Below are 111,443 nucleotides of genomic sequence, written 5' to 3' on the forward strand. Positions count from 1 at the left end.
CCAGCGAGTTCAACGAGGTCTTCTTCGACGACGCCGTGACCGACGCCGGCCTGATCGTCGGCGCTCCCGGTGACGGCTGGAAGGTCGCGATGGGCCTCCTGCAGTTCGAGCGCGGGGTCTCCACACTCGGCCAGCAGGTCGGTTTCGCCCGCGAACTCGACGACCTGGTGGCCCTGGCGAAAAGTACTGGCGCGGTGGAGGACCCGGAGATCGCGAGCAGACTCCGCCGGGCTCGGATCGGGCTGATGGTGATGGAGGCCAATGCCCGGCGCACCCTGGCCGGCGACATCGTCTCGGCGAGCGGCGCGGCCTCGGTGGCCAAGCTGCTGTGGGCCAACTGGCATCGGGACCTCGGCCAGCTGGCCGCAGACGTCCTGGGCGCCCCGGTGCTGCTGGGGCCCGACCAGACCTCCGAGGGCCGCGCCAACGACATCTACGACCCCGAGCACGTGGAACTGGACGACTGGCAGCGCCTGCTGCTGTTCACCCGCGCCGACACCATCTACGGCGGTTCCAACGAAGTGCAGCGCAACATCATCGCCGAGCGCGTGCTCGGCCTTCCCCGAGAGGCTCGTGCATGAGTTCCGACCGTCCCGTTTCGCCGCTCGCCGCCGTCCCCGAGGAGATCGGCGGCCACGACCTGCTCGCCGGACGGAAGGCCGTCGTCACCGCGGCCGCCGGCACCGGCATCGGTTTCGCGACCGCGCGCCGTCTGCTGCTCGAAGGCGCCGACGTGCTGATCTCGGACTTCCACGAGCGGCGCCTGGGCGAGACCGCCGCGGCGCTGGCCGAGGAGTTCCCCGAGCGGCAGGTGGAGTCCTTCGTCTGCGACGTCTCCGACACCGAGCAGGTGAACGCGCTGATCGAGGCCGGGGCTGCGCGGCTGGGCCGGATCGACCTGCTGGTCAACAACGCCGGACTGGGCGGGGAGACGCCCGTCGCCGATATGACCGACGAGCAGTGGGACCGCGTCCTCGACATCACGCTCAACAGCACCTTCCGCGCCACCCGCGCCGCGCTGCGGTACTTCCGCGATGCCCCGCACGGTGGAGTGATCGTCAACAACGCCTCGGTCCTGGGCTGGCGCGCTCAGCGCGGCCAGGCCCACTACGCCGCCGCGAAGGCCGGGGTGATGGCGCTGACCCGCTGTTCGGCGGTGGAGGCCGCCGACTACGGCGTGCGCATCAACGCCGTCTCCCCGTCGATCGCCCGCCACCCGTTCCTGGCGAAGGTCACCAGCGACGAGCTGCTCGACGAGCTGGCCTCCCGCGAGGCCTACGGCCGCGCCGCCGAGGTGTGGGAGATCGCCGCCACCATCGCCATGCTCGCCTCGGACTACACCACGTACCTGACCGGCGAAGTGGTCTCCGTCTCCAGCCAGCGCGCCTGACTCGCGCCCGATTCCTCACCTCCCCGAAGGAGCTCTTCATGTCCAGTCCGCAGGCCTACATCGTCGACGCGATCCGCACCCCGGTCGGTAAGCGCGGCGGTTCGCTGTCCACGGTGCACCCGGCCGACCTGGGGGCGCACGTCATCTCCGCGATCGTCGAGCGCACCGGAATCGACCCCGAGGTGGTCGACGACGTGGTCTTCGGCTGCGTCGACACCATCGGCCCCCAGGCGGGCAACATCGCCCGCACCGCGTGGCTGGCCGCCGGCATGCCGATGGGCGTTCCGGGCACCACCGTCGACCGCCAGTGCGGGTCCAGCCAGCAGGCCATCCACTTCGCGGCGCAGGGCGTGATGAGCGGCACCCAGGACGTGGTGCTCGCCGGTGGCGTGCAGAACATGAGCGCGATCCCGATCAGCCAGGCCATGATCGCCGGCCGGGAGTTCGGATTCACCACGCCCACCGCCGAGTCGAAGGGCTGGACACAGCGTTTCGGCGACGCCGAGATCAGCCAGTTCGTCGGCGCCGACATGATGGCCAAGCGCTGGGGCATCGGCCGAGCCGAGATGGAGCAGTGGGCGCTGGGCAGCCACGAGCGCGCCCGTGCCGCGATCGCCGCCGGGCGGTTCGACGCCGAGACGGTGCCGCTGGGGGAGGCCGTGGTGGACGAATGCCCGCGGGAGACGAGCCTGGAGAAGATGGCCTCCCTCGACGTGCTGCTGGAAGGGTCGGAACTGACCGCGGCGATGGCCTCGCAGATCTGCGACGGCGCCTCGGCGACCCTGGTGGTCTCCGAGCGGGCGCTCGCCGAGTACGGACTGACGCCGCGCGCGCGGATCCACCACATGACCGTCCGCGGCGACGACCCGGTGATGATGCTGTCGGCCCCGATTCCGGCCACCAAGCACGCACTGGCCAAGACCGGCATGGCCATCGACGACATCGACGTGATCGAGATCAACGAGGCCTTCGCGCCGGTGGTGCTGGCCTGGCTCAAGGAGACCGGCGCCGACCCGGCGCGGGTGAATCCGAACGGCGGCGGCATCGCCCTCGGCCATCCGCTCGGCGCGACCGGCGCCAAACTCTTCGCCACGCTGCTGAACGAGCTCGAGCGCACCGGAGGCCGCTACGGTCTGCAGACCATGTGCGAGGGCGGCGGCACCGCGAACGTCACCATCATCGAGCGCCTGGGCTGAAAAGGTGCGCACCGGGGCCCTGAACCCCGAGTTGCGGCGCGCGTACCGGTTCATGCCGGCTCCGCCGATCGCCCGCCGATGGCAGCGTGGGCTGCTGCGGCGGGCCACCGGCCTGCTGCCCGGTCCCCGCACTCCCGCGGCGATGACCTATCGGCGGGTGGACCTGCGCCCCGGAGTCGCCGCGCACGTGTACGCGCCGGCCGGCGCGGAGGCGAAACGCGGTGCCCTGCTGTGGATCCACGGCGGCGGCATGGTGATCGGCACTGCCGCCCAGGACCACCGGCGCTGTTTCGGTGTGGCCCGGGCGCTGGGCATCGTCGTGGTCTCCGCCGACTACCGGCTGGCCCCCGAGCACCCCTATCCGGCGCCGCTGGACGACTGCCACGCGGTGTGGTCGTGGATGCTGGCGGCGGCCGACGAGTGCGGCATCGACCCGGCGCGGACGGCCGTCGGCGGGCAGAGCGCCGGCGGCGGCCTGGCCGCCGGGCTGGTGCAGCGGCTGCACGACGAGGGCGGGCTCCAGCCGGTGGCGCAGTGGCTGTTCTGCCCGATGCTCGACGACCGCACCGCTGCCGACCGGACGCTGGACCGGGCCCGGCACGCGGTGTGGAACAACCGTGCCAACCGGGTGGGATGGACCGGATACCTCGGTGCCGAGCCCGGCGGCGAGGCGCCCGAGTATGCCGCACCGGCCCGGCGCACCGACCTCGCCGGGCTGCCGCCCGCCTGGATCGGCGCCGGGGACGCCGAACTGTTCTTCGACGAGGATCGCCGTTACGCGCGGGCGCTGGCGGCGGCCGGCGTGCCCACCGAGTTCGACGTGGTGCCGGGCGGCCCGCACGCCTTCGAATCGTTCGCCGCCGGTGCCCCGGTGAGTCGCGAGTACCGCGCCCGCGCGCAGCGGTGGCTGGGCGACCGGCTCACCGCAGCGGGTCCGGACGCGTCCCCGCGCTGACCGTCAGCGCGGCCACCACGATGCCCACCACCACCCCGATCAGGGTGTCGACGACCCGGTCGACGGCCGCTGCGGGACCCAGACCGGCGCCGAGTGCGGTCAGCAGCAGCGCCATCGGGGTGACGGCGGTGGAGCAGATCGCGTAGTTGATCGGCGCGGTGATCTCGGCGGCGACTTGGAAGACGATGATCGCCGCCACGGCGCCCCAGTAGCCCAGCGGCACCGCCAGCAGGGCCGCGGCGATCGCCGCCCCGGTGATGTTCCCGAGCAGCCGGGCGATGCCGCGCGAGACGGTGAGGTGGAAGTCGACGCCCTGCAGGGCGGCGACCGCGCCCATCGCCGCCCACATCGGGTGGCTGAAGCCGGCGGCCGCGGCGATCACGGCGCTGACGGCGGCGGCGATCATCGTCCGTCCGGCGGTGGCCAGCAGATGGCGCTGCATGGCACCGGCGAGCAGCTGCCGCACGGGTGCGTGCGCCACCGGGGCCGCGTCGTCGAGAGCCGGCCCGCCGGTCAGCCGCCGCCGTACGTGCGCGAGGAGCCACGGGGCGAGGGAGGCTGCCATGCCCAGGGCCGCGCCGACCGCGGCTGCGGCCACCGAGCGCCAGAGGTCGGTCAGGTCGTGGACGAAGCCGGCGGCCGCGGTGGCGGCGAAGACGAAGACCACCGCGCCCGGACCCGCGGCACGTAGCGCGCCGATGAAGACGGCGGCCGCGCCGGAGAGCAGGGAGATCGCCACGATCTCCGTGGTCAGGGCGCCGCCGGACAATCCCACCAGACCGCCGACGCCGATGGAGACCACCACTGCCGTCCCCAGTGCCGCCAGCCGGCTCACCCGGACCGGATACGGCTCTGCCCGGCAGAACGCCGAGATCAGCGTGCCCAGCGCCGCGAAGCCGGCGATGTCGTGCAGGCCGGTGAGGCCGCCGCAGATCAGGACCAGCCCCACCGCCATGCCGACGCGCAGCGGCACGGCATAGGAGGCCTTGCTCAGGTCCACCGCCAGCGCGCTGCGCCAGGTGTGCGCCCGCAGCGGATGAGCGAGCGCCGCGCCGCGTGTGAGCGGTGCGGGCCCGGCGGGCTCGACGGTGGTGGAGGCCATGCAAACAACTTTACATCTATTTTACTAGTAAAGTAAATATGCCAAGACGGTGCCGGGGACCGCCCGACTAGGCTCGGCGTCGTGTCCACCGAAGCCGCGTCACCGGGCGAGCGTCCCGACGTCGTCGACCGCATCCAGGCCGAATGGGCGCAGGCCTATCCCGAGCTGGATGTGGCGCCCATCGGCGTGATCGGCCGGATCCAGCACGTCGCCGCGGTCGCCGGACAGCGGCTGGAGCGCAACCTGGAGCGGCACGACGTCAGCCGCTCGGAGTTCGACGTGCTCGGCGCCCTGGCCCGAGCCGGGCACCCCCTGCGCGCCAGCGAAGTGGTGTCGACCACCATGCTCAGCGGCGCATCGATCACCAAGTTGTCCGACAGTCTGGTGCGCCGGGGTCTGGTGCGTCGCGGCAAGTCGCCGCGGGATGGGCGGGTGGTACTGCTCGAGCTGACCGCGGCCGGCCGGGGCGTCGTCGACGCCGAACTGCCGCAGCGGCTGGCCGACGACGAGAGCTCGCTGGCCGGGCTCTCGCCGGGCGAGCGGGAACAGCTGGTCGTCCTGCTGCGCAAGGTCGCCCGCGCATTGGGTGACTAGGGGTGTGACATGCGGCACTGACCTGCGTAGGATTGGGACACTCCCGAGGTTTTGTCTCTCGGGTGAATGATGCGAGGAAGCGGAGAATTGGCATGACCAAGCCGGCAGATGTGACCGTGCGCGCGGGGGACAAGGTCTCCTCCGAAGCGCACACCATGAGCGAACTACTCGAGATCCAGAAGGCGGCGTTCCTGCGCGACGGCATCCCCGATGCGCGCACCCGAATCGACCGCATCAACCGCCTCGGCCAGCTCCTGCTGGACAACGAAGTGGCCATCACCGACGCGCTCAACGAGGACTTCGGCACCCGCCCGCGCGAACTGTCGGTCGCGACCGACGTCGCCGGCTGCATGATCGACCTGACCCATCAGCGCCGGCACGCCGCCAAGTGGATGGCCGAGACCAACGTCTCCAAGGTGCAGGGCATGCTCGGCTTCAAGCAGCGCCTGCGGCACGATCCGCTGGGTGTCGTGGGCATCATGGGGCCGTGGAACTTCCCACTCCAGCTCACCTTCGTCCCCGCCGGCTCGGCCTTCGCCGCCGGTAACCGGGTCCTGATGCGCCCGTCTTCGGTCACCGCGAACACCACCGACGTGATCGCCCGGGTGGCCCCCGACTACTTCTCCATCGACGAGCTCGCGGTGATCACCAGCAAGCACGGCGGCGGCGCGGACTTCGCCAAGCTGCCGGTGGATCACATGTTCTTCACCGGCTCGCCCGAGGTCGGCGCCTCGGTGGCGCAGGAGGCCGCCAAGAACCTGGTGCCGGTCACCCTGGAACTGGGCGGCAAGAATCCGGCCGTCGTCGACGTCGACACCGACATCACCGACGCCGCGAACTTCCTCGCCGATGCCCGCATGATCAACGGCGGACAGGTCTGCCTGTGCCCCGACTACGTCTTCGTTCCCGAGGCCAAGGTCGGCGAGTTCACCGAGAAGGTGATCGCGCGGTGGACCGAGAACTACCCGACCATCGTCGGCAATCCGCAGTACACCTCGACGATCAACGAGAAGAACTACAACCGCATCGTCGGCCTGATCGACGACGCCGTGGAACTCGGCGCCACCAAGAACCAGGTGGTTCCGATCGGCGAGACGCTGCCCGATCCGGCGGCGCGCAAGATCGCCCCCACGGTGCTCACCGGGGTCAAAGCCGGTATGAAGATCGAAGAGGACGAGGTCTTCGGTCCGGTGCTGACCGTCTACCCGTACCGTGAGCTCTCCGAGGCCGTCGACAAGATCAACTCGGCCGGCCACCCGCTGACCCTGTACTGGGTCGGTGACGACAACGAGCGCCTGCAGGACGTCGCCGACCACACCCGCAGCGGGTCGATCAGCGGCAACGACTTCGCGCTGCACCTGCTGTCCGGGGGGCTTCCCTTCGGCGGTATCGGCCGCTCGGGCATGGGCAACTACCACGGGCGCTTCGGCTTCGAGACCTTCAGCCACGCCCGTGCGGTGACCATCTCGACCCTGCCGGTCAGTTTCGCCGAGATCGTGACCGCACCGTTCACCAAGAGCGATACCCGGCTGACCAATATGCAGATGAAGATGTGGAAGTTCCTCAACGGGCGCGCGTCGCGGAAGTCCGCGCGCGGCTGACGCCCTCCCGGTTGCACAGGTGCCCCGGCGGTGAGTCCGCCGGGGCACCTGCGTGTCCGGGTGAACCTCACCGAACCAAGCAGTTGCTAGGGTGAATGACGCAGGAACGAGGAGGCACGGTGGCAGCGAAGACGACGACCCCCGCCCGGCGGGGCGCACGCCGGTCCGGGGTGTCCCGGCGCGACGAACTGCTCGGCATCGCCGGTGAACTGTTCGCCGAGCGCGGGCTGCGCGCCACCACGGTCCGCGACATCGCCGACACGGCCGGCATCCTCTCCGGCAGTCTGTATCACCACTTCGACTCCAAGGAGTCGATGGTCGACGAGCTGCTGCGCGGGTTCCTGGACGAGCTCTTCGCGCGCTACCGCGAGATCGCCGCGTCCGGGCTGAGTGCGGCCCAGACGCTGCGCCAGTTCGTGATCGCCTCCTTCGAGTCGATCGATGCCCGGCACACCGCGGTCGCCATCTATCAGAACGAAGCCCGGCAGCTGGCCGGGCAGGAGCGATTCGCCTACATCGACGACCGGAACCTCGAGTTCCGCCGGCTGTGGGAGTCGGTCCTGCGTCGCGGCGTCGACGACGGCGAGTTCCGGGCCGATCTGGACGTCGATCTGGTCTACCGCTTCCTCCGCGACACCGTCTGGGTGGCCGTCCGCTGGTACCGGCCCGGGGGTTCCAAATCGGTGGAGGAGATCGCCGATCAGTACCTGTCGGTGGTGCTGGACGGGATCCTCCCGCGCTGACTCGCCGGACGCGGCTCGCGCGGTATTGAGTTAATCACTATTCACTGAGTTCTGGCCGAACCGAGTTCGTCGTGGCCGGGTCCGGCGCATACTGGCGGCATGAGCGAACTCTCCGACGACATCACCACCCAGGTCGACGAATGGCTCGAACTCTACGGAGCCCCCGATGCCAGCGCGGCCCACCTGCTGGTCGACCGGCACGATCCGTCCCAGGTGGCCTTCACCCAGATCGACGTCGACCCGCAGGGGACGTTGCATACCGAGAACCTGACCTACGGTCAGCTCGCCGAACAATCCCGCTGCCTGGCGACCGCGCTCGCCGCGCGTGGCGTCACCCGCGGTGACGCCGTCGGCGTGCTGATGGGCAAGCGCGCCGAACTGGTGGTCTCGCTGCTGGCTCTGGCCCGGCTCGGCGCCGTCTACATCCCGCTGTTCACCGCCTTCGCCACCCCGGCCATCGAACTGCGGCTGCGCGGGGGTGACGCCACGCTGGTCATCACCGAACCCGGACAGCTGGACAAGGTCGCCGGTATCGACGGCGTCGCGACGATCGTCGCGGGACCGGAGTTCGACGACCTCATCGCCGGCAGCGAGCCGCTGCAGGAGTCGGTGGCCGTCGGCGGCGACGGGCCCCTGGTCCTGCTGTTCACCAGCGGCACCACCGGCAATCCGAAGGGGGTGCCGGTACCGGTGCGCGCCCTGGCGTCCTTCCACGCCTACCTGCACTACGGGCTCGACGTGGCCGCCGACGACGTCTTCTGGAACGCGGCGGATCCGGGCTGGGCCTACGGGCTGTACTACGGCGTCCTGGGACCGCTGGCGGCCGGGCGCCGCAACCTCCTGCTGCACGCCGGCTTCTCGCCGGAGACCACCATCGAGGTGCTGAACCGGTTGGGGGTCAACAACTTCGCCGCCGCCCCGACCGTCTACCGGAGCCTGTCCAACGATCCGCGCGTCACCGGCTTCGCGCTGCGCCGGGCCTCCTCGGCAGGGGAACCGCTCACCCCGGACGTGGTCGAGTGGGCCCTCGGCGCGCTCGGCTGCGAGGTGCGCGATCACTACGGCCAGACCGAGCACGGCATGTTCATCAACAACCACTGGAACGAGGCGCTGCGCGAGCCGGTGGTGCCCGGCTCGATGGGGTTCGCCATGCCCGGCTTCGCGTGCGGCATCGAGAACGGCGAGATCGCCATCGACACCGCGCACAGCCCACTGATGTGGTTCACCGGCTACCTCGACGCCCCGGACAAGACCGCCGCACGTTTCACCGGACCGGACCGGACCGGCTGGTACCTGACCGCCGACGCCGGCCGGATGGAGGACGACGGTCGCTTCTTCTTCACCGCCCGCGACGACGACGTGATCATCATGGCCGGCTACCGGATCGGCCCGTTCGACGTCGAATCGGTCCTGATCACCCACCCGTCGGTGATCGACGTCGCCGTTGTCGGCCGCCCCGACCGGTTGCGCGGGGAGGTGCTCGAGGCGTTCTGCGTCCTGGCCGACGGGGTCGTGGGCACCGACGAGCTGGAAGCCGAACTGCAGCAGCTGGTGAAGGAGGGCTTCGCCGCCCACGCTTACCCGCGCACGGTGCACTTCGTCGACGAACTGCCCAAGACCCCGAGCGGCAAGATCCAGCGCTTCAAGCTTCGCCAGAGCTGACCCCGCCCCTCCTCCGGCTCCCGCCCGCCTGCTGAGCCGGGTCTCGTGCCCGCCCGCTGAGTTGGCTCTTCTGTTCGCCCGCCGAGTTGGCTCTTCTGTTCGCTGGCTGAGCCGGGGCGACGAAGGAGCCCCGTGTCGAAGCCAGAGGCGGGATCAGCGCCGCCGCGAGGCGGTGACGGTGAACTTCGGGTTCCGGGCGATCTGCCGGGTCGGCCCCACCAGCCGCTCCAGCACCGGCCGGTAGCGCAGGTGCGAGTTCCACACGCACCACAGCTCTCCGCCGGGGGCCAGCGCGCGCGCCGCCTCGGCGAACAGGTGCTCGGCGATCCCGGTCGAGACAGCGGTGTCGCTGTGGAACGGCGGATTGAGCAACACCAGTTCCTGGGAGGCATCGGGCAGCGTCCCGGCGCCGTCGGCCCGGACGACGGTCACCCGGTCGGCGACGCCGTTCGCGGCGGCCGTCTGGCGGGCCGAGGCCACGGCGGCGGCCGAGCGGTCGGTGGCGACCACCTGGACACCGGGGCGACGGCGGGCCAGGGCGGCGGCGACGACACCCGAGCCGCACGCCAGATCCACCGCCGTCGCCGTCTCGCCGGTCGCGTCCAGGTGCTCCAGCAGCAGACGCGTGCCGAGGTCGATCCGGGTGCCGGCGAAGACGCCGCCGTGCGCGGCCACCTCGAGCGCGAGGTCGGCGTGCTGCTCGCGCCGCGGCCACCGGCCGATCGCCTCCCGGGCCTGGTCGCGGCGGGGCCCGCTCGCGGTCAGCACCCGGGACTTCTGGCGGGCATGACTCACGTCCACGCGGTCGAAGGCGGCTCCCAGGACGTCGTTCATCGACAGCGACATGTGCTTGATGCGGCCGCCGGCGAAGACGCGCACGTCCGCATCGGCGTACGCGGCGATCAGCTCGGCCATCTCGGCGAGCCGATCCAGACCGCGGGGGAGACGCAGCAGCACCGTGGCGGCACCGGCGAACAGTTCGCCGTCCAGCGGAAGGGAGGTGAAGGTCGCGGGATCACCGAGCCGGGCGGCATTGGCGGCCAGGGCCCGCTCGCCGGTCAGCAGATCCTGGTGGACGCGGATCTCGCGGGCACCGGCCGCCGCCGCCCCCAGGGTCAGCGCCCCGTAGGCGTCGTCGACCACCACCAGCTTCCCGGGCGGGGTGTGCGAGAGGGCGTCAGCCGCCACGTCGAGCAGGAGGCGGTCGGCGGCATCTGCGGCGGCCAGGCCGGGGCCGTCGATGTCGGGGAAGCGCTCCAGCGCGGTGAGGTCCACAAGCGCGAAGCCTACCGACCCGCGCACCGGACGGTCGTCCGGCGGCGAACCCAGCGCCCGGCGACGAACCCAGCGCTCGCCAGTGCTGGGTTTGCGGCCCACCGCTGGGTTCGTGTCCGGCTGAGGCTGGACCGATCAGTTTCGCCGCCGCCGCCGGTCTACCTTTGTGACGGCTTCTCACGGGAGGGGCCGCAGACTGAAGGAGAACGTCATGCACGACATGATCTTCGTGAACCTGCCCGTCACCGATCTGGACCGCTCGCGCGCCTTCTTCGAGGGCCTCGGCTACCGGTTCGACGACCGTTTCTGCGACGGCAACGCGCTGGCCTTGGTGCTCGGCGATGCGATCGTCGCCATGTTGCTCAAGCGCGACTTCTACGCCACGTTCACCGACAAGAAGGTGGTCGATGCGACCGCCGAGAGCGGGTGCCTGCTGGCGCTCAGCGCACGCAGCCGCGAGGAGGTGGACTCTCTGGTGGACCGGGCCGTCGCATCCGGTGCGAGCGCGGGCCGGACCGAGGATCATGGGTTCATGTACGGGCGCACCTACGACGACCTCGACGGCCACACCTGGGAGATCATGTGGATGGAGCAGGCCGCAGTCGACATGGGCCCGATGGAGTACGCCAAACAACAGGGAGTCTGACGCGGTGACCGGCGAGACGGCCTTCGGAGACACGGCCTTTGCGGAACTGACCGCGGGCATGCGGGCCGAGCTGCTGGCCCACTGCTATCGCATGCTCGGCTCGGCGCCCGACGCCGAGGACGCACTGCAGGAGGTGTACCTGCGTGCGTGGCGCGCGTTCCACCGCTTCGAAGGCCGCTCGTCGGCGCGCACCTGGATGTACAAGATCGCCACCAACACGTGCCTGAGCGCGTTGGAGAGTCGTTCGCGGCGGCCGCTGCCGACGGGCCTGGGCACCGATGCGGCCGACCCGGCGCTGCCGGTGGTGGCCGACGAACAGACGCCCTGGCTGGGGCCGCTGCCGGATGCGGCGCTCGGCGACCCGGCCGACGCGGCCACCCGGCGCGAGAGCGTGGGGCTGGCAATGGCGGCGGCGCTGCAGCACCTGCCGCCCCGGCAGCGCGCGGTCCTGATCCTGCGTGACGTCCTGGTGTTCTCCGCCGCGGAGACCGCCGGACTGCTGGACATGACCGTCGCCTCGGTGAACAGTGCGCTGGCCCGCGCCCGCAAGACCGTCGCCGCCGTGCAGGCCCGCCCGGGGATCGGGGAGGGGCGGCGGGTGGACGAGCTGGACGCCCACGAACAGCAGGTCTGGGACGAGTTCTGCGCGGCCTTTGAGCGGTACGACGTCGACGGCGTGGTGCGGGTGCTCGCCGCGGACGCGATCTGGGAGATGCCGCCGTTCCCGGGCTGGTACGCCGGAGCCGGGCAGATCGGGCTGCTCACCCGGACCCAGTGCCCGGCGCAGCGGGCCGGGGACCTGCGCATGGTCCCCACCTCGTGCAACGGGCTGCCCGCGGCGGGCATGTACCTGCGCGAACCGGCGTCCGGCGGCGATCGGTGGCTGCCGTTCCAGCTGGACGTGCTCACGATCCGCGACGGCGCCATCGCGCACGTCGGTGCCTTCTTCTCCGCGGAGGCCTTTCGCCTGGCGGGGCTCCCGGCCGAACTGCATTGACCCGCGCCGCCGCCGGGTCCGGCCGCCGGCGGCGGTAATGTGCGGACCGTGTGCTCGAGTGTGCGGGCACCGGTGTGTTCGGGCGAGGCGTGTGGGAGTGGCGGATGCGGGAGACGACGAGGCGGCGCCGGGGCGCCGTGGCGGCCGCGGGACTGTGCGTGATGGTGCTGGCCGGCTGTTCGGTGGACGGGGCGGCGGTCAAATCCGACGATGCAGCGGCCACCCCGCCGATCTCGTCGGACGCCCCCGCGTCCTCCGCCGCGCAGTCGCCGTCGGAGGAGTCCGCGCAGGCCTCCGCCGGGCAGAAGTCTGCGGGGGAATCCACCTCGAGCGCGGCGCCGAGCAAGGAGAGCGGCGACGGTGCCACGGCGCCGAGCGGTGACGGGGCACTGGCGGGGGAGGCCATGTCGATGACCTGCGACCGCTACAAGCGCCTCACGCCGGACGAGCAGAAGGAAGTCACCGCCGCGCTCGGCAAGCGCCTGAACAAGAAGCAGCTGGTCGACAACCCGCGGTCGTGGGCGATCGTGGGCGGCTTCTGCGCGCGCGGCCTGGTCCGCAACAGCCCCGGTGTCAAAGACTCCGAATGACGGTTGCGGACCGGCGCGTCAGGTGAGCCGGGACAGCACGCCCAGTCGCTGGTGCGCCTGCGTCATCACCGACTGGATCAGCTCGTCGCAGCTCGGCAGATCGTCGATCATGCCGACCACCTGACCCGAGGCCAGCACACCGGCCTCGGTGTTGCCGTCCACCAGCCCGGCCTTGAGCAGCATCGGGGTGTTGCCTGCCATGATGATCTGCTGCCAGGTGCGGTCGCCCGAGCGGCGCATGGACCGGCCGTCGCGCAGCATGGCCGTCCAGCGCATGCCGGTCAGCTGCTTGAACTCGTTGGCGTTGCGGGCCGCGGCCACCAGCGCCTTCGCGCGGGAGCCGCTTTCGAGCGCCTGCACCAGTTCGGTGCGCAGCACGCGATGCGGCATGCCGTCGACCTTGACCGAGACCACGGTGTCCTGCAGGCCGCGCTGCAGGTACTCCTGCTTGACGCTGTCGGGCACGGCGGAGTCGGAGGTCAGCAGGAAGCGGGTGCCCATCGCGATGCCCTCGGCGCCGTAGGCCAGTGCGGCCACCAGGCCCCGGCCGTCGAAGAAGCCGCCGGCAGCGATCACCGGGATCGAGGTGGGCCCGTCCTGGCCGCCGGGGGTGGTTCCTGAGCTCTGTCGAAGGGCGTCGATCACCGACGGCAACAGCAGCGACGTGGCCACCGGGCCGGTGTGTCCACCGCCCTCACCGCCCTGCACGATCACCGCGTCGGCACCCCACGACGCCACCTTCACCGCGTGCTTGGCCGCGCCGATCGACGGAACCACCACGGCGCCGTTGTCTTTCAGCTTCGCGATGAGTTCCGGCTTCGGTGCGAGCGCGAACGAGGCCACTTTGACGCCCTCGCGGATCATCAGGTCGACCCGTTCGGGCGCGTCGGTGGCATCGGCGCGCAGATTCACGCCGAAGGGCTTGTCGGTGAGCGACTTGGTCTTGAGAATCGCCGCTTCCAGTTCGTCGTAGGTCATCGTCGCCGAAGCGAGAATGCCCAGACCGCCCGCGTTGGCGGTGGCAGCGGTGAGCGCCGGACCGGAGACCCAGCCCATCCCCGTTTGGACGATCGGATATTCGATCCCGACCATCTCGGTGAAGCGGGTGCTCAGCGGTGCCGATCTCACGAGCGGACCTCGCGGTCGCGCACGCCCTTGGGGTCGAGCACCTCGCGGATCAGGCGCAGTTGCTCCTCGGTGGGGGCCGCGGTCACCGGGGCTCCGTCCAGATCGACCACCTCGAATCCGGTGTTCTCGGCGACCTGGCCGGCGGTCACACCGGGATGCAGGGACAGCGCCCGCATGGTGTGGCCGGGCCCGCCGAAGTCGAAGACGCCCAGTTCGGAGACGACTCGGTGGATGTTCAGGTGGTCGTAGGCGGGGTTGTCCGGATCGACCTTGTCGAAGCCGACGCCGGAGACGATGTCGACGGTCTCGCCGAACACGCGGTTGCTGTGCCGCGGCACCCAGTAGCTGGTGGCGTGGTTGATGGTGTTGCCCGGTGCCCCGCGCACACCGAACATCTGGCGCGTCGGATGCTGCAGCGGGCCGAACGCCGACAGGTTCTGGTTGCCGTGCCGGTCGATCTGATTGGCACCCATCACCACGTGCCGGCGCCCGGAGGCCACCACGTCGAAGACCTTCCGGAACGGCAGCCAGCCCTCGATGGGGCCGACCTTGCCGATGGGCGGGGTGTCGGCCAGGATCTGGCACTCGCCGTCGGTGATCAGCAGGTCCGGCTCGATGGTCAGGCGGGCCAGCCGCGCGCCGAGCAGCGGGACCGGTGCCATCGGTGAGGCCATGATCTCGCCGGCACCGGCGAAGATCTCGGCGCACGCCAGGACGCAGTATTCGGCCCTGGTCACGTCGGTGTCGATACTCGCGCTCATCGGGCGTCCTCCTGCTCGGTGCGCCATGCGGCCACTTCGTTCTGATAGGTCTGCTCGTCGACGTCGAGGAAGCGCGTCTTGAACGCCGCCCACGACTCCTCGTCGCCGGCGGAGGTGACGTAGAAGCGCTGGAAGGCTTCGTCGCGGCCGTAGCCGCCGGCGAAGGTGAAGTGCGCGCCGTTGGGGGCGTGCACCACGCGGTCGACGTTCATCCGGCTGATCAGCAGCCGCTCGCGCGGGACCGCCGCGACCAGCTCCTCGGTGCTCACCACCTCATCGGCCTCCAGATAGCGGCGCTCGGCGGCGGCCAGGTACAGGTCGTCGAAGTACGGGTCGACGCCGGTGTAGGCGGCGTTGCCGTGCCGGTCGGCGATGTCCAGGTGCACGAAGGCGGCGTCCAGCTTGAGCGCGGGCATCGCGATCAGCGTCTGGGTGCGGCCGTCGGCGTCCGGGTAGGGCGACTCGACGGTCTTGAGTTCGCCCTCCCAGAAGTCCGGCACGGCCGAGCCCAGGCCTGCGCGGATGGGCAAGAACGGCAGCCGGGCGGCTGCGGCCTCCAGGCCGCACTTGACCATGCCCTCGTCCATCTCACGTGATTCGAGTTGCCCGGACGTCCGCGCCTTGGCGAACCACGGATCGTAGAACGGCGCCGAGTCGAGAGAGACGAAGCCGTAGTAGGCGCGCTTTACTTTGCCTGCCGCACACAGCAATCCGATGTCGGCGCCGCCGTAGGCGACCACGGTCAGATCCTTGACGTCCGAGCGGGCGAGGGCGCGCACCAGGGCCATCGGCTTGCGCCGGCCGCCCCAGCCGCCCAGGCCGATCGTCATCCCGTCTTCCAGCTCGCCGATCACATCGTCGAGCGAACTCGTCTTGTCGCGCGCCATGTCAGCGCTCTCCCTTCGGCTTGCCGGTCTCCACGTAGGCGTCCCGGTGCTCGTCGGCCACGCCGGCGAGGTTCAGTTCGTAGGTGTACCGCTGCTCCAGCAGGTAGCTCTTCTTCACGTCCACCGGGTCGATGTTGTTGATCGCCGACTTGGCGGCGCGGATCACCCGGGTGTCCTTAGTGGCGATCTTGCGGGCGACGTCCATCGCGGCCTCGATGAGCTCGTCGGCGGGCACCACGCGGTACACCGAGCCGAAGTGCTCGAGCTGCTCGGCGGTGATGTTCTGCGCCGTGTAGTACAGCGTCCGCATCAGGTGCGGCGGCACCAGGCGGGCCAGATGGGTGGCGGCGCCGAGCGCCCCGCGATCGACCTCGGGCAGGCCGAAGACGGCGCCCTCGGAGGCGACGATCACGTCGGCGTTGCCGACCAGGCCGACGCCGCCGCCGACGCAGAAGCCGTGCACGGCGGCGATCACCGGGACGGCGCAGTCGTAGACGGCGGAGAAGGCCGCGGCGCAGCCGAGATTAGCGGCGACCAGGGCGTCGTAGCCCTCGGTGGCCTGCATCTCCTTGATGTCCACGCCGGCGTTGAAGCCGCGGCCCTGCGCGGTGAGGATCACCACGCGGGTCTCGGGGTCCGCGCCGGCGGCGAGGACGATGTCCGCCAACTCGAACCAGGCGGCACTGGGCAATGCGTTGACCGGGGGGTAGTCGACCGTGACGACGACGATGCCGTCCTCCGGGCGTGCGGTGCTGATCGGCACTCGTGGGCTCCTTCCGGGGCGCCGGGTGAGTACCAAGCAAATGCTTGGTTGTTTGGTAGGGTAGCACCATGAGTGAAGCGGTGCACCAGGCGGCGACGGCGGAGTCCAGGGGCGAGGCGATCGGCGGTGGACTCGGCCTCGCCGGGAAGATCGTCCTGGTCACAGGTGGTGTTCGCGGGGTCGGCGCGGGAATCGCGCAGGTGCTCGCCGATCTGGGCGCGCACCCGGTGGCCTGCGCCCGCCGGCCCGCGGACTCCGGCGGTCCGGACGTGGAGTTCCACGCCTGCGATGTGCGCGACCCGGATGCGGTCGCGGGAATGATCGAGCAGATCGTCGCCCGCCACGGACGCCTGGACGGCGTGGTCAACAACGCGGGCGGCTCGCCCTTCGCGCTCGCCGCCGACGCCTCGGACAACTACACCGCCAAGATCGTGGCGCTGAACCTGCTGGCTCCGATGACGGTGGCGCGGGCCGCGCACGCGGTGATGGCGAACCAGCCGGACGGCGGCGCGATCGTCAACGTCTCCAGTGTCAGCGGACATCGGCCGTCGCCGGGCACCGCCGCCTACGGTGCCGCCAAGGCCGGTCTGGACAATCTGACCACCTCGCTCGCCGTCGAGTGGGCGCCGCGGGTGCGCATCAACTCCGTGGTGGCCGGTCCGGTGCAGACCGAGGCCTCGCAGCTGCACTACGGCGACGACGAAGGCATCGCCGCCGTCGGCCGCACCATTCCGATGGGGCGGATGGCGCAGCCGGCCGACATCGGCAACGCGGTGGCCTTCCTGCTGTCCCCGATGTCGGAGTACATCACCGGCTCCACCCTCACGGTGCACGGCGGCGGCGAGAAACCGGCCTTCCTGGATGCCGCGAACGCCGGCAACGACGTCTGACATTCCACCAAGAGAAAGTGAAAAGCTTTGACTAACAAGGGAAATGACGGCCGAGTCGTCATCATCACCGGCGCGGGTGCCGGGATCGGACGGGAACACGCTCTGGCCTTCGCCGCCGACGGTGCGCACGTGGTGGTCAACGACTACGACGCCTCCGCCGCCGAAGCGGTGGCCGTCGAGATCCGGGAAGGCGGCGGGACAGCCGTCGCGGCCCCCGGGGACGTCGCCGATTGGGAGGCCGGGGCGAAGATCGTCGCGACCGCGATCGACGAGTTCGGCGGCCTGGACGTACTCGTCAACAACGCCGGCTTCGTGCGCGACCGGATGCTGATCTCGCTGTCGGAGGACGAGTGGGACTCGGTGGTGCGTGTGCATCTGAAGGGCCATTTCGTGCTGCTGCGTCACGCCGGCGCCTACTGGCGCGAGCGCGCCAAGGCCGGTGAACCCCGGCAGGCGCGAATCATCAACACCTCCTCGGGTGCGGGGATCTTCGGTTCGGTGGGCCAGGGCAACTACGCCGCGGCCAAGGCGGCGATCGCCGAGCTCACCCTGCAGGCGGCCGCCGAACTCGGCGGCTACGGCGTCACGGTGAACGCGATCGCCCCGGCGGCGCGCACCCAGATGACGATGGGCGCCGGTGAGGCGATGGCGGCTCAGATGGCCGCCCCGGACGATGGCTCCTTCGACGCCATGGATCCGGCCAACATCTCCCCGCTCGTGGTGTGGCTGGGGTCGCCGGACTCGGCGGGCGTGACCGGCCGTCTCTTCGAGGTGGAAGGCGGCACGATCACCGTGCTCGACGGCTGGCAGCGCGCCGCGTCGACCGACAAGGGCGCACGCTGGGAGCCGGCCGAACTGGGCCCGGTCGTCGCCGATCTGATCGCACGGTCGCCGGAACAGGTGAAGCCCTATGGCGCTCGATGACGCGCAGAAGATCGCCGCGGCCAAGGCCTACGTCGATGCGCTGGTCAGCCACAACACCGGCGAGGTGCGTCTGCACCCGGACTGCACCCGCCACGAGATGGGCGTCAAGACCGGCCGCAACGGCGGGCACATCGCCCGCAGCCTGACCTTCGGTCCGCAATTCAAGCTGATCCACACCGTCAGCGACTTCACCGCCACGGTCGACGGCGACCACGTCGAGACCAGCTATCTGGTGCACGTGCGGCCCAAGGCCCTCGGCCTGTCCTCGCGGGTCACCGAGAGCTTCGAGATCGACGAGGTCGGCCGGATCCGGCGGATCGTCGCGAGTTTCTCCCGGCCGATGCGCGGCTGAGGCCCGCACTCGGAGGCTCAGCGACTCCCGACGCGACGCGGCCTGGCATCGTCAGACGATGCCGGGCCGCGTCGCGTTGCGACGTTCAGGCGCTCGGGGCCCGCACCACCATGGGCACACCCGGGAAGTGGATCGCCATCTCCGAGCGGGACTTGCGCAGGGCGGCGGTGCCGTAGCCGTGCTTGCGGGCGCTCGGGCGGATCCAGATGCGGACATCGACTTCGCCGTCGGACAGTTCGCCGAAGACCAGGCCGATCTTGTTGTCGCCCTCGACGGCGACCAGCCAGACGGCGTCCTCTTCGTCGACGCGCTTGACGCCCTTGGCGATCTCCTCGGACAGTTCGCCGGCCGGTGCACCGGAGCCGTCGGCGGCGACGTGCAGTTCCTCGGTGCGCTCGGACAGGATGTCGGAGTCGCGTTCGGCGGCGAAGGGGCGAAGTCCCAAGCTGTCGCCGGCCGCGGCCGGGCGGTCGGCGGCGGTGAAGGTGATGGCGCTGTTCAGGTCGTCGAGTTCGGCCTGGTTCTTGCGACGGGTGTCCTTGGTGAGTTGATGGAAGGACATGTTCAGCACGGCCTCCACGCCGACCGGCGAGGCGCCGAGCAGCTCGGAGACGGCCGACACCGCGGCCGCACGGTCTTCGGCCTCGACGATCGCGTCGAGTACTTCGTGGCGGCGCTCCAGTGCGGTGAGCAGTGCTTCGGTTATCTCGCGACGGGCAGTCGCCTTGTCCACATCAGTCATGCCTCGATGGTAGGCCGGAAATCGCTGCTGCGGTGGATCTGTGGCGAGATGTTTACCCGCGGCACTATCGCAGAACTGAAACACGTTCTAGTGTGGTGGCATGGTGGAGAATGTGACTGACGAGTATCTGCGAACGGGTGTGCACCTCGGCGATCTGATGGTGTCCGCGCTGCGGCGGCACGCCGCCGAGCCGGTGCTGCAGATCGGCGGCACCGAGCTCACCGGCCGCCAGATGGCCGACGAGATCAGCCGGTACGTGCAGGCCTTCGAGGCCGTCGGCGCCGGCACCGGGACGGCGGTGGGACTGCTCGCGCTGAACCGGCCGGAGGTGCTGCTGGTGATCGGCGCGGGACAGACACAGGGGTGGCGGCGCACCGCGCTGCATCCGCTCGGATCCCTCGACGACCACGCCTACGTCCTCAACGACGCCGGGGTGGCGACGCTGGTGATCGACCCGGTCCCGATGTTCGTCGAACGGGCCGTCGGGTTGCTGGAGAAGGTGCCGGGACTCAAGCAGATCCTCACCCTGGGGCCGGTGCCCGAGGCGCTCGCCGGGGTCGGCACCGACATCGTCGCCGAAGCCGCCCGGTTTCCCGCGAACGAGCTCACCGCGAAGATCCTGGACCCCGATCACGTCGTCTCGATCACCTACACCGGCGGCACCACCGGCAAACCGAAGGGCGTCATCGGCACCGCGCAGGCGATGGCCACCATGACCTCCATCCAGCTCGCCGAATGGGAGTGGCCCGACCGCCCCCGGTTCCTGATGTGCACCCCGCTGTCGCACGCGGGCGCCGCTTTCTTCGTGCCGACCCTGATGAAGGGCGGCGCCATGGTGGTGCTCGGCAAGTTCGATCCCGCCGAAGTGCTCGAGACCATCGAACGGGAAGCGATCACCGCCACCATGCTGGTCCCGTCGATGCTGTACGCGCTGATGGACCACCCCGACTCGCACACCCGCGACTTGAGTTCGCTGCAGACGGTCTACTACGGGGCTTCGGCCATCAACCCGGTGCGGCTGGCCGAAGCGATCGAGAGGTTCGGGCCGATCTTCGCCCAGTACTACGGGCAGTCCGAGGCGCCCATGGTGATCAGCTATCTGCGCAAGGACGAGCACACCCCCGAGCGGCTGGGCAGCTGCGGGCGGCCGTCGGCGTTCGTGCGCACCGCCCTGCTCGACGGCGACGGCGCGCCCGTCGCCCCCGGCGAGCCCGGCGAGATCTGCGTGTCCGGTCCGTTGCTGGCGGGCGGCTACCTGGGGCTGCCCGAGCAGACCGCCGAGGCGTTCTCCGGCGGCTGGTTGCACACCGGCGACGTCGCCCGCGAGGACGAGGACGGCTTCTGGTTCATCGTCGACCGCACCAAGGACATGATCGTCACCGGCGGCTTCAACGTGTTCCCGCGCGAAGTGGAGGACGTGGTGGCCGGACACCCGTCGGTGGCGCAGGTCGGCGTGATCGGCGTGCCCGACGACAAGTGGGGCGAGGCGGTGACCGCCGTGGTGGTCCTCCGGCCCGACGCCGATGACTCCGACGAGGGGAAGGCTGCGGTCACCGCGGAGGTCCAGGCCGCCGTGAAGGAACGCAAGGGAGCGGTGCAGTCGCCGAAGACCGTGGTCTTCGCCGAGTCGCTGCCGCTCACCGCCCTGGGCAAGCCGGACAAGAAGGCGTTGCGCGCCCAGTTCGCGTGAGGCTCCCGGCGGCGCGGGCATCATGGCGGTATGTCACTGACCGAGCTGCCCACTGAACTGATCGACGGACTCGGTGTGCGGTCGGCGTCGCCGGTCTCCGGGGGCGACATCGCCCGCGCCTACCGGCTGGAGACCGGCGACGGCCCGCTGTTCCTCAAATGGCGGCCCCGCGCGACGCCGGACCTGTTCGAGCGCGAAGCCGCCGGTCTGCGCGCAATGCGGGCTCGTTCCGGCGGACTCGGGGTCCCGGAGATCATTCGCGAGAGCCCGTCCGGACTGGTCCTGGAGTGGATCGAGGGCGGGCGGGCGTCGGCGAGCACCGAAACCGATCTGGGTCGCGGTCTGGCGCACCTGCATCGCACCGGCCACGATCTGTTCGGAGGGCTCGACGGGGCTCCGGCCGGCTACCTCGGGTCCGCGCAGGTGGACCTGACGCCCACGGCGGACTGGCCCGAGTTCTTCGTCCACCGGCGGGTGATCCCGCTGATCGACCGAGGGATCGCGCAGGGAGTGGTGGCCCCCGAAGCTCGCGTGCTGATCGACCGGCTGGCCCCGCGCGCTGCGGAACTCTGCGGGCCACCGGAGCCGCCGGCGCTGGTCCACGGCGACCTCTGGGCGGGCAACCGGATGATCGGGGCGGGTGGACGCAACTGGCTCATCGATCCGGCAGCCCACTGGGCCCACCGGGAGATCGACCTGGCGATGATGACGCTGTTCGGCGGTTTCGGGGCCGACTGCTTCGCCGCCTACGAGGAAGTCTTCGCGCCGGCCGCGGGCTGGCGGTCCCGCCTGCGCTGGTATCAGCTGCCGCCGCTGCTGGTGCACGCCGTCCTGTTCGGCGGCGGCTACGGCGCGGCCGCACTCGAGGTGCTCAGGGACTATGCGCGTTGACGGACCGGGCGCGTCGAGGATTCAGGCGCGCCGGCGGCGCCGGGGCCGTGCGCACCCAGCTGATGGCCGGTGGTCTCGAGCCATTCGGCGATGGCGTCCGCCGATTCGCCGGTGAGCATCCGGCACATCGAATAGGCGATGCGTGCGCCCTGCAGCTTCGCGATGTCGGCATTGCGGCCGGCGTGACGGCTGTCGATGGTGCTGTGCCACAACAGGAGCCAGCGCTCGAAATGCCGCGGCTCCAAATGGGCGATCTGGTGGAGCTCGCGGTGCGGGGCCGAGACGTTGCGCCGGTACTCACCCTGCTTCAGGACGGCCTTGCACCAGAAGTCGGTGATGGCCGGAAGGTGCGTGGACAGGTCCATCCGGGCGACGTCGACGAAGACCGGCCGCAGCAGTTCGTCCGCGAACGCCCGATGGTAGAAGTCACCCAGGAGCTCGACGACATCGTCTCGGTCGGCGAGGTCCCGGAGTCTGGACCCGCTCATGCCGCCGACCCTACCCGCGGCGGGGCCGGCAGTGCTGCGGCCTTAAGTCCTGGGTTCGCAGATCACCACCGGGATCTCGCGGTCGGTCCAGGCGGCGTAGGTGTCGTAGTCGGCGTAGAGGTCCACCAGCGCGGGCCACAGGGCGGCGCGCTCGTCGGGATCGGCGGTGCGGGCCCGCAGCGAGTGCGTGCGACCGCCGATCTGAAACTCCACGTCCGGCTCGGCGACCAGGTTGAGATACCACGCGGGGTTGCGCGGCAGGCCGCCCTGAGAGGCGACCACCACGAAACGCTCGGTGCCGGTGGAGTCGTCGCGCAGGTAGATCAGCGGCGCGGTCCGCCGCTGTCCCGACTTGCGGCCGACAGTGGTCAGCAGCCCCACCGGCGCCGGTTTGGTGAAGGCCGCGCCGACCCGCCACCGATTGCCGAGCCGTCCGCCGGTCACCTTGTACAGGCGCGTGTTGAGACGCGAACCGACCTTGATGAGGGCAGCGACGATCGGCGAATCGAGTTGAGCGGGACGGCGGCTGGGATCCACGGCGTCAGATCCGCTCCAGGATGGTCGCGGTGGCCAGAGCGCCGCCGGCGCACATGGTGACCAACGCGGTCTGCGCGTCGGAGCGCTCGAGCTCGTGCAGGGCCGTCGTGATCAGTCGCGAGCCGGTGCTGCCGACCGGATGCCCCAGAGCGATCGCGCCGCCGTTGACGTTCACCTTGTCCATGTCCGGGTTGTGCACGCGCGCCCAGCTGAGCACCACCGAAGCGAAGGCCTCGTTGATCTCCACGACGTCGATGTCGCTCATCGACATGCCCGAGCGCTCCAGCACCCGTTCGGTGGCCTGCACGGGGCCGTCCAGGTGGTAGTACGGCTCGGCGCCGACCAGTGCCTGGGCCTTGATGCGAGCGCGCGGACGCAGCCCCAGCGCCTTGGCCTTGTCCTCGTCCATCAGCATCACCGCGGCCGCGCCGTCGGAGATCTGGGAGGAGTTGCCGGCGGTGTGAATGCCGCCCTCGATCACCGGCTTGAGGCCGGTCAGCGAGTCGATGGTGGTCTCGCGCAGTCCCTGATCACGGCTCACGTCCAGGATCTGTCCGGTCAGCTCGCCCTCGCGGGTGCGTTCGGGGGCCTTCATCGACAGGACCTCGCGGTCGAAGCGGCCCTCCGCCCAGGCGCGCTGCGCGTTCTGCTGGCTGCGCAGACCGAGTTCGTCGACCTCCTGGCGGGTGATCCCGCGCCGCTGGGCGATCCGCTCGGCGGCGTCGAACTGGTTGGGCATATCGATGTCCCACGAGTCGGGGCGGCGCGGGCCGGCGTCGGTGCCCACGTTGGCGCCGAGCGGCACGTGCGACATGCACTCCACACCGCAGGCGACGCCCACGTCGATCGCGCCGGTGGCGATCAGTCCGGCGATCAGGTGGTTGGCCTGCTGCGCCGAACCGCACTGGCAGTCGACGGTGGTGGCGCCGGTCTGCCACGGAAGTCCGGCGTGCAGCCAGGCGGTGCGGGTCACGTTGTTGCCCTGTTCACCGACCTGCATCACGCAGCCACCGATAACCTGTTCTACCTCGCTCGCCGGGATGCCGGCCGCGGAGATCACCCCCGCCTGTGCGGCACCCAGGATCTCGCTTGCGTGCAACCCCGACAACCAGCCGTTTCGCTTGCCGATGGGGGTTCGGACAGCCGATACGATCACCGGTGCGCCCATGCGTCCACCTCTCTCGATTCGGGGCCGTCCGGCGACGGCCCATGAGTTAAAACTAGAACACGTTCTTGTCTACGTCTAACCGTTGTGGCACAGTGATGGATGACACATACTGAAACAGGTTCTCGTTCTGGCGCCTATCGCCGTGAACGTGCCCGAGCAAAGGTGGAGGCGTTGACTCAGATGACGCAGAGCGTTCCGGCGGCCGAGTCGGCCGGCCGGTGTCCGTTCCTGGACCAGGAAGGCTGGGACTTCACGGACCCGGACCTGCTGGAACAGGGGATCCCGGTCAAGGAGTTCGCCGAACTCCGGAAAACCGCACCCGTCTGGTGGAACCCGCAACTGCCCGGCAAGGGTGGCGGCTTCAGCGACGGCGGCTACTGGGTGATCTCCAAGCACCAGGACATCCGTGACATCTCGAAGAACGCCGACGACTGGTCGGCGAACGAGAACGGCGTGATCATGCGTTTCGACGACGACATGGGCGCCGACGAGATCGAGATCACCAAGGCTCTGCTGATCAACCACGATCCGCCCGAGCACACCCGCATGCGCAAGATCGTCTCGCGTCTGTTCACCCCGAAGGCGGTCCACGCCCTCGAGGAGACGCTCGACGAGGCCGCACGCCGCATCGTGACCGAGGCCGCCGAGTCCGGCTCCGGCGACTTCGTGCACCAGGTCGCGGTGGATCTGCCCCTGATGGCGATCGCCGACCTGCTGGGCGTCCCCCAGGAAGACCGGATGAAGATCTTCGAGTGGTCCAACTCGATGATGAACGCCGACGACCCGGACTACCCGATGGATCCCAAGGAGGCCAACGCCCAGATCCTCGGCTACGGCTACACCATGGCCGAAGAGCGCCGGAAGTGCCCGGCCGACGACATCGTCACCAAGCTGGTGAACGCCGACATCGACGGTCACTCGCTGGACGAGACCGAGTTCGGGTTCTTCTTCATCCTGCTGGCGGTGGCCGGCAACGAGACCACCCGCAACGCCATCAGCCACGGCATGAACGCCTTTTTGGACAACCCGGATCAGTGGGAGCTGTTCAAGAAGGAGCGCCCGGCCACCGCGGTCGACGAGATCGTCCGCTGGGCCACCCCGGTCAACACCTTCCAGCGCACCGCGCTGCGGGACCTGGAGATCGGCGGCCAGCAGATCAAGAAGGGCGACCGGGTGGGGCTGTTCTACGGCTCGGCCAACTACGACGAGGACGTCTTCGACGACCCGTTCACCTTCAACATCCTGCGCGACCCGAACCCGCACGTCGGCTTCGGCGGCAACGGCACGCACTTCTGCATCGGCGCCAACCTGGCCCGCATGGAGATCAACCTGATGTTCAACGCCCTGGCCGACCTGGTGCCCGACATCACCAAGCTGGAGCAGCCGCGTCGTCTGCGTCACGGATGGATCAACGGCATCAAGGAGCTTCAGGTCGACTATGGCGCCAAGTGACGGTGAGCTGCCTCCCTACCTGAACATCGACCGGGAGAACCACGCGGCGGTGCTCGCCGGGCGGCGGTCCCGGGAGGCCGTCGAAGCGCGGGACAAGGACGCGTGGCTGGCGAACTTCGCGGCCGGCGGGACCGTCGAGGATCCCGTCGGACCGTCGATGTTCGACGAGGAGGGTGTGGGGCATCGCGGCCCCGAGCAACTCGCGGCGTTCTGGGACAAGACCATCGGCACCACCGAGAAGATCGACTTCGTCTTCGACAAGGAGATCATCTGCGGGGACGAGGTCGCCTACATCGGCAAGATCGTCACCCACATCGGCGGCCACATCACCGAGGCCGACGGGGTGTTCACCTACAAGGCGGACGCCAACGGCGATCTGCTGGCTCTCCGTGCCTTCTGGGAAGTGGAGAAGACCATGCAATCGCTCCGGCCCGCCTGACGGGAAAGCGAAACACAAGCGGTGGGCCACCGGGGATTCCCCGGTGGCCCACCGCTTTTCGCTGTTGCCCGCGGGGGCGGCTACTGCTTCTGGCGCGAGGCCACGACGTTGCCGTCGACCGACAGGCGGCCCTGGGAGGCGAAGCCCACGGCGATCAGGCCGGCGATGAGTGCCAAGTTGAACTCGTAGCCGCCGTCGCCGTTCCAGAAGCCCTGGTCGATGTGCGTGGTGAAGATGGCGCCGATCATGTCGATGATGAGCAGGATCGCGAACACCGGCACGGCCAGACCGAGGATCAGGGCGGCACCGCCCACCAGTTCGACGATCCCGGCGAACCAGGCCGAGAAGGTCGGGGCGGGCACACCCATGGCCTCGAAGCCGGCGGCGACGTCGCTGATGCCGGTCTGGAAGAACTTCTGCCAGCCGTGGACGAAGAAGATGATGCCCAGAATGATCCGGGCGACGGTGGTGGCGAGGGACTGTCCGGTCTGGACGGGGGTCATGAGCGGCTCCTTGAAAGTGGTACGGGAGCCCCAGTGTAAACCGGACCTGAGTCCGGATGAAGGTCGGTGCCGGAATAGATGCAGCGCCGTTACGGCTTGTCCGCCCCCACCAGCCACATGGAGAAGTACTGCGAGCCGCCGCCGTAGGCGTGACCGAGCGCCTTGCGGGCGCCGGGAACCTGGTGGTCGCCGGCCTTGCCCATCACCTGGATCGCCGCCTCTGCGCAGCGGATCATGCCGGACGCGCCGATCGGGTTGGAGGACAGCACACCGCCGGACGCGTTGACCGGCAGCGTGCCGCCGATCTCGGTCTCGCCGGCCTCGGTGAGCTTCCACCCTTCGTTCTCGGGGACGAACCCGAGGTTCTCCAGCCACATCGGCTCGAACCACGAGAAGGGTACGTAGATCTCGGCGGCGTCCACTTCGGTGAGTGGATCGGTGATCCCGGCGTCGCGCCACAGGGCCGCAGCGGCATCCCGGCCGGCTTGCGGGCTGACGACGTTCCGGTGGCTGTAGGCCAGCGGCTCGGTCCGCATCGCGGTGGCGTGCACCCAGGCGACCGGGCGGCCGTCGGCGACGGCGGCATCCGCGGCGGCCTCGTCGCCGATCACCACCGCGCAGGCCCCGTCCGACGACGGGCAGGTCTCGTCGTAGCGGATCGGATCCCACAGCATCTGTGAGCTCATCACCTTCTCGACGGTGATGTCGGGCTGGTGAAGATGGGCCAGGGGGTTCTTGGCGCCGTTGCGGCGGTCCTTGGTGGCGACCATCGCCCCGATGTGCTGCGGTGCGCCGGACTGGTTGATGTACGAGCGCACGTGCGGGGCGAAGAACCCGCCCGCGCCTGCGCCGACCGGCATGGTGAACGGCACCGGAATCGACAGCGCCCACATGGCGTTCGACTCGGACTGCTTCTCCCAGGCGACCGCCAGGACGCGGCGGTGCACACCGGAGGAGACCAGCGACGACCCGACGACGGCGGTGGAGCCGCCGACCGAGCCCGCGGTGTGGACGCGGATCAACCGCTTGCCCACCGCACCGATGGCCTCGGCCATCGCCAGTTCGGGCATCATCGTGCCCTCGAACAGGTCGGGGGCCTTACCGATCACGATCGCGTCGATCTCGTCCATCGACACCTGGGCGTCGGCCAGGGCGCGGTCGATGGCCTCGCGGACCATGCCGGCCATGGTGACGTCGGTACGCTTGGCGACATACTTGGTCTGTCCGGTGCCCAGCACCGCAGAACGGTAGCGTCCCATCAGTTCTCGCCTCCTGCGAGTGTCACGACCATGTTCTGCTGCAGCAGCGGCCCGCTGGTCGCGTGAGCCAGTGCAGTCTGGGCCTGTCCGGAAAGGATGGCGTGGGCGGCGTAGCCGATGCGCTGAAGGCCGCCGGAGAAGAGTGCGTTGCCGGCGAGCGCGCCGCCGGACGGATTGATCCGCACCGAGTCGGGGAGGCCGAGCGCTCTCCGGAGGATGATCTCCTGGTGCGTGTACGGCGCCTGGAGTTCGGCGACGTCCACGGCGCGGCTGCGATCACCGAAGGCGGTGTCGCCGGCCAGCGCGGTCGACGGTGAGACGGTGAGGTCCCGGGCGCCGAAGTTCGGGGTGTCGATCCGGTGATCCCAGCCGGTGATGAAGGCGGGGTTGTCGGTCAGCTCCCGGGCGCGCTCCTCGGTGGCGAGGACCACCGCGGCGGCCGCGTCGGCGTAGGGCGCGATGTCGTGCGCGCGGAGCGGGTCGGACACGTAGTCGGTGGCCAGGAGCTCGTCGACGTCGGCGCCGCTGCCGCGGGCGGCCACCTCGGCCATCTCCCGTTCGGTCCAGGCGCCCGAGTCCAGCCCGGTGCGGGCCTGCAGGCCCGCCAGTGAGCGCGCCTCGGGCAGCAGCGGTGCGACGGTGTACGGGTCGGTCTGCAGCGCCAGGGTCTTGTCGGCGTCGCCGGCCGAGGACTTGCCGAAGCCGTAGGCCAGGGCCACGTCCACCTCGCCGGTCAGGATCTTGACCCAGGCCTCGTACAGGGCCCAGGCGCCGTCCATCTCGACGTGCGATTCGTTGATCGGCGGTACCGCACCGATGGCGTCGATGGCGGAGATGAACGAGAACGCGCGCCCGGCAAGGTAATCCGATGATCCACTGCACCAGAATCCGATGTCGGAGCGGCTGATCTGCAGCTGCGAGTACAAGCGGTTGAAGCAGGGGATCAGCATCTCCACGCCGTTGGTGGTGCCGGTGCTGGCCGGGACGTTGCGGCTGTGGGCGAAGCCCACCACCGCGATCCGCGGCAGTTCGGGATGACTCATGGCTGTGTGCGGCTCCCTCTACAGGTGGTTCCGGTAAGACTCGAACGGCGCGTCGGGTTCACCGGTCGGAGCGAAATGGCTGATGTTGCGGAGGGTGTGATCCCACTCCTCCTCGGGGCGCCAGACGGCCTTGACCCGCATGCCCATCCGGACGTCCTCGGCGGGGCAGTCCAGGATCAGGTGCAGGAAGGGGATGTCGGCGCCGTCGAGCAGGACGTAGGCCGCGACGTACGGCGGCTTGATCTGCTGACCCAGGAACGGAACGTTCACGATGCAGAAGGTGGTGACGGTGCCCGAGTCCGAGACCTCCACTTGGCCAACGGTTCTCGATCCGTCCGCCGGGCTCGCCTGGCGCGGCGGGAAGTACACCTCGCCGGTGGCCACGCGGCCGCCGAGCAGCTTTCCGGTGCGCAGGCCCTCCAAGTACCAGGACTCCTCTTCGGTGGCCGCATGGCGGACCGTGAGGGAGATCGGCGTCGTGATGGTCACGTTGCCGGCGTCGTCGGTGATGGGCGGGGCGCCGTCGTTCGGCGGGGCGGCCGCCGGCATGTCGCCGGGGACGAAGCAGGCGATGTCGTCGATGCGTCCGGTGCGCACCGGACGCCACGTCGCGTGCACGCGCATGCCGGTCGACATCAGGTCGGGACCGTCGACGTCGACCGCGTGCAGCACGGAGCTGTCGGTGCCGTCGAGCCGGATCAGGGCCCACGCGAACGGCTTCGAAAGGGGTTGTCCGGCAATCGGATCGGGTTGCCACGACCAGCTGGTGACGGTGCCCACCGGAGCGACCTCGACCAACTCGGTGGTCTGCTTTCCGGTGATCGGATCGAACTCGACCGGCGGCACCAGGGTGCGACCGTCGCTGGTGCGCCCGCCGAGGATCTCGCCCTCGCGCAGAGCGAGGGCGAACGGGGACAGCACGGGTCCGAGTGAGCGCGTGTAGTCGAACGAGATGGCGAGGTCGGCCTCGAGGATCTCCGTCTCCGGAACGGGGACCTCGACCTGTGGGCTCGACGGCACGGGGTTGATCGCGGTGCTGGGGGTCACACCGAAAGTAGAACAGGTTCTAGTATCGAGCGCAAGCATTCCGATCGGAGGACATGATGAAACTTGGGCTGCAACTGGGCTATTGGGGCGCCGACCCGCCGGCGTCCGCGCACGAGCTGGTCCGGGCGGCGGAGGATTCCGGCTTCGACTCGGTGTTCACCGCCGAGTCGTGGGGCTCGGACGCCTACACGCCGCTGGCCTGGTGGGGGGCCTCCACCTCGCGGGTGCGCTTGGGCACCGCGGTGGCGCAACTGTCGGCCCGCCCGCCGACCTCGCTGGCGATGGCGGCGCTGACGCTCGATCACCTCTCCGGCGGACGGCACATCATCGGTCTCGGCGTCTCCGGTCCGCAGGTGGTGGAGGGCTGGTACGGCCAGCCGTTCGCCAAACCGTTGGCGCGCACGCGGGAGTACGTGCGGATCGTGCGCGAGGTGCTGGCGCGCGAGAAGGCGGTCACCAGCGACGGGCCGCACTACCGGTTGCCGGTTCCGGCCGGGGAGCCGGGGGTCACCGGCCTGGGCAAACCGCTCAAGCCGATCACCCATCCGCTGCGTGCCGACATCCCGATCTGGCTCGGTGCGGAGGGGCCGCGCAACGTCGCCCAGACCGCGGAGATCGCCGACGGCTGGCTCGCGATCTTCTTCTCACCGCGGATGGCCGGACAGTACAACGAGTGGCTCGACGAGGGCTTCGCGCGGCCCGGAGCGCGCCGCACCCGCGCGGACTTCGAGATCGCCGCCACCGTCCAGTGCGTCATCACCGACGACGTCGCCGTCGCGATCGACCGCTACCGGCCGTCGACTGCGCTGTACGTCGGGGGCATGGGGACGCAGGAGCGCAACTTCCACGCCGACCTCTATCGGCGCATGGGATACGGGGCACAGGTCGACGAGATCGGCCGCCTGTTCCGTGCCGGCCGCAAGACCGATGCCGTCGCTGCGGTCCCGGACGAGATGGTCCGGGAGACCATGCTGTTGGGCACCGTCGACGAGGTCCGCGCACAGATCGGCGACTGGACCGCCGCGGGCGTCACCACCCTGATGGTGACCGCACGCGACGTCCCCACGGTCACCGCCCTGGGGGAGCTGGTGGACGGGGTTTGAGCGGAGTCGAAACCACGCCGCTACTGACCGACCGCCAGGACCCGGTGTGCGGTGGCGGCGGTGAACTCGCGCAGCCACGGGCGGGGCCGCCCGTCGGGCAGGTGCCGGCGGATCGCGGCGTAGGGCAGGTCGGCCAGGGCGTACACGGTGCGGTCCACCGTCTCGGCGGTCACCGAGCCGAACCGCCGCCGGGCCAGGTCGGCGATCGCCTCGCGCAGTCGCCGATTGGCGCCGTGCACTCGCGCGCCGAGCGATTCCGGCCAGTCGGCGACGAGGTCGTGCGCGCTGAACTGCAGCAGCAGACGGGTCTTCTGCGGGTGTGCGGCCGTCCAGTCGAAGGCGTGGGCCAGGCAGGCGTCGATCGCGAGGTCGGTGTCGGCGATCGCCAGCGCGGCGATCATGCCCTGCTGGAACTCCTCGATCGTGCGCAGCCACAGGGTGGCGAGGAGTTCCTCGCGGCCGGCGAAGCGGTGGTAGACGGAGCCGGACGGGGCGCCGGTGCGGCGCGAGATCGCGGCGATGCTGACCGCGGCCGGGCCGCCCTCGACGGCCAGTTCGAGGGCGGCGTCGAGCAACTCGTCGGCGGTGAACCGCGCAGCCCGTGCCACTCAGGCCTCCCGGGCCGTCGACAGCGCCGTGCCCTGTGCGACGGCGCACAGAGTCGCGTTCCCGTCGTCGTCGATGATCTCGATCTCGCACCTGCTGGTGGCCTTGCGCCGTCCGGAGTGCACCAGTCGTGCAGTGGCTCGCAGCGCGGCACCGTCGCGTGCCGCGGAGATGTAGTCGATGGTGAAACCGTTGGTCAGCAGGTCGGCGCCCAGGCCCAGGGCGGCCGCGTAGGTGAGCGAGTTGTCGGCGAGATAGGCGAGCACCCCGCCGTGGATCAGGCCGAACTGCTGACGCAGCCGGTCGTCCACGTCCAGCTCGAGCACCACGTACTCGTCGGTGACGTCGGCGATGCGGGCTCCGAGCAACCGGCTGAAGGGTTGTGCCGCCAGGACTTCTCGTGCCAGTTCGATGTCCACCAATTAGAGAGTTCTCTCTAATTGAGGTGGTGTCAAGGGGGTCTGGCAGATGCGCGAAGGGCGGCGCTCGATGGAGCGCCGCCCTTCCCGTACCAGCGGTGACTAGGCCGACGTCTTGCGTCCTGTCACAGCCTTGACGATCCAGAGCAGGATCACCGATCCCAGGAGGCAGGTGAGGAAGCTGAAGAACCAGCCGCCGGACTCCACGTCGAAGACGAGCCCGAGCACCATGCCACCGATGAGGCCGCCGATGATGCCCACGACGATGTTGAGGAGAATGCCCTGCTGCTTATCGGTCCCCATGATCTTGCTGCCGATCCAGCCGGCGAGACCACCGATGATGATCCATCCGAAGAACCCGAGTGAAAGCATGCGCTACCTCTTCTCTGCGTCTCGGACCGCGGCCCGACGAGGGTGATCCTCGCGCTCTCAGTGCACCACGGTTGGCATGCCGGGCGAAAGGCGCAATCGTCACGCGCCGGTGAAAGCGGGCTTCTCCTTGGAGGCGAAGGCGCGGGGGCCGATCTTGGCGTCGGCGGACTGGAAGACCTGTGCGCCGAGGGCGGCGTCGATCTTGAAGGCCTCCTCCTCGTGCAAGCCCTCGCTGTCGCGGATGGTCTTGAGGATGGCCTGGACGGCGAGCGGGCCGTTCGCGGCGATCTGGTCGGCCAGCTCGAGGGCCTTGTCCAGGGCGGTGCCGTCGGGCACCACGTGGCCGATCAGTCCGTACTCGAGCGCCTCGGCCGCGGAGACGTGCCGGCCGGTCAGGAGGATGTCGCAGGCGACGGTGTACGGGATCTGGCGGACCAGGCGGACGGCGCTGCCGCCGAGCGGGAACAGGCCCCACTTCGCCTCGGACACACCGAACTTCGCACTCTCACCGGCCACCCGGATGTCGGTGCCCTGCAGGATCTCGGTGCCCCCGGCGATGGCCGGGCCCTCGACGGCGGCGATCAGCGGCTTGGTCAGGCGCCGGCCCTTCAGGAGGGCGGGGAGCTTGGTCAGATCCCAGCCGCCCTTGGCGAAGGAGTCGCCCGGAGCGGACTTGTTCATCGCCTTCAGATCGGCGCCCGCGCAGAAGTAGCCGCCGGCGCCGGTGAGGATCGCGACGCGGATGTCGGGGTCGTCGTCGACCTGGTCCCAGGCCTGCTCCATGATCCGCATCATCTCGCCGGACAGCGCGTTTCGCGCCTGCGGACGGTTCATCGTCACGATCAGAACGTGACCGCGCTTCTCGACGAGGCACTCGGGGGCGGTATCGGGCATCGGGTCCTCCTAGCTCAAACACTTGCCGCGAACAGTAACACGTTCTAGTTTTGACCCATGGCTTTCACTATCGCTGACCTTTTCGAGCACGCGGTCGACCTGATGCCCGAGCGCATCGCGCTCGAATCCGGTGACCGCAGCCGGACCTATGCCGAGCTGGAAGAGCGCAGCAACGCCCTCGCCCACACGTTGCGCGAGCTCGGCGTCGAGCCGGGCGATGCGGTCGGGCTGTACAGCCGAAACACCATCGAAGCCGTCGAGGCGATGCTGGCGATCTTCAAGGCGCGGGCGGTGATGGCCAACATCAACTACCGCTACGTGGAGCACGAGCTGGAGCATCTGTTCACCGACTCCGGCATGAAGGTGCTGATCCACGAGGACAGGTACACCGATCGCGTGTGCAACGTGTTATCGGAAACGCCCACCGGCATCACCGCGCGGATCGTCGTCGGTGAGGAGTCGGACGAGGAGTCGGGGCCGTCCGGCGACGGGCGCGGTGGAGCCGCGGCACTCGACTACCACCGGGCCGTCGCGAAGGCCCGCGCCGACCGCGACTTCGAGGACCGCTCCGGCGACGACCTGTACATGCTCTACACCGGTGGCACCACCGGAAAACCCAAGGGTGTCGTCTGGCGGCAGGAGGACGTCTGGCGCGTCCTCGGCGGCGGTATCGACTGGTACACCGGCCGGCCGGTCGAGGACGAGTGGGAGCACGCGCGCACCGGCGCCGAGGCGGGGCAACTGGTCCGCTTCCCGATCCCGCCGTTCATCCACGGCGGCAGCCAGTGGGCGATCTTCCAGTCGCTGTTCGCCGGCGGCAAGGCCGTCGTCTATCCCGAGTTCGACCCGCACGATGTCTGGCGCGCGGTCGGCGACCACGGGGTGAACGTCGTCTTCATCACCGGAGACGCGATGGGGCGCCCGATGATCGATGCGCTGACGGAGGGGGACTACGACACCTCGACGGTGGTCTCGGTGGCCTCGTCGGCGGCGCTGTTCTCCCCGGCGGTCAAGGACCGGTATCTCGAACGCTTCCCGAATGCGGTGATCGTCGACGCCATCGGCTCCTCCGAGACCGGCTTCGGGGGCATGGGTCTGGCCGTCAAGGGCCAGAGCCGCGTCGGGGCCCCGACGGTCAAGGCCGACCCCAATACGCACGTGCTGCGCGAGGACGGCACCGAGGTGACCCCGGGCAGCGGCGAAGTCGGCAGGCTCGCCCGCTCCGGTCACATCCCGCTGCGCTACCACAACGATCCGGCCAAATCGGCGGAGACCTTCGTCGTCTACGACGGCGTGCGCTACTCGCTGCCCGGCGACCACGCGGTGGTGGAGGCCGACGGCACCATCACCATGCTGGGGCGCGGTTCGGTCTCCATCAACACCGGCGGCGAGAAGGTCTTCCCGGAGGAGGTCGAGGCCGCACTGAAGGGGCACCCGGCAGTCCTGGACACCGTCGTCGTCGGTGTTCCCGATGAGCTTTTCGGGCAACGCGTCGCGGCGGTGATCGCCACCCGGGACGGCGCGCGACCGGCCCTCGACGAACTCAACGCCGTCGTGCGGACCGAACTGGCCGGCTACAAATGCCCGCGCAGCGTCTGGTTCGTCGACGCGCTGAAGCGTTCGCCCGCAGGAAAACCCGACTATCGCTGGGCGGCCGAGATCGCCGACTCCCGCGACCCCGACGACCAAGTGGCCGTCGACTCCACCTCAACGAAGGCCTGACATGACCGCATCCAGTATCCGCACCGACCTGACCGAGCGTTTCGGTATCGACTACCCCATCTTCGGGTTCACTCCCAGCCAAGACGTGGCCGCGGCGATCAGCCGGGCCGGCGGCCTGGGCGTCCTCGGCTGCGTCCGCTTCAACGACCCCGGCGAACTCAACGACGTCCTCGAGTGGATGCACGAGAACACCGACGGCAAGCCGTTCGGCGTCGACGTGGTGATGCCGGCCAAGATCCCCACCGAGGGCTCGCGCACCGACCTGGACACCATGATCCCGCCGGAGCACCGGGCCTTCGTCGAGCGCACCCTGGACGACCTGGGGGTGCCGCCGCTGCCCGACGGCGGCGACCGGGTGAACACCGGTGTGCTCGGCTGGCTGCATTCGGTGGCCCGCTCGCACGTCGACGTCGCGATGGAGCACGCCGCCAAGTACGGGCAGATCAAACTGATCGCCAATGCGCTCGGCTCACCGCCGGAAGACGTCATCGACCTCTCGCATCGGCACGGGGTGGCCGTGGCCGCCCTCGCCGGCTCGCGTGAGCATGCGCTCAACCACGTTCAGGCCGGCGTCGACATCGTGATCGCGCAGGGCTACGAGGGCGGCGGACACACCGGTGAGGTCACCTCGATGGTGCTGTGGCCGGAGATCGTGGACGCCGTGGGCGACCTGGCTCCGGTCCTGGCCGCCGGCGGCGTGGGCGACGGGCGGCAGATGGCCGCCGCTCTCGCGCTCGGCACCCAGGGCGTCTGGATGGGCACCGCCTGGTTGACCGCCGCCGAATACCAGCTCGGCGCGACCGGCGACGGCCCGTCGACTGTGCAGCAGGCGCTGCTCAAAGCCACCTCGCGGGACACCGTGCGCCGGCGCATCTATTCGGGCAAGCCGGCCCGGCTGCTCAAGACCAAGTGGACCGATGCGTGGGACGCCGCCGGCGCTCCGGACCCGCTGCCCATGCCGCTGCAGAACCTGCTGGTCGGCGAGGCGCACGCACGGATCTCCCAGTCCGACGATCCGGACGTGGTGGCCATGCCGGCCGGGCAGATCGTCGGCCGCTTCAACGACGTCCTGCCCGTCGCCGACATGATCGCGGCGATGGTCGACGGGTACGGCGACTCGGTGAAGCGGATGAACGGAACGCTCGGCGACTGATCGGCTCTCAGGCCCGGCCGTATTTCCGGTTGAACTTCTCCACGCGTCCCGCGGTGTCCAGCAGGCGCTGGTTGCCGGTCCAGAAGGGGTGCGAGTCGCTGCTCACCTCCACCACGATCAGCGGGTAGACGTTGCCGTCCTCCCACTCGACCGTCGCTTCGGACGTGGCGGTGGAGCGGGTCAGGAACTGCGTGCCGGTGGTCGCGTCACGGAACACGACGGGGCCGTAGTCGGGGTGGATGCCTGGTTTCATCGGGTGGTCTCCTCGTGTGAGATCGAGTCGGACTCCCCGCGCGGGGAGTCTGAGCAGGGGTCGTGATGGACGTCGCCGAACGGCGACGGAAGTGCAGCCAGATAGTCTGCGCCGCACGCGATCTCGGCGTCGGTCAGCAGGGCGCCGGTCAGTGCCTCCTCGATCTCGGCACGGTCGGCGCGGTGCACGACGACGACGATGGACGAGTGCCGGTCGCCGTGCTCGCCGTCCCAGCGCAGCGAGGCCATGGCGCGCACCTCCGGGTCCACGGCGGCCAGTTCCTCTTCGCTGCGCGCGGCGAGCCAGCGGGCCACCTTGCTGATGCCGAGCGCGCCGCCCGCCGACTCCAGCCACAGCACGTGGTCCGGGCTGGAGGTCAGCCACAGCCGTCCGCGGGCGCAGATCACGCCCTCGAGGAGGACGTCGAGCGCGCCGTGCAGACGCTCCGGATGGAAGGCGCGCGGCGCCTCGAAGGTCACCACCTCGATCCCGCAGTCGGCCTCGAGCGGCGGGCAGCCGTCGAGCAGGGGATCGAAGGGTGTGGTCAGGCGTCCGCGCCGCGACTCCGGGCGCACGGTGGCCAGTGAGATCAGCAGTTCGTCCGGTCCGAACGGGTCGTCGGGCCGCACCGGATGCTGGATCGCCGCCGGGTTGATCCGGCGCAGTGCTGCCGACAGCTGCGCGTCCCGGTAGCGGTCGTCCGCCGCCCCGGAGGTCTCGACAACCACCACGTCGGCGAACCGGACCTGGGCGACAGCGGCCTGGGCCAGCGTGCGCTCGTCCTCCACCGCCGACACGCCCGCCTCGGTCAGTGTGCGGTCGCCGGTCGCGTCCTCCAGCCAGGACGCCGCGTCCACCGACGTGAGGGTGGCGCGCACCACCACGTCGTCGCCGGCGGTGCCGGCCGGCAACTCGTCGGTCTCCACCACGGTGCCGACGATCTCGGCGACCACCGGCTCGGGCTCGAAGGCCGGGTCCAGGACCACGACGATCCGCTCGACGCCGGGCGTGCGATGCAGTGTGCGCAGCAGGGGGAGGAGGTCGTGCCGCAGGGTGCAGGTGGCGCAGCCGTGTTCCAGTTTGACGCCCTCGATGGCGAACTGGTCGGCACCACCGAGCACGGTGCGCGTCTGCCGCAGGACGTACCCGAGCGGGAGCGCGCGCAGGTCGTGGGAGATCAACGCGGTGCCGGGGAGGGCGAGGGCGTTGGCGATCCGGGCGGCGGCCTCGCGGTGCAGGCTGCTCACCAGGGTCACCGGAGTGCGGTCGGAAACGGCGGTCATGCAGCTCCCTCCTTATCGATAACAGTTGTCATTAGTCTGGAACATAGGCTAGCGTCCCTGGAGTCTTATTGCCAATCATTCTCATTAGGGAGGACGCATGTCTGCCAGATGCCAGGTGACCGGCAAGGTCCCCGGTTTCGGAAAACAGGTCTCGCACTCGCATCGCCGCACCGCACGCCAGTGGCGGCCGAACATCCAGCGCCGCACGTACTGGGTGCCGAGCGAACGTCGCCGGGTGACCCTGCGCGTGAGTACCGACGGGATCAAGATCATCGATCGCGACGGGATCGACGCGGTGATCGCTCGCCGGCGGGCCGCGGGGGAGAGGTTCTGATGGCCAAGAGCACCGATATGCGACCGGTGGTGAAACTCCGGTCCACGGCCGACACCGGCTACACGTACGTCACCCGCAAGAACCGGCGCAACGATCCGGACCGGCTGACGTTGCGCAAGTACGACCCCATCGTGCGCCGGCACGTCGAGTTCCGCGAAGAGCGCTGAGGAGAAGACCATGGCGAAGAAGTCCAAGATCGTCGCCGAGGCGCGGCGCCGCGAGACCGTCGCGCGCTACGCGGAGCGGCGGCGCGAGCTGAAGCGGATCATCAGGGATCCGGCGAGCACCGTAGCCCAGCGGGACCGGGCGCAGTCCGAACTCGCCCGGCAGCCGCGCGATGCGAGCCCGGTGCGGTTGCGCAACCGCGACGCCGTCGACGGGAGGCCGCGCGGCTATCTGCGCAAAGCAGGACTCTCCCGGATCCGGTTCCGGGAGATGGCACACAAGGGCGAGCTGCCCGGCATCTCGAAGGCGAGCTGGTGATGGCGAAACGACGAAGCCCCGCCGAGCGCAAGCGGCCCCGGAAGAAGGCCGACCCTGCACTCACCTTCGATTACAAGGACACCGCGACCCTGCGCCGGTTCCTGACCGATCGGGGCCGGATCCGGTCGCGGCAGGTCACCGGGCTCTCGCCGCAGCAGCAACGGCAGTTGGCCACGGCGGTTCGCAACGCGCGGGAGATGGCGCTGCTGCCCCTACCCTGACGTATGCCGCAGAGCCGCGCCCATCCAGGGACGCACCCCCGCATACGTCAGGGTAGGGACAAAACAGGGGGCTAGAGTCGCCAGTCGGGTGGGCCGAGCGCGGACACGACGGCGGCACGGGCGGTCTTGTGGGTCGCGGTCTGAGGAAGATCGTCGACCAGCCAGACCAGTGTGGGGTACTGCTTGGGGCCCAGATCGGGCTGGTCGGAGAGGAACGCGGTGAGTTCTGCTCCGGTCAGCCCGGGCGCGATCAGAGCGGCGCCGACGCGGTCCCCGATCTCGGCCGGCACACCGAAGACGACGGCCTCGGTGATCGCCGGATGCCGCAGCAAGACCTGTTCGATCGGGCGGGTGCCGAGGTTCTCGCCGTCCACCCGCAGCCAGTCGCCGAGGCGGCCGGCGAAGTGGATGAATCCGTCCCCGTCGACCCACCCCAGGTCGCCGGTGCGGTACATGCCGCCGCGCAGCCGATGCGCGGTCGCCGCGGGATCGTCGTAGTAGCCGTCGAACACCCCCGGCCCGGAGGTGTTGACGATCTCGCCGATCTCGCCGGTCGGCACGGGCGCCAGCGTGTCCGGGTCGACGACGGCCACCGGCGGGCGCAGCGGGCCCAGGGCGTCGTCGGGCGTCTCGGGGGTGCGGGTGATCGAGACTCCGCCCTCGGTGGAGCCGAAACCGTCGACCACCCGCACGCCGAACCGGCGGGCGAACTCGGCTCGGTCGGCGGCGCTCGCCTCGTTGCCGTACATGATCCGCAGCGAGGTCTGCGCGTCGTCGGGGCGTTCCGGCGTCGCCAGGACGTAGTGCAGCGGCTTGCCGACGTAATTGGCGTACGTGACGCCGAAGCGCCGGACGTCGTCGCCGAAGCCACCCGCCGAGAAGCGCTCTCGCAGAACCAATGACGCGCCGCCGGCGGCCGCGACCGACCATCCGGCGATCAGCGCGTTCGAATGGAACATCGGCATCGCCAGGTAGACGACGTCGTCGGCGCCGATGGCGAAGCGGTCGGCCAGCATGGCGCCGGCCGCGGCGAACTTGCGCTGGCTGCAGCGCACGGCTTTCGGGTCGCCGGTGGTACCGGAGGTGAAGATCAGCATCACCAGATCGTCCGGGTCTGCCTCGGGGACGTGGGCCGCCGCATCGCCGGTGACGGTGGCGGCGGCCTCGGTCAGCAGCGTCCGCCACTGCGGGCCGTCGACATCGAGCACCGGCACGCCGTCGGGCACCAGCGCGAGAGTCGAAGCATCGGCCAGGACCGTCTGGCAGTCGGCGCGCTCGATGTCGGCCGCCAGCGCCGCGCCGCGCCGCGTCGGATTGAGACCGACCAGGACGCAGCCGCCGAGTGCTGCCGCGGTGAACAGGTAGCTGAACTCGGGCACGTTCGGCAGAAGGACCCCGACATGCGGTGGCCGCGCCGGATCGAGGAGCCGTCGCAGCGCGGCGGCGCGGACGGCGCCTGCGGTGAGATGGGCCCTCCAGGAGACGAACTCGTCTCCGGCGTACAGCCCGCGGTCGGTCACGCCCGCGAGCGGCCGCAGCAGTTCGGTGAGCGTGCGCGGATCGGTGACCGCGGGGGCAGTGTCCGCGCTGCGGACGGTCAGGGCAATCCCTCGAGTGTGCCGGAGGCGATCAGGTCGCCGATCTCTTCCAGGGCGACTGGACCGCACCCGTAGGTGAACTCGTTCTGCTTGGCGCGCAAGAAGTACCGGTGTGCCGGGTGTGAGGTGTCCAGGCCGACGCCGCCGTGCACGTGGACGGCGGTGTGCGCCACCCGGTGTCCGGCATCGTCTGCCCAGAACTTCGCCGTGGCCACCGCCGCCGAGATCTCCTCGGCGGTGCAGTCGGCGTTCCCGGACATCAGCCACGCGGCCTGCGCGGTGGTCAGGGCCAGACCCTGCGCGTCGATGTAGCCGTCGGCCAGGCGCTGCGCGACGGCCTGGAACGAGCCGATGGGGCGCCCGAACTGTTCACGCTCGCGGGCGTACTCGGCGGTCGCCTCCACCGCGGCGGTCACCACGCCGGACTGATCGGCGGCGACGGCCAGCGTCAGCAGATCGGCCACGTGCGCGACGGTGACCGCGCCGCCGGACAGCACCTGCTGGTCGGTCACCGCGACACCGTCGAAGGCGACGGCGTACACCGGGACATGTCCGGTGCTCGGCGTCTCGGTGACCGTGACGCCGCCGGCATCGGTGCGCACCACCGCGACCACCGCGCCGTCGGGACCGGTCGCGTTGACCAGCAGGGCGTGCGCGGCCGCGGCGTAGGGCACGTTCACCTTGGAGCCGGTGAGCCGGAGACCCCCGTCGCCGCCGAGCGTCGCGGACGGGGTGAGTGCCGAGGTCCCGAGGTCCTCTTCGAAGGCGGCGCTGACGATCGCCTCGCCCGCGCAGGCCGGGGCGAGCAGTTCGTCGATCACCGCGGCGGAACCGAACTCGCTCAGCGCGGGGACGGCGGCCACCGCGTGCGGGCCGTAGGGGACGCGCGCCAGGTGCCGGCCGAGAGCGGTCGCCACCGCCGTCGTCTCCTCGGTCCCGAACTGCTCCTGGTCCGCCGAATCGTCACCGCCCGGATCCGGGGCGGCGGCGAGTCCGAGCAGGCCGGCGCCGGCGAGCTCGTGCCAGAGCGTGGCATCGATCGGAGCCGCGGCGGCCTCCAGTTCGGCGACGCGCTCGGAGGTGCTGATCGCGGCCGCGATGTCGGCGGCCAGGGCGCCGACCGTGGAGGCGGCTTCGGAAGGGGTGAAGTCCATGATGTCTCTCTTCGCCGGAAGGGGGGTCAGCGCCGGGCCGGGGGCAGTTTCAGGGCGAGCATGCCGATGATGTCGCGCTGGATCTCGTTGGTGCCGCCGCCGAAGGTCAGGATCAGCGAGGTGCGCGCGAACCGTTCCAGCCGGCCGGCCAGGTGGGCGCCGGGACTGTTCGCCCGCAACGTCGCCGCCGGGCCGAGGACCTCCATCAGCAGCCGGTACGCCTCGGTGGCGAACTCGGTGCCGAAGACCTTGGTGGCCGAGGCGTCGGCGGGCGACGGGGAGCCGCCCTGCGCGGCGATCGAGGCGATCTTCCAATTGATCAGCTTGAGGAACTCCACCTTCGCGTGCACCCGCGCCAGGTTGGCGCGCACCCAGGGGGTGTCCATCAGCGGCCGGCCGTCGCCGGTCTTGGCCTCCCGCGCGAAGGCCACCGTCTCGCGCAGGGCGGTCTGGATCGGGGCCGCGCTGCACAGGGCGACGCGTTCGTGGTTGAGCTGGTTGGTCACCAGCGGCCAGCCGCCGCCCTCCTCGCCCACCCGCGCGGTGATCGGCACCCGCACGTCCTGGTAGTAGGTCGCCGAGGTGTCGACGCCGGACATGGTGTGCACGGGGGTGTACGAGAATCCGTCGGCGTCGGTCGGCACGATGAGCATCGAGATGCCCTTGTGCTTGGAGGCCTCCGGGTCGGTGCGGCAGGCCAGCCAGACGTAGTCCGCGTAGGGGATCAGGCTGGTCCACATCTTCTGGCCGTTGATCAGGTACTCGTCTCCGTCGCGCACCGCGGTGGTCCGCAGGGCGGCCAGATCGGTGCCCGCGCCGGGCTCGGAGTAGCCGATCGAGAAGTGCAGATCGCCGGCGGCGATGCGCGGCAGAAGGAACTCCTTCTGCTCGTCGGTTCCGTACGACATGATGGTCGGCGCGACCGAGTTGATGGTCAGGAACGGGACCGGTGCGCCGGCGATCGCGGCCTCGTCGGTGAAGATCAGCTGATCCATCATCGAGCGGTTGGCGCCGCCGTATTCGGTGGGCCAGCCGAGGGCCAGCCAGCCGTCGGTACCCATCTGTTTCACCACGTCACGGTAGGCGTCGCCCTCGCCCATCTCGCCCTCGCCGCCGGACAACGCGGCCCGGCGTTCGGGGGTCATCAGGGCGGAGAAGTAGGCGCGCAATTCGCGACGCAACTCGTCTTGCTCGGGGGTGTAAGCGATGCGCATCTGGCGTCTCCTGCTTGGCTAGTTCTGAAACACGTTCTAACGTGTAATCACAGGGTCCGTCAACCTGGTCGGCGGACGACGAGAGGAAACTGATGCGAGTCAAGTGCGATTTCGACCTCTGCGAGTCCAATGCGGTCTGCGTGGGGATGGCGCCCGATGTCTTCGAGCTCGATGACAACGATTACCTGGTGATTCTGGAGGAGGAGGTGCCCGCCGAACGCGAAGAGGAGATGCGTCAGGTGGTCGCCAGCTGCCCGCGCTCGGCACTGTTCCTGGAGTGACTCCGGGCCGCGGGGATGCCCGAGTCGGCTATGCGATTTCTTCGAATGTGTTAGAACATGTTCTACTTCGCTGTACGCGTTGAGAGGAACTTTCATGACTGAGTCGTTGTCGGGACGCATCGCCGTCGTCACCGGAGCCGGGGCGGGGCTGGGCCGCGCCGAGGCCATCGGGCTGGGCGCCGACGGTGCCACGGTGATCGTCAACGATCTGGCCTCCGCCCTCGACGCCAGCGACGTGGTCGACCAGGTCGCCGCGGCCGGTGGCACCGCGATCCCGGTCGCCGGTGACATCTCGGAGGCGCAGACCGCCGCCGAGATCCTGCGCGTGGCCACCGAGGACCTGGGCGGCCTGCACATCGTCGTCAACAACGCCGGCATCACGCGCGACGCGATGCTGTTCAACATGACCGACGATCAGTGGGACGCGGTGGTCCGCGTGCACCTTCGCGGGCACTTCCTGCTGAACCGCAACGCCGCCGCCTACTGGCGCTCGCTGTCCAAGGAGACCGGGGCGCCGGTGTACGGACGCCTGATCAACACCTCGTCGGAGGCCGGCCTGCTCGGCCCGGCCGGCCAGGCGAACTACGGCGCCGCGAAAGCCGGTATCACCGCGCTGACGCTCACCGCGTCGCGCGCCCTCGAGCGTTTCGGCGTCACCGCCAACGCCATCTGCCCCCGCGCCCGAACCGCGATGACCGCACAGGTCTTCGGCGACGCCCCCGAGGGCGAAGTGGATCCGCTGTCGCCCGACCACGTGGTGACCCTCGTTCGCTACCTCGCCGGCCCCGACGCGGCCGACGTCAGCGGCCAAGTGTTCGTGGTCTACGGCCCCAAGGTGATGTTGATGGCGGCGCCGACCGTGCGCGAGGTCTTCGCCGCGGACGGGGACCAGTGGCAGCCCGCCGCTCTGGGCTCAGAGCTCGGCGCCTTCTTCAAAAGCGCTGACAAAGGGACGTTTTCCGCGCAAGATCTCATGTGACCGGCCATAGCCTTGCAGACAGAAATTGACGTTACCGCGCGTGATAAGTTCCTCTTCACGTGCATCGAGGAGGGGACTTGCTGAACCGGCTCGCCGCCCCGATGGGCGGAGTAGGCGACTTCGTCGCACTTTCCGTCGAATCGGCCCGCGAACTGTTTCGGCGCCCCTTTCAGGCGCGCGAGACCATTGAGCAGTCGTGGGCGATCGCCCGCGTCTCGCTGGTGCCCACCCTGCTGGTGGCGATTCCGTTCACCGTGCTGGTGAGCTTCACCCTGAACATCCTGCTGCGCGAGATCGGTGCGCAGGACCTGTCCGGCGCGGGTGCGGCGCTGGGCACCATCACGCAGATCGGTCCGATCGTGACCGTGCTGATCGTCGCCGGGGCCGGCGCCACCGCCATCTGCGCCGACCTGGGCGCGCGCACCATCCGCGAAGAGATCGACGCCATGCGCGTGCTCGGCATCAATCCGATCCACCGGCTGGTGGTGCCCCGCGTGGTGGCCTCCACCTGTGTGGCGCTGCTGCTGAACGGCCTGGTGTGCACCATCGGCATCGCCGGCGGCTTCGTCTTCTCCGTGTACCTGCAGGACGTCAACCCGGGCGCCTTCATCGCCAACCTCACGCTGCTCACCGGGCTGGGCGAGTTGGTGATCTCGATGGTCAAGGCCGCCCTGTTCGGGCTTTTCGCGGGACTGGTCGCCTGCTACCGCGGGCTGAATGTGAAAGGCGGCGCCAAGGGCGTCGGCGACGCCGTCAACGAGACCGTCGTCTACTCCTTCATGGCGCTGTTCGTGGTGAACGTCGTGGTGACGGCGGTCGGCCTGAAAGCGACGATGGGCTGAATCATGGTATTGCCGGGGACGACGAGACTTCTGACCGCACGCGTCGCGCTCAAGCGCGCCGGTGAGGACTGGAACAAGATCGGTGATCAGGCCCTCTTCTACTGGGACGCGGTCATCTCGATTCCGCGCGCGGTCAAGCAGTACAAGAAGGAGACGCTGCGGCTGATCGCGGAGATCTCCATGGGCACCGGTGCGCTCGCGATGATCGGCGGCACCGTGGTGGTCGTGGGCTTCTTGACGCTGTTCACCGGCGGCACCATCGCCGTGCAGGGCTTCAACTCGCTGGCCGACATCGGCGTCGAGGCCCTGACCGGCTTCTTCTCCGCGTTCATCAACGTCCGCATCGCGGTCCCGGTGATCGCCGGTATCGCGCTGGCCGCCACCATCGGGGCCGGTGCGACGGCACAGCTGGGTGCGATGCGCGTCAGCGAAGAGATCGATGCCCTCGAGGTGATGGCGATCGCGTCGGTCCCGTTCCTGGTGAGCACCCGCATCGTCGCCGGCATGATCGCGATCATCCCGCTGTACGCGCTCGCGGCGCTCGCCTCATTCCTGGCCAGCCGGTTCGCCACGGTGGTGCTCTACGGCCAGTCGCCGGGCGTCTACGACCACTACTTCTCCACCTTCCTGATCCCCTCGGACATCCTGTGGTCGTTCGTGCAGGCGATCTGCATGGCCATCGCCGTCATGCTGATCCACACCTACTACGGCTTCAACGCCTCCGGCGGCCCGGTCGGCGTGGGCGTGGCGGTCGGCAACGCCGTGCGCGCCTCGCTCGTCGTGGTCGTCGTGATCACCCTGCTCACCTCCCTCGCCATCTACGGCGCCGACGGCAACTTCAACTTGGCGGGCTGATCAGATGCACAGTCGTTCCAACGGAGTCCGGAAGATCGCTGCCGCGATCATGGTGTTCCTGCTCATCGGCATCGTCGTCCTGGCCTCGGGGCAGTTCCTCGGATGGTTCGCCAGCACCCAGAAGGTGACGCTGTACGCGCCGCGCGCCGGCCTGGTGATGAGCCCGGACGCCAAGGTGAAGCTGCGCGGCGTGGAGGTCGGCCGGGTCACCAGCGTCAAGAACGCCGGCGACCAGGCGGTCCTGGAAATGGACATGCAGTCCAGCCAGTTGCACTTCGTGCCGGCGAACGTTCGCGCCGACATCAAGTCCAACACCATCTTCGGTGCCAAAGACGTCAACCTGCGGATCCCCGAGGGCGGCGGCGAGGGCCAGCTCAAGGGCGGGTCCACCATCTCCGCCGAGCACGTGGTCGTCGAGCTCAACACCGTGTACCAGCAGCTGGTGAACGTTCTGGCCGAGTTGGAGCCGGAGAAGCTGAACGTGACGATCGGTGCGCTGGCCGGCGCGCTCTCGGACACCGGGGAACGTCTGGGCATCGCGCTGACCGAACTCGACCACCTCCTCGGTGAGACGATCCCGCACCTGCCCGAACTCAACCGGCTGCTCGCTCAGGCCGCAGGGGCCACCAACGTCTACGCCGACGCCATGCCCGACCTGATGCGGATCGTCGACAACTCGACCGTGCTGGGTGAGCTGCTGGTGGAGAACACCGCGAACCTGGATGCGCTGCTGATCAACGTGACCGGCATGGCCAACACGGCCGACGACGTGCTGTCGACGTCGAAGAAAGACCTCATGGCCACGCTGACCGACCTGAACCCGGTCACCCAGCTGCTCGGCCGCCAGGCGCCCGGTCTGCGCTGCTTCATCATCGGCGCCTCCAACGGTGCCGACGTGGCGGTGCCGCTGCTGGGCGGACGCAACGGCATGCTGCTGCTCGACGCCGGTCTGATCCCCGGCCAGGACCCGTACCGCTGGCCCCAAGACCTGCCCGAGGTGCGCGGCGACGGCCCGCCCACCTGTGAGGGCGGCCTGACCGACATCACTTCCAAAGAGAAGATCGACTTCTACGTGATCGACAACGCGCCGCAGCCGTACCAGCCGCGCACCACCGCCAAGGTGCAGCCGTTCAAGCTGTTCAACCTCCTGTTCGGGGGGCCGAGCGTTGGCTGAGGCGAATGTGTCACCGGGCGGCAAGCGCCTGGACAAGCGGGCGCGGGCCTTCCGCGCCACCGTCATCAAGCTGTCCGTCTTCGTGGTCGTGATGGTGCTGGTGATGACCGGGCTCTTCATGGTGTTCAGCCGGTACCAGTCCGGTAGCACCGACAAGTACACCGCGATCTTCACCAGCGCCTCGGCCATGAAATCGGGCAGCGACGTCCAGATCGCCGGCGTCGACGTGGGCGTGGTCGAGAAGATCCACCTGACCCGGGACAACGTCGCCGAGGTGAAGTTCACCGTCAACGACGACTACCGGCTGCCCAAGTCGGTGCAAGCGCTGATCCGGTACGAGAATCTGACCGGCGACCGCTACCTGGAATTGCGGCCGGGCAACGGCGCCCCGGGCGAATACCTGGACGCCGGTGCGCAGATCCCGGTGGACCAGACCGAGCCCGCACTGGATCTGGACAATCTGCTCGGCGGATTCAAGCCGCTGTTCCGCACCATGAGCGGTGAGCAGGTCAACGAGCTGTCCGCGGCGCTGATCGCGGTCTTCCAGGGACAGGGACCGGCCATGCAGCAACTGCTGGCGGCCACCGACTCGTTCACCAACACCCTGGCCGACCGGGACAAGCTCATCGGCTCGGTGATCGACAACCTGAACAAGACGCTGGGCATCCTGCAGTCCGACCACAAGGGCCTCGACGAGAGCGTGGACCGGTTGCAGCAGCTGATCTCCGGGCTCTCCGGGGACCGCGACGTGATCGGCGACTTCATCACCCAGTCCGCCGCGGCCTCCACCGGCATGGCCGACCTGCTGCAGGTCACCCGGCCGGACATCAAGGGGACGCTGGCGTCCCTCGGACAGACCTCCGAGCAGGCACTGGAGGCCGAGCCGTTCATCCGCGAACTGCTGGGCAATCTGCCCGGCGACTTCAAGACCCTGTCGAACCTCGGCAGTTACGGGGCCTGGCTGCAGATCTACTTCTGCCGCATCCGGCTGCTGCTGCCCGGACCGGGGAACTCGCAGTACTTCTTCACCGCCATCGACGCGATGGGTGACAAGACCAAGGCCGGAGGGAGGTGCGCACCATGACCGACGACACCGAGCGCAACGAGCCGACCGAACGCATCGAGCCGATCGAGCAGACCGGGCCCGCCGAGCCGACCGCGAACGACGGAACCGCCGACCTGCCCGAGCCGCTCCAGCCCCGCCCGCCGCGCCGGGGCGCCGGCCGCTCCCGCGTCTCCATGGGCGTCATCGGCGTGGTGCTCACGGCGATGGTCGTGCTCTCTGCGCTCCAGATGGACCGGCTGCCCTTCCTCTCGCAGATCACCACCTACGACGCCTACTTCGAAGACGCCGGGGGACTGACCGCGGGCGACGTGGTCACCGTCGCCGGCGTGCACGTCGGCAACGTCACCGACATCTCGCTGGCGCAGACCGACGACGGCATGCAGGCCAAGGTCGGCTTCCGGCTCAACGACACCGTGGTGCTCGGCGACCGCACCCGCGCCGCCATCAAGACCGAGACCGTGCTGGGCCGGCGCAACCTGACCATCACCCCGCTCGGCGATCAGCGCCTGCGTCCCGGGGAGTCGATCCCGGTGGACCAGACGGTCGCGCCGTACTCGCTGACCGACGCCCTCGAAGACTCGGTGTCGACGCTCACCGAGACCGACACCGACGAACTGAACAAGGCGCTGCGCACCGTCAGCGAGGCCTTCGAGGACACCCCCGGCGACATGCAGGGCGCCGTGGAGGGCGTCGGACGGCTGTCGGCGGCCATCGCCGACCGTGACAACTCCCTCAACGAACTGCTCGACCGCGCCCGCGGCGTCACCGACATCGTCGGCGAGCGCAGCGAACAGCTTCAGCAGATGCTGATCGACGCGAACCTGCTCCTCGGCGAACTGCAGATGCGCCGGGCGGCCATCGGCAAGGTGATCACCGGTACCAAGAACCTGAGCGCCGAGCTCACCGGCTTCGTCAAGGACAACGAAGAGCAGCTGACGCCGGTGCTGAACAAGTTCGGCCGGGTCCTGGACATCCTCAACGACAACTCGGAGAACTTCTCCAAGGCGATCGACAACCTCGGCCCGTACGCCAACATCCTCGGCGAAGCCGTGAGCTCGGGCCCCTACTTCTCGTCGCTGGTCGGCCTGCCGACCTGGGGCGACTACATGGGCACCTTCATGCGCGTGCTGCAGCAGAAGTATCCCGAGGCCGCCGAGTACTTCACCAAGTACTCCGGCTTCCCGCTGGTGCCTGACAACTGGTCGCAGGCACCCGACCGCGGCAGCCCGGACGTGCCCCGCCCGACGCCGTCGAGCAGGGCACCGCAGCCGAGGAACACCGCGGGCTCCACCGCCCCGACGACGACAGGAGGCCGCTGACATGGCGATGTCCGATCGGGTCTCCCGGCTCTCCTTCACCCAGCGCGTCATCGCGGCCATCGCGATCGTCGTGGTGATCGGTCTGGTCGCCATGCTGGTCTGGTTCGGTGTCCAGAAGGCCACCACCCGCACCATCACCGCCTACTTCCCGTCGGTCACCGGCCTGTACGAAGGCGACCCGGTGAAGGTGATCGGCGTCAAGGTCGGCAGCGTCGACACCATCGAGCCGCGCAACCGGGACGTCCGGGTGGTGCTGCGGGTGGACAAGGACGTGCCGATCCCGGCCGATGCCCGCGCCGTCATCGTCGCCCAGTCGCTGGTGTCCGGGCGGTTCGTCCAGCTCACGCCGTCGTACTCGGCCGGTCCGCAGATGACCGCGGCCAACACCGACATTCCGATGGACCGCACCGCGGTGCCGATGGAGTGGGACGACGTGAAGAATCAGCTCAACGAGCTCAGCGACGTGCTCGGCCCGCAGGACGGTTCCGACGGTGCGGTCGAACAGGGCACCGCGGCCGACCTGATCGACGTGGCCGCGGAGAACCTGGACGGTACCGGCGCAGCGATGGCCACCTCGCTCAAGGAGATGTCCACCGTCATGGGCACGATCGCCGAGAACCGCGACGACCTGTTCGCGACGGTCAAGAACCTGCAGGAGCTGACCGGACTGCTCTCGCAGAACCACGAGCAGCTGGTGCAGTTCAACGGCCGGATGGCGTCGGTCAGCGGCATCCTGGCCGAGAGCGATCAAGCCCTCGGGGATGCGATGGAGAACCTGGACGAGGCCCTCGGCGAGCTGAAGGGCTTCCTGGACAGCAACACCGCGGCGGTCTCGTCGAGCATGGAGAAGCTGGTTCCGTTCACCGAGACTCTCAAGGAGAACGACGAGGGACTCCGCGGGCTGCTGCACTCGGCCCCGAACCAGCTGGCCAACTTCTTCAACATCTACAACCCGCTGACCGGCTCGCTCGACGGTGTGTTCGGTCTGGGCATGGGCAACAACCTGATCACCCTGCTGTGCGGGTCGATGGCGTCCACCGAGCGTCCGATGGACTCCGAGGAGGACATCGAGAAGTGCGTGGATCTGCTGGCGCCGATCATCGGCGACCTCGCGGTGAACTTCCCGCCGTTCATGGCCAACCCGCTGATCGGCCGCACCGCCACACCGGACCAGATCACGTACCAGAACCAGAGCGTGAAGCAGCGCGCGCAGGCCGGGGTCGGCGAGCGCGATGCCGCCAGCCAGAAGCCGCCGCCGGCGGATCCGATGCTCAAGCTCCTCCTGCCGTTCGGGGGTAACTGATGCCCAGCGTCCGCATTGTCAGCGCCCGCAGGCTCGTCGCCCTCCTCGCCGTCGTGGCGCTGGCGATCCCGCTGTCCGCGTGCGGCAGCACCGACGTGGTGTCGCGCGCCTCGGCGATCGGCGCCCAGGGCACCGGCGAGGGCGCCTATCAGATCACCGCGCGAATCCCCTCGGCCGCGGGACTGGTTCGCAACGCCCCGGTGATGATGACCGATGCCACCGTCGGCAGTGTCGGCGACATCGAGGTGGACGACTGGCACGCGAAGGTCACCATCCGCCTGAACCGGGACGTGAAGGTGCCCGACGGGTCGCACGCCATGATCGGCATGACCAGCGTCCTGGGGTCGTCGCACCTGGAGCTGGTGGCGCCGGAGAAGACCGACGGCAAGTACGTGCAGCCCGGCGGCAGCCTGCCGCTGGCGAACTGCCCGGAGCCGGGCAACCTTCCCCAGCCGGAAGGCCAGTCGGTGCCGGACGTCACCTCCGCGCAGACGGTGGACCCGTGCCGCTATCCCACCACCGAGCAGGTGCTGAGCTCGCTGTCGGTGGTCCTCAACGGCGGCGGACTCTCCCAGATGGGGGAGATCGTCAGCGAACTGAGCACCGCCTTCGGCGGGCGTGGCGAGGACCTGAAGAGCCTGATCCCGCGGCTGAACACCGTGGTCAAGGATCTGGACAAGCAGACCGGCAACATCATCACCGCCGCCGAAGGCCTGGACAGGCTGAGCGCGCAGATCAACTCCCAGGAGGAGACGGTCAAGCGCGCCCTGGCCTCCGGTCCGCAGATCCTGCAGTTGCTGGTGGACCAGCGGCAGAATCTGGTGACCGCGCTGGGGTCGGTGGGCGACCTGGCGGAGACCGCGAACGAGGTCCTCAAGCGCAACGGCAAGGACATCGAAGTGATCGCGGCGAACATGCGCGAACTGCTCTCGCAGCTCGCCTCGACCGGTCCGGCGCTGACCAACTCGCTGCGCATCCTGCTGACCTTCCCGTTCGTGGAAGACAGCATCGACACCGTCGTCAAGGGCGATTACGTGAACTCGGACCTGGTGCTCGACCTGACCTTCGACCGGCTCAACAAGACCATGCTGACGTCGATCGGGCTCACCGGCCCGGAGGGGCTTCTCGGCGCCAACGCCGGCAATGCGCGCAAGTCGGCCAACCCGCTGACCGCGCCGTTCGGGCAGGAGCCCAACCGGCAGGCCCCGACGTCCACGCCGAAGAGCACCGGTCCGCGCACGCCGTCGTCGTCGACCAAGGCGCCTGCGTCCAGTAAGCGCGGAGGGAACTGATGAAGATCACCAACTTCGTTCGCGGCCAGCTGATCATCTTCTCGCTGGTCACCGTCGTCGCGATCGTCGCGATGGCCGTCTTCTACATCCGCATCCCGCAGATGTTCGGGGTCGGCAGCTACCGGGTGACCCTGGAGATGCCGTCGTCGGGCGGGCTCTACCAGAACGCGAACGTCAGCTACCGCGGCGTCGACGTCGGCAAGGTGACCGGCATGTGGCTCACCCCCGAGGGCGTGGGCGCTGAACTGACCATCAACTCGTCGGCGGACATCCCCTCCGATTCGGAAGCGTCCGTGCGCAGCGTGTCGGCGGTCGGTGAGCAGTTCGTCGACTTCACCCCGCCCGAGAATCCCGACGGGCAGTACCTGCGCAACGGCGCCACGGTGGAGGTCGACGACCTGCCCGTGGAGATCTCGTCCATGCTCGATCAGGCCGACGCCCTGCTCGACGCGGTCGGCGACACCCAGCTCCGGCAGGTGATGGACGAGGCCTTCAAGGCCTTCAACGGCACCGGTCCGGACCTGCAGCGGCTGCTGGACTCGATGATCCTGTTCGTGGGCGCGGCCGACAAGAACGTCGACACCGTCAACGCGCTGATCGACGAGACCGGCCCGATCCTGGCGACGCAGAACCGCACCGCCGATCAGATCCGGAGCTGGACCAACGACCTGACGACGGTCACCGATCAGCTGCGCGCGCACAAGACCAACATCACCGGCATCCTGAACAAGGGGCCGGGGACGGCGGATGCGGCGCAGAAGCTGTTCAGCGACATCAGCGTCTCGTTCCCGGAGGCCATCGCCAACCTCAGCGTGGACGCCCGCACCATGGCCGTGTATCTGCCGAACCTCCAGCAGACCATCGTGCTGTATCCGCGCGTGCTGGCGGCGCTGATCACCGCGATCAACAACGGAACCAGCGCGTACGGCCCCAACGTCAACTTCACCCTGGGCTTCCAGGACCCGCCCACCTGCACCGTCGGCTTCCTGCCGACCTCCGAGTGGCGGTTCCCGAGCGAACAGACGCCGCAGGATCTGCCGCCGGGCATGCTGTGCCGGCTGCCGCAGAATGCGCAGTCGTCGGTGCGCGGTGCGCGCAACTTCCCGTGCGTGGAGTACCCGGGCCGGCGCGCGCCGACTCCCGAGGAGTGCAAGACCGGCTTCCAGGTGTCCCCGCGCGACAACGTCGCCTTCCCCAACGGCCTGCCGTTCACCAACCTGCCGAGGCAACCCGCAGGCCAGGTGGTGCCGGGCAGCCCCACCGCTTACGACCCCGAACCCGCCACCTACGCGACCACGTACGATCCGGAGACGGGGGATTTCATCGGCCCGGACGGCAAGACGTATAACGCGGGGCTGGGCGAACAGGCAGGTACGAAGAAGACCGAATGGTACGAGTTGATCACGAAGACGGTGGAGTCCTGAACCCCGACGACGACAACCCCGGAGACGACAATCCCGGAGACACGCCCGAGGAGACCGCCGGCGAGAACGCCACCGGCACCCCGCAGGAGGCCGGAGGCGACTCCCCGGAGGCCGGGGCGGAAGCAGGGGCAGTCGAGTCCGGAGCCAAGCCCTCGGCGGCGTCGCCGGTGGTGCGCAAGACCAGCCCGCTGGGGCGCAAGCCGAAGAAGCGCAAGCCCGCCGCAGCGTCCGACGTGGCCGGCGCCGACGAGGCTGGAACTGACGAAGCTGGAACGGCGGACGCATCCGCCGACAAGGCTGCGACCGATGCCGCCGCGACTGACAAGGCTGCGACCGACGAGGCGGTGACCGAGGACGCCGCGGCCGACACCGTCTCGTACCGCGACCGGCGGATCGGCGCCCAAAGCCGACGAAGCGCCCGCGAGGCGGCCGCGCAGACCCGCCGCAGCACCGTCGACGCGAGCACAGCACTGCGGGTGACGGCACTGGTGACTGTCGCCCTGGTCCTGGTGGCCGGAGTGGTTCTGTCGATCCTGTTCGCAGTCGGCTATCAGCGCATCGACCACCAGCGGGAGCTGCGCGCCGAGTACGCCGGCTTCGCGCGGCAGGTGGTGGTGCAGATGACCACGCTGGACTCGGAGAACGCCGACGCCATGTACAAGCTGGCGATGGAGAAGACCAGCGGTCGGGCCCAGCAGGTCTTCCGCGACAACATGAAGCAGGTCACCGAGATGATCCGCGAAGGCGACGCCGTCACCAAGACGACGGTGCTCACCGAGGCGGTCAGCGAGGCCACCGATGACGAGGGCACCGTGCTGATGGTGGTCGGCTGGGAGAGCCGCACCAAGGACGGCTCGCAGGAACCGCTGTTCCAGACCTTCCGCTACCAGGTCGGGATGACGCGGATCAACGGTGAACTCAAAGTGACAGATCTGGAGTTCGTCTGGTGAGCGTGCGCAGAATCGGAGCCGGGATCTTCGCGTTCCTGGTGACCGCCGTGCTGGTGGTGACCATCGTGCTGGGCGTGATGTACGCGCGTGCCGACGCGGTGGAGAAGTCTCGGGCCAGTGCGCTCGAAGCGGCCAAGCTGTACTCGCAGAAGATGTACGCGTGGACCCCGGAGAACATCTCCGACAACATCAACTTCATGATGGCCCACCTCACCGGCCCCGCCAAGGAGCAGTACGAGCGGAACATCCTCGGCGAGCGCATCGCCGAGCAGGTCAAGGAGCAGAAGGTGGTCTCGACGATCACCGACCAGGGCGCCGGGGTGGTCGAGAACACCCGGGACACCGCCAAGGTCCTGCTGTTCATCAACCAGTCCGCCTCCCGCGCGGACAGCGAAGACATCCAGGTGACGCCGAGCCGCATCGTCTACACGATGGAGCGGCGCTCGGACACCTGGATCATCAACGACGCCCAGATCATCGACGACGAGACGCTGAAGGATCTGGTCGACGGCGACGGCGACGGCGACCAGCCGCAGGTCTCCATCCCGGCCTCGGTGCCGCCGACCGGGGAACCGGCTCCGACGGAGCCGGCCCCCGAGCCGGTGCCGACGGGCTGACGCCCGCCGAGCGGCCTCAGGAGTCCGAGGAGTAGCCCATCGGCATCAGGATCGACTTGTGCTCGAGGTACGACTCCAGGCCCTCACGGCCGTTCTCCCGGCCGATACCCGAGCCCTTGTAGCCGCCGAACGGCGACGACGGGTCGATCGCGTACCAGTTGATGCCCATGGTGCCGGTGCGCACCTGCTTGGCCAGCTCCACGCCGCGCGGGACGTCGCTGGTCCACACCGAACCGGCCAGTCCGTAGTCGGAGTCGTTGGCGATGGCGACGGCCTCGTCGACGTCGTCGTAGGCGATGACGCTGATGACCGGGCCGAAGATCTCCTCGCGGGCGATCGCCATGTCGTTGGTGACGCCGGTGAAGATGGTCGGTCCCACCCAGTTCTCGGTGCCGATCTCGGGGGCCTGCACCTCCAGGACCGCGGTGGCGCCGTCGGCCTTGCCGCGCTCGATGTAGCCGGTCACCTTCGCGTGCTGCTTGTCGTTGATCAGCGGACCGATCTTGGTCTCCGGATCCGCGGGCATGCCGGGGGTGAACGTGGCGGCCACGTCGACCATCGCCTGCACGATCTCGTCGTGGCGGGAACGGGGAACCAGTACACGTGTCTGCGCGACGCAGGCCTGCCCGGAGTTCAGGATGCCGGAGAACACCAGCATGGGTGCGGCCGCCGCGATGTCGACGTCGTCGAGGACGATGGCCGCCGACTTGCCGCCCAGTTCCAGTGAACAGCGCTTGAGGGTCTCGCCGCAGCGCGCGGCGATGATCCGTCCGGCGGCGGTGGAGCCGGTGAAGGTGATCTTGTCGACCTCGGGGTGTTCCACCAGGGCCTGTCCGGTCTCGACGCCGCCGGGCACCACCGAGATCACGCCTTCGGGCACACCGGCCTCGGTGAACAGCTCGGCGAGCAGGTTCGCGTTGATCGGGGTCTCGGGCGCCGGCTTGAGCACCACCGAGCAGCCCGCCGACAGTGCCGGGCCGAACTTGTTGCACAGCAGGAACAGTGGGACGTTCCACGCGATGATCGCGCCGACCACACCCACCGGTTCGCGGACCACCAGGGTCTCGCCGAACAGGCCGGTGCGCTTCTCCTCCCACGGGTAGGCGTCGGTCGCGTCGGCGTAGGCCGCCAGGCAGCCGGTGCCGGCGAGCTGCTGCAGGGTGGCGACGTCGCCGGGGGTGGCGCCCATCTCGGCCGACACCAGAGCGCAGATCTCGGCGGACCGCTCGTTGATCAGATCGGCGGCGCGGCGGATCACCGCGGCGCGCTCGGTCGGCGGCGTGTTCCGCCAGACACCGGACTCGAATGCGGCCCGCGCTGCGCCGACGGCGGCGTTGACGTCGGTCGCATCGGCAGCCGGCACGCTGCCGACCAGCTCACCGGTGGCGGGGGAGTGAACCTCCAGGCGCTCGGTGGAGTGCGGCTGGACCCAGCGTCCGCCGATGTACAGCTGATCGGTCTCGATGGGCGTGGTGACGGACATGCATGCTCCTGAGATTGGGGATATCACCCCAATTCTAGAACACGTTCTAGTCGGATGGGAGCCCCTTGCGCGCGCCGGTCGGGCGCTTCCGCCGCCGACGCGCATTCACCTCGACCGGCCGCGCACCGACTTCGGATATGCCCACTCGGCCGAGTGCGCGTATCCGAAGTCGGTGTGGAACGACTCCGGCAGAACTCCCGGTCCGGTCAGGACTTGGGTTCCACCTCGATCACGACGTCGAACTCCAGCAGGTCCGCGCCGGTGGCCACGGGCTTGCGGTCGCCCTGATGTGCGGCACGGGCGTCGCCGTTGGCCCAGGCGGCGAAGCTCTCCTCGTCGGCCCACTGGGTGACGACGAAGTAGCGGTCGTCGCCCTTGGTGGGGCGCAGCAGCTGGAAGCCGCGGAAACCCGGCGCCTTCTCGACGACGCCGGCGCGCGCGGCGAAGCGCTTCTCGAGTTCGGGGCCCTGACCTTCGGGAACGTGGATCGCGTTGATCTTCACAATGCTCATGACGCAGAGCTTACGCAGTCCGCGACCGGGCCCGACAGGGCCGAGGGGCCAGGGAAGCCGGGCCCGGTGCGGCCGCGGCGGCTAAGGTCGACTCCCGTGGAAGCGACGGCCGGGCTGCTCGATCACGGCAGCGATCTGGAGGACGCGGACGGACACGGCTGCGGAGCCATCGTGCTGCTGCACGGCCTGATGGGCCGCGGCCGCACTTGGCAGCGACAGGTGCCCTGGCTGCGCCGATACGGGCGCGTGTTCACCTTCGACGCGGCCTTCCACCAGGGGGCCGCCCGCGTGGGCTCCCCGGAGTCGGCCGACCTGGCCACCGAGCGCTTCGTCGCCGACGTCGCCGAGATCCTCACCTGGATCGACCGCGGTCCGGCCGTGCTGATCGGGCACTCGATGGGCGGCCTGCACGCCTGGTGTACCGCCGCGGCCTACCCGGAGCTGGTGTCGGCGGTGGTGGTCGAGGACATGGCGCCGGACTTCCGCGGACAGACCACCGGCACCTGGCAGCCGTGGTTCGAAACCTGGCCGGAGCGCTTCGCCGGGCTCGACGAGGCGGTCGCGTACTTCGGGCCGGTGGCCGGCCGGTACTTCTACGAGGCCTTCGACGACGGTGCGCTGCACGGATCCCTCCCGGTGTGGACGGCGATCGCCGAGGAGTGGGGCGGCCGCGACTTCTGGGAACAATGGTCGGCGGTCGAGGTGCCGTCGCTGCTGCTGGAGGCGGAGTTCTCGGTGACCCCGCCCGGCCAGATGGCGCAGATGGCGCAGCGCAGTCCGTCGGCGATCCATCTGCGCGTGCCCGGTGCCGGGCACCTGATACACGACGACGCCCCGGAGGTCTTCCGGGGCGCCGTCGAAGCTTTCCTGTCGGGGATCAGTGCATGATCACCGGCGGGTTCGGCTTGCCGTCTGTGCCTTCCAGCATCACTTCTTCCGGGAGCGCTGCAGCGATCCGCTTGCGCGGCAGGAAGAACGCCGGGATGAAGGTGAGGGCCACCAGCACCACGGCGACGATGAAGGTGTTGCCGAAGGCCGAGGAGGCGTCCGCCAGTCCCTTGGCGATCTCGGCGTCCTGCACCTGCTGCGGCAGTGAGGTGAACTCCTCGGGCAGCTTGTCCGGCATGGTGTTGTACAGCTGCGCCAGGCCGGCCGCTGCGGTCACCATTCCCGTGTAGATCACCGTGATCACCGCGGTGCCGATGGACGAGCTGGTCTGCTGGATCACGTTGACCAGCGTCGAACCGTCCGGCACCTGCGAGCCGCGCAGCGACGCCAGCGCCGAGGACATGATCGGCATCATCGTCATACCCATGCCCAGACCCTGCACGAACAGCGCACCGCAGAGCAGCCAGTACGACGTGTCCGGGCCGAGCTGGGTGAAGACCGACACGCCGATCAGCAGCAGCACAAGACCGCCGAGCACGAACTTGCCCGGGCCGATCTTGTCGGTCATCCGGCCGGCGATCGGCATGGTGAGCATGGCGCCGAGACCCTGCGGGGCCAGCAGCAGGCCGGCGATCAGCGTGGACTCGCCGCGCACGGTGATGAAGTACTGCGGGTAGAGCAGCGAGGCGCCGAAGAACGCCACCATGAACGTGACCATTGTGATCACCGAGATGGCCAGGGTCCGGTTCTTGAACAGCCGCAGGTCCAGCAGCGGATTCTTGCGGCGCAGCGCGTGGAACACGAAGCCGATGATGAGCAGTCCGCCGATGATCATCGGGATGTACACGCCGGTGTTGTTGAAGGTCTTGTGCTCGGCGCTCGACGAGACGCCGAACAGGAACAGGGCCAGACCGGGCGACAGCAGCAGCAGTCCGACGAAGTCGATCGAGGCCGGGGTCTTCTCGGCGTCGTCCTTCAGTGCGAACCAGGCGTAGATCACGGCGACGATGCCGATCGGGATGTTGATCAGGAAGACCCAGTGCCAGGAGGCGATCTCGATCAGCCAGCCGCCCAGGATCGGGCCGGCGATGGGGCCGAGCAGCATCGGGATGCCGAGCACCGCCATCACGGAGCCGACCCGTTCAGGGCCGGCGGCGCGGGTCATGATCATCATGCCGACGGGCATCAGGAGGCCGCCGCCGACGCCCTGGATCATGCGGAAGGCCACCAGGGTGCCGATGCTGGTCGCCATGGCGCACAGGATCGAACCGATGACGAACAGCACCAGGGAGGTCATGTAGACCTTCTTGGTGCCGAATCGGGACACCGCCCAGCTGGCGATCGGGATCACCGCGGCGAGGGCCAGCGTGTAGCCGGTCATCGACCAGGCGGCGCCGGCCGGGGTGGTGCCGAAGTCGTTGATGAAGGTCGGCTGCGCCACCGAGACGACGGTGACGTCCAGGATCGACATGATGGCGCCGAGCACCACCACGCCGGCCACGACGAAGACGTCGCGTCCGAGTTTTTCCGGGGCGGCCGGAGAGGCCTGGGTCATGAGGTTCCTTAGCGTCGTTGGCGGGAAGGGTCAGGGTCGGCAGATGTGCGCTGCCGGCAGGTACTGGGCGGCTGCCGCCACCGCGTCGTGGAGGCGCGTGCGGACGTCGGTGGGGACCTCCGCGAGTGGTCCCCGGACGAACTCGGCGTGCACCCGGAACTGCTCGGCCAGCAGGTCGTGGCCGGTATCGGTGAGCGACAGACGCTTCACCCGGCGGTCCCGGTCGTCCTCCCGGCGGTCGACGAGTCCCAGTGCCACCAGGCGATCGGCGGCGCGCCCGGCCGCGGCGAGCGACAGACCCACGCCGTCGGCGACCTCGTTGACCGGGCTGGGGCCGGCGCAGCGCGCCAGGACGAACATCATCCGCAGTTGCGAGACGGTCAGCTCGGTGGCGGCGATGGAATCGACGGCGGTGACCTTGGCCGAGCTCAGCACGCGGTCGATGAAGTCCGCCACGCAGGTGGCGGTCGCATCGAGGGTCGGAGAGGTGGCAGGCACTCCGATATGGTTCCGCAGGCGCAACTATTGCTGCAACACAATTACCGGTGACCTTCCTCACCGTGGTCACTAGGGTGTGGGGCATGACGCAGAATTCGCATGGCATAAAGGACATTCCGGTACGCGCGCTCGACGGCGGCGAGGTGGCGCTGACCGACTTCTCCGGTCCGCTCCTGATCGTCAACGTCGCCTCCAAGTGCGGATTGACTCCGCAGTACGCCAAACTCGAGCAACTCGCGCAGGATTACGGGCCCCGCGGGTTGACCGTGGTCGGGGTGCCCTGCAACCAGTTCATGGGGCAGGAACCCGGGTCGGCCGAGGAGATCGCCACCTTCTGCTCGACCACCTACGGCGTCACCTTCCCGCTGCTGGAGAAGACCGACGTCAACGGCGACGACCGCCACCCGCTGTACGCCGCGCTCACCGAGACGCCCGACGCCGACGGTGAGGCCGGCGACATCCAGTGGAACTTCGAGAAGTTCCTGGTCGGGGCGGACGGCGCGGTGCTCGGACGGTTCCGCCCGCGCACCGAACCCGACGCCCCCGAGGTGATCGCCGCGGTCGAGGCCGCGGTGTGATCGACCGCCGCGGCGTACCGGTAGAGTGAGCGTCGTCGAACGAGCTGTGAGGAGCGGAGCCAGATGGCGCGTGTAGTGGTCGATGTGATGCCCAAAGCCGAGATCCTGGACCCGCAGGGCCAGGCCATCGTCGGAGCCCTCGGGCGCCTCGGCTTCAGCGGGATCGCCGATGTCCGGCAGGGTAAGCGCTTCGAGCTGGAGGTCGACGGCACCGTCGACGATGCCGCCCTGGAGCGCATCGCCGAGGAACTGCTGACCAACACGGTGATCGAGAACTTCGCCGTGACCCGGGTCGCCGACGGCGGAACCGTCTGACCGTGAGCGCGAAGATCGGAGTCATCACCTTTCCGGGGACCCTCGACGACGTCGATGCCGCCCGGGCCGTTCAACTCGCCGGCGCCGAGGCGGTCAGCCTGTGGCACGGCGACGCCGACCTGAAGGGCGTCGACGCCGTCGTCGTCCCCGGCGGCTTCTCGTACGGCGACTACCTGCGCTGCGGCGCGATCGCCAAGTTCGCGCCGGTGATGGGCGAGGTGGTGGCCGCCGCCGAGCGCGGACTGCCGGTGCTCGGCATCTGCAACGGCTTCCAGATCCTCTGCGAGGCGGGGCTGCTGCCCGGCGCTTTGACCCGTAACGAGGGGCTGCACTTCATCTGTCGCGACCAGTGGCTGCGCGTGGAGAACAATCAGACCGCGTGGACCACCCGCTACGACGAGGGCGCGGAGATCCTGATTCCGCTCAAGTCGGGGGAGGGCCGCTACGTCGCCTCGGACCGCAAGCTGGAAGAACTCGAGGGTGAAGGCCGAATCGTCTTCACCTACGCCGGCGACAATCCGAACGGCAGCCGCCTCGACATCGCCGGGGTGGCCAGCAGCAACGGCCGCGTCGTCGGCCTGATGCCGCACCCCGAGCATGCGGTGGAGGCGCTGACCGGCCCGAGCGACGACGGGCTCGGCCTGTTCTACTCGGCTATCGACGCGGTGCTCGCGAGCGTCTGACGACGGCCCGCACCAACACCGCCGCCGCACCACCGCCAGGGGAGAGACGATGATCGCCACGTCCGCCGGCGCCGAGGGTCTCGGCGCCTTCATCGACGCCTCGCCGTCGCCGTTCCACGTCTGCGCGACCGTCGCCCGGGAACTCGACGAGGCCGGGTACGAGCGGCTGCACGAGACGCAGCCGTGGGGCGAGAACGTCGCCGGCCGCTGCTACGTGATCCGCGGCGGCTCGCTCATCGCCTGGGACGGGCGCGACGCCCGCGCCGGCGGTGCCGCCGGGCCGGTGGCACCGCTGCGCATCGTCGGCGGCCACACCGACAGTCCCAATCTGCGCGTCAAACAGCACCCGGATCGCCGCAGCGCCGGCCTGGCCACCGTGGCGCTGGAACCGTACGGCGGCGCCTGGCTGAACTCCTGGCTCGACCGCGACCTGGGCTTGTCGGGGCGCCTGGCCTACGCCGACGACGCCGACGGCGCCGTCGAGTACGCGCTGGTGACGATCGACGAGCCGGTGCTGCGGGTGCCGCAGCTGGCCATCCACCTGTCCGAGGACCGCAAGGGAGTCCACCTGGACCCGCAGCGCCACGTGGACGCGGTCCGCGGCCTGGGGGAGGCCGAGCCGCTGATCGAGTGGGTCGCCGCGCGTGCCGGGCTGAACCCCGGCGCCGTGCTGGGCTGGGAGCTGATGACGCACGACCTCGCGCCGTCCCGGCTGATCGGCACCGACCGCGAACTGCTCAGCGCACCCCGCCTGGACAACCAGGGCACCTGCTACGCCGGACTGCGCGCGCTGCTGGACGCCGAGCCGGACGGCACGGTCGCCGTGCTGGCGCTCTTCGATCACGAAGAGGTGGGCTCGGGCTCCGAGCGCGGCGCCGCTTCGGACTTCCTGGTGACCGTCTGCGAGCGTCTGGTCGCCGGGCTGGGCGGCGGCCGCGAGGACTTCCTGCGGGTGATGGCCGCCAGCTTCCACGTCTCCGGCGACATGGCCCACGCCACCCACCCCAACTATCCGGACCGCCACGAGCCCGGCCATCAGATCGCGATCGACGGCGGCCCCGTGCTCAAGGTGAATCAGAACCTGCGCTACGCCTCCGACGCGGTCGGCGAGGCCGAGTTCGCGCTGGCCTGTCGTGCCGCCGGCGTGCCGCTGCAGCGGTACGTCCACCGCGCCGACCTGCCCTGCGGGTCCACGATCGGACCGCTCACCGCCGCGCGCACCGGGCTGCGCACCGTGGACGTGGGCGCTCCGCAGCTGGCCATGCACAGTGCGCGCGAGCTGATGGGCGCCGCGGACGTGCCGATGTACTCGGCCGCCCTGCAGGCCTTCCTCGCCCGGCCCGCCTGACGCCGCGCGGGATCCGCTCTCGAACTCAGTGCGGCCGCAGCACGCTCAGCGAGGTGCCCTGCGTCAGGACCACGTAGCCGTCGACCGCGGTCGCGGTGCCGTTGATGTCGCGGCGCCACGCCAGCGTTCCGCTCCCGGCGTTGTAGGCGGTCACGGAGCTGCGGCTGGCGAACACCGCGGTGCGGTCGGACGAGCCGATGCACCGCAGCAGATCCAGGTTCTCGTCGGGGGCGTCGATCGACGGGGGCGCCAGCCGGCCGAGCGGGGTGCCGTCCTCGAGGGAGTAGAAGCGGCGGGACCGGTCCTTGAGGGCGAAGGCCACCAGCGTGCCACACGGGCGGGTGTTGCTCTTGGACAACTCCGGGTCGGCGATCTGCCAGATGCCCTCGCCGGTCGCCGGATCGATCACCTCGTAGTGCCCGGCGTCCTCCATGATCTGGCCGGCGCCGGTGCCGGCCAGCACCGGCAGCACCGAGTCGCCGCCGACCACGGTCATGCTGTCCGCGGTGCGCACCGGGGCGTCGGCCACCCGGCGGCCGGTGCGGGCGAACACCTCGACGGCGCGATGGTCGGGTGCGCTGTGCACCGTCAGCACGCCCTGCGGGTAGACCATCACCTCGCACTGCTCGCAGGCGATCTGGTCGTCGCCGGTGGCCGGATCCAGCACGAAGCCGCGACCGTCGGCGGTGCCGACCACCAGCAGACCGCCGTCGGTGCGGGCGGTGGCCGCCGCGGCGAAACTCCGGCTCCAGCGCGTGGTCCCGTCGGCGGTGCGCAGGCTCGCCTGCCGGCCGAACTGGTTGATGCGCAGGAAGTCCGCGCCCACGGCGGTCACCTGCACGGTGTCGTCGAGCGGGCCGGCCGTGCGCGGGGTGCCGTCGGCGTCGATCAGGTAGAAGCCGTCGGGCTGGTCGCCGAGCTTGACGGCGCAGCCGACCCGCCGCTCGGCGCTGATCGCGCAGTCGCCCAGTCCGGCCCGCACCGGTGCGTCCCAGAGCTGATGACCGTTGCGCACATCGACCAGCAGGAACGCGCGGCCCAGACCGGACGGATAGGCCAGCAGCCAGTCCGTGCCGCGATGGTCGGCGACGGTGACCGGACCGTTCCCGGCGTAGTCTGGGAGCGACTCGTCGCCGAGTTCCCACGCCACCGACGGGGCCGACGTGTAGTCGCGGAGCACGCCGTCGGCGGCGGTGTACTCCGGTGCCGACGGACCCCACAGGACCAGCCCGGCGACCACGACCAGGAGCAGTGAGCCGACGACGCCGACCGCGGCGATGCCCCCCGGGCGACGGCTCTGTGCAAAATCGGAGCGCGACATGGCGATCAGTCTGTCACGCCGGTCCGCCGGCGAAGGTGAGCCCCGTTCGCTCAGGGCGTACCGGGCCGGGAACATCGCTCCAGCGTGCGGCGTTGAGACCGACAGAACCACCGGAGCGAGCCGGGGAGGGTCGTCGGTACGGACTACACCGTGGCGGCGGCCGTGACGACCACTACAGTGGAGGCAGATGGCTCGCTGCCGGGGCCAGCAACTTGGAGGAGAACAATGTTCGAACGGTTCACCGACCGTGCGCGCCGGGTCGTCGTCCTGGCGCAAGAAGAAGCGCGGATGCTCAATCACAACTACATCGGCACCGAGCACATCCTCCTGGGTCTGATCCACGAGGGTGAAGGTGTCGCCGCGAAGGCGCTCGAATCGCTGGGCATCTCGCTGGAGGCCGTCCGCAGCCAGGTCGAGGAGATCATCGGCCAGGGCCAGCAGGCGCCGTCCGGGCACATCCCGTTCACGCCGCGCGCCAAGAAGGTGCTCGAGCTGAGCCTGCGCGAGGCGCTGCAGCTGGGCCACAACTACATCGGCACCGAGCACATCCTGCTCGGCCTGATCCGCGAGGGCGAGGGCGTCGCCGCCCAGGTCCTGGTGAAGCTGGGCGCCGACCTGAACAGCGTCCGCCAGCAGGTGATCCAGCTGCTGTCGGGCTACCAGGGCAAGGAGCCCGAGGCCGCCGGCACCGGTGGACGCTCGTCGGACTCCGGCACCCCGTCGACCTCACTGGTCCTCGACCAGTTCGGCCGCAACCTGACCGCTGCCGCCGGCGAGGGCAAGCTCGACCCGGTCATCGGCCGCGAGAAGGAGATCGAGCGGGTCATGCAGGTGCTGAGCCGCCGCACCAAGAACAACCCGGTCCTGATCGGCGAGCCCGGCGTGGGCAAGACCGCCGTCGTCGAGGGCCTGGCCCAGGCGATCGTGTCCGGCAACGTCCCGGAGACGCTCAAGGACAAGCAGCTGTACACCCTGGACCTGGGTTCCCTGGTGGCCGGCAGCCGCTACCGCGGTGACTTCGAGGAGCGCCTGAAGAAGGTGCTCAAGGAGATCAACACCCGCGGCGACATCATCCTGTTCATCGACGAGCTGCATCAGCTGGTCGGGGCCGGAGCCGCCGAGGGCGCCATCGACGCCGCCAGCATCCTGAAGCCGAAGCTGGCCCGCGGCGAGCTGCAGACCATCGGCGCCACCACGCTCGACGAGTACCGCAAGTACATCGAGAAGGACGCCGCCCTGGAGCGCCGCTTCCAGCCGGTCCAGGTGGGCGAGCCCTCGGTGGAGCACACCATCGAGATCCTCAAGGGTCTGCGGGACCGCTACGAACAGCACCACAAGGTGTCCATCAGCGACGGGGCACTGGTCGCCGCGGCGACGCTGGCCGACCGCTACATCAACGACCGGTTCCTGCCGGACAAGGCGATCGACCTCATCGACGAGGCGGGCGCGCGCATGCGCATCCGCCGGATGACCGCGCCGCCAGACCTGCGCGAGTTCGACGACCGGATCGCCGACGCCCGCAAGGAGAAGGAGTCCGCGATCGACGCGCAGGACTTCGAGAAGGCCGCCAGCCTCCGCGACAAGGAGAAGCAGCTGATCTCCGAGCGCGCCGAGCGGGAGAAGCAGTGGCGTGCGGGTGATCTCGACGTGGTCGCCGAGGTGGACGACGAGGAGATCGCCGAGGTCCTGGGCAACTGGACCGGTATCCCGGTGTTCAAGCTCACCGAGGAGGAGACCACGCGTCTGCTCCGCATGGAGGACGAGCTGCACCAGCGGATCATCGGCCAGGAGGACGCCGTCAGGGCGGTCTCGCGGGCGATCCGCCGTACCCGCGCCGGCCTGAAGGACCCCAAGCGTCCGTCCGGCTCGTTCATCTTCGCCGGTCCGTCCGGCGTCGGTAAGACCGAGCTGTCCAAGGCGCTGGCGAACTTCCTGTTCGGCGAGGACGACGCGCTCATCCAGATCGACATGGGCGAGTTCCACGACCGGTTCACCGCGTCGCGGCTGTTCGGTGCGCCTCCCGGCTACGTCGGCTACGACGAGGGCGGGCAGCTCACCGAGAAGGTGCGCCGCAAGCCGTTCTCGGTGGTCCTGTTCGACGAGATCGAGAAGGCCCACCCGGAGATCTACAACACCCTGTTGCAGGTCCTGGAGGACGGTCGTCTCACCGACGGTCAGGGACGCACGGTCGACTTCAAGAACACCGTGCTGATCTTCACCTCGAATCTGGGCACCCGCGACATCTCCAAGGCCGTGGGCGTGGGCTTCAGCTCCGGTGAGGGCGACGGCTCGAACTACGAGCGGATGAAGCAGAAGGTCAACGACGAGCTGAAGAAGCACTTCCGCCCGGAGTTCCTGAACCGTATCGACGACGTCATCGTCTTCCACCAGCTGACGCGGGACGAGATCATGAAGATGGTCGACCTGATGATCGGTCGCGTGGAAGAGCAGCTCCGGGTCAAGGACATGGATCTGGAGCTCACCGAGCAGGCCAAGCAGCTCCTGGCCAAGCGCGGCTTCGATCCGGTGCTGGGTGCACGGCCGCTGCGCCGCACCATTCAGCGCGAGATCGAGGACCAGCTCAGCGAGAAGATCCTGTTCAACGACATCGGGGCCGGCCAGATCATCCTGGTCGACGTCGAAGGCTGGGACGGCGAAGACGACGGCGAGGACGCCAAGTTCACCTTCACCGGTACCGAGCGTCCGCGCGAGGTCCCCGACGCCCCGGTCGAGCTGACCGAGGCCGCCGAGGGCGAGGCCGGCTGACGCACGTCGACTGACGACATCAGGAACGCAGGGCGACCGGACTACCGGGCGCCCTGCGTTCTGTTGTGTGCGAGGATTCTTCCCAACGGGTGACGCGCAAGTGCGTCACCCACTGCGTGGGGGAGTCGAGTTCTATGACGTACGGACAACCGAATCCGGGCGATCCCGGTCAGCACCCGCAGTACGGTGCACCGGGACAGCCGCCGCAGTTCGCCGGTGCGTCCGCGCCCGCCGGTGCGCCGGCCGCCACCGCCGGGCTGCTCGCGCCGACGGGACCGGCGTCGCCGCGTCGCATGATTGTCGGTGCCGTTGCCGCGGTGGCCGCCCTGCTGCTGATCGTGTTCAGCTTTCTCGCCTGGGCGAGTGCTTCGGATACCGAGTCGAATCCGGTGACGGGGGATGTGTCCATCAGCGTGTCGGTGAGCGGCATGGGGTCGGTCGATGCGGACACCGACTTCGAGGTCCCGGACGAACTTGCGGGCTTCATGTCCGAAGAGGAGATGCGGGCGCAGATGAACGAGAGCGCTGACGCGGACACCAAGATGCCGGGCATCTGGACGGTGATCTTCGGTGTGATCGTCGGCATCGGTGCGGTCCTGGTGCTCGTTCGCCGGTTCCCGGGTATCGGTGCGGTGCTCATCGCCCTCGGCGGCGTCGCCGCCACCATCGCGTCCATCGTGTTCATCGCCAATCCGATCGGTGCGGTGGCGAAGAACACGAGCGCGGAAGACCGCGAGTTGTTCTCTGCGGGCTACGGGCTCTGGCTCGTGCTGATCGGTGCCCTCCTGGCGCTGCTCGCCGGTGCCGCGATGCTGGCGCTGACGCTGGCACCCGCCAAGTTCGACGACGCGGGGCCCGCTCCGGCCGACTTCGGTGACCCGGGCCAGTTCCCCGGCCAGCAGCCCTTCCCGGGGCAGCAGCCTTTCCCGGGGCAGCCCCAGAACTTCGGCCAGCAGCCGGGGCAGCAGTTCCCCGGTCAGCCGGGCGGCCAGTTCCCCGGTCAGTCGGGTGGGCAGTATCCCGGTCAGCCGGGTGGCCAGTTCCCGGGGCAGCAGCCGCCCTTCCCGGGGCAGCCGCCGCGCTGATCGGCTGACTGACTGAGCCACGGCCCCCGCCGGAAATCCGGCGGGGGTCGTTCTGACCCGCGAGTGTTACTCTTGGGGCTAATGTTGCAAAAGTGACTGGAGGATCTATGCGCGCGGCAGCTCGCACGACGATGGCTGCGGTCCTGGCCGTGGCCATCGCTGCGCCCGGACTCGCTGCCGCCGAACCCCAGCAGGCCCGCCCCCAGCCGACCGTCCCCCAGCCGGTTGCCCCGCAACCCTCGGGAACCGCGCCTGCGCAGGCCGTCGTGCCGTCGCGCATCGTCTCCGTGGACAAGATCGGTCCCCAGGAGGAGCGCATCGTCGCCTACTCGGCGGCGATGAACCGGAACATCCCGCTGACGGTGCTGCGGCCCCGCGACACCGGCAAGTCTGCGCCCAACCTGTACCTGCTCAACGGCGCCGGCGGCGGCGAAGACGACGCCACCTGGCAGGAGAAGACCGACTACGCGAAGTTCTTCGCCGACAAGCACGTCAACGTGATCACGCCGATCGGCGGGGCCTTCTCGTACTACACCGACTGGGAACGCGAAGACCCGGTGCTCGGTCGCAACAAGTGGCAGACCTTCCTCACCGAGGAACTGCCCCCGCTGCTGGACGAGGAACTGGGATCGACCGGCGCCAACGCGGTGGCCGGCATCTCGATGGCCGGGACCTCGGTGCTGAACCTGGCCATCGCCGCGCCGAAGCTCTACCGCGCGGCGGCCGCCTACAGCGGCTGTGCGCGCACCAGCGATCCCTTGGGTCAGGCCTACATCCGCACCGTCGTGGAAGACCGCGGCCGCGGTGACATCACCAACATGTGGGGGCCGCTCGACGGTCCCGGCTGGCGCGCGAACGATCCGTACCTGAACGCCGACAAGCTCCGCGGCACCAAGGTGTATCTGACCACCGGCACCGGCCTGCCCGGCGAGTACGACACGCTCGGCGCCCGGCTGATCAAGGGGGATCCGGCCGTGCTGGCCGACCAGGTGCTGCTCGGCGGCGCCATCGAGGCCACCGTCTACAGCTGCACCCAGCAGATGCGTGAGGCGCTGGACCGGGCGAACGTCGACACCACGGTCGTCACCCGCCCCACCGGCACCCACTCGTGGCAGTACTGGGAGGCCGATCTGCATCGCACCTGGCCGTCCATCGCGAAGGACCTGGCCCGCAACTGACACCGGCGGTGGCCTATCCTCCTGAAGGTCGGGGGTGGCCCCCGGCCGGAGAGGTGTGTCATGTCTGACTCGGTGCAGACGCCGGTCGCCGGCGCCGGACCCCAGCGCCGGTTCGCCGCCGCGATGATGGCGCTGTCCGGGCTGCTGATGCTGGTCGGCACCTTCACGCCGTGGCTGCGGGTGCTGCCGGGGACGCCGCAGTCGGTGGAGCACGACCCGCACGTCGCCGTCGCGGACCTGGTGACCATGCACGGCTGGCCGGGCACCTCCGGCGGAGTTCTGGCCGGCGGGATCGACCCCGGTTACTGGACGGTGCCGCTCGGCGCGATCCTGTTGGTTACCGGCCTGGCGTTGCTGGCCGGAGTGCGTTCGACGCTCGTCGCGGCCGGGTCGGTGATCGTCGCGGTGATCGCCTTCGTGGTGGTCGTCTTCGCCGTCGCCGATCCGCAGGCCGCTTTCGGGATCGAGAACCAGTGGGCCGTGCCGTACGCCTTCCGGGCGGTGGTCTGGGGGCTGTGGCTGGTCTTCACCGCGAGCCTGCTGGCACTGGTGTCGGCGCTCAGTTCGCTCGCGTTGAACCGGACTGTGGACCGCCCCACACGTCCGCGGGCCGCGGCAGCGCAGTCGACCGATCCTGTGTGACACTGGAGGGCATGCGTGCAATCCCCTTGGGCCGGTTAGCGGCCGCGGTCGCCGCTGGGATAGCAGCGGTCGCAGTGCTGGTCGCGGGACTGATCTATTCCGATTCCTACCCGGCGCCCGCGGAGGCGGGACCGCCCGTTCCCAAGGCGCAGCAGGCGCAACAGGAGCCCGGCAAATACGTTGCGCTCGGCAGTTCCTTCGCCGCGGGCCCCGGTAGCGGGGAGCCGGTCGGCCGGTGCGGCCAGACGCACGACAACTACCCCCGCCGCGTCGCCGACGCACTGAACCTGAAGCTCGACGACGCCAGCTGCTCCGGCGCGGTGGTCGCCGACATTCTGCGGCCGTCCAGCAAGGGCCACCCGCCGCAGATCGAGGCCGTCACCCCGGACACGTCCCTGGTGACCGTCACCATCGGCGGCAACGACGTCTCGTACATCGGCCGCCTGGCCACCTCGGCGTGTGCGAATCTGGCCGCCGGACTGTTCTCGCCGCCGCTGGGCCGCTACTGCAACACCGCCGCCTGGCCGTCGCCGTTCCCGGTCGCCGACCGCTACTCCTCGGTGGAACGCGACCTCGCCGACGTGGTCGCCGCGATCCGCGACCGCGCCCCCGAGGCGCGCGTGGTCTTCGTCGACTATCCGCCGGTGGTCTCGGTGAACGAGGGTCCCTGCCCGGCGCTCCCGCTGGAACCGTGGCAGGTGGCCGAGACGGAATCGGTCGGCGCGCAGCTGGCCGCCGCCACTGCGCGGGCCGCGGAGGCGACCGGCGCCCAGCTGGTCAGCACCGCACAGGCCGGTGCCGGGCACACCGTCTGCTCGGCGGAACCCTGGATCCGGGGCTACGGCCAGTCCATGGCCTTCCACCCGAACTCGGCGGGCAAGGCGGCCGTCGCCGACCAGGTGGTGCGCACCCTGCGCTGAGCGGCCGGCCGAGTCCGCCGTGCGCTTCGTCGGCCACGAACCCAGCGCCCGGCTGCAGACCCAGCAGTCGGCTGCAGACCCAGCTCTCCCGACTGCTGGGTCTGCAGCCGGGCGCTGGGTTTCCGGCGGGCGGGCGCGGTCTCAGGCGGGGATCAGCGGTTCGCTGCGCTGCTTGGCCAGCACGACGAGCGCGCCGACCAGCAGGATCAGCCCTGTCCCGGCCACGAAGGCGCCGATGCCCTGGCCGGTGAACACCTGGACGAGGACGCCGACGACGATCGCGGCGACGGCCACGGGCAGCTGCTTGGCCGGGTTCTGTGCGCGCCAGTCCAGCCGGTTGCGGCCGGTGGTGATCAGGCTGATCGGGCTCAGACGCAGAACCTCCACCAGGAAGACCGTCAGCACGCAGACCACCAGGTACATGACGAAGATCCGCCAGCCGACCCCGGCGTTCCACCGGAGAAAGGCCGGGGTGACGGCGAAGATCGCGACTACGTGCGCCAGGTAGATGCCGAAGGACCGGTCGGCGGCCTTGGCCATCAGCTTGTCCGGGATGGAGCCGGGCGTGCGGCGGTTCTGCCACGCGGTGCCGCCGATGTAGAGCAGCACGATGATGCCGATGAAGGCGAAGGCGTTGTGCACCATGAAGACGTTGGTGGCGCGGAAGACCTCCTCGCCGCCGAGCACCTGATCGCGGTAGTAGACCAGGGTGAGCACGATCGCGACGACCGCGGCCGCACCCAGCTGCCAGCGCCAGCGCTTCATGAAGGCGCTGAAGGCCTCGAAGTGATAGGCGGCCAGACAGCCGGCGAGGACGAAGAACTGGTACGGCAGCAAAGTGATGCCCAGGTAGCGCCACAGCATGCCGGGAGCACCGTCGGCGAAGAGCTCCAGCGGCGGGCGGACCATGTGGTACAGCAGCCAGATGTGGAAGACGCCGGACAGCGCCAGCAGGTAGCGGTGGTATCCCCACGTGCGGCGCAGCACCCAGAGGATCAGCGGGAAGACCACGTAGATCTGCATGCTGACCGACAGGAAGTACAGGTGGTAGGCGGCGTGACCGGTGATGAGGTCGTAGGCGATGCTCTTGAGCGACATCGCCGCGGCGTGCATGTCGCTGAAGGCCGCTTCGACATCGCCCCAGCCGCCCCGGCGCCACCGGTTGTAGACCCAGTAGAACAGTGACCAGGCCACGAACGGCAGACCGATCAGTTTGAACCGTCGCCGCCAGAACGTGGGCGCGTGCAGCTCCCGGTTGCGGTACTGGAAGGTGAGGACGAAGCCGGTGAGGGCGAAGAAGCAGTAACGCGTGTATCGCAGCAGCAGGCCGACGCCCTGGGCGACCAGTTCGGCGTTGGTGGCCAGCGCCAGGATGACGTGATCGAGGACGACTCCGGCGAACGTGACAAGCCGGACGAAGTCGATCTGATAGAGGTGTTTGTCCTTCTTGCGGGGCTTGTCCTGCGGCGTTTCCGGCGCCGGCGCCGGGTGCTCGTCGCCGGTCGGCGGCGGCGTCGCCGCGGGTGCCGGACGCGAGTCAGCAGACGAGTTCATGACGGGACACGTTACCGGTGCCGGGCCCCGATTCCGTATTCGGTGGGGTGTGCCCGGCTGCAGTCTCCGGGGACGGTCACCGGTCCAGCAGCAGGCGAACGGTCTGTGCCATGCGGTTGGTCACATCGGTGGCCGACGCGCGCCGGGTGAGCCACTGCACCAGGTTCGACATCCACACGTCCGAGATCACGCGGGCGATGGCCAGTTCCTGCTCGGTGGGCTCGGCACCGGGATCGGTGGACTCCATCATCGCGCCGGCGAGCAGGCGGTCGATGATGGCGGCGACCTGATCGACCTCGCCGGCAGCCGAGGCGTCGGCGAACATGAAGGCGCGGGTCATCGCCTCGGTCAGCAGCGGGTCGCGCTGCATGTAGTAGGTGATCATGTCCAGGACGTTGCTGAGCCGTTCGATGGGGGTTCCGCCGGGCAGCTGCGATCGATCGGCGCGGGCTTCGACGCGCTCGAACTCGCGGGCCAGGGCGGTCACCAGCAGGTGCACCTTGGACGGGAAGTAGCGGTAGAGGGTGCCGACGGCGACTTCGGCCTTATCGGCCACGGCACGCATCTGCACCGCGTCGTAGCCGCCCTTGGAGGCCAGCGACAGGGTGGCGTCGAGGATCCGGCGGCGGCGCTCGCGTTGCGCGGCGGACCCCACCTCGGCGCCCGAGGTCGCAGCGACCGCCGGGGGTGCCGGGATCGCGGTGTCGGTGTTGCTGGAACTGGAAGCAGCCATGCACGCGTCCTCACTCGATCGGCGGAGACGAATGCCGGTTGGCGCCTCCCCAGGTATTGGTGTACACCCTAGACTAACTAGAACAGGTTCTATTTGTCGGTTCAAGCGCAGATGCAGAGGAACAACCGTGACAAACACCACCTCGATCGAGCAGCAAGCGGTCAGCGATGCCATTTCGGGCTGGGCACAGGCGCGCGAGGTGCGCGAACTGGTCCGGGCCGATCTCGACACGCCGAACGCCGCGTGGCGACCGCTGTGGGAACAGATCGCCGATCTGGGCGTGTTCGCCGCCGGCGTGGACGAGGAGTCCGGCGGCGCCGGTGGCACCTTCGCCGACACCGCGGCGATCCTCTCCGCGTGCGGCGCCGAGCTGGTCCCGGGTCCGCTGACCGCATCCGCGGCGGCCGCCGCGGCCCTGGCCGCGCAAGGGGTGCCGGTCGCCGCGGAACTGCTGGCGGGCGAGCGTCCGGCCGTGATGCCGGCGGCCGCGGTCGCCACCGGCGACCCGGTCGAGGTGCGCGACGGGGTGGCCGACCTCGGCGTGGTGCCGGGTCACGTCCCGGATGCGCTGATCGTGGCGCCCCTGACGCTGGACGGGCACACCGGATGGTTCGCGGTGGACGGGCATGTGCGCAGCGCCGAGCCGGGCGGCGCCGTGGACGGGACAGCCACGCCGGTCCGCGTGGTCCTGGAAGACCTGCGTGCCGGTGACCTGATCGCGATCGACGACGGCGAGGCCCTCCACGCCATGGTGATCGGGGCGCTCGCGGCCTACCAGGCCGGAATCGCGCGGCGGACCCTTGACCTCGCGGTGGACTACGCCAAAGTGCGCACCCAGTTCGGGGTGCCCATCGGCTCGTTCCAGGCCATCAAGCACCTGTGCGCGGAGATGCTCTGCCGCGCCGAGCAACTCGCGGCCGCCGCATGGGATCTGGCCGGCGCGATCGACGACGACCGTGCGGCCGGCGGAGCCGGTGGCCGGGACCAACTCCAGTTGTGCCGGCTGGCGGCGGCGGCGCTGACCGCCGAGTCGTCGGTCGACAACGCCAAGGACGCCATCCAGGTGCTGGGCGGGATCGGCTTCACCTTCGAGCACGACGCCCACCTGTACCTGCGGTCGGCGATGGCGGCGCGAGCGGTGCTGCGCGGTGGAACGCCGGCCCGGTTGGCGCTGGCCGACCTGGGGCGCCGCGGGGCGCGCCGCGAGTTCGCGATCGATCTGGCCGACGTCGAACACCGGCGCCCGGAGATCGCGGCGCTGGCCGAGCGGGTCGCCGCGGCCGGCGAGGACGGCCGGCGCGGCGAACTGGCCCGCAGCGGCCTGCTGATGCCGCACTGGCCGTCGCCCTATGGGCTGGCCGCCGACCCGGCCCTGCAGTTGCTGATCGACGCCGAACTCGACCGGGTCGGGGTGCGGCGGCCCGATCTGGTGATCGCGGGCTGGGCGCTGCCGACCATCCTGGAGCACGGCACCGACGCGCAGCGCGAGAAGTTCATCGCCCCGACGCTGGCGGGCGACATCACCTGGTGCCAGCTGTTCAGCGAGCCCGAGGCGGGCAGCGACCTGGCCTCGCTGCGCACCCGCGCGGTTCGCGTCGACGGCGGCTGGGAGCTGACCGGCCAGAAGATCTGGACCTCGCAGGCGCACGACTCGCAGTGGGCGGTCTGTCTCGCGCGCACCGACGGCGACGCCCCCAAGCACAAGGGGATCACCTACTTCCTGGTCGACATGACCAGCCCCGGCATCGACGTGCGGCCGCTGCGAGAGATGACCGGCCGGGCCCTGTTCAACGAGGTCTTCCTGGACGGTGTCGTGGTTCCCGACGAGTACGTGGTGGGTGAGGTGAACGGCGGCTGGCGCCTGGCCCGCACCACCCTGTCCAACGAGCGCGTCGCGATGGGCGGCGCGGGGCTGGGCAAAGAGGTCGACGCGCTGCTGCGCCAGCTCGACGACGCCGGAACGGTGCTCGGCGAACGCGACGCCGACCGTCTCGGCGGCCTGATCGCCGACGCGCACATCGGCCGCGTGCTCGACGCCCGCGCGCTGACGCAGCGGCTGTCGGGAACCGATCCGGGCGCCACCTCGAGCGTGCGCAAGCTGATCGGCGTGGTCCACCGTCAGGCGGTCCCCGAGTTCGCGCTCGACCTGCTGGGGCCGGACGCGCTGTTGCCGAGCGCCGCGAGCGAACTCTTCCTGCTCAACCGCTGCCTCTCGATCGCCGGCGGCACCACGCAGATCCTCCGCTCGGCGGCGGCCGAGCGGATTCTGGGACTCCCCCGCGGATGACCCGCTAAAGTAGAACCTGTTCTAATATAGAACGTGTTCTCATAAGGCACGGCGGAGACTTTCGAATGGAGGCGCGGGTGGATTTCACCCCGGACGCGACGGCCGCGGCGGTGGCCGAGGCGACGCAGGAGGTTGTGGGACGGCTGGCCCCGGAGTGGACCGACAGGTTCACCGAGGACGGCTTCGACGCGGCCGCATGGCAGGCGCTCACCGGCGCCGGACTCACGGTGCTGGCGTTGCCGGCAGCCCACGGCGGCGACGACCTCGGCGTCGAGGCGCTCATCCCGCTGGTCACCAGTGCCGGCCGCGGCGCCGTGGTGACCCCGCTGATCGGCACCCTCACCGGTGCGGTGCTGCTGGCGCACAGCGCGGCGGCAGCCGGCCGCTGGGCGGCGGCCGCCGCCGACGGCGGCTGGTACGCCGTCGCGCTCGGCGAACGCGGCGAGGCGCTGGGCGCACCACTGCAGACCCGACTGGACCGGACGTCCGGCACCACACTGCTCACCGGCGTCAAGACCGGAGTGGCCTTCGCCGACGGTGCCGCGGCTCTGCTGGTGGGGGCCGACGGCGGCACCGCGGTGGTGGATCCGCGCGCCGACGGCGTCACGCTGACCCGCACCTCGTCGTCGTCCGGGGCCGCCGAGTACACGGTGGCCTTCGACGCGGTGGCGATCGACGACGCCGACGTGCTGGCCGGGGACGCCACGGAACTGACCGCGCTCTACCGCGTCTTCCTGGCCGCCTACGCCGACGGCCTGCTGGCCGGTGCGCTGGCGATGACCGCCGAGCACGTGACCGGCCGCGAACAGTTCGGCAAGCCGATCGCCGCCTTCCAGGCGGTCGGTCAGCAGCTGGCCGACATCTACGTGGTCTCCCGGACCCTCAACCTGATCGCGACGTCGGCTGCCTGGCGGCTGTCGGCCGGGCTCGACGCCGCCGAAGACCTCGCCACGGCCGACTACTGGCTGGCCGCCGAACTGCCGGCCGCCCTGCGCGCCATGACGCACCTGCACGGCGGCGTCGGCGTCGACATCACCTACCCGCTGCACCGCTACTTCTCGCTCGCCAAGGATCTGGCGCGCGTGGCCGGCGGTCCCCTGGGCGCATTGGATGTGCTCGCGGACGTCACCGTCGAGGAGGCGGCGTGTTCCTAGACCTGACCGACGACCAGCGGGCGCTGCGCGACCGGTTGCGCTCCTACTTCTCCGGGCTGATCAGCCCCGAGGACGAGGTCGCGATGCGCACCGACCGGCACGGCGCCGCCTACCGTGCCCTGATCAAGCAGCTCGGCGCCGACGACCAGCTCGGCGTCGGCTGGCCGGAAGAGTACGGCGGCAAGGGCTTCGGCGATTTCGAGCAGCAGATCTTCACCAACGAGGCGGTGCGCGCCGACGTGCCGTTGCCCGCGGTGACCCTGCAGACCGTCGGGCCGACGCTGCAGCGCTACGGCACCGACGAGCAGAAGGCGAAGTTCTTGCCGGCCATCCTGACCGGCGACGTCCACTTCGCGATCGGCTACACCGAGCCGGAGGCCGGCACCGACCTGGCCTCGCTGACCACCCGCGCCGTCCGCGAGGGCGACGAGTACGTGGTGAACGGGCAGAAGATCTTCACCACCGGCGGTCACGACGCCGACTTCATCTGGCTGGCGGTGCGCACCGATCCGGAGGCGCCCAAGCACAAGGGCATCTCGATCCTCATCGTCGACACCACCGATCCCGGGTTCTCGTGGACCCCGATCATCACCGCCGACGGCGCCCACCACGTCAACGCCACCTACTACAACGACGTCCGGGTACCGGTGTCGATGCGGGTCGGCGAGGAGGGTGACGGCTGGAAGCTGATCACCACCCAGCTCAACCACGAGCGCGTGATGCTGGGACCGGCCGGCCGCATCGGCGGTCTGGCCGACCGGCTGCGCGCCTGGGCGGGCGAGGCCACCTACGACGGTGCACCGGTGATCACCCAGCAGCCGGTGCGCCGCGCCCTCGCGCAGATCGGCGCCTACGAGCGGCTCAACGAACTGCTCAACTGGCAGGTCGCCTCGAGCGGGGAGATCTCGATGGCCGACGCCTCGGCCACCAAAGTCTTCGCCACCGAGCGGCTGCAGACCATCTACCGCCTGATCGACGACGTGGTGGGCACCTACGGCGACTTCACCGACCCGGCCACCGCGGAGTTCGTCGACTGGCTGGACATGCAGGCCAAGCGCAACGTGGTGATCACCTTCGGCGGCGGCGTCAACGAGGTGATGCGCGATCTGATCGCGACCGCCGGCCTGGGCCTGCCGAGGAGTAAGCGATGAGCGGCACCGGCGCGGCGCCGACCGCAGACCCCGCACGCATCCGGTCGGCCGCCGAGGAGATCATGGCGGCCGGCCCCAGCGCGCCGATCGCCGGCCGTGACCCGATCAACCAGCCGATGATCCACAACTGGGTCGAGGCGATGGGCGACGACAACCCGATCTACGTGGACGAGACCGCCGCGCGTGCCGCCGGGCACGACGGCATCGTGGCCCCGCCGGCGATGGCGCAGGTGTGGACCATGCGCGGCCTGCACGGGGTGCGCACCGCCGACGATCCGCTGGGCCGGGCGAGCGAACTGTTCGACGAGGCCGGCTACACCTCCGTCGTCGCCACCAACTGCGACACCGTCTACCACCGCTACACCCGCCCCGGCGAAGAGGTGACCCTGTCGGCCGAGCTGATCGACGTCACCGGGCCCAAGCAGACCGCGCTGGGGGAGGGCTGGTTCTTCACCACCCGCAACACCTGGCGCGCGGGCGGAGACGTGGTGGCGGAGATGGAGTTCCGCATCCTCAAGTTCCGTCCGGGCACCGCTGTACCGGCGGCACCGGCCGCGCCCGAGGGGCTGGATCCGGCCCGGCTGATCCGGCCGTCCGTCTCCCGTGACACCGCCTTCTTTTGGGACGGCGTCGCCGCGCACGAGCTGCGCATCCAGCAGCTCGAGGACGGCGGCCTGCGGCACCCGCCGATCCCGGCGACCTGGAAGGCCAAGACCGACGACGGCACCTACCCGCCGACCGACTACGTGGTCGCCGCGGGCACCGGCACCGTCTACAGCTTCGTGGTCCACCATGCACCGAAGGTTCCCGGCCGTGACCTGCCCTTCGTGGTCGCACTGGTGGAACTCGACGAGGGCGTCCGCATGCTCGGACAGCTCCGCGGCGTCGCCCCCGAAGACGTCGCGATCGGCATGGAGGTGCGCGTCGAGTTCCTCGACTTCCCGGCCACTGACGACGCCGACGCCTGGACCCTCTACGCCTGGAGTCCCCGATGAGTGAAACGACCGCGACGCCGCCGGAGGTCATCTCCGTCGGAGACGTCTTGCCGCCCTTGACGATCGAGGCCACCCCGACCTTCGTCGTGGCGACCGCCCTGGCCACTCGCGACTTCCAGGACGTCCATCACGACCGGGATCTGGCGCACGCCAAGGGATCGAAGGACATCTTCGTCAACATCCTCACCGACACCGGACTGGTGGAACGCTTCGTCACCGACTGGGCCGGGCCGCGCGCGCGGATCGGCTCGATCGAACTCAAGCTCGGTGTGCCCTGGTACGCCTACGACACCCTCACCTTCGCCGGTGAGGTCACCGCCGTCGACGGCGACGCCGTCACCGTCGCGGTGACCGGCACCAACGCCCTCGGCAAGCACGTGATCTCCACGGTCACCTTCACCCGGGAGGGGCAGCGATGAGCGAGCGGACACTGTCGGGCAGAGCGGCCATCGCCGGCATCGGCGCCACCGAGTTCTCCAAGGAGTCCGGTCGCAGCGAACTACGCCTGGCCGCCGAGGCGGTCAACGCCGCCCTCGCCGATGCGGGGCTGACGCCCGCCGACGTCGACGGCCTGGTCACCTTCACCATGGACACCAATATGGAGGTGGCGGTCGCCCGCGCCGTCGGGATCGGCGAACTCAAGTACTTCTCCCGCATCCATTACGGCGGCGGCGCGGCCTGCTCCACCGTGCAGCAGGCGGCGATGGCCGTGGCGACCGGCGTGTGCGACGTCGCGGTGGCCTACCGGGCCTTCAACGAGCGGTCCGGTCTGCGGTTCGGCCAGGTCAACTCGGCGGTGGCCAACCAGGAGAACTCCTCGGGCACCGACAACGCCTTCTCGTACCCGCACGGCCTGTCGACTCCGGCGGCCTTCGTCGCGATGGTCGCCCAGCGGTACATGCACGAATACGGCGCCACCAGTGAGGATTTCGGGCGCATCGCCGTGGTCGACCGCAAGCACGCGGCCGTCAACCCGAACGCCTTCTTCTACGGCAAGCCGATCACGCTGGAGGATCACCAGGCCAGCCGCTACATCGCCGAGCCGCTGCATCTGCTCGACTGCTGCCAGGAGTCCGACGGCGGCGTCGCGGTCGTCGTCGTCTCGCCCGAACGCGCCCGGGATCTGCCGCAGCGTCCGGTGACGATCGCCGGTGCGGCCTCGGGCAGCGGGCGCGACCAGTTCATCATGACCAGCTACTACCGCGACGAGCTCGCGGCGCTGGAAGAGATGGGGCTGGTCGGCCGGCAGTTGTGGGCGCAGGCCGGGATGTCGCCGGGCGACGTCGACCTGGCCATCCTGTACGACCACTTCACGCCGTACACGCTGCTGCAGCTGGAGGAGCTCGGCTTCTGCGGCCGCGGCGAGGCCAAGGACTTCGTCCGCGAGCCCGGCGCCCTGGAGGTGGGCGGCAGGCTTCCGCTCAACACGCACGGCGGCCAGCTGGGCGAGGCCTACATCCACGGAATGAACGGCATCGCCGAAGCCGTCCGCCAGCTGCGCGGAGATTCGGTGAACCAGGTCGACGGCGCCTCCGCGGCGCTGGTGACCGCGGGCACCGGCGTCCCAACCTCCGGCCTCATCCTGACCACCGACTGATCTACTCCAGCCCCGACCACCCACCAGCCCCCACCGGCCCGACCGCCTCCCAAGGAGATCGCAATGAAGTTCAACCTGGCCACCGTTTTCGAGACCGTCGCAGACGCGGTTCCCGACCGGGTCCTGCTGAGTTACGACGGTGAAGGTTTCACCTACGCCGACCTGGACCTGCAGATCAACCAGGTGGCGCACCTGCTGGCCGCGCACGGTGTGGGCCGCGACGACAAGGTGGCGCTGTACCTGAAGAACAGCGTCGAGCACGTGACCGCGCTGCTCGGCATGCTCAAGATCGGTGCGGTTCCGGTGAACATCAACTACCGGTACACCGAGCCGGAGCTGGAGTACATCTTCGACAACTCCGATTCGGCGGCGATCATCGTCGAACTGCCCGAACACCAGCGCATCCTGGCCAATCTGGTCTCCAAGCTGCCCGAGCTGCGCACCGTCTTCGTGATCGGCGACGTGACCGACGAGCTGGCCGCCGCCGTCGGCGAGCAGCCCGGCGGCCGGACCGTGGAGCTGGTCGACTTCGCCGAGTGGGCCGAGCAGTCCACCGAGCGGGACTTCCCCGAGCGCACCGGCGAAGAGCTGTACCTGATCTACACCGGCGGTACCACCGGCTACCCGAAGGGCGTCATGTGGCAGCACGACGACTTCTTCCGCAAGCCGATCTCCGGCGGCAACCCGTACGGGCCGCCGCGGGAGAGCTACGAGGAGCTGGCCCGCGAGGTCCAGAACTTCCCGTCGCTGTCGTTCCTGATCGCCGCTCCGCTGATGCACGGCGCCGCCTCGTACTCGCTGTTCACGTTCCTGAGCCTGGGTGGCCGGCTGATCCTGGAGCGCGACTTCGATCCGGAGAAGATCGTCGCGAACATCCCGCGCGATCAGACCCAGATGATCCTCATCGTCGGCGACGCCATGGGCATGCCGCTGGTGGAGGAGATGGAGCGGCGCGCGGGAGAGGTGGATTTCTCGACGCTGTTCTCCATCGCCTCCGGCGGCGCCATCTGGAGCAAGAGCGTGCGCGACCGCTTCCTCGCGGTGAAGCCGGAACTGATGCTGCGCGACAACTTCGGTGCCTCCGAGTCCGGCAACGACGGTGAGATCGTGCTCGACGAGAACGGCAACCTCAAGGTGCCCGACACCGCGCGCATGATGGTGGTGGACGAGCGGTTCAACCGGATCACCACCCCGAACGAGGTCGGCTACATCGCCCGCGTCGGCAACATCCCGCTCGGCTACTACAAGGATCCGGAGAAGACCGCGCGCACCTTCCCGACCATGGAGGACGGCACCCGCATCTCGGTGCTGGGCGACATGGGCTACGTGCACGACGACGGCGGCATCGTCTTCCTGGGCCGCGGCAGCCAGTGCATCAACACCGGCGGCGAGAAGGTGTACGCCGAAGAGGTGGAGGCCGCCCTGCACGGTCACCCGGCGATCTCCGACGCCCTGGTGGTGCCGGTGCCAGACGCCAAGTACGGGCAGGCCGTCGCCGCGGTGGTGCAGATCGCCGAGGACGAGACCGAGCCGAGCCTGGAGGAAGTGCAGGAGTTCTGCCGGCAGAGCCTGGCCCGGTACAAGGTGCCGCGCAGCCTGGTGGTGGTCGACGAGGTGCGCCGCACCCCGGCCGGCAAGGCCGACTACCGGTGGGCCAAGGCGGCCGCGGAGGCCGTCACCGCCTGACCCGGACCCGAAAGCCCCGGACCCGAACCTGAAGACCCGGGACGTCAGAGCGCGGCCAGTGCGGCGCGCACGGCGTCCCGGGTCTTTTCGGCCGACCGCTGGTGCCGGCTCAGCGCCTCCCAGTGCGGGCCGAGATCGTCGCTGCGTTCGGTCACCAGGACGGTGCCCATCCGGTCGAGCAGGGCGCGGTAGCCGCGCCGATGCCACTGGTCGACCACGGCCAGTGCCAGCCGCGGCAGATCCGCATCGGTGGGCAGCGGCCACGGTCCGGCCGGATTGGGGGAGGCCAGCTCCATCAGCAGGTTCCGGAATCCGGCGGTGGTCTCCGTGACGGCGAAGGCGCTCGCCAGGTCGCCGGGAGCCAACGGTGCGCCGGCGTCGACGGAATCGATGATGCGCGCGAACACGGCCCCGTGGTCGGGCAGGTAGAACAGCGGTGCCGACGAGGCGATCACCCCCGGACCGTCGCGCGCGCCGACGTCCCCGACGAGCGCGTGCACCACGGCCGTCGTCAGGTCGGCGGGCGCCCAGATCAGTGCGGTCAGGGCTTCACGCTCGACGGTGATCGTCGCCTCGATCTCGTCGATGTCGACCGGCACCCCGAGCCCGGCCACATCGTCGTGCGAGGTGACGGTCTCGAGTTCGGGCCGCCGGTCGGCGTCGGACATGGGTCGATCCTGCCAGGAGATGATCGCCGGGGTGGCCTGATGGAGGAGTCGTCGGGGCGGTCGATAAGATCCGGAATGACCGGTACGCCGGGGGCCCACGGCCCGCGGCGTCGCAAGAGGGAATCCGGTGAGAATCCGGAACTGTCCCGCAGCGGTGAAAGGGAACGACGCCGTCATCGAGCACTGGGTGCCACGCACCCGGGAAGCGACGGCGAAGGAGAACCGCGGACGTCCGCCACGAGCGTGCCCGCGACATGCCCCGAGTCCGAATACCTGCCGGTGCGTACACCTACGTGAGGCCGAGGAGCCACCGACAAATGAAGAACATTCAGCGCCGGACGACGTCGATCGTCCGGCCCCTGGTCATCCTGCTCGCCCTACTGCCGGCGATCGTGCTGGCCGGCTGCTCCATCCCGGACCGGCCGGACGAGGCGGCGACGAGCATCGAACTCGTCGATGACGCCGGGCGCACCGTCGAACTGAGCGGACCGCTGACGAAGGTCGTCGTCGCCAACCGCTACAACGTGGAACTCATCCGGGCGATGGGGTCGATCGACACGGTGGCCTCAGTGGACACCAACACCGCCCAGGACCGCGCCTACTGGCCGCAGTTCGATCCCGATGAGGTGATCGGCAAGGGCCAGAGCGACCTGAACCTGGAGAAGATCATCGAACTGGCGCCCCAGGCGCTGATCCTGCCCCGGAACGGCTCGGTGGACGAGTACGCGGCCAAGCTGGAGCCGGCGGGAATCAAAGTGGTCACCGTGACGGGCTGGGACAACGCGGAGCTGCCCAAGCAGATGGACATCCTGGGGCGGGCCCTCGGCAACGAGGACGGCGCCCAGAAGGTGACCGACATGTTCACCTCGGTCTCCCAGCAGATCACCGACGCCGTCGGCGATCAGCCGCGCAAGAGCGTCTACTGGGAGTACGGCGACCCGTTCACCACCGCCGTTCCCGGCACGTCGAACGACGGCTGGCACCAGATGGTGGTCCTGGCCGGCGGCACCAACATCTTCGCCGACGCCGACCCGGCCGGAGCCGCCGTCGACCCCGAAGCGGTGCTGGCCGCGAATCCGGATCTGATCGTCAAGACCACGTCGGGGGGAGCGCTGAAGAACACCGGCGTGTACACGCCGCCCGCAGCCGGTGACTTCGACGCCATCGGGGCTGAGATGACCTCCCGGCCCGGCTGGACCGGCCTCGACGCCGTGCGCAACGGCAACGTCCACTTCCTGACGGGCTTCGCCGGCGGCGGCCTGGGCAAGGTGGTCGGCTCGGCCTACGTCGCCAAGTGGCTGTACCCGGAGCACACCGCCGACTTGGACCCCGACCAGGTCTTCGCCGACTGGATGAAGCTGCAGGACATGGCTCCGGTCGACGGGCACGTGCACACCCTGCCCGCCATGCGGTGACCGGCGGAACGGCCGCCGCCGACCCGGCGACCGAACTCGCCGAGGTCCGTCGGGTCCTGGCGGGGCGTGCCCGGCGCCGGTGGTCGATCCTGGCGGCCGCGACTCTCGTCGCGGTGGCACTGGCCTGGCTCGGCACCGTCCACGGGATCACCGACATCACCACCGGGCGGCTCGCGGCCACCCTGCTGCCGGGGGCCGACCGGTGGGCGCAGCCGCTCGACTGGTCCGAGTGGACCGCGCTGGTCGACCTGCGGCTGCCGCGGATCGCCATGGCGATCGCGGCGGGAGCGGGGCTGGCGTGGTGCGGCTGCGGCATGCAGATCATCACTGGCAACCCGATGGCGAGCCCGTTCACCACCGGCATCTCCAATGCCGCGGCGTTCGGCGCGGCCCTGGCGATCCTCGGGACGTTCACCATCGCCGGCTCGGCGATGACGGCCACCGTCGTCATGGCCTTCGTGATGGCGGCCGCGTGTTCGGCAGTGGTGATGGGACTGGCGTCGATCGGCCGCATGGGCCCGACCATCCTGATCCTGTCCGGCATCGCGCTGAGCTACCTGTTCGCGGCGGCCACCGCCGTCCTGCAGTACGTCAGCGACGAGCAGGACCTGTCCGCGATCGTCCGCTGGACCTTCGGCGACCTCGGCCGGGCGAACTGGTCGCAGATCACTCTGGTGGCGGTGATCGTGGGCGTCGCCGGCGGATTCATGCAAGCGCGTGCGGGGTGGTACATGCGCATGGCCGCCGGTGACGAGACCGCGTTCAGTCTCGGGGTCCCGGTCCGGCGGTTGCGCACCCAGACGATGGTGCTGGTGACGCTCGTGGCCGCGACCGTCATCAGCATCACCGGGGTGATCGGCTTCGTCGGCCTAGTGGCGCCGCACATCGCGGCGCTGCTGGTCGGCGCGGACGAACGGTATCGCCTGCCGCTCGCCGGGGTGGTAGGTGCCGCGCTGGTCCTCGGTGCCGATCTCGTCGGCCGCACGATCGTCAGCCCGGTGATCGTGCCGGTCGGCATCGTCGTGTCGTTCCTCGGGGTGCCGATGTTCCTGTGGCTGATCATCCGGGAGGGCGCATGGTCACGCCGGTGAGCGCGCAGGGACTGCACGTGCGCGATCTCGTGGTGGCGCACGGGCGCCGGCGTCGGCCTGTCCTGGACGGCGTGCGACTCGACCTCGACCCCGGTCGAGTCCTCGCGGTGATCGGCCCGAACGGCGGCGGCAAGTCGACACTGCTCAAAGCGGTGCTGGGCATCACGCCGCCGCGCCGGGGCGCCATCCTGGTCGACGGTGTGCAAACGCGGGGCATGGCGCCCGCGGCGCGAGCACGGCTGCTGGGCTACGTCCCGCAATCGGAGTCGGTACCGGGATCGGGTCTGACGGTGGCCGACGCGATCGCACTGGGGCTGCCGCGCGGCGTGCGCGGGCCCGCGGCCCTGGAACGGATCGTCTCGGCCGCCGACCGGGTGGGGATCGGTACGCGGCTCGACGATGCGCTCGCCGACCTGTCGGGCGGGCAGCGGCAGCGCGCGCTGATCGCACGGGCCCTGGTGACCGGTGCGCCGTACCTGTTGCTGGACGAGCCGGTGGCCAACCTGGATCTGCGCTACCAGCTGCAGATCATGGGCATTCTCGGAGAGCTCGCCGACGCCGGGGCCGGTGTGCTCGTGGTGCTGCACGACCTCAACCTGGCCTCGGCGCACTGCGACGACGTGGCTCTGGTGCACGCCGGCCGGATCGAGCAGCTGGGGCCACCGCGCGAAGCGATCACCGAAGAACTGGTGCGCACCCTGTACGGCCCGGTTGCCCGGCTCACCGAGATCGACGGGGACCGCTACCTGCTCCCGCAGCGCACGCGCACTGCAGAACCCCGGCCGCCGGGCGGCGGCCGAGAAAGAAGCCGATCATGACCGAATCGTTGCCGGAGTCGCTGCGGGCCCTGCGGAAGAGCATTCCGGCGGTCCGCGTGGAATGCGCGGCCGATCCGGCCGATGCCCAGCGGCTCCTGCACGACGGCACCGACATCGAGGGGGAAGTGACGGGCTTTCGTGCGGCCGATCTCGTGGACGGCTCGGCGGCCGGAGAGTTGATCGAACTGCACGCCAGGCATCGGGGCATGCCGGTCGGCAGGCACGCGGCCTCGCTGGTCTTCCAGCGCTACAGCCACCGGCTGTGCGGGGCGGGTGCGCTGGCGTGGGTGGAGTACGGCTGGGTGCCCGATCTGACCGCCGACAACGTGGGGGTGCGGTTCGTCGACGGCAGCCCCCACACCGTCGTCCTGTCCCGGCCGCGACTGGCCGGGACGACGGCAGAGGACCTGGTGCGCATCGTCGTCGATGAGCATCTGCTGCCTGTCGCCCGGGCGATGCGCAAGGCCGGAGGACCGGGACTGCCGAACCTGCTGGGCAATGTGGCGGCCGGATTCGCCGGCGCCTTCCGGACGATGTCGCGGGACCGCCCGGCCCATCTGGTCGCCGAACGCGCGGAGTCGGTTCTGGGCGTAGACCCGCGACTGGAACGCGGCGGCAGCTTCCGGACACTGCTCGGGCCGCTCGGGGAACGGCTGCAGTACGACCGCGCGAGCTGCTGCCACTGGTATGCGGCGCCCGACGGGAAGTACTGCTCGTGGTGTTCGCGGCTGAGCCACGACGAGCGGACGGCGCGCTTCTGCGCGAACATGGCCGACGAAGCCGGTGCGGTCAGCTCCGCCCGTGCTCGGTGACCCAGTCGATCAGCGGGGCCAGTGAGCGCCAGTCGGAGCGGACCCGGTCGACCAGTGCGGGGGTGTGGATCACCTCGTCGAAACCGTAGTCGCGCATCGCGGTCAGCGACTTGTAGCGCAGCAGCTCGATCCGCGGATGGTCCTTGTCCCAGCCGCGGGGTGCGGTCTTGAGACGGTCGCCGCCGATCTCCCAGCCGGTCGCGGTCAGCGACGCGAGGATCTCCTCGAGCTCGGCGCCGCGGCGCGGGTGATCCATGGCGGTGCGCAGGGCGGCCAGCCGGTCGGGCTCGGCGTGGTAGAAGCCGCCGCCGGCGCGGAAACCGGGCGCGCGCAGTTCCACGTAGTAGCCGGTGGCCGGGGCGGCGGCGACGAAGGCGCCCTGGTGCGTCTTGTACGGGGTCTTGTCCTTCGAGAAGCGGACGTCGCGGTAGGGGCGGAAGATCTTGGCGGTGCCGAACTCGTCGGCGAGCTGATCGGTCAGCGCCGTCATCGGCGCGGCCACCGCCGTCTTGTAGACCTCCTTGTTCGCCTCCCAGAAGACCTTGGAGTTGTCGATCTCCAGATCGTCGTAGAAGTCGAGGGCCGCCTCGGGGAAACCGTCGAAGGTCATGGTTGTCAGGCTACGTTCCGGCGGCGGTGAGTAGCGCCTCGCGTTCGAACGCTGCGGTCAGCACCGGAGCCGGGTCGGCGTCCGCGCGCACCAGCGCGACCCGGGTGCCGAGCGGGCCGGCAGGCCCCTGCGGCCCCGCCGCGAGAGGGCACGTCGTGATCTCCGGTGGCACGGCGAGGGTGTCGAGCCAGGCCTGCGGCACGATCGAAGCCCAGCGGCCGGTCCAGATCAGGGCGATCAGCGCGGCGATCGAGTCGGCTTCGATCCGCGGATCCAGGTGAACGCCTGCGGCGGACGCGGCGTCGTCGATCAGGTCGCGGCCGCGCATCCCGGGGTGCAGCAGGCACAGCGGCAGCCCGGCGATGCGGTCCCACGGCGCCTCCTGCGCCGCGGACGGCGGAGTGTCGTCGTCGCGGATCAGGTCCGTGTGCCCGATCAGCACCAGCTGTTCGCGGTAGAGCCCGGTGACGACCATTCCGGTGGTGTCCAGCCCGCGCGGATAGATTAGGCCGGCGTCGAGCTCGAAGCGGCGGATCCGCTCGAGCACCTCAGCCGACTGCAGGCCGGTGGCCAGGTCGAGCTGCACCTGCGGGCGGTCGGCGCAGAACCGGTCGATCAGGGCGGCGACCGCGGTGACGGCGCCGGGGATCACGCCCAGCCGCAGCCGTCCGGACAGCCCCTCCCGCAGTGCCGCGGCCTGCAACTCCATCGAGTCCCGGTCGGCGAGCAGCCGGCGCGCCCACTGCGCCAGCTGTTCTCCCTCGGGAGTGAGGCCCTCGAAGTTCTGGGCGCGGCGGATCAGCGGCAGCCCCAGTTCCCGCTCGAGTTTCCGGATCGCCTCGGACAGCGCGGGCTGGGACACGTAGCAGGCCTGCGCGGCCCGGGCGAAATGCCGCTCCTGGGCGACGGCGACGAAGTACTCGAGCTGACGGAACAGCATGACGACGTTCTACCACGCGGATCATGTACTCGTCACCGGCGGTGATAGGCAGCGCCGATCGGCTGGTCGAGATCAGGTCTTGGACGCCGAACACCGACTGCCGGGACGATTCAACCGGAGAGGAGCGCGATGCAGACGGTGAGCGCGGTGACCGGAGCGCGGCGGCGGACGGCCGCGCTGAGGCTTCATCGCGACGATCACACGCACGCGCTCCGCGTCGCGGCGACCGTGGCGCTTCCCGGCCTGGTGCTGCTGCTGGCCGGTCGGCCCGATTTGCTGATCTACGCGGTCTTCGGTTCCTTCACCGGCATGTACGGCCGAGCGGTCGGTGGACGGGCACGCACGGTGCAGCAACTGCGCGGGGCGATACTGCTGTCGGCGGGCGTGGCGGTTGGAGTGACGCTGTCTCAGTACGGCGTGGCAGCACCGGTCCTGGTCGCCGTCGAGACGGTTTTCGCAGTCGGCGCGTCGCTGCTCGCCGACCGGTGGCGGCTCACTCCGGCGGGACCGTTCTTCGCGATCCTCGCGCTCGGAGCGACCGCCCTGATGCCCGCTGCACTCGTGCGGCCGGAGCCGGCGGTGGCACTGTGCCTGGCGACCGCCGCGGCCGGGATTCTGATCGGCCGGATCGGTACCGCGCACCTGCCGGCCGCCGCGCCGCACGCGATCGTGCGCCGACGGGAATCGGCGGTGCACGCGGTGCGCTACGCGCTCGCCGTCGGAGGCGCCGGCGGGCTGGCACTGGCGTTCGGATTCGCCAACGCCAACTGGGCGATGGCGGCCGCGGCCGTCCCGCTGGCCGCGATCGACACCGGCGCGGTCACCGGCTGGGAACTGCGGGCCGTCCTAACCCGTGCCGGGCACCGGGTGGCCGGCACCTACGCGGGCCTGGCGATCACCGCGGCGCTGCTGCCGCTGAATCCGGGCCCCAGCGTGCTGGCGGTGGTGGTGATGGCCCTGCTGTTCCCGACCGAACTGTTCATGACGCGGCACTACGCGGTGGCGATCGGCTTCTTCACCCCGCTGATCATGCTGATGACCCAGCTGGGTACCCCGATGGGCGCACGGGAACTGCTGGTGGCCCGCGGCCTGGACACCCTGATCGGGGTCGCGGCGGGCGTGGCCGCCGCGACGGCCGTGCGGAGACGCCCCGGTCAGCCGTTCCCGGCCCCGGGAACGGCGGCGTCGTCGCTGTCACCGGGGGCCGGGGCGGGGAGTGTGGCCGGGTCGATCACCTGACGCGGTGCGAACCAGCCGAGGAAGACGGCGCCGGCGATCAGTACTGAGCCGAGCACCAGGCAGGCCTGCTGCAGCGGCGGCACGAAGGCGTTCTCGGCGCCGTCGCGGATGAACTGCGCCAGTTCGGCGGCCTGCGGGGGCAGCTGGCGGCTCACCTCGACGGCCCCGGCGAGGGAACGCTGGATACCGTCGGCGGCCTGGTCGGCCCCCGCCGGATCGCCGAACGCGGCCAGCTGGTCGCGGGCGGCCTCGGCGGTGGCGCCGATTCGGTTCTCATAGCCGGCGGCCATCAGGCTGCCGGCCAGACCGATGCCGATGGCGGCGCCGAGCTCGCGGGCGGTGTCGTTCACGGCAGACCCCACGCCCTGGTTCTCCAGGGGAGTGTTCGTCATGATGGCCGTGGTCGACGGCGCCGTCGCCAGGCCGATGCCGACCGCGAGGACGCCCAGCATGATCGCCAGTTTCCAATACGTGTCCGGATCGACGATGCCGATCGCCAGGGTGCCGGCCCCGGCGACGGCGATGCCGACGGTCAGCACCAAGCGCAGGGAGTCGAAGCGCACCGCGACCCAGTTTCCCAGCAGGGCGAAGACGCCGACCCCGGCGACCATCGGGATCAGGGCGAAGGCCGATTTGAGCGGGGAGTAGCCGTAGACCAACTGCAGCAACAGCAGGATCAGATAAAAGATGCCGAACGAGGCGAAGAACTGCAGTGCGACCGACAGGGAGCCGGAGGCGAAGGCGCGGTTGCGGAACAGCCGGACGTCCAGCAGCGGTGACCGGCGGCGCAGCTCGATCAGCACGAAGGCGGCGCCCAGTGCCACGCCGCCGATGAGGCCGATCAGGATCAGCGGATCGGTCCAGCCGCGGGTGGGGGCCTCGAGCAACCCGAACACCACGCCGGTCACCGCGAGGACGGAGGTGGCCGAACCGATGAAGTCGAACGGACCCGGATCGTCGTCCTGGGACGTCCCGATGGTGAACGCGAGCAGCAGCGTCGCCACCGCCGCGACGGCGAAGGTGATGAACACCGAATGCCAGCTGAAGAACTGCAGCAGCACACCGGTGACGAAGAATCCCATGATCGCGCCCACGCCGGCGACGGCGGCCCAGATGCTCACCCCGATGGCGCGCTGCTCGCGCGGAACACCGGCGGTGATGAGCGACAGGGTGGTCGGCATGATCAGCGCGGCGCCGATACCGGCGGCGAAGCGGGTGGCGATCAGCTCGCCGGGGGTCTCCACCCAGATCGCGGCGAGAGAGGCCGCACCGAAGATCACCAGGCCGGCCATCAGAATCCCGCGCCGCCCGAAGCGGTCGCCGACGGCCCCGGCGGGCAGCAGCAGGGCGGCCAGGATGAGCGTGTACCCGTCGATGATCCAGGTCATCTGGGCACTCGTCGCATGGATGTCCAGGGCGATGTCGGGCAGGGCGGTGTTGAGGGCCGCCATGGCCGCCACCACCAGGCTCACCGCCAGGCAGGCGACGAAGATCAACCAGGCAGTTCGCGCACTCCATCCCCCGACACGCACGCGCACCTCACCTACAACTTTCGTCACATATGTCACTCTGATTGCACGGGCTCACGCCAATCACAACCGAAAGTGGACCGTCATGGCATCTCATCACGTCGCACCGTCTCGAGTGTCCGTCACCGATCTGGCTCCGGTACGAGTACACGTCTGGAGAGTTCTGACCCTGCTGGCAGTGTTGGCCGGGGTCCTGGCGCTCATCCTGATCGTTCTCACCGGCGCCGCCTGAGCAGCCGGTCCGCGGCGCCGGCGGTCATGCCGCCGCCGCGTGGCTCTCGATCACGTCGCCGACCGGGACCAGTGCCTGGGTGACGTACTCCTTGGCCTTGCCGCGCAGGCTCTGATAGGCCTTCGCGAGGGCGGCCGGAGCCGACTGCGCCTGGCGGTCGGTCACCGCCAGCAGCGCTTCGGAGGCCTCGTCGGAGTTGGCGGCCAGATGTGCGCCGAACGACGTTCCGGAGGGCCGTGAATCCCACAGCGGCGCAAGCGCATTCAGGAAGTCGGGAAGCATCGCCGACGTCGCCGCCTCCACGATGCCCGGCTTGAACTTGCGGGCCGCCGCGTAGGCGCCCTTCACCGCGGTCCCCGACAGGCCGGACTGGGCCTTCACTTGAGCCTCGATCACCCCGGCGAGATCGGCGGACACCGATTCCCGGTCGTCGAGCAGGGGAGAGAGTGAAGAGGTCATGTGGAGGAGCCTCGCTTCTTCGGTGCGGTCAGGACGAGCGCGTGAGGACCACGTTGCCCAGTGCGGGCGCGTCGTCGCGGTCGGCGACGACTGCGGTCACCAGCAGCCGGTCCCCATCCTCCCAGGCCCGGATCCGCAGGGTCTCACCGGGGAAGACCACCCCGGCGAAACTGGCACCGTAACCGGCCACCGCCGCGGTGTCGCCGCCGAGGACCTCGTCGACCAGCGCGCGGCAGACGGTGCCGTACGTGCACAGTCCGTGCAGGATCGGCCGCGGGAAGCCCGCGGCCTCGGCGAACGCCGGATCGCTGTGCAGCGGATTGCGGTCGCCGCACAGCCGGTACAGCAGCGCCTGCTGCGGCAGGGTGGGCGCGGTCAGTTCGTGATCGGGGGCGCGGTCGGGCAGCTCGATCCGGCTCGACGTCCCGCGCTCGCCGCCGAAGCCGCCCTCGCCCTTGGCGAAGATCGACGACCGCGCGGTCCACAGCGGACTCCCCGCCTCGTCGACGGTCTCGGACTCCTGGATGATCACCGCCGCCGAACCCTTGTCCTGGACCTCGGCGATCCGGGTGCGCGTGGTGGCGGTCCCGGTGGCCGGCAGCGGCCGGTGCACGCGTACCTCCTGGCTGCCGTGCACCACCTTGGCCAGGTCGATGTCGACGCCGGGGAAGCTCACCGTGGGCGCCTCGGTGGCCAGGAAGGTCGCCGCGACGGTCGCGAAGCTCGGCAGCACCTTGGGATCGGCGTCGTCGACGTACGCCAGTCCGACCCGATCCATCGGGTCGTGTGCGGCCCCGACCGCGAGGTTGTAGAGTGCCACCTCCCGCGGGGTCCAGGAGAACGTGGTGGCGCCGAGGTCGGCGCCGACGGCGACGGCGGGATCGATGGGCATGCTCAGACTCCTGCGGTGAGGTCGTTGTGCTTGTCGGCCTTGGCGGCGGCATCGAGGGCGGCGAGATAGCCGAAGACCATCGCGGGGCCGATGGTGGCGCCGGGCCCGGCGTAGGTGTGGCCCATCACCGGGGCGCTCGTGTTGCCCGCGGCGTACAGCCCCTCGATCACGCTGCCGTCGGCGCGCAGGACGCGGCCGGTCGAGTCGGTGTCGACGCCGCCCTTGGTGCCCAGGTCGCCCGGAACCATCTTCACGGCATAGAACGGCGCCTTGTCCACTGCGCCCAGGTTCGGGTTCGGCTTGTTGGTGGGATCGCCGTAGTAGTTGTCGTAGCCGCTCTTGCCCCGCGCGAAGTCCTCGTCCACGCCGGTGCGGGCGAAGCCGTTGAACCGGTCGGTGGTGGCCGTCAGCGTCTCGACCGGCACGCCGATCTTCTCGGCGAGCTCGGCGACGGTGTCGGCCTTGACCACGGCACCGGACTTGAGCCAGCTCTTCGGCAGCGGCTGGCGGGCCGGGATCCCGGCGAACAGGTAGCGGTTGCGGCAGCGCTGATCCATGATCATCCAGGCCGGGACGTTGTCGCCCGCGCCGTCACCCTGGCCGAACTGGCCGCCGTACATCTGGTGGACGGCCTCCACGTAGGGGAGCGACTCGTTCATGAACCGCTTGCCGGTCTCGTTCACCATGAAGGTGCCCGGCACGCTGCGCTCGGACAGTGCGAACCACGGGCCCTTGGGCAGCGGGATGGTCGGCCCCCACCAGGCGTCGTCCATCAGTGAGACCTCCGCGCCGGCCTCCTGGGCCGCGCGGATGCCGTCACCGGTGTTCGACGGGGCGCCGGTGGTCCATTCGGTACCGATCGGTGCCCGCTGATACTCGGCGCGCATCTCGGCGTTGTTCTCGAAACCGCCGCTGCCCAGGATGACGCCGTAGCGGGCGCGGATCTCCACCGGTTCGCCGTCGCGCGTGGTGCGGACTCCGGTCACCGTGCCGTTGTCGATGATCAACCCGGTCAGCGGAGTGTTCAGCCGCAGGTCCACGCCGGCCTGGCGGCAGCCGAGCAGCAACTCGGCGGCCAGGGCGGCACCCATCGCGATCATCTTCTTGTTGCGGGACTTGGACCAGGTGAACCGACCGGCGACCTTGGCCATCTTGGCGATGCCGCGCCAGTGGCGCATGCCGACGTTCATCCACTTGTAGTCGCTCTGCAGCACCACCATGTTCAACGGGGCCTTGGTGTACTGCGGGTGCAGGGTCTCCAGATCGTCGCCGAGACGGCGCGCATCGAACGGGCGCGGCTCCACGGAGCGGCCGCCCAGACGTCCGCCGGGCGCTTCGGGGTAGTAGTCGGAGTAGTCCTTGACCCACTCCAGGTCGAGCGGGGCGTTGGCCATCAGGAAGTCGAGCGCCTCGGGACCGCGGTCGATGTAGGTGTCGATCTTCTCGGCGGGCGCGTGCTCGCCGATGATGGCGTGCGCGTAGGTGCGCGCGTCCTCGACGGTGTCGGTGACGCCGTCGCGGCGCAGCACCGAGTTGTTCGGGATCCACACGCCGCCGCCCGAGCGCGACGTCGATCCGCCCCAGTACGGCGACTTCTCGATCAGCACCGTCTGCAGGCCCTTGGTGGCGGCGGTCAGTGCGGCGGCCAGACCGGCGCCACCGGCACCGACCACCACGACGTCCACGGTCTCGACCGCCTCGGATGCTTGCGCCATCGGTTTCCCTCCTGAGGGCGGCCGCACCGCCACGAAGAACTAGAACACGTTTCAGTACCTGAGGATAAACTAGAACGTGTTCCGGCGGCTACTCCGGTGCGCGGCCGAGGCTGATCGCGGCGCCGAGCGGGTCGGCGATGGTGGCGAGAGTGCCGTACGGCGTCACCTCGGGACCGCGGAGGACGGTCCCGTTGCGGTTCACCACTTCCTGCAGGGTGGCCTCGACGTCGTCGACGGTGAGGTAGACGTTCCAGTACGACGGCACGCCCTCGGGCAGCATGCCGCGCGCATCCATCACGGCCGCGTACGCGGTGTCGCCGTAGAACAGCTGGGTGTAGTTGCCCGGCGCGCCGGGCACCGCTTCGGGCCGGGCGCCGAAGACGCTCTGGTAGAACGGCACGGCCGCGGCCTGGTCAGTGCTCAGGCACTCGAACCAGTACGGCGCCCCGGCCACGCCCCACTCGGCGAAGCCGGTGTGCCGGTCGGACTGCCAGCTGCCGATCGCCGCGCCGGAGGGGTCGACGTAGAACGACATGGTGCCCTCGTCGCCGACCGCCATCGGCGGCACCACCACGTGACCGCCGGCGGACTCCACCGCGTCGGCGGAGGCCGCCGCGTCCTCGGTGCGCAGGTACACCGACCAGACGTTCGGCGGCCCGCCGGCCTCGGGCATGTACGGGCTGAGTCCGGCGATCCGCTTCCCGTTCAGCGTGAAGTTCTGATAGCCGCCGAACTCGTCGTTGGCGATCTCGGCGTCCCAGCCGAAGACCTCGTTGTAGAACGACGCCGCCGTGAGCGGGTCGGAGCTCATGAGGTCGAACCAGATGGGGGCGCCGGGCGGTGCGGAGTAGGAAGCCATGAACCGATTCTTCGCGCCGCGGGGCCCGGATGGAAGGGCTTCGGGCGGATCGTGCCGGTCACCAGTAGCCGTCGGGGTCCTGGACGGGCGATTCACGGGCGATGATGCCCTCGGCGACGCCGTGGTCGATCGACGCCGACATCCGCGGACAGGTGGGCAACAGTGCCGGATTGCCGCCGGACTCCCGGATCGCCGCGATCTCGCTGCAGCGGTCCAGGGCGTCGTCGTTCCACTGCACGCTGGTGTGGTGCGGACTGGTCTTCTTCACCAGGACGCAGGCGTGACAGGTCCGGCATTCGATCTCGGTCATGCCGCCGCGCAGATAGTGCTTCCGGTCCCGCGCGGTGGCGCGGGCGATGGCGGCCAGGCGTTCCGGATCATCGGTGTAATCCGGGGCCTTCGCCCAGCCCCGGACGGGCTTGCCGGCGGAGTCGGGGTGCGACTCCGCCGGTGCACTTCCGGCGCCGGTGGTCATCAGACCGAGGAGTTCTCGGGCTGGTTGGCCGCGGCCGCCTCTTCGGCGGCCTTCTCCTCGGCCTGCCGGCGCAGATTCTCCTGGATCTCGATGTTCCAGTTCTCCAGCGCCTTGGCGGTGTCGATCTCGTACTCGAACCTGTCGGTCATCTCGTCGGAGATGTCGTCGACGTCGACGTAGAACTGTTCGTACCACCGGCGCAGCTGGTAGACGGGGCCGTCTTCTTCCACCAGGAGCGGATTGTCGATCCGGGTCTTGTGCTTCCAGATCTCCACGTCCTGCAGGAAACCCACCTCGATGCCGGCCGAGATCTTCTTGGCCATCTTGTCGGTCTGCTCGGGGGACAAGCCCTCGGGGACCTTCGCCATCACGCCGAACATCAGCACGAAGGAGTTCGCGTCGATGGGGTAGTGGCAGTTGGTGAGGATGGTCTCCACCGCGTACTCGCCGTAGTACTGCACCATCGGGTTCAGCATGTACGACGGCCCGTAATAGGCGGCGATCGACTCCAGCCGGGTGTCGCCGTACGCGGTGGAGATTCCCACATCCGGGCGCCCGTGGCTGTTCATGTACTGCGCGGCGGTCTCGCCCTCGAAGACGTTCTTGAAGTAGTCCGGCAGGGCGAAGTGCACGTAGAAGAAGTGCGCCATGTCGACCACGTTGTCGATGATCTCGCGGCAGTTGGAGCCCTCGATCACCAGGGTGTTCCAGGTCCAGCCGGTCCACTGCCCCGAGCCGAACTCCTCGAGCTCGGGGATGATGCACTCCTCCGGCGGCGGGTTGCCCTCCGGGTCGTTGTAGACGAAGACCTGGCCGTTGCGGGTCATCGTCGGCCACGTGCGGGTCTTGGCCAGCTTCGGATTGCGCTTGGCATACGGCACGTCGGCGCATCGGCCCTTGCCGTTCCACTGCCAGCCGTGGAACGGGCACGCGATGTTGTCGCCGCGGACCGTGCCGTTGGCGAGGTCGGCGCCCATGTGGCGGCAGAAGGCATCGAGTGCCTTCACCTCGCCGTTGGAATCGGCCCAGACCACCAGCTTGGTGCCGAAGATCTCGAGTGAATGCGGCTTGCCGTCGGTGTACTGGTCCACCAGGCCGATGCAGTGCCAGCCGCGTGCGTAGCGGCTGGGCGGGGTTCCGGTGTCGATCTCCCGGACTCCACTGTCTGTCGTCGTCATCGCAGGTCGCCTCCCTTTGAACAGCTCTGCTGACATCAATAGTAGAACACGTTACAAATCAGAATGAGAACATGTTCTAATATTGAACCAGCGACTCAAGTAGCAACGAGATTGGAGATGCCATGTCAGCCGAGCGAAGCGAAGCCGGTCAGCAGGTACTGGAGAAGATCAACGCCCTGCTTCCCGAGCTGGAGCAGCGCGCACAGGCGACCGAGGATGCCCGCCGGGTACCGGACGAGGTGGCCGAGCTCATCGCCGAGACGGGCTTCTTCAAACTGATGCAGCCCGCCCAGTGGGGCGGCTACGAGGTGGATCCGGTCACCTTCTACGAGGCCGTGCGCCGCCTGGCCTCGGCCTGCGGTTCCACCGGCTGGGTGGCCGGCATCGTCGGAATCCACAACTGGCACCTGGCGCTGTTCGACCAGCAGGCGCAGGAAGACGTGTGGGGCGAGGACCCGTCGGTCCGCATCTCGTCGTCGTACGCGCCGATGGGCGCCGGCGAGGTGGTCGACGGCGGCTACAAGGTCAACGGTTCGTGGGCCTGGTCGTCGGGCTGTGACATCGCCGACTGGGTGGTGGTCGGCGGACCGGTCTTCAAGGACGGCAAGCCGGTCGACTTCGTCAGCTTCCTGATCCCGCGCGAGGACTACACCATCCGCGACGTGTGGAACGTGGTGGGCCTGCGCGGCACCGGCTCCAACACCATCGACGTCAAGGACGCCTTCGTCCCCCGTCACCGCATGCTCAGCTTCCGCACCATGAGCGCGGGCGAGGCGCCCGGGCTGGAACGCAACACCGCCCCCGTCTACAAGATGCCGTGGGGCACCATCCACCCGAGCACCATCTCCACGCCCATCGTGGGCATGGCCTACGGCGCCTACCAGGCGCACGTCGAGCACCAGGGCAAGCGCGTGCGCGCGGCCTACGCGGGCGAGAAGTCCAAGGACGATCCGTTCGCCAAGGTGCGCATCGCAGAAGCGGCCAGCGACATCGACGCCGCCTGGCGGCAGCTGTCGGGCAACCTGCAGGCCGAGTACGACCTGATCCTGGCCGACGAAGAGGTTCCGATGGATCTGCGCCTGTCCGCCCGCCGCGACCAGGTGCGTGCCACCGGCCGCGCGATCTCGGCGATCGACCGGCTCTTCGAGAACTCCGGCGCCCACGCGCTGGAGAACGGCACCCCGATCCAGCGCTTCTGGCGCGACGCCCATGCCGGCCGTGTGCATGCCGCCAACGATCCCGAGCGGGCCTACGTGGCCTTCGGCAACGGTGAGTTCGGTCTGCCCATCGGCGACACGATGGTCTAGGAGAACGATGACTGAGGACACCAGCCCCATCCGGTCGCTGGGTTACATGCGGATCGATGCCACCGACATGGACGCCTGGCGGGAGTACGGACTCAAGGTCCTCGGCATGGTCGAGGGCTCCGGATCCACCCCCGGGGCGCTCTACCTGCGGATGGACGACTTCCCGGCCCGCTTGGTGATCGTCCCGTCCGACCGCGACCACCTCGCGGCCTCGGGCTGGGAGTGCGCCAACGCCGCCGGGCTGCAGGAGGTTCGCGACCGGCTGACCGGCGCCGGCGTCGAGTTCCGCGAGGGGACGCCGGAGGAGAAGTCCGACCGCTGCGTCGACGAGTTGATCGTCTTCTCCGACCCCGACGGCAACGTCCTGGAGGCCTTCAGCGGTGTCGCGCTGCAGCACCGCCGCGTGGTGAGTCCGTACGGGCACCGGTTCGTGACCGGTGAGCAGGGCCTGGGCCACGTGGTGCTCACCACCAGCGACGACGCGGCGTCCCTGGCCTTCTACCGCGACGTGCTCGGCTTCCGGCTGCGCGACTCGATGCGGCTGCCGCCGCAGGTGGTCGGCCGGGCCGAGGGCGAGGAGCCGGCCTGGCTGCGCTTCTTCGGCTGCAACCCGCGGCACCACTCGCTGGCCTTCCTGCCGATCCCCAACAGCACCGGCATCGTCCACCTGATGGTGGAAGTGGAGGGCTCTGACGACGTCGGCCTCTGCCACGATCGCGCGCTGCGCCGTAAGGTGCCGATGTCGGCGACTCTGGGCAGGCACGTCAACGACCTGATGCTGAGCTTCTACATGAAGACTCCGGGCGGATTCGACATCGAATTCGGCTGTGAGGGAAGGCAAGTCGACGACGACGAGTGGGTGGCCCGCGAATCCACCGCGGTGAGTCTGTGGGGTCACGACTTCACCATCGGGCTGAAGGGCTGAGGGCGATGGCCCCGCTCTCCCCGTACGGGACCTCGGAGTTCGATTCGCGGCAGTTCCGCACCGCGATGGGTCAGTTCTGCACGGGCGTCACCATCATCACCTCGCTCGGCGCGGACGGGGCGCCGGTGGGTTTCGCCTGCCAGTCGTTCGCGGCGCTGTCGCTGGATCCGCCGCTGGTGATCTTCTGCCCGATGAAGCAGTCGCGCACCTGGCCGGTGATCGAAGAGCGCGGCTCGTTCTGCGTGAACATGCTCGCCAACCGGCAGCAGGAGGTCAGTGCGAAGTTCGGCGCTCCCGGGGACGACAAGTTCGCCGGCGTCGAGTGGGATCCGTCCCCGCTGGGCCTGCCGGTGATCCGGTACGGCCTCACCTGGGTGGAGTGCACGGTGGAGAACGTGCTCGACGGCGGTGACCACTACATCGTGGTCGGCCGCGCCCAGACGCTCGGCGAGGTGCTGCAGGACAAGCCGCTGCTGTTCTATCGCGGCGGCTATCTGTCCACCGAGCACCCGCGGGTGACGCCGGCGCAGGATTCGCTGAGCAACCTGTTCACCTGGGCCGGCGGTGACGAATGGCTGTGAGCGATGCGGTCACGGCGCCGCTGACCGAGGCGATCGCGAACGCGGAGAAGCTGATCGCCGCCGCGGACTTCATCACCTCCGACGCCGATCTGGCCGAGGGGTACGACTACCTCGCGGGCAGCATCGCCGCCGTGCTGCAGCAGGCCCGCACCCACGACAAGGTGCACCCGGTCCTGCACACCTCCACCGGTCCGTACACCAAGATGGGCCTGGACAATCCGGACACGCTCTACTATCACGCGGACGTGACCGAGGAAGGCACCTACCGGGTGCGCGGCGTCCGTGGGAGCACCGTGGACCTGAGTTTTCAGGTGCTGCGCGGCGACTACACGCCCAGCGAGGTGCCCGGCGGCGACGATGCCTTCGACGACCGCCGACTGACGATCGGCCCGGACGGCGCGTACGAGCTGACCTTCGGGCCGCCGCTCGCCGATCCGCCGGAGAACTACTTCGTCCTGGGCGACGGGGCGAGCATGCTCGCCATCCGTGAGGTCTACGGCGATTGGCTTGCCGAACGCAAGGGCACGGTGACCGTCGAGCGCCTGGACACCCGGGATGCGCCGGGGCGCGAACTGGACTCGGCGCGGGCGGCACGCCAGTACCAGACCGCGGCGAAGCTCCTGACGTCGCGGATCCAGACCTGGTTCAACTTCCCGAAGTGGTTCTACCTCGACGAGCCGGTGAACACGCTGACCGCGCCGCGGCAGACGCCGGGCGGGCTGAGCACCCAGTACTCGTCGGTGGGGCACTTCGATCTGGCGCCCGAGCAGGCGATGATCGTGACCGTTCCCGTCTCCGACAGCCCCTACCAAGGCTTTCAGCTGGGCAGTCTCTGGTACATCTCGCTCGACTACGTGCACCACCAGACCAGCCTCAATTCGGTTCAGGCGCAACACGACCCGGACGGGATGATCCGGATGGTGATCGCGCACACCGACCCGGGGATCGCCAACTGGGTGGAGACCACCGGCCGACGGCGCGGGATCCTGCAGTTCCGCTGGCAGCGCGCCGAGGAGCCGATCGGCGCGGCGGAGGCGCCCGCCTGCGAAGTGGTCGACCTCGCGCAGGTGCCCGACCGGCTGCCGTACTACCGCCACAACCGGATCGACGCCGACGGCTGGAACGAGCGGATCACCGCACGCCGCCGCGGCTTTGCCGAGAGGATGCTCGGATGAGCGAGAACCCCGTCCCCACGAGTGCGGGCCTGCTGGCCGGCCGGGTGGTCGTCGTGTCCGGAGTGGGACCGGGACTGGGGCGGTCGATCTGCCTGCGCAGCGCCGCCGCCGGCGCCACGGTGGTGCTGGCCGCCCGCACCCGTTCACGCCTGGAGGAGGTGGCCGCCGAAGTGACCGCCGCCGGTGGCACGACACTGGTGGTGCCCACCGACATCGGCGACGACGAGGCCGTCGACGCGCTGGTGGAGACCACCCTCGCCGAGTACGGGCGGGTGGACGCGCTGGTGAACAACGCCTTTGCGATGCCGTCCATGAAAGCCCTGGGGCGCACCGACTTCGAGCAGATCAGCTCGAGCCTGGACCTGACCGTGCTCGGCACCCTGCGGGTGATCAAGGCCTTCACCCCGGCGCTCGCCGAGGCGGAGGGGGCGATCGTGAATCTGAGTTCGATGGTGATCCGGCACTCCGAGCCCCGCTACGGCAGCTACAAGATCGCCAAGTCGGCGCTGCTGGCCATGTCGCAGACGCTGGCGACCGAACTCGGCGGGCAGGGGATCCGGGTCAACAGTGTGGCCCCCGGCTACATCTGGGACGACCAGCTCAAGTGGTACTTCGGCGAGGTGGCCGGCAAGTACGGGATCACCGTCGATCAGGTCTACGAGCAGACCGCCGCCCGCAGCGACCTGAAACGGCTGCCCGAACCGGACGAGATCGCCGACGTGGTGGTGTTCCTGGCCTCCGCGCTGTCCCGGTCGGTCACCGGGCAGACCCTGGATGTGAACTGCGGGGAATACCATGCCTGAATCGCGAGCCGTGGTCGGCACCGTCGACGACCTGCACGCCTCGGCGGTGCGTACCGTCGGGCTCGACGACTTCGGTGACGACGATTACCTGGACGGCCTGGCGGTGCTGTTGGAGTCGTATCAGCGCGACGCCGGACTGACCGAGCTGGGCAGCAAGATGTTCCGGTTCTTCCTCAAGGGCGCCCTGATCGCCAGGCTGCTGAGTGAGGCCGGATGGAAGAACAATCCCGGGTACGCCGACGTCGAGATCACCCGGCCGATCTTCGTGACCGGCCTGCCCCGCACCGGCACCACCGCGCTGCACCGGCTGCTGGCTGCCGATCCGGACAGCCAGGGCCTGCAGTTGTGGCTGACCGAGTTCCCGCAGCCGCGCCCACCCGCCGAGCTGTGGGACAGCAATCCGGTGTACCAGCAGATCGAGCGGGGCTTGTCACAGCACCGGGTGGAGAACCCCGAGTTCATGGGCTTGCACTACATGAGCGCCGGCGAGGTGGAGGAGTGCTGGCAACTGCTGCGGCAGTCGCTGCGCTCGATCTCGTACGAGTCGCTGGCCTGGCTGCCGACCTACTCGTCCTGGCTGGCCGGGCAGGACTGGTCGCCGGCCTACGCCCGGCACAAGCGCAACCTTCAGCTGATCGGCCTGAACGATCCGGAGAAGCGCTGGGTCCTCAAGAATCCCAGCCATCTGTTCGCGCTCGACGCGCTGATGGAGGCGTATCCGGATGCGCTGGTGGTGCAGACCCACCGGGCGCCGGAGACCATCATCGCCTCCATGTGCAGCCTCGCCGAGCACGCCACCGACGGCTATTCGACGGTGTTCACCGGGGAGCGGATCGGGCAGGCGCAACTGGACCTCTGGTCGCGCGGACTCCGTGAGTTCTCGGCGGCCCGCAAACGACACGACCCGGCGCAGTTCGTCGACGTCGACTTCGACGACCTCCGCGCCGACCCGCACGGCGTCGTCGAGACGGTGTACGCGGCGCTGGGCACCGAGCCGAGTGACGGTGCGCGGGCCGCGATGACCGCGCTCGACGAGGAGTCCAAGTCGGGCGATCGCCGTCCGCAGCACCGGTACTCGCTGGCTGACTACGGACTCGACGCCGATCGGGTGCGCGCGACCTTCGCGGACTGACCTGCGGCCGGCCCGCGGCGGGATTAGATTTCCTCTATGACCGACACGGATGCAACCGCGGCTGCGAACGCCGAATCTCCCCGCACCACCGAGGGCTTCCGGCGGCTGCTGGCCTTCTGCGACGCGGTGGTGGCGATCGCGCTCACCCTGCTGGTGCTTCCGCTCACCGATGCCGCCGGGGACGCGGACGACACCACGGCGTGGGCCTTCATCGAGCACCACTCGGCATTGCTGACGAGTGTCCTGATCAGCTTCGCGGTGATCGCCGGATTCTGGTGGCACCACCATCAGATGGCCGAGTACTTCGCCGCGTACGACGGTGTGGTGGTCGTGCTGAATCTGGTGTGGCTGTTGATGATCGTGATGCTGCCGTTCACCACCGAACTGGGCAGCAGTCGGCCGGTGACCGGCGCGAACGTGCTCTACCTCGTGGTCCTGACGATCGCCGCTGCGGCGATGTCGGCGATGTACGCCTGGGCCCGCCGGCACCCGGCCCTGCTGGTCGAGGGCGCACCGCGGGCCGAGTTCCTGGCCGCGCGCGGCGGCTGGCTGACGGTGGTGGTGATGGCGGTGGCGCTGGTGGTCACCGCGATCTGGCCGTCCTCGGGCAGCTGGCCGCTGCTGCTCCTGCTGGCGATCGGCCCGCTGGAGCGGCTGGTGAGCGCCCGGGCGTCGCAGTAAGGCCTACTCGGTGTACTTCGCGAAGGCCTCGGCCAGGCACTCGGTGAGTTCGCCGGGGTCGGCCACGGCCGCCGGATCGGAGTTGATACCGACGAAGGCGGTGCCGTCGTAGGTGAGGAAACCGATGTTGATCGCTGCACCCGACTTGGGGGCGAAGGGCACCAGCGTGTTGACCCGCGCGCCGCACAGATAGACCGGGATCGGGGGTCCCGGCACGTTGGTGGCGGCCACGTCGACCCCTTTCATCAGGGAGCCGGCGAGTCGTTCGGTGACGGGGTCGGGCAGCAGCGCCAGCGTCTTGTAGACCACATCCGACAGGTCCAGCGCGGGGTCCCTCCGGGCGTGGTCGATCAGACCGTGCAGCTGGTAGAGGCGCACCTGCGGATCGATGTCGTCGGTGGGCACCACGAACCGCGCGGGCGCCCAGTGGTTGCCGGTGGCATCGTCGCCCGGCTTGCGTTGATTGACCGGCATGTTCACCCGGATGGACGGCAACTCGTGGCCGTGCCGCCGGTGATAGGTACCGACCGCGTCGGCCACGGCCGCCATGAAGACGACGTTCAGGGTGGCCTCCGCGCCGCGGGCCGCCTCCTTCAGCGGCTCCACCGGGACGTCGATCAGGGAGAACACGCACGACAGCGACCGGCCGGCCATCCACCCGGACTTCGGATCGCCCTGCGGGGCGAGCATGGCCGCCGCCGACGCCGCGGTGCGCCCGAGGGTCATCGTCGACCCGATCGGGCTGGTCACCACGGCACGCGCCGCTCGCAGCGAGGCCTTGATGCTGCCGCGCACCACCTCGTCCAGGGCGCCGACCTCGAACTCGGTGGCCTGAACGACGCGGCCGAGCAGACCCGCCGGATGACTCTCCGGGGCCGGCGGCAGCGGGCCCAGATCTCCGGGATCGGGGTCCAGATCGAACAGTGCCGCGCTCATCGCCAGCCCGCCCATCCCGTCGGCCACCGAATGATGGATCTTGAAGATCACCGCCGACTGTCCGTCGGCCAGGCCGGTGAGGATCGCGATCTCCCACAGCGGCCGCGAACGGTCGAAGTCGGCCTCACCCATCCGGGCCGCGTACTCCAGGGCGTCCGGGATACCGGCGTCGTCGTCGGTCAGACGGCGCCAACGGATGTGATAGCTAGGGTCGAAGTTCGGATCGGTCTCCCAGCGCGGCGGGGCGGGGGAGAGCGGATTGCCCACGGCCCGTTCCCGCAGCCGGGGGAACAAGCGGGTCAGGCGCTCGGTGCGATCGGCGACCTGTGTGCGATCGGGCGGGGAGTCGAGAACCACGACGGCGATGATCCCCGACCGCAGCAGCGGATCGCCTTCGATCCCGTACATGACGGCGTCGAAGGCGCCCATCCGTTCATCCCGCACCATGCTCCGATTGTGGTTCAGTCGCCGCAGCGGTGTGGGTGGAACTCGACATAACGGAACTCGACACGAGGGAACTCACGACGACGGGCCGAGGGCCGAGGTGCCGATCACACCGGAATGATCGCGGCCGCCGTATGGGGCGCCCCGAACAGCTGCGCGTCGGCCTGAGCCCGTTTGAAGAACAGCCCGATGTCGTGCTCGGCGGTGATCCCGATGCCGCCGTGCAGCTGGATCGCCTCGCCGGTCACGGTCACGAAGCCTTCGGAGCAGTAGACGTGCGCGGCGGCGGCCAGCTCGGCCGCGTTCGATGCGCCGGCCGCGACGGCGTCGACGGCGGCGGCCGAGATCGACCGCATCGTCTCCACCAGCACGTACATGTCGGCCATGGTGTGTTTGAGGGCCTGGAAGGTGGCCAGCTCGCGCCCGAACTGCTTGCGTGACGAGGTGTGTTCGACGGTCAGCGCCAGCGCCCGGGCCGCGCCGCCGACCTGTTCGGCCGACAGCAGCGCCCACGCCAGGGTCCGCAGCCGGTCGGCGAGATCGGCCGGCGCCGGAATGGTCTCGGAGGGCACCTGATCGAACTGGACGCGGGCCAGCGGGCGGGTCGCGTCCAGCACCGGTAGCGGACTGACGGTGATACCGGGGGTGTCCGCCGCCACCAGATGCAGGGTGATCCGGTCGCCTCCGCCGGCCAGCACCAGGAACGTATCGGCGGACTCGCCGTCGATCACGTACTCGGCGGTGCCGGTGAGCAATCCGGCCTCGGCCTCCACGCCCGGCGACTGCCAGCCGGCGGGGCCGGCCCAGCACACGCTGGCGCGGGTCTCACCCGCGGCGAGTGCCGGAAGCAGTCGCGCGCAGGCGTCGTCGTCGCCGGCGGCCAGCAGGGTGCCGGTGGCCAGGACTGCCGAGGACAGGACCGGGACCGGGGACAGGGTCTCGCCGAGCACCTCCAGCACGGCGGCGCTCTCGCGCACCGTCGCCCCGGCACCGTCGTACTCCTCGGGGATGGCCAGAGCCGCGACGCCGATCTGCGTGGCGAGGGTCTGCCACAGTGCGTCGTCGTACCGGCCGGGCCGGGTGACGGCATCGCGGACCGTGGCCGGTCCGCCGTGGCGCCGGCACACGTCCCGGACCGCGTCGGTGAGGGCGCCGAGTTCGTCCATCATCGCGTCCCGGCTTCTGTGCGCAGGGTCTCCAGGATCCGCTGGCGGTGCCAGTCGGGGGTGCCCCAGGCCGAGCGCAGGGCGCGGGCCTTGGTGAGCAGCAGCGAGAAGTCGTGCTCGGCGGTGTAGCCGATGGCCCCGAGGACCTGCAGTGCGCGGCGGGCGGCGACGTCGGCGGCCTCGGCGGCGGCCACCTTGGCGGCCGAGACGTCCCGTGTCGCGGTGTCGCTGTGGGGCTCGTTCTCGAGGGCGACCGCGGCGCCCCAGACCAGCGGGCGGGCCATCTCGACGGCGATCGCGACATCGGCCAAGTGGTGCTTGACGGCCTGGAACGAGCCGATCGCCTTGCCGAACTGGTGTCGGGTCTTGGCGTAGTCGGCGGCCAGGTCGAGCATGGCCGCGGCCAGCCCGAGGGACTGGGCGGCGGTGGCGAGCGCACCGAGGTCGATGGCGGCGACGGCGTCGACGCCCTCGGCGAGGACCTCGCCAGCGGTCACGTCGGCCACCTGGCGGGTCGGGTCGACGGTATCGAGCGGGGTGCCTGCGCTGCCGCGCGAGAGCACGCCCCCGGTCAGCAGGTAGACGTCGGCGACCTCCGGGTCGGCGGCGCGGGGCGTCACCGGCGGCACGGCGCACGAGCCCGCCCGCTCGCCGGCCAGCAGCGGTGCGAGAGCGTCGACGGCCCCGGCGGCGCCCAGGAGGGCGGGCACCACGGCGAAGGTCTCGGCCACCGGCCCGGGCAGTGCGCAGCGGCCGAGCTGTTCGACAGCCACCATCATCTCCACCGGGCCCGCGCCGCTGCCGCCGAGCTCGTCGCCGACCAGCAGGCCGGTGATGCCGGCCTCGGCGAGCCGGGCGTAGACGCCGAGTCCGGCGGTGCGGTCACCCTCGGACCAGGCGCGGGCGACGTCGGTGCCGCCGGCCCGAGTGGTGATCTGGGTGACGGCCTGCGCCAGATCGGTGTGTGTCGAATCGAGAAGGAAGTCCACGTTATCGGTCTCCGCGAGGTAGGCCGAGAAGTCGCTCGGCGATCACATTGCGCTGAATCTCGTTGGTACCGGCGTAGATCGGGCCCGACAGCGAGAAGAGGTAGCCGCCGAGCCACCGGGAGTCCAGTTCGGCGTCGGCGCCGAGCAGGTCCAGAGCGGTCTGGTGGGCGGCGATGTCCCACTCCGACCAGAAGACCTTGTTGATCGACGACTCCAGGCCCAACTGGCCGCCGGCGGCCAGACGGCTGACCGTCTGATAGGTCGAGAGCTCGTACGCGCGGGCGCCGATCCAGGCGTCCGCGACGCCGGTGTCGGCGGCCCCGGCGGTCGGGTCGTCGTCCCGACGCTCGCGCCACAGGGACAGCAGCCGGTCGGTGGTGGCCAGGAACCTGCCGGGGGAGCGCAGCGACAGGCCGCGCTCGTTGGCGGCGGTGCTCATCGCCACCTTCCAGCCGTTGTTCACCTCGCCGATCACGCCGGAGGCGCCCGGGTCGGACGGATCGTCCGGGACGAAGACGTCCTCCAGGAACAACTCGGCGAAACCGGGTTCACCGTCGAGCTGGGCGATCGGGCGGACCGTGACGCCGGGGGCGCGCAGGTCGAACATGAAGTAGGTGAGGCCGCGGTGCCGCTGCGCCTCCGGGTCGGTACGGAACAGTCCGAAGCCCAGATCGGCGAAGCTGGACCGGGAACTCCACGTCTTCTGCCCGTTGAGCAGCCAGCCGCCCTCGGTCCGGGTGGCGCTCGAACGCAGGGAGGCCAGGTCGCTGCCGGACTCCGGCTCGCTCCACGCCTGCCCCCAGATGTCGTCGGCGCGCGCCATGCGGGGCATGATCCGGGCCAGCTGATCGGGGTTCGCGTGCTCGAACAGGGTCGGCGCCAGCAGGAAGATGCCGTTCTGGGAGACCCGGCCCGGTGCGCCCGCGCGGTAGTACTCCTCCTCGAAGATCAACCAGTGCAGCAGCGGCTCGTCGCGCCCGCCGTACTCGGTCGGCCAGCTCACCACCGACATGTTGTCGGCCGCCATCTCGGCCTCCCAGGCGCGGTGCGCCTCGAAGCCCTCAGCGGTGTCCATGGACGGAAGTGGCTGTGCGGGAACGTGATCGGCCAGCCAGCTGCGCACCAGTGCGCGGAACTGCTGGGCGGCGTCGTCGAAGTGCAGATCCATCAGCGCCGCTCTCCCGCCGACTTCATCGACTTGGCGTCCATGCCGGCGAGCGAGTCACCGGTCTCGGCGTTCGCGCTGTGCGCGTAGTGGTGCCAGCCGAAGACCGAGTCCATCGCGTTGCGCATGCCCATCTGGTCTTCGCAGATGTTGACCGCCTTCTTGCTCAGGAACAGGCCCTGCATCGGCATCTCGGCCATCTTGGCGCAGATGTCGTCGACCTTGGCCGCGAGCTCGTCGCGCGGGACCACGTGGTTCACCATCCCCCAGTCGAGGGCCTGCTGTGCGGTGAAGCGCTCACCGGTCATCAGGATCTCCTTGGCCCGGCGGGGCCCCAGAACGTAGGCGTGCGCGAAGTACTCGACACCCGGAATCCCCATGCGCGCCACGGGATCGGAGAAGAAGGCATCGTCGGAGGCGACGATGAAGTCCGCGGCCCAGGCGAGCATCAGACCGCCGGCGATACAGGCGCCGTGCACCTGGGCGATCAGCGGCTTGGGCATGTCCCGCCAACGCCGGCACATCCCGACGTACACCTCGATCTCGCGCGCCAGCCGCTGATCGGCGGACATGCTCTTGCCGCTTGCGTCGCCGGAGCCGTCGGTGTGGTCCCAGTGCAGGGCCGCGACGTTGGGGTAGGGCACGTGCGGATCGCGCTCGGGCGTGCCGATGTCGTGCCCGGCCGAGAAGTGCTTGCCCTCGGCGCGCAGCACGATCACCTTCACGCCGGGATCGTCGGTCGCCTTGCGGAAGGCCGCGTCCAGGGAATAGGTCATCACCGAGTTCTGTGCGTTGCGGAACTCGGGTCGATTCAGGGTCACGTAGGCGACCGCGCCGTCCGGGCCGCCGGTCTGGTAGGCGACCGGGCTCGAATCGGCGGTCAGATCGTCGGGGCCCAAAGGCGGTGGGATGACGGCATCGCTCATGCCCCGAGCTTAACCTAGCAAATGCTTGGTTGGTAGTTCAGGCGCCGAGCAGGTCGGCGTACTCGGCCCGACGTTCCGTGGGGACCACCGCGCGCAGGACCAGCGCGCGCTGTGCTGCGATGTACTGCTCCAGGGTCAGCGTGCGCTCGAAGTACCAGTGCTTCAGTGCCCACGAATGGGCCAGGAGCAGCAGGTTGTAGGCCACGAGGTCGGCGTCGTCGGTCTCCAGCAGCCCCGCGGCGACGCCGTCCCGGACGGCCTCGCGGAGCGGCTCGCTGGTGGTCACCTCCAGGCGCTTGATCTTCTCGCGGCCCTCCGCCGACAGCGCATTGCTCTCCCGGTAGGTGAGGACCGCCGCGTGCCGGTAGCGGTCGATCACGCGGCAGTAGGCCTCGAAGGCCGCGGCCAGCCGGCGCACGGGATCGTCGCCCGCGGCCTCCATCGCCGGCGGCACGTCGGCGGCGAAGGCGTTCAAGACGTCGACGATCACCGCCAGCAGCACCTCGTCTTTGCCGCCGAAGTAGCGGTAGATCAGGCCGACGCTGACGCCGGCCTCCTGGGCGAGTGCCTGCATCGAGACCGACTCGGAGCCGCGATTCTCCATCAGGCGGGCCGCCGCGTCGAGGATCTGGCGCGAGCGCACGGCGGCCCCGGCTGCGCGGGCGGCCTCGGTGGCGCTGGGTGTGGTCGGACTACCGGTCATGGCACCTCCCTGGGGTTGAACATCGATTCACTCTAGCGCCGACGCGGGCGGCGGCTCTTGACGCGGTGACGAGATGAACATACATTCATCGTACGTGAACCAATATTCATTCCGTTGGAAAGGCGAGTTCCCATGGCTCAGTTCGAAGACATCACCTACCAGGTCGACGGTCCCGCCGGGATCATCACGATCAACCGGCCGGATCGCTACAACGCCTTCCGTGCCCAGACCGTCGACGAGCTGATCGCCGCCTTCCAAGACGCCTGGACGGACCCGGCCGTGCGCGCGGTGATCCTCACCGGCGCCGGGGAGAAGGCCTTCTGCACCGGCGGCGACGTGAAGCAGCGCGCCGAGACCGGCGACTACGGCCCCAGCGAACTCGGCCGCTTCCGCATCGGCGACCTGCACAAGCTGATGCGCGACATCCCCAAGCCGGTGATCGCCGCCGTCAACGGCGTCGCGATCGGCGGCGGCCACGTCCTGCAGGTGCTGGCCGACGTCTCGATCGCCGCCGACAACGCCCGCTTCGGGCAGGCGGGCCCGCGTGTCGGCTCGTTCGACGCCGGATTCGGTTCGGCCTACCTGGCCCGCGTGGTCGGGGAGAAGAAGGCCCGCGAGATCTGGTTCTTCTGCCGCCAGTACACCGCCGATCAGGCCCTGGAGATGGGCCTGGTGAACAAGGTGGTTCCGGCCGCCGATTTGCTGACCGAGGCCAAGTCCTGGGTCGACGAGGTCGCGGCCCTGAGTCCGACCGCCATCAAGTTCCTCAAGCAGTCGTTCAACGCCGACAGCGACCACCAGCTGGGCCTGTCGAACATGGCGATGACCGCACTGGACATGTTCGGCGTCTCCGACGAGGGCATGGAGGGCGCCAAGGCCTTCGCCGAGAAGCGCACCCCGGACTTCGGCCCGCACGTGGCCTGGCACTGACCCGCACACAGTCGATCTACGCACAGGGAATCGGAAGGCACACGCGATGGACTACGGCTTCGACGAAGACCAGGAGGTCTTCCGCACCGAGATGGCCCGCTGGGCGGACAAGGTGCTCGCCCCGCACTACCAGGCCGACGACAAGACCGCCGAGCTGCGCCGGCAGCAGGTGAGCGACATGGCCGAGATGGGCCTGAACGGTCTGCGGATCCCGGACGAGTACGGCGGCCAGGAGGCTACCGCGGTGATCGCCGGCATCGCCGCCGAAGAGGTCGGCCGTGCCGACTTCAACGCCGGATACCTGATCATCAACACCGCACTGATCAGCGACATCATCGTCCGCAACGCCACCGAGGAACAGAAGCGGGCGTGGCTGCCGCCGATCGCCTCGGGCGAGACGGTCCCGTGCATCATGATCACCGAGCCGGGGCACGGCACCGACGCCGCAGCACTCACGCTGCGGGCGAGTCAGACCGGCGACGGCTGGGTGCTCAACGGCGAGAAGACCTCGATCACCCTGGGCATGGCGGCCGACAAGGCCGTCGTTCTGGCGCGCACCGGCGGCCCGGGGGCGCGCGGCGTCTCGGCCTTCTGGGTCGACATGGACTCCCCGGGGATCTCCCGCACCGCCTTCGACGATCTGGGCAGCCGCGCGATCGGCCGCGCCACCATCTACTTCGACGACGTCGCGGTGCCGGCCGATCGCATGATCGGCGAGCCCGGCGGCGGCTTCGTCTCGGTGATGGAGGGCTTCGACTATTCACGCGCCATCATCGGGCTGCTCTGCCTGGGCGCCGCGCAGCAGTCGCTCGACGAGGCTATGCAGTGGGCCCGCGACCGGGAGGCCTTCGGGCAGCCGATCGGCAAGTTCCAGGGCGTCTCGTTCCCGCTCGCCGAGTCGGCCACCTACGTCACCGGCGCCCGGCACGTCTGCTACGAGGCGCTGTGGCGCAAGGACAACGGCCTCGACCACTCCGCGCAGGCGGCGATGGCCAAGTTCTGGGCCCCCAAGCTCTCCGTCGACGTCATTCACCAGTGCCTGCTGACCCTCGGCCACATCGGCTACTCGACCGAGCACAAGGTCGGCCAGCGG

General features: G+C 69.7%; 114 protein-coding genes and 1 riboswitch (2 of these 115 running past the window's edge). Of the genes, 68 read left to right on the forward strand and 46 right to left on the reverse strand.

The features are described from left to right. The 4 genes in view from ABD732_RS06165 to ABD732_RS06180 are tightly spaced (at most 38 nt apart) and all read left to right on the forward strand, a layout consistent with a single transcriptional unit that may run on beyond the window. Positions 1-581, forward strand: partial view of an acyl-CoA dehydrogenase family protein gene (locus ABD732_RS06165; protein WP_344781687.1) — the 3' end only. It extends 706 nt beyond the left edge of the window; 581 of the gene's 1,287 nt are visible here — the last part of the coding sequence; the start codon falls outside the window, past its left edge; the stop codon is at positions 579-581. Beyond that, the gene (locus tag ABD732_RS06170; protein WP_344781689.1) at positions 578-1,390 is read left to right on the forward strand and encodes an SDR family oxidoreductase; all 813 of its coding nucleotides are present in this window, start codon (positions 578-580) and stop codon (positions 1,388-1,390) included. The genes ABD732_RS06165 and ABD732_RS06170 overlap by 4 nt, the downstream gene beginning before the upstream one ends. A gap of 38 nt (positions 1,391-1,428) precedes the next feature. Then, positions 1,429-2,586, forward strand: a complete 1,158-nt coding sequence (locus tag ABD732_RS06175; RefSeq protein WP_344781691.1) for an acetyl-CoA C-acetyltransferase — start codon at positions 1,429-1,431, stop codon at positions 2,584-2,586. A 4-nt stretch (positions 2,587-2,590) separates the two neighbouring features. Next, entirely contained in the window at positions 2,591-3,541 is a 951-nt protein-coding gene (locus tag ABD732_RS06180; protein ID WP_344781693.1) for an alpha/beta hydrolase, read from the forward strand. On the opposite strand, the gene ABD732_RS06185 is transcribed toward ABD732_RS06180, so the two are convergent. Then, positions 3,507-4,643, reverse strand: coding sequence for an FUSC family protein (locus tag ABD732_RS06185; RefSeq protein ID WP_344781695.1), 1,137 nt, complete (start codon positions 4,641-4,643; stop codon positions 3,507-3,509). The genes ABD732_RS06180 and ABD732_RS06185 overlap by 35 nt on opposite strands. An 81-nt stretch (positions 4,644-4,724) precedes the next feature. Between ABD732_RS06185 and ABD732_RS06190 the strand changes: the two genes are divergently transcribed. The 4 genes from ABD732_RS06190 (at position 4,725) to ABD732_RS06205 (ending at position 9,243) form a co-directional block, all read left to right on the forward strand. Further along, the gene (locus tag ABD732_RS06190; protein WP_344781697.1) at positions 4,725-5,237 is read left to right on the forward strand and encodes a MarR family winged helix-turn-helix transcriptional regulator; all 513 of its coding nucleotides are present in this window, start codon (positions 4,725-4,727) and stop codon (positions 5,235-5,237) included. A 92-nt stretch (positions 5,238-5,329) separates the two neighbouring features. Then, on the forward strand, positions 5,330-6,838 hold the full coding sequence (locus ABD732_RS06195) for an aldehyde dehydrogenase family protein (protein WP_344781699.1): 1,509 nt from the start codon (positions 5,330-5,332) through the stop codon (positions 6,836-6,838). A 95-nt stretch (positions 6,839-6,933) separates the two neighbouring features. Next, positions 6,934-7,581 (forward strand): TetR/AcrR family transcriptional regulator, encoded by a 648-nt coding sequence (locus ABD732_RS06200; RefSeq protein ID WP_425552992.1) that lies wholly within the window; start codon positions 6,934-6,936, stop codon positions 7,579-7,581. 99 nt (positions 7,582-7,680) lie between these two features. Next, entirely contained in the window at positions 7,681-9,243 is a 1,563-nt protein-coding gene (locus tag ABD732_RS06205; protein WP_344781703.1) for an AMP-binding protein, read from the forward strand. Between the two features lie 153 nt (positions 9,244-9,396). On the opposite strand, the gene ABD732_RS06210 is transcribed toward ABD732_RS06205, so the two are convergent. Further along, positions 9,397-10,518 carry a class I SAM-dependent methyltransferase gene (locus ABD732_RS06210; protein ID WP_344781705.1) on the reverse strand — a complete coding sequence of 374 codons (1,122 nt, stop codon included), beginning with the start codon at positions 10,516-10,518 and terminating at the stop codon, positions 9,397-9,399. A gap of 211 nt (positions 10,519-10,729) precedes the next feature. On the opposite strand from ABD732_RS06210, the gene ABD732_RS06215 reads away from it, so the two are divergent. The 3 genes from ABD732_RS06215 to ABD732_RS06225 all read left to right on the forward strand — a co-directional run bounded on the left by ABD732_RS06215 (position 10,730) and on the right by ABD732_RS06225 (position 12,751). Continuing rightward, positions 10,730-11,164, forward strand: a complete 435-nt coding sequence (locus ABD732_RS06215; protein WP_344781707.1) for a VOC family protein — start codon at positions 10,730-10,732, stop codon at positions 11,162-11,164. 4 nt (positions 11,165-11,168) lie between these two features. Beyond that, on the forward strand, positions 11,169-12,161 hold the full coding sequence (locus ABD732_RS06220) for a sigma-70 family RNA polymerase sigma factor (RefSeq protein WP_344781709.1): 993 nt from the start codon (positions 11,169-11,171) through the stop codon (positions 12,159-12,161). A 104-nt stretch (positions 12,162-12,265) separates the two neighbouring features. Continuing rightward, on the forward strand, positions 12,266-12,751 hold the full coding sequence (locus ABD732_RS06225; protein WP_344781711.1) for a hypothetical protein: 486 nt from the start codon (positions 12,266-12,268) through the stop codon (positions 12,749-12,751). Between the two features lie 18 nt (positions 12,752-12,769). On the opposite strand, the gene ABD732_RS06230 is transcribed toward ABD732_RS06225, so the two are convergent. Genes ABD732_RS06230 through ABD732_RS06245 form a run of 4 tightly spaced genes read right to left on the reverse strand, consistent with a single transcriptional unit; the run spans position 12,770 to position 16,290 of the window. Continuing rightward, positions 12,770-13,879 carry an NAD(P)H-dependent flavin oxidoreductase gene (locus tag ABD732_RS06230; protein WP_344781712.1) on the reverse strand — a complete coding sequence of 370 codons (1,110 nt, stop codon included), beginning with the start codon at positions 13,877-13,879 and terminating at the stop codon, positions 12,770-12,772. Next, entirely contained in the window at positions 13,876-14,640 is a 765-nt protein-coding gene (locus ABD732_RS06235) for a CoA-transferase subunit beta (RefSeq protein WP_344781713.1), read from the reverse strand. The genes ABD732_RS06230 and ABD732_RS06235 overlap by 4 nt, the downstream gene beginning before the upstream one ends. Next, positions 14,637-15,527: a CoA transferase subunit A gene (locus tag ABD732_RS06240; RefSeq protein WP_344781714.1), complete on the reverse strand. Its 891-nt coding sequence runs from the start codon at positions 15,525-15,527 to the stop codon at positions 14,637-14,639. The genes ABD732_RS06235 and ABD732_RS06240 overlap by 4 nt, the downstream gene beginning before the upstream one ends. A gap of 1 nt (position 15,528) precedes the next feature. After that, positions 15,529-16,290, reverse strand: a complete 762-nt coding sequence (locus tag ABD732_RS06245) for an enoyl-CoA hydratase family protein (protein WP_344781716.1) — start codon at positions 16,288-16,290, stop codon at positions 15,529-15,531. Positions 16,291-16,358: 68 nt separating this feature from the next. On the opposite strand from ABD732_RS06245, the gene ABD732_RS06250 reads away from it, so the two are divergent. The 3 genes from ABD732_RS06250 to ABD732_RS06260 are packed head-to-tail and all read left to right on the forward strand — an operon-like array spanning position 16,359 to position 18,456. Continuing rightward, positions 16,359-17,180 carry an SDR family oxidoreductase gene (locus tag ABD732_RS06250; RefSeq protein WP_344781718.1) on the forward strand — a complete coding sequence of 274 codons (822 nt, stop codon included), beginning with the start codon at positions 16,359-16,361 and terminating at the stop codon, positions 17,178-17,180. Between the two features lie 27 nt (positions 17,181-17,207). Beyond that, entirely contained in the window at positions 17,208-18,104 is an 897-nt protein-coding gene (locus ABD732_RS06255; RefSeq protein ID WP_344781720.1) for an SDR family oxidoreductase, read from the forward strand. After that, positions 18,091-18,456 carry a DUF8021 domain-containing protein gene (locus ABD732_RS06260; RefSeq protein ID WP_344781721.1) on the forward strand — a complete coding sequence of 122 codons (366 nt, stop codon included), beginning with the start codon at positions 18,091-18,093 and terminating at the stop codon, positions 18,454-18,456. The genes ABD732_RS06255 and ABD732_RS06260 overlap by 14 nt, the downstream gene beginning before the upstream one ends. An 85-nt stretch (positions 18,457-18,541) precedes the next feature. Here ABD732_RS06260 and ABD732_RS06265 read toward each other — a convergent pair whose 3' ends face one another. After that, positions 18,542-19,198: a GNAT family N-acetyltransferase gene (locus ABD732_RS06265; RefSeq protein ID WP_344781723.1), complete on the reverse strand. Its 657-nt coding sequence runs from the start codon at positions 19,196-19,198 to the stop codon at positions 18,542-18,544. A gap of 100 nt (positions 19,199-19,298) precedes the next feature. Between ABD732_RS06265 and fadD8 the strand changes: the two genes are divergently transcribed. Both fadD8 and ABD732_RS06275 read left to right on the forward strand, forming a co-directional pair. Beyond that, a complete protein-coding gene (gene fadD8 / locus ABD732_RS06270; RefSeq protein ID WP_344781725.1) occupies positions 19,299-20,888 on the forward strand; it encodes a fatty-acid--CoA ligase FadD8 in 1,590 nt (529 codons plus the stop codon). Positions 20,889-20,918: 30 nt separating this feature from the next. Beyond that, positions 20,919-21,779 (forward strand): fructosamine kinase family protein, encoded by an 861-nt coding sequence (locus ABD732_RS06275; protein WP_344781727.1) that lies wholly within the window; start codon positions 20,919-20,921, stop codon positions 21,777-21,779. On the opposite strand, the gene ABD732_RS06280 is transcribed toward ABD732_RS06275, so the two are convergent. From ABD732_RS06280 to ABD732_RS06290, 3 genes are read right to left on the reverse strand one after another with little or no spacing between them, the layout of a single operon-like run. Then, positions 21,767-22,267 (reverse strand): group III truncated hemoglobin, encoded by a 501-nt coding sequence (locus tag ABD732_RS06280; RefSeq protein WP_344781729.1) that lies wholly within the window; start codon positions 22,265-22,267, stop codon positions 21,767-21,769. The two genes, ABD732_RS06275 and ABD732_RS06280, sit on opposite strands and share 13 nt — an antisense overlap. Before the next feature lie 42 nt (positions 22,268-22,309). Then, positions 22,310-22,804 (reverse strand): nitroreductase family deazaflavin-dependent oxidoreductase, encoded by a 495-nt coding sequence (locus ABD732_RS06285; RefSeq protein WP_344781731.1) that lies wholly within the window; start codon positions 22,802-22,804, stop codon positions 22,310-22,312. A gap of 4 nt (positions 22,805-22,808) precedes the next feature. Further along, on the reverse strand, positions 22,809-23,972 hold the full coding sequence (locus tag ABD732_RS06290) for a steroid 3-ketoacyl-CoA thiolase (RefSeq protein ID WP_344781733.1): 1,164 nt from the start codon (positions 23,970-23,972) through the stop codon (positions 22,809-22,811). Between the two features lie 180 nt (positions 23,973-24,152). Between ABD732_RS06290 and ABD732_RS06295 the strand changes: the two genes are divergently transcribed. Both ABD732_RS06295 and ABD732_RS06300 read left to right on the forward strand, forming a co-directional pair. Beyond that, positions 24,153-25,424: a cytochrome P450 gene (locus tag ABD732_RS06295; RefSeq protein WP_344782016.1), complete on the forward strand. Its 1,272-nt coding sequence runs from the start codon at positions 24,153-24,155 to the stop codon at positions 25,422-25,424. Further along, positions 25,411-25,863, forward strand: coding sequence for a nuclear transport factor 2 family protein (locus tag ABD732_RS06300; protein WP_344781735.1), 453 nt, complete (start codon positions 25,411-25,413; stop codon positions 25,861-25,863). Before ABD732_RS06295 ends, ABD732_RS06300 begins: the two co-directional genes overlap by 14 nt. Positions 25,864-25,943: 80 nt before the next feature. Here ABD732_RS06300 and ABD732_RS06305 read toward each other — a convergent pair whose 3' ends face one another. The 4 genes from ABD732_RS06305 to ABD732_RS06320 all read right to left on the reverse strand — a co-directional run bounded on the left by ABD732_RS06305 (position 25,944) and on the right by ABD732_RS06320 (position 29,715). Continuing rightward, complete coding sequence (locus ABD732_RS06305; RefSeq protein ID WP_344781737.1) at positions 25,944-26,366, reverse strand: DoxX family protein; 423 nt, start codon at positions 26,364-26,366, stop codon at positions 25,944-25,946. Between the two features lie 89 nt (positions 26,367-26,455). Then, complete coding sequence (locus ABD732_RS06310; protein WP_344781739.1) at positions 26,456-27,625, reverse strand: thiolase domain-containing protein; 1,170 nt, start codon at positions 27,623-27,625, stop codon at positions 26,456-26,458. Next, the gene (locus ABD732_RS06315; RefSeq protein WP_344781741.1) at positions 27,625-28,668 is read right to left on the reverse strand and encodes a thiolase domain-containing protein; all 1,044 of its coding nucleotides are present in this window, start codon (positions 28,666-28,668) and stop codon (positions 27,625-27,627) included. The genes ABD732_RS06310 and ABD732_RS06315 overlap by 1 nt, the downstream gene beginning before the upstream one ends. Before the next feature lie 18 nt (positions 28,669-28,686). Further along, complete coding sequence (locus tag ABD732_RS06320) at positions 28,687-29,715, reverse strand: Zn-ribbon domain-containing OB-fold protein (protein ID WP_344781743.1); 1,029 nt, start codon at positions 29,713-29,715, stop codon at positions 28,687-28,689. A 56-nt stretch (positions 29,716-29,771) separates the two neighbouring features. On the opposite strand from ABD732_RS06320, the gene ABD732_RS06325 reads away from it, so the two are divergent. Continuing rightward, the gene (locus tag ABD732_RS06325) at positions 29,772-30,818 is read left to right on the forward strand and encodes an LLM class F420-dependent oxidoreductase (RefSeq protein ID WP_344782018.1); all 1,047 of its coding nucleotides are present in this window, start codon (positions 29,772-29,774) and stop codon (positions 30,816-30,818) included. 20 nt (positions 30,819-30,838) lie between these two features. On the opposite strand, the gene ABD732_RS06330 is transcribed toward ABD732_RS06325, so the two are convergent. The 4 genes from ABD732_RS06330 to ABD732_RS06345 form a co-directional block, all read right to left on the reverse strand. After that, on the reverse strand, positions 30,839-31,426 hold the full coding sequence (locus tag ABD732_RS06330) for a TetR/AcrR family transcriptional regulator (protein ID WP_344781745.1): 588 nt from the start codon (positions 31,424-31,426) through the stop codon (positions 30,839-30,841). Beyond that, positions 31,427-31,846 carry a PaaI family thioesterase gene (locus tag ABD732_RS06335; RefSeq protein WP_344781747.1) on the reverse strand — a complete coding sequence of 140 codons (420 nt, stop codon included), beginning with the start codon at positions 31,844-31,846 and terminating at the stop codon, positions 31,427-31,429. Positions 31,847-31,945: 99 nt separating this feature from the next. Continuing rightward, entirely contained in the window at positions 31,946-32,215 is a 270-nt protein-coding gene (locus tag ABD732_RS06340; protein WP_344781749.1) for a GlsB/YeaQ/YmgE family stress response membrane protein, read from the reverse strand. Positions 32,216-32,314: 99 nt separating this feature from the next. Next, positions 32,315-33,109, reverse strand: a complete 795-nt coding sequence (locus tag ABD732_RS06345; protein WP_344781751.1) for a crotonase/enoyl-CoA hydratase family protein — start codon at positions 33,107-33,109, stop codon at positions 32,315-32,317. A 57-nt stretch (positions 33,110-33,166) separates the two neighbouring features. On the opposite strand from ABD732_RS06345, the gene ABD732_RS06350 reads away from it, so the two are divergent. Beyond that, positions 33,167-34,831, forward strand: a complete 1,665-nt coding sequence (locus ABD732_RS06350) for an acyl-CoA synthetase (RefSeq protein ID WP_344781753.1) — start codon at positions 33,167-33,169, stop codon at positions 34,829-34,831. A 16-nt stretch (positions 34,832-34,847) separates the two neighbouring features. Continuing rightward, positions 34,848-35,984: an NAD(P)H-dependent flavin oxidoreductase gene (locus ABD732_RS06355; RefSeq protein ID WP_344782020.1), complete on the forward strand. Its 1,137-nt coding sequence runs from the start codon at positions 34,848-34,850 to the stop codon at positions 35,982-35,984. A 7-nt stretch (positions 35,985-35,991) separates the two neighbouring features. Here the strand turns inward: ABD732_RS06355 and ABD732_RS06360 are convergent, their stop codons facing one another. Both ABD732_RS06360 and mrf read right to left on the reverse strand, forming a co-directional pair. Further along, positions 35,992-36,237, reverse strand: coding sequence for a type B 50S ribosomal protein L31 (locus ABD732_RS06360; protein ID WP_344781755.1), 246 nt, complete (start codon positions 36,235-36,237; stop codon positions 35,992-35,994). Beyond that, a complete protein-coding gene (gene mrf / locus ABD732_RS06365; protein WP_344781757.1) occupies positions 36,234-37,520 on the reverse strand; it encodes a ribosome hibernation factor-recruiting GTPase MRF in 1,287 nt (428 codons plus the stop codon). Before mrf ends, ABD732_RS06360 begins: the two co-directional genes overlap by 4 nt. A gap of 97 nt (positions 37,521-37,617) precedes the next feature. Here mrf and rpmB point away from each other — a divergent pair, with 97 nt between their 5' ends. The 4 genes from rpmB to rpsR are packed head-to-tail and all read left to right on the forward strand — an operon-like array spanning position 37,618 to position 38,558. After that, complete coding sequence (gene rpmB, locus ABD732_RS06370) at positions 37,618-37,854, forward strand: 50S ribosomal protein L28 (protein WP_344781759.1); 237 nt, start codon at positions 37,618-37,620, stop codon at positions 37,852-37,854. Next, a complete protein-coding gene (gene rpmG, locus ABD732_RS06375; protein WP_344782022.1) occupies positions 37,851-38,021 on the forward strand; it encodes a 50S ribosomal protein L33 in 171 nt (56 codons plus the stop codon). The genes rpmB and rpmG overlap by 4 nt, the downstream gene beginning before the upstream one ends. Positions 38,022-38,031: 10 nt before the next feature. Continuing rightward, on the forward strand, positions 38,032-38,337 hold the full coding sequence (gene rpsN / locus ABD732_RS06380) for a 30S ribosomal protein S14 (protein WP_344781761.1): 306 nt from the start codon (positions 38,032-38,034) through the stop codon (positions 38,335-38,337). Beyond that, complete coding sequence (rpsR, locus tag ABD732_RS06385) at positions 38,337-38,558, forward strand: 30S ribosomal protein S18 (protein ID WP_344781763.1); 222 nt, start codon at positions 38,337-38,339, stop codon at positions 38,556-38,558. The genes rpsN and rpsR overlap by 1 nt, the downstream gene beginning before the upstream one ends. Before the next feature lie 71 nt (positions 38,559-38,629). Here rpsR and ABD732_RS06390 read toward each other — a convergent pair whose 3' ends face one another. The 3 genes from ABD732_RS06390 to ABD732_RS06400 form a co-directional block, all read right to left on the reverse strand. Then, positions 38,630-40,078 (reverse strand): AMP-binding protein, encoded by a 1,449-nt coding sequence (locus tag ABD732_RS06390; protein ID WP_344781765.1) that lies wholly within the window; start codon positions 40,076-40,078, stop codon positions 38,630-38,632. A gap of 77 nt (positions 40,079-40,155) precedes the next feature. Beyond that, positions 40,156-41,310: an acyl-CoA dehydrogenase family protein gene (locus tag ABD732_RS06395; RefSeq protein ID WP_344781767.1), complete on the reverse strand. Its 1,155-nt coding sequence runs from the start codon at positions 41,308-41,310 to the stop codon at positions 40,156-40,158. A 26-nt stretch (positions 41,311-41,336) separates the two neighbouring features. Continuing rightward, on the reverse strand, positions 41,337-42,524 hold the full coding sequence (locus tag ABD732_RS06400) for an acyl-CoA dehydrogenase family protein (RefSeq protein ID WP_344781769.1): 1,188 nt from the start codon (positions 42,522-42,524) through the stop codon (positions 41,337-41,339). A gap of 92 nt (positions 42,525-42,616) precedes the next feature. On the opposite strand from ABD732_RS06400, the gene ABD732_RS06405 reads away from it, so the two are divergent. The 12 genes from ABD732_RS06405 (at position 42,617) to ABD732_RS06460 (ending at position 54,626) form a co-directional block, all read left to right on the forward strand. After that, positions 42,617-42,805, forward strand: coding sequence for a ferredoxin (locus ABD732_RS06405; RefSeq protein WP_344781771.1), 189 nt, complete (start codon positions 42,617-42,619; stop codon positions 42,803-42,805). A 94-nt stretch (positions 42,806-42,899) separates the two neighbouring features. Beyond that, positions 42,900-43,784 carry a 3-oxoacyl-ACP reductase gene (locus tag ABD732_RS06410; protein WP_344781773.1) on the forward strand — a complete coding sequence of 295 codons (885 nt, stop codon included), beginning with the start codon at positions 42,900-42,902 and terminating at the stop codon, positions 43,782-43,784. A gap of 77 nt (positions 43,785-43,861) precedes the next feature. Beyond that, a complete protein-coding gene (locus ABD732_RS06415; RefSeq protein ID WP_344781775.1) occupies positions 43,862-44,626 on the forward strand; it encodes an MlaE family ABC transporter permease in 765 nt (254 codons plus the stop codon). Between the two features lie 3 nt (positions 44,627-44,629). After that, on the forward strand, positions 44,630-45,481 hold the full coding sequence (locus ABD732_RS06420; protein ID WP_344781777.1) for an ABC transporter permease: 852 nt from the start codon (positions 44,630-44,632) through the stop codon (positions 45,479-45,481). A gap of 4 nt (positions 45,482-45,485) precedes the next feature. Continuing rightward, positions 45,486-46,655, forward strand: a complete 1,170-nt coding sequence (locus ABD732_RS06425) for an MCE family protein (RefSeq protein ID WP_344781779.1) — start codon at positions 45,486-45,488, stop codon at positions 46,653-46,655. Between the two features lie 28 nt (positions 46,656-46,683). Beyond that, positions 46,684-47,739: an MCE family protein gene (locus ABD732_RS06430; RefSeq protein WP_344782024.1), complete on the forward strand. Its 1,056-nt coding sequence runs from the start codon at positions 46,684-46,686 to the stop codon at positions 47,737-47,739. A 155-nt stretch (positions 47,740-47,894) separates the two neighbouring features. Further along, positions 47,895-49,040 (forward strand): MCE family protein, encoded by a 1,146-nt coding sequence (locus ABD732_RS06435; protein WP_344782026.1) that lies wholly within the window; start codon positions 47,895-47,897, stop codon positions 49,038-49,040. A gap of 7 nt (positions 49,041-49,047) precedes the next feature. Beyond that, positions 49,048-50,343 carry an MCE family protein gene (locus tag ABD732_RS06440; protein WP_425553002.1) on the forward strand — a complete coding sequence of 432 codons (1,296 nt, stop codon included), beginning with the start codon at positions 49,048-49,050 and terminating at the stop codon, positions 50,341-50,343. Further along, the gene (locus ABD732_RS06445) at positions 50,343-51,635 is read left to right on the forward strand and encodes an MlaD family protein (RefSeq protein ID WP_344781783.1); all 1,293 of its coding nucleotides are present in this window, start codon (positions 50,343-50,345) and stop codon (positions 51,633-51,635) included. Before ABD732_RS06440 ends, ABD732_RS06445 begins: the two co-directional genes overlap by 1 nt. After that, positions 51,635-53,059 carry an MCE family protein gene (locus tag ABD732_RS06450; protein ID WP_344781785.1) on the forward strand — a complete coding sequence of 475 codons (1,425 nt, stop codon included), beginning with the start codon at positions 51,635-51,637 and terminating at the stop codon, positions 53,057-53,059. The genes ABD732_RS06445 and ABD732_RS06450 overlap by 1 nt, the downstream gene beginning before the upstream one ends. Next, positions 53,023-54,009 carry a hypothetical protein gene (locus ABD732_RS06455; protein WP_344781787.1) on the forward strand — a complete coding sequence of 329 codons (987 nt, stop codon included), beginning with the start codon at positions 53,023-53,025 and terminating at the stop codon, positions 54,007-54,009. The genes ABD732_RS06450 and ABD732_RS06455 overlap by 37 nt, the downstream gene beginning before the upstream one ends. Next, the gene (locus ABD732_RS06460; protein WP_344781789.1) at positions 54,006-54,626 is read left to right on the forward strand and encodes a hypothetical protein; all 621 of its coding nucleotides are present in this window, start codon (positions 54,006-54,008) and stop codon (positions 54,624-54,626) included. Before ABD732_RS06455 ends, ABD732_RS06460 begins: the two co-directional genes overlap by 4 nt. Before the next feature lie 16 nt (positions 54,627-54,642). On the opposite strand, the gene ABD732_RS06465 is transcribed toward ABD732_RS06460, so the two are convergent. Both ABD732_RS06465 and ABD732_RS06470 read right to left on the reverse strand, forming a co-directional pair. Continuing rightward, positions 54,643-56,109 (reverse strand): aldehyde dehydrogenase, encoded by a 1,467-nt coding sequence (locus ABD732_RS06465; protein WP_344781791.1) that lies wholly within the window; start codon positions 56,107-56,109, stop codon positions 54,643-54,645. A gap of 206 nt (positions 56,110-56,315) precedes the next feature. After that, positions 56,316-56,621: an antibiotic biosynthesis monooxygenase family protein gene (locus tag ABD732_RS06470; protein ID WP_344781793.1), complete on the reverse strand. Its 306-nt coding sequence runs from the start codon at positions 56,619-56,621 to the stop codon at positions 56,316-56,318. 96 nt (positions 56,622-56,717) lie between these two features. Here ABD732_RS06470 and ABD732_RS06475 point away from each other — a divergent pair, with 96 nt between their 5' ends. After that, positions 56,718-57,509: an alpha/beta fold hydrolase gene (locus ABD732_RS06475; protein ID WP_344781795.1), complete on the forward strand. Its 792-nt coding sequence runs from the start codon at positions 56,718-56,720 to the stop codon at positions 57,507-57,509. Here the strand turns inward: ABD732_RS06475 and ABD732_RS06480 are convergent. Continuing rightward, complete coding sequence (locus ABD732_RS06480) at positions 57,499-59,064, reverse strand: DHA2 family efflux MFS transporter permease subunit (RefSeq protein ID WP_344781797.1); 1,566 nt, start codon at positions 59,062-59,064, stop codon at positions 57,499-57,501. The two genes, ABD732_RS06475 and ABD732_RS06480, sit on opposite strands and share 11 nt — an antisense overlap. Before the next feature lie 30 nt (positions 59,065-59,094). Beyond that, positions 59,095-59,562 carry a MarR family winged helix-turn-helix transcriptional regulator gene (locus tag ABD732_RS06485; protein ID WP_344781799.1) on the reverse strand — a complete coding sequence of 156 codons (468 nt, stop codon included), beginning with the start codon at positions 59,560-59,562 and terminating at the stop codon, positions 59,095-59,097. 83 nt (positions 59,563-59,645) lie between these two features. Between ABD732_RS06485 and ABD732_RS06490 the strand changes: the two genes are divergently transcribed. The 4 genes from ABD732_RS06490 to ABD732_RS06505 all read left to right on the forward strand — a co-directional run bounded on the left by ABD732_RS06490 (position 59,646) and on the right by ABD732_RS06505 (position 62,486). Then, positions 59,646-60,140, forward strand: coding sequence for a glutathione peroxidase (locus ABD732_RS06490; protein WP_344781801.1), 495 nt, complete (start codon positions 59,646-59,648; stop codon positions 60,138-60,140). Positions 60,141-60,203: 63 nt separating this feature from the next. Continuing rightward, complete coding sequence (gene purS / locus ABD732_RS06495) at positions 60,204-60,455, forward strand: phosphoribosylformylglycinamidine synthase subunit PurS (protein ID WP_344781803.1); 252 nt, start codon at positions 60,204-60,206, stop codon at positions 60,453-60,455. A 2-nt stretch (positions 60,456-60,457) separates the two neighbouring features. Further along, on the forward strand, positions 60,458-61,138 hold the full coding sequence (purQ, locus tag ABD732_RS06500) for a phosphoribosylformylglycinamidine synthase subunit PurQ (RefSeq protein WP_344781805.1): 681 nt from the start codon (positions 60,458-60,460) through the stop codon (positions 61,136-61,138). A 49-nt stretch (positions 61,139-61,187) separates the two neighbouring features. Further along, positions 61,188-62,486 (forward strand): M18 family aminopeptidase, encoded by a 1,299-nt coding sequence (locus ABD732_RS06505; protein WP_344781807.1) that lies wholly within the window; start codon positions 61,188-61,190, stop codon positions 62,484-62,486. Positions 62,487-62,511: 25 nt separating this feature from the next. Here ABD732_RS06505 and ABD732_RS06510 read toward each other — a convergent pair whose 3' ends face one another. Then, positions 62,512-63,807, reverse strand: a complete 1,296-nt coding sequence (locus ABD732_RS06510; protein ID WP_344781809.1) for an outer membrane protein assembly factor BamB family protein — start codon at positions 63,805-63,807, stop codon at positions 62,512-62,514. A 225-nt stretch (positions 63,808-64,032) separates the two neighbouring features. On the opposite strand from ABD732_RS06510, the gene ABD732_RS06515 reads away from it, so the two are divergent. The 5 genes from ABD732_RS06515 to ABD732_RS06535 all read left to right on the forward strand — a co-directional run bounded on the left by ABD732_RS06515 (position 64,033) and on the right by ABD732_RS06535 (position 70,398). Further along, positions 64,033-66,573 (forward strand): ATP-dependent Clp protease ATP-binding subunit, encoded by a 2,541-nt coding sequence (locus ABD732_RS06515; RefSeq protein ID WP_344781811.1) that lies wholly within the window; start codon positions 64,033-64,035, stop codon positions 66,571-66,573. Between the two features lie 134 nt (positions 66,574-66,707). After that, on the forward strand, positions 66,708-67,658 hold the full coding sequence (locus ABD732_RS06520; protein WP_344781813.1) for a hypothetical protein: 951 nt from the start codon (positions 66,708-66,710) through the stop codon (positions 67,656-67,658). Positions 67,659-67,765: 107 nt separating this feature from the next. Further along, on the forward strand, positions 67,766-68,836 hold the full coding sequence (locus tag ABD732_RS06525; RefSeq protein WP_344781815.1) for an alpha/beta hydrolase: 1,071 nt from the start codon (positions 67,766-67,768) through the stop codon (positions 68,834-68,836). Between the two features lie 60 nt (positions 68,837-68,896). Further along, positions 68,897-69,478: a hypothetical protein gene (locus ABD732_RS06530; RefSeq protein ID WP_344781817.1), complete on the forward strand. Its 582-nt coding sequence runs from the start codon at positions 68,897-68,899 to the stop codon at positions 69,476-69,478. A gap of 11 nt (positions 69,479-69,489) precedes the next feature. After that, complete coding sequence (locus tag ABD732_RS06535) at positions 69,490-70,398, forward strand: SGNH/GDSL hydrolase family protein (RefSeq protein WP_344781819.1); 909 nt, start codon at positions 69,490-69,492, stop codon at positions 70,396-70,398. 141 nt (positions 70,399-70,539) lie between these two features. Here the strand turns inward: ABD732_RS06535 and ABD732_RS06540 are convergent, their stop codons facing one another. After that, positions 70,540-71,952, reverse strand: coding sequence for an acyltransferase (locus ABD732_RS06540; RefSeq protein WP_344781821.1), 1,413 nt, complete (start codon positions 71,950-71,952; stop codon positions 70,540-70,542). Between the two features lie 76 nt (positions 71,953-72,028). Continuing rightward, positions 72,029-72,685: a cholesterol catabolism transcriptional regulator KstR gene (gene kstR / locus ABD732_RS06545; RefSeq protein WP_344781823.1), complete on the reverse strand. Its 657-nt coding sequence runs from the start codon at positions 72,683-72,685 to the stop codon at positions 72,029-72,031. A 127-nt stretch (positions 72,686-72,812) separates the two neighbouring features. On the opposite strand from kstR, the gene ABD732_RS06550 reads away from it, so the two are divergent. From ABD732_RS06550 to ABD732_RS06580, 7 genes are all read left to right on the forward strand, one after another. Next, positions 72,813-74,972: an acyl-CoA dehydrogenase family protein gene (locus ABD732_RS06550; protein WP_344781825.1), complete on the forward strand. Its 2,160-nt coding sequence runs from the start codon at positions 72,813-72,815 to the stop codon at positions 74,970-74,972. 77 nt (positions 74,973-75,049) lie between these two features. Continuing rightward, the gene (locus ABD732_RS06555) at positions 75,050-76,126 is read left to right on the forward strand and encodes an acyl-CoA dehydrogenase family protein (RefSeq protein WP_344781827.1); all 1,077 of its coding nucleotides are present in this window, start codon (positions 75,050-75,052) and stop codon (positions 76,124-76,126) included. Further along, positions 76,117-77,277: an acyl-CoA dehydrogenase family protein gene (locus tag ABD732_RS06560; RefSeq protein ID WP_344781829.1), complete on the forward strand. Its 1,161-nt coding sequence runs from the start codon at positions 76,117-76,119 to the stop codon at positions 77,275-77,277. Before ABD732_RS06555 ends, ABD732_RS06560 begins: the two co-directional genes overlap by 10 nt. Then, positions 77,274-78,272 carry a bifunctional MaoC family dehydratase N-terminal/OB-fold nucleic acid binding domain-containing protein gene (locus ABD732_RS06565; RefSeq protein WP_344781831.1) on the forward strand — a complete coding sequence of 333 codons (999 nt, stop codon included), beginning with the start codon at positions 77,274-77,276 and terminating at the stop codon, positions 78,270-78,272. Before ABD732_RS06560 ends, ABD732_RS06565 begins: the two co-directional genes overlap by 4 nt. Then, positions 78,269-78,691: a MaoC family dehydratase gene (locus ABD732_RS06570; RefSeq protein WP_344781833.1), complete on the forward strand. Its 423-nt coding sequence runs from the start codon at positions 78,269-78,271 to the stop codon at positions 78,689-78,691. The genes ABD732_RS06565 and ABD732_RS06570 overlap by 4 nt, the downstream gene beginning before the upstream one ends. After that, positions 78,688-79,869, forward strand: a complete 1,182-nt coding sequence (locus tag ABD732_RS06575; protein ID WP_344781835.1) for a lipid-transfer protein — start codon at positions 78,688-78,690, stop codon at positions 79,867-79,869. The genes ABD732_RS06570 and ABD732_RS06575 overlap by 4 nt, the downstream gene beginning before the upstream one ends. Positions 79,870-79,932: 63 nt before the next feature. Beyond that, complete coding sequence (locus ABD732_RS06580) at positions 79,933-81,555, forward strand: AMP-binding protein (RefSeq protein ID WP_344781837.1); 1,623 nt, start codon at positions 79,933-79,935, stop codon at positions 81,553-81,555. 44 nt (positions 81,556-81,599) lie between these two features. Here ABD732_RS06580 and ABD732_RS06585 read toward each other — a convergent pair whose 3' ends face one another. Then, positions 81,600-82,223 (reverse strand): hypothetical protein, encoded by a 624-nt coding sequence (locus tag ABD732_RS06585; RefSeq protein WP_344781839.1) that lies wholly within the window; start codon positions 82,221-82,223, stop codon positions 81,600-81,602. A gap of 63 nt (positions 82,224-82,286) precedes the next feature. After that, a riboswitch (cobalamin riboswitch) is annotated at positions 82,287-82,518 on the forward strand. A 22-nt stretch (positions 82,519-82,540) separates the two neighbouring features. Between ABD732_RS06585 and ABD732_RS06590 the strand changes: the two genes are divergently transcribed. From ABD732_RS06590 to ABD732_RS06605, 4 genes are read left to right on the forward strand one after another with little or no spacing between them, the layout of a single operon-like run. After that, a complete protein-coding gene (locus tag ABD732_RS06590; protein ID WP_344781841.1) occupies positions 82,541-83,638 on the forward strand; it encodes an ABC transporter substrate-binding protein in 1,098 nt (365 codons plus the stop codon). Further along, positions 83,635-84,729: a FecCD family ABC transporter permease gene (locus tag ABD732_RS06595; protein WP_344781843.1), complete on the forward strand. Its 1,095-nt coding sequence runs from the start codon at positions 83,635-83,637 to the stop codon at positions 84,727-84,729. Before ABD732_RS06590 ends, ABD732_RS06595 begins: the two co-directional genes overlap by 4 nt. Next, positions 84,726-85,547, forward strand: coding sequence for an ABC transporter ATP-binding protein (locus tag ABD732_RS06600; RefSeq protein ID WP_344781845.1), 822 nt, complete (start codon positions 84,726-84,728; stop codon positions 85,545-85,547). The genes ABD732_RS06595 and ABD732_RS06600 overlap by 4 nt, the downstream gene beginning before the upstream one ends. Next, a complete protein-coding gene (locus ABD732_RS06605; RefSeq protein ID WP_344781847.1) occupies positions 85,544-86,359 on the forward strand; it encodes a hypothetical protein in 816 nt (271 codons plus the stop codon). The genes ABD732_RS06600 and ABD732_RS06605 overlap by 4 nt, the downstream gene beginning before the upstream one ends. On the opposite strand, the gene ABD732_RS06610 is transcribed toward ABD732_RS06605, so the two are convergent. Beyond that, entirely contained in the window at positions 86,337-86,969 is a 633-nt protein-coding gene (locus tag ABD732_RS06610) for a DUF2461 domain-containing protein (RefSeq protein ID WP_344781849.1), read from the reverse strand. The two genes, ABD732_RS06605 and ABD732_RS06610, sit on opposite strands and share 23 nt — an antisense overlap. Positions 86,970-86,979: 10 nt before the next feature. Beyond that, entirely contained in the window at positions 86,980-87,909 is a 930-nt protein-coding gene (locus ABD732_RS06615; RefSeq protein WP_344781851.1) for a LysR family transcriptional regulator, read from the reverse strand. A 129-nt stretch (positions 87,910-88,038) separates the two neighbouring features. Here ABD732_RS06615 and ABD732_RS06620 point away from each other — a divergent pair, with 129 nt between their 5' ends. Continuing rightward, positions 88,039-89,148, forward strand: coding sequence for an FUSC family protein (locus ABD732_RS06620; RefSeq protein WP_344781852.1), 1,110 nt, complete (start codon positions 88,039-88,041; stop codon positions 89,146-89,148). Here ABD732_RS06620 and ABD732_RS06625 read toward each other — a convergent pair. The 7 genes from ABD732_RS06625 to ABD732_RS06655 form a co-directional block, all read right to left on the reverse strand. Then, entirely contained in the window at positions 89,064-90,707 is a 1,644-nt protein-coding gene (locus ABD732_RS06625) for an MFS transporter (RefSeq protein WP_344781853.1), read from the reverse strand. The genes ABD732_RS06620 and ABD732_RS06625 overlap by 85 nt on opposite strands. Before the next feature lie 226 nt (positions 90,708-90,933). Beyond that, positions 90,934-91,368, reverse strand: a complete 435-nt coding sequence (locus ABD732_RS06630; RefSeq protein WP_344781854.1) for a DUF6918 family protein — start codon at positions 91,366-91,368, stop codon at positions 90,934-90,936. A gap of 28 nt (positions 91,369-91,396) precedes the next feature. After that, positions 91,397-92,260, reverse strand: coding sequence for a MaoC/PaaZ C-terminal domain-containing protein (locus ABD732_RS06635; protein WP_344781856.1), 864 nt, complete (start codon positions 92,258-92,260; stop codon positions 91,397-91,399). Positions 92,261-92,262: 2 nt separating this feature from the next. After that, entirely contained in the window at positions 92,263-93,975 is a 1,713-nt protein-coding gene (kstD, locus tag ABD732_RS06640) for a 3-oxosteroid 1-dehydrogenase (protein WP_344781858.1), read from the reverse strand. A gap of 88 nt (positions 93,976-94,063) precedes the next feature. Further along, positions 94,064-94,834: a VOC family protein gene (locus ABD732_RS06645; RefSeq protein ID WP_344781860.1), complete on the reverse strand. Its 771-nt coding sequence runs from the start codon at positions 94,832-94,834 to the stop codon at positions 94,064-94,066. Positions 94,835-94,892: 58 nt separating this feature from the next. Next, positions 94,893-95,309 carry a hypothetical protein gene (locus tag ABD732_RS06650; RefSeq protein WP_344781862.1) on the reverse strand — a complete coding sequence of 139 codons (417 nt, stop codon included), beginning with the start codon at positions 95,307-95,309 and terminating at the stop codon, positions 94,893-94,895. Further along, positions 95,309-96,487: a 3-ketosteroid-9-alpha-monooxygenase, oxygenase component gene (locus tag ABD732_RS06655; RefSeq protein ID WP_344781864.1), complete on the reverse strand. Its 1,179-nt coding sequence runs from the start codon at positions 96,485-96,487 to the stop codon at positions 95,309-95,311. The genes ABD732_RS06650 and ABD732_RS06655 overlap by 1 nt, the downstream gene beginning before the upstream one ends. A gap of 122 nt (positions 96,488-96,609) precedes the next feature. On the opposite strand from ABD732_RS06655, the gene hsaA reads away from it, so the two are divergent. Genes hsaA through ABD732_RS06690 form a run of 7 tightly spaced genes read left to right on the forward strand, consistent with a single transcriptional unit; the run spans position 96,610 to position 103,091 of the window. Then, positions 96,610-97,794 carry a 3-hydroxy-9,10-secoandrosta-1,3,5(10)-triene-9,17-dione monooxygenase oxygenase subunit gene (hsaA, locus tag ABD732_RS06660; RefSeq protein ID WP_344781866.1) on the forward strand — a complete coding sequence of 395 codons (1,185 nt, stop codon included), beginning with the start codon at positions 96,610-96,612 and terminating at the stop codon, positions 97,792-97,794. 7 nt (positions 97,795-97,801) lie between these two features. After that, positions 97,802-98,719, forward strand: a complete 918-nt coding sequence (gene hsaC / locus ABD732_RS06665; protein ID WP_344781868.1) for an iron-dependent extradiol dioxygenase HsaC — start codon at positions 97,802-97,804, stop codon at positions 98,717-98,719. Between the two features lie 5 nt (positions 98,720-98,724). Then, positions 98,725-99,300 (forward strand): 3-hydroxy-9,10-secoandrosta-1,3,5(10)-triene-9,17-dione monooxygenase reductase subunit, encoded by a 576-nt coding sequence (gene hsaB, locus ABD732_RS06670; protein WP_344781870.1) that lies wholly within the window; start codon positions 98,725-98,727, stop codon positions 99,298-99,300. Then, entirely contained in the window at positions 99,291-100,475 is a 1,185-nt protein-coding gene (locus ABD732_RS06675; RefSeq protein ID WP_344781872.1) for a hypothetical protein, read from the forward strand. Before hsaB ends, ABD732_RS06675 begins: the two co-directional genes overlap by 10 nt. Continuing rightward, positions 100,472-101,278 (forward strand): SDR family oxidoreductase, encoded by an 807-nt coding sequence (locus ABD732_RS06680; RefSeq protein ID WP_344781874.1) that lies wholly within the window; start codon positions 100,472-100,474, stop codon positions 101,276-101,278. The genes ABD732_RS06675 and ABD732_RS06680 overlap by 4 nt, the downstream gene beginning before the upstream one ends. Next, on the forward strand, positions 101,271-102,410 hold the full coding sequence (locus tag ABD732_RS06685; protein WP_344781876.1) for a sulfotransferase family protein: 1,140 nt from the start codon (positions 101,271-101,273) through the stop codon (positions 102,408-102,410). Before ABD732_RS06680 ends, ABD732_RS06685 begins: the two co-directional genes overlap by 8 nt. A gap of 36 nt (positions 102,411-102,446) precedes the next feature. Then, on the forward strand, positions 102,447-103,091 hold the full coding sequence (locus ABD732_RS06690; protein ID WP_344781878.1) for a TMEM175 family protein: 645 nt from the start codon (positions 102,447-102,449) through the stop codon (positions 103,089-103,091). Positions 103,092-103,094: 3 nt separating this feature from the next. On the opposite strand, the gene ABD732_RS06695 is transcribed toward ABD732_RS06690, so the two are convergent. From ABD732_RS06695 to ABD732_RS06720, 6 genes are all read right to left on the reverse strand, one after another. After that, positions 103,095-104,474, reverse strand: coding sequence for a wax ester/triacylglycerol synthase domain-containing protein (locus ABD732_RS06695; protein ID WP_344781880.1), 1,380 nt, complete (start codon positions 104,472-104,474; stop codon positions 103,095-103,097). 104 nt (positions 104,475-104,578) lie between these two features. Next, a complete protein-coding gene (locus tag ABD732_RS06700; protein ID WP_344781882.1) occupies positions 104,579-105,640 on the reverse strand; it encodes an acyl-CoA dehydrogenase family protein in 1,062 nt (353 codons plus the stop codon). Further along, positions 105,637-106,626 carry an acyl-CoA dehydrogenase family protein gene (locus ABD732_RS06705; RefSeq protein ID WP_425552994.1) on the reverse strand — a complete coding sequence of 330 codons (990 nt, stop codon included), beginning with the start codon at positions 106,624-106,626 and terminating at the stop codon, positions 105,637-105,639. Before ABD732_RS06705 ends, ABD732_RS06700 begins: the two co-directional genes overlap by 4 nt. A gap of 1 nt (position 106,627) precedes the next feature. Next, positions 106,628-107,794: an acyl-CoA dehydrogenase family protein gene (locus ABD732_RS06710; protein WP_344781884.1), complete on the reverse strand. Its 1,167-nt coding sequence runs from the start codon at positions 107,792-107,794 to the stop codon at positions 106,628-106,630. Beyond that, positions 107,794-108,717 (reverse strand): enoyl-CoA hydratase, encoded by a 924-nt coding sequence (locus ABD732_RS06715; RefSeq protein WP_344781886.1) that lies wholly within the window; start codon positions 108,715-108,717, stop codon positions 107,794-107,796. Before ABD732_RS06715 ends, ABD732_RS06710 begins: the two co-directional genes overlap by 1 nt. Before the next feature lie 37 nt (positions 108,718-108,754). Further along, positions 108,755-109,420: a TetR/AcrR family transcriptional regulator gene (locus ABD732_RS06720; protein WP_344781888.1), complete on the reverse strand. Its 666-nt coding sequence runs from the start codon at positions 109,418-109,420 to the stop codon at positions 108,755-108,757. A gap of 132 nt (positions 109,421-109,552) precedes the next feature. Between ABD732_RS06720 and ABD732_RS06725 the strand changes: the two genes are divergently transcribed. Further along, positions 109,553-110,350: an enoyl-CoA hydratase-related protein gene (locus tag ABD732_RS06725; protein WP_344781890.1), complete on the forward strand. Its 798-nt coding sequence runs from the start codon at positions 109,553-109,555 to the stop codon at positions 110,348-110,350. Between the two features lie 46 nt (positions 110,351-110,396). Then, a protein-coding gene (locus tag ABD732_RS06730) for an acyl-CoA dehydrogenase family protein (RefSeq protein ID WP_344781892.1) crosses the window boundary here: on the forward strand, positions 110,397-111,443 show its 5' portion. Its footprint extends 99 nt past the window's final position; 1,047 of the gene's 1,146 nt are visible here — the first part of the coding sequence; the start codon lies at positions 110,397-110,399; its stop codon lies beyond the right edge, outside the window.

Origin of the sequence: Gordonia caeni (assembly GCF_039537105.1) — a bacterium.
Classification (GTDB): Bacteria; Actinomycetota; Actinomycetes; order Mycobacteriales; family Mycobacteriaceae; genus Gordonia; species Gordonia caeni.

Excerpts from the sequence above, each read along its gene's own strand:
- ABD732_RS06170 (WP_344781689.1), top strand. The coding sequence starts at position 578 with ATGAGTTCCGACCGTCCCGTTTCGCCGCTCGCCGCCGTCCCCGAGGAG.
- ABD732_RS06175 (WP_344781691.1), top strand. The coding sequence starts at position 1,429 with ATGTCCAGTCCGCAGGCCTACATCGTCGACGCGATCCGCACCCCGGTC.
- ABD732_RS06185 (WP_344781695.1), bottom strand. The coding sequence starts at position 4,643 with ATGGCCTCCACCACCGTCGAGCCCGCCGGGCCCGCACCGCTCACACGC.
- ABD732_RS06195 (WP_344781699.1), top strand. The coding sequence starts at position 5,330 with ATGACCAAGCCGGCAGATGTGACCGTGCGCGCGGGGGACAAGGTCTCC.
- ABD732_RS06200 (WP_425552992.1), top strand. The coding sequence starts at position 6,934 with ATGACGCAGGAACGAGGAGGCACGGTGGCAGCGAAGACGACGACCCCC.
- ABD732_RS06205 (WP_344781703.1), top strand. The coding sequence starts at position 7,681 with ATGAGCGAACTCTCCGACGACATCACCACCCAGGTCGACGAATGGCTC.
- ABD732_RS06215 (WP_344781707.1), top strand. The coding sequence starts at position 10,730 with ATGCACGACATGATCTTCGTGAACCTGCCCGTCACCGATCTGGACCGC.
- ABD732_RS06225 (WP_344781711.1), top strand. The coding sequence starts at position 12,266 with ATGCGGGAGACGACGAGGCGGCGCCGGGGCGCCGTGGCGGCCGCGGGA.
- ABD732_RS06235 (WP_344781713.1), bottom strand. The coding sequence starts at position 14,640 with ATGAGCGCGAGTATCGACACCGACGTGACCAGGGCCGAATACTGCGTC.
- ABD732_RS06240 (WP_344781714.1), bottom strand. The coding sequence starts at position 15,527 with ATGGCGCGCGACAAGACGAGTTCGCTCGACGATGTGATCGGCGAGCTG.
- ABD732_RS06250 (WP_344781718.1), top strand. The coding sequence starts at position 16,359 with ATGAGTGAAGCGGTGCACCAGGCGGCGACGGCGGAGTCCAGGGGCGAG.
- ABD732_RS06260 (WP_344781721.1), top strand. The coding sequence starts at position 18,091 with ATGGCGCTCGATGACGCGCAGAAGATCGCCGCGGCCAAGGCCTACGTC.
- ABD732_RS06265 (WP_344781723.1), bottom strand. The coding sequence starts at position 19,198 with ATGACTGATGTGGACAAGGCGACTGCCCGTCGCGAGATAACCGAAGCA.
- fadD8 (WP_344781725.1), top strand. The coding sequence starts at position 19,299 with ATGGTGGAGAATGTGACTGACGAGTATCTGCGAACGGGTGTGCACCTC.
- ABD732_RS06275 (WP_344781727.1), top strand. The coding sequence starts at position 20,919 with ATGTCACTGACCGAGCTGCCCACTGAACTGATCGACGGACTCGGTGTG.
- ABD732_RS06280 (WP_344781729.1), bottom strand. The coding sequence starts at position 22,267 with ATGAGCGGGTCCAGACTCCGGGACCTCGCCGACCGAGACGATGTCGTC.
- ABD732_RS06290 (WP_344781733.1), bottom strand. The coding sequence starts at position 23,972 with ATGGGCGCACCGGTGATCGTATCGGCTGTCCGAACCCCCATCGGCAAG.
- ABD732_RS06295 (WP_344782016.1), top strand. The coding sequence starts at position 24,153 with ATGACGCAGAGCGTTCCGGCGGCCGAGTCGGCCGGCCGGTGTCCGTTC.
- ABD732_RS06300 (WP_344781735.1), top strand. The coding sequence starts at position 25,411 with ATGGCGCCAAGTGACGGTGAGCTGCCTCCCTACCTGAACATCGACCGG.
- ABD732_RS06305 (WP_344781737.1), bottom strand. The coding sequence starts at position 26,366 with ATGACCCCCGTCCAGACCGGACAGTCCCTCGCCACCACCGTCGCCCGG.
- ABD732_RS06310 (WP_344781739.1), bottom strand. The coding sequence starts at position 27,625 with ATGGGACGCTACCGTTCTGCGGTGCTGGGCACCGGACAGACCAAGTAT.
- ABD732_RS06315 (WP_344781741.1), bottom strand. The coding sequence starts at position 28,668 with ATGAGTCATCCCGAACTGCCGCGGATCGCGGTGGTGGGCTTCGCCCAC.
- ABD732_RS06325 (WP_344782018.1), top strand. The coding sequence starts at position 29,772 with ATGAAACTTGGGCTGCAACTGGGCTATTGGGGCGCCGACCCGCCGGCG.
- ABD732_RS06340 (WP_344781749.1), bottom strand. The coding sequence starts at position 32,215 with ATGCTTTCACTCGGGTTCTTCGGATGGATCATCATCGGTGGTCTCGCC.
- ABD732_RS06345 (WP_344781751.1), bottom strand. The coding sequence starts at position 33,109 with ATGCCCGATACCGCCCCCGAGTGCCTCGTCGAGAAGCGCGGTCACGTT.
- ABD732_RS06350 (WP_344781753.1), top strand. The coding sequence starts at position 33,167 with ATGGCTTTCACTATCGCTGACCTTTTCGAGCACGCGGTCGACCTGATG.
- ABD732_RS06360 (WP_344781755.1), bottom strand. The coding sequence starts at position 36,237 with ATGAAACCAGGCATCCACCCCGACTACGGCCCCGTCGTGTTCCGTGAC.
- mrf (WP_344781757.1), bottom strand. The coding sequence starts at position 37,520 with ATGACCGCCGTTTCCGACCGCACTCCGGTGACCCTGGTGAGCAGCCTG.
- rpmB (WP_344781759.1), top strand. The coding sequence starts at position 37,618 with ATGTCTGCCAGATGCCAGGTGACCGGCAAGGTCCCCGGTTTCGGAAAA.
- rpsN (WP_344781761.1), top strand. The coding sequence starts at position 38,032 with ATGGCGAAGAAGTCCAAGATCGTCGCCGAGGCGCGGCGCCGCGAGACC.
- rpsR (WP_344781763.1), top strand. The coding sequence starts at position 38,337 with ATGGCGAAACGACGAAGCCCCGCCGAGCGCAAGCGGCCCCGGAAGAAG.
- ABD732_RS06395 (WP_344781767.1), bottom strand. The coding sequence starts at position 41,310 with ATGGACTTCACCCCTTCCGAAGCCGCCTCCACGGTCGGCGCCCTGGCC.
- ABD732_RS06400 (WP_344781769.1), bottom strand. The coding sequence starts at position 42,524 with ATGCGCATCGCTTACACCCCCGAGCAAGACGAGTTGCGTCGCGAATTG.
- ABD732_RS06405 (WP_344781771.1), top strand. The coding sequence starts at position 42,617 with ATGCGAGTCAAGTGCGATTTCGACCTCTGCGAGTCCAATGCGGTCTGC.
- ABD732_RS06410 (WP_344781773.1), top strand. The coding sequence starts at position 42,900 with ATGACTGAGTCGTTGTCGGGACGCATCGCCGTCGTCACCGGAGCCGGG.
- ABD732_RS06420 (WP_344781777.1), top strand. The coding sequence starts at position 44,630 with ATGGTATTGCCGGGGACGACGAGACTTCTGACCGCACGCGTCGCGCTC.
- ABD732_RS06425 (WP_344781779.1), top strand. The coding sequence starts at position 45,486 with ATGCACAGTCGTTCCAACGGAGTCCGGAAGATCGCTGCCGCGATCATG.
- ABD732_RS06435 (WP_344782026.1), top strand. The coding sequence starts at position 47,895 with ATGGGCGTCATCGGCGTGGTGCTCACGGCGATGGTCGTGCTCTCTGCG.
- ABD732_RS06440 (WP_425553002.1), top strand. The coding sequence starts at position 49,048 with ATGTCCGATCGGGTCTCCCGGCTCTCCTTCACCCAGCGCGTCATCGCG.
- ABD732_RS06445 (WP_344781783.1), top strand. The coding sequence starts at position 50,343 with ATGCCCAGCGTCCGCATTGTCAGCGCCCGCAGGCTCGTCGCCCTCCTC.
- ABD732_RS06450 (WP_344781785.1), top strand. The coding sequence starts at position 51,635 with ATGAAGATCACCAACTTCGTTCGCGGCCAGCTGATCATCTTCTCGCTG.
- ABD732_RS06455 (WP_344781787.1), top strand. The coding sequence starts at position 53,023 with ATGGTACGAGTTGATCACGAAGACGGTGGAGTCCTGAACCCCGACGAC.
- ABD732_RS06465 (WP_344781791.1), bottom strand. The coding sequence starts at position 56,109 with ATGTCCGTCACCACGCCCATCGAGACCGATCAGCTGTACATCGGCGGA.
- ABD732_RS06470 (WP_344781793.1), bottom strand. The coding sequence starts at position 56,621 with ATGAGCATTGTGAAGATCAACGCGATCCACGTTCCCGAAGGTCAGGGC.
- ABD732_RS06480 (WP_344781797.1), bottom strand. The coding sequence starts at position 59,064 with ATGACCCAGGCCTCTCCGGCCGCCCCGGAAAAACTCGGACGCGACGTC.
- ABD732_RS06490 (WP_344781801.1), top strand. The coding sequence starts at position 59,646 with ATGACGCAGAATTCGCATGGCATAAAGGACATTCCGGTACGCGCGCTC.
- purS (WP_344781803.1), top strand. The coding sequence starts at position 60,204 with ATGGCGCGTGTAGTGGTCGATGTGATGCCCAAAGCCGAGATCCTGGAC.
- ABD732_RS06505 (WP_344781807.1), top strand. The coding sequence starts at position 61,188 with ATGATCGCCACGTCCGCCGGCGCCGAGGGTCTCGGCGCCTTCATCGAC.
- ABD732_RS06510 (WP_344781809.1), bottom strand. The coding sequence starts at position 63,807 with ATGTCGCGCTCCGATTTTGCACAGAGCCGTCGCCCGGGGGGCATCGCC.
- ABD732_RS06515 (WP_344781811.1), top strand. The coding sequence starts at position 64,033 with ATGTTCGAACGGTTCACCGACCGTGCGCGCCGGGTCGTCGTCCTGGCG.
- ABD732_RS06520 (WP_344781813.1), top strand. The coding sequence starts at position 66,708 with ATGACGTACGGACAACCGAATCCGGGCGATCCCGGTCAGCACCCGCAG.
- ABD732_RS06525 (WP_344781815.1), top strand. The coding sequence starts at position 67,766 with ATGCGCGCGGCAGCTCGCACGACGATGGCTGCGGTCCTGGCCGTGGCC.
- ABD732_RS06530 (WP_344781817.1), top strand. The coding sequence starts at position 68,897 with ATGTCTGACTCGGTGCAGACGCCGGTCGCCGGCGCCGGACCCCAGCGC.
- ABD732_RS06535 (WP_344781819.1), top strand. The coding sequence starts at position 69,490 with ATGCGTGCAATCCCCTTGGGCCGGTTAGCGGCCGCGGTCGCCGCTGGG.
- ABD732_RS06540 (WP_344781821.1), bottom strand. The coding sequence starts at position 71,952 with ATGAACTCGTCTGCTGACTCGCGTCCGGCACCCGCGGCGACGCCGCCG.
- kstR (WP_344781823.1), bottom strand. The coding sequence starts at position 72,685 with ATGGCTGCTTCCAGTTCCAGCAACACCGACACCGCGATCCCGGCACCC.
- ABD732_RS06565 (WP_344781831.1), top strand. The coding sequence starts at position 77,274 with ATGAGCGGCACCGGCGCGGCGCCGACCGCAGACCCCGCACGCATCCGG.
- ABD732_RS06570 (WP_344781833.1), top strand. The coding sequence starts at position 78,269 with ATGAGTGAAACGACCGCGACGCCGCCGGAGGTCATCTCCGTCGGAGAC.
- ABD732_RS06575 (WP_344781835.1), top strand. The coding sequence starts at position 78,688 with ATGAGCGAGCGGACACTGTCGGGCAGAGCGGCCATCGCCGGCATCGGC.
- ABD732_RS06580 (WP_344781837.1), top strand. The coding sequence starts at position 79,933 with ATGAAGTTCAACCTGGCCACCGTTTTCGAGACCGTCGCAGACGCGGTT.
- ABD732_RS06585 (WP_344781839.1), bottom strand. The coding sequence starts at position 82,223 with ATGTCCGACGCCGACCGGCGGCCCGAACTCGAGACCGTCACCTCGCAC.
- ABD732_RS06590 (WP_344781841.1), top strand. The coding sequence starts at position 82,541 with ATGAAGAACATTCAGCGCCGGACGACGTCGATCGTCCGGCCCCTGGTC.
- ABD732_RS06605 (WP_344781847.1), top strand. The coding sequence starts at position 85,544 with ATGACCGAATCGTTGCCGGAGTCGCTGCGGGCCCTGCGGAAGAGCATT.
- ABD732_RS06610 (WP_344781849.1), bottom strand. The coding sequence starts at position 86,969 with ATGACCTTCGACGGTTTCCCCGAGGCGGCCCTCGACTTCTACGACGAT.
- ABD732_RS06615 (WP_344781851.1), bottom strand. The coding sequence starts at position 87,909 with ATGCTGTTCCGTCAGCTCGAGTACTTCGTCGCCGTCGCCCAGGAGCGG.
- ABD732_RS06620 (WP_344781852.1), top strand. The coding sequence starts at position 88,039 with ATGCAGACGGTGAGCGCGGTGACCGGAGCGCGGCGGCGGACGGCCGCG.
- ABD732_RS06630 (WP_344781854.1), bottom strand. The coding sequence starts at position 91,368 with ATGACCTCTTCACTCTCTCCCCTGCTCGACGACCGGGAATCGGTGTCC.
- ABD732_RS06635 (WP_344781856.1), bottom strand. The coding sequence starts at position 92,260 with ATGCCCATCGATCCCGCCGTCGCCGTCGGCGCCGACCTCGGCGCCACC.
- kstD (WP_344781858.1), bottom strand. The coding sequence starts at position 93,975 with ATGGCGCAAGCATCCGAGGCGGTCGAGACCGTGGACGTCGTGGTGGTC.
- ABD732_RS06645 (WP_344781860.1), bottom strand. The coding sequence starts at position 94,834 with ATGGCTTCCTACTCCGCACCGCCCGGCGCCCCCATCTGGTTCGACCTC.
- ABD732_RS06650 (WP_344781862.1), bottom strand. The coding sequence starts at position 95,309 with ATGACCACCGGCGCCGGAAGTGCACCGGCGGAGTCGCACCCCGACTCC.
- ABD732_RS06655 (WP_344781864.1), bottom strand. The coding sequence starts at position 96,487 with ATGACGACGACAGACAGTGGAGTCCGGGAGATCGACACCGGAACCCCG.
- hsaA (WP_344781866.1), top strand. The coding sequence starts at position 96,610 with ATGTCAGCCGAGCGAAGCGAAGCCGGTCAGCAGGTACTGGAGAAGATC.
- hsaC (WP_344781868.1), top strand. The coding sequence starts at position 97,802 with ATGACTGAGGACACCAGCCCCATCCGGTCGCTGGGTTACATGCGGATC.
- hsaB (WP_344781870.1), top strand. The coding sequence starts at position 98,725 with ATGGCCCCGCTCTCCCCGTACGGGACCTCGGAGTTCGATTCGCGGCAG.
- ABD732_RS06675 (WP_344781872.1), top strand. The coding sequence starts at position 99,291 with ATGGCTGTGAGCGATGCGGTCACGGCGCCGCTGACCGAGGCGATCGCG.
- ABD732_RS06680 (WP_344781874.1), top strand. The coding sequence starts at position 100,472 with ATGAGCGAGAACCCCGTCCCCACGAGTGCGGGCCTGCTGGCCGGCCGG.
- ABD732_RS06685 (WP_344781876.1), top strand. The coding sequence starts at position 101,271 with ATGCCTGAATCGCGAGCCGTGGTCGGCACCGTCGACGACCTGCACGCC.
- ABD732_RS06690 (WP_344781878.1), top strand. The coding sequence starts at position 102,447 with ATGACCGACACGGATGCAACCGCGGCTGCGAACGCCGAATCTCCCCGC.
- ABD732_RS06695 (WP_344781880.1), bottom strand. The coding sequence starts at position 104,474 with ATGGTGCGGGATGAACGGATGGGCGCCTTCGACGCCGTCATGTACGGG.
- ABD732_RS06700 (WP_344781882.1), bottom strand. The coding sequence starts at position 105,640 with ATGATGGACGAACTCGGCGCCCTCACCGACGCGGTCCGGGACGTGTGC.
- ABD732_RS06710 (WP_344781884.1), bottom strand. The coding sequence starts at position 107,794 with ATGGATCTGCACTTCGACGACGCCGCCCAGCAGTTCCGCGCACTGGTG.
- ABD732_RS06715 (WP_344781886.1), bottom strand. The coding sequence starts at position 108,717 with ATGAGCGATGCCGTCATCCCACCGCCTTTGGGCCCCGACGATCTGACC.
- ABD732_RS06720 (WP_344781888.1), bottom strand. The coding sequence starts at position 109,420 with ATGACCGGTAGTCCGACCACACCCAGCGCCACCGAGGCCGCCCGCGCA.
- ABD732_RS06725 (WP_344781890.1), top strand. The coding sequence starts at position 109,553 with ATGGCTCAGTTCGAAGACATCACCTACCAGGTCGACGGTCCCGCCGGG.